The sequence below is a fragment of the Pseudomonas sp. Tul2A7 genome, assembly GCF_054790505.1.
This window is the reverse complement of record NZ_CP186499.1, coordinates 6,052,790-6,164,185: the sequence shown is the minus strand read 5'-3', so window position 1 is coordinate 6,164,185 and position 111,396 is coordinate 6,052,790. Positions and strand designations below refer to the sequence as shown.

108 protein-coding genes and 3 pseudogenes (2 of these 111 only partly in view) are annotated in these 111,396 nt (G+C 59.4%); 52 read left to right on the top strand and 59 right to left on the bottom strand.

What is annotated here, in order from left to right; all coding sequences use genetic code 11:
* From ACOYXJ_RS27410 to ligD, 4 genes are all read left to right on the top strand, one after another.
* Window positions 1–570 carry the 3' portion of a tellurite resistance TerB family protein gene (locus ACOYXJ_RS27410; protein WP_460373056.1) on the top strand. The gene continues 207 nt to the left of window position 1, outside the view, so the window shows 570 of its 777 coding nt (coding positions 208–777); its start codon lies off the left edge, out of view; it ends in the stop codon at window positions 568–570.
* A 163-nt stretch (window positions 571–733) separates the two neighbouring features.
* On the top strand, window positions 734–2,110 hold the full coding sequence (locus ACOYXJ_RS27405) for an iron-containing redox enzyme family protein (RefSeq protein ID WP_460372665.1): 1,377 nt from the start codon (window positions 734–736) through the stop codon (window positions 2,108–2,110).
* Window positions 2,111–2,121: 11 nt separating this feature from the next.
* Complete coding sequence (locus ACOYXJ_RS27400) at window positions 2,122–3,075, top strand: methyltransferase (RefSeq protein WP_460372663.1); 954 nt, start codon at window positions 2,122–2,124, stop codon at window positions 3,073–3,075.
* Window positions 3,076–3,092: 17 nt separating this feature from the next.
* Window positions 3,093–5,684 carry a DNA ligase D gene (gene ligD / locus ACOYXJ_RS27395; RefSeq protein ID WP_460372661.1) on the top strand — a complete coding sequence of 864 codons (2,592 nt, stop codon included), beginning with the start codon at window positions 3,093–3,095 and terminating at the stop codon, window positions 5,682–5,684.
* Here the strand turns inward: ligD and ACOYXJ_RS27390 are convergent, their stop codons facing one another.
* The 3 genes from ACOYXJ_RS27390 to sodC all read right to left on the bottom strand — a co-directional run bounded on the left by ACOYXJ_RS27390 (window position 5,685) and on the right by sodC (window position 7,163).
* A complete protein-coding gene (locus ACOYXJ_RS27390) occupies window positions 5,685–6,086 on the bottom strand; it encodes a hypothetical protein (protein ID WP_460372659.1) in 402 nt (133 codons plus the stop codon).
* 80 nt (window positions 6,087–6,166) lie between these two features.
* Window positions 6,167–6,481 (bottom strand): DUF2388 domain-containing protein, encoded by a 315-nt coding sequence (locus ACOYXJ_RS27385; protein WP_460372657.1) that lies wholly within the window; start codon window positions 6,479–6,481, stop codon window positions 6,167–6,169.
* 160 nt (window positions 6,482–6,641) lie between these two features.
* The gene (gene sodC, locus ACOYXJ_RS27380) at window positions 6,642–7,163 is read right to left on the bottom strand and encodes a superoxide dismutase [Cu-Zn] SodC (protein WP_457465168.1); all 522 of its coding nucleotides are present in this window, start codon (window positions 7,161–7,163) and stop codon (window positions 6,642–6,644) included.
* A 244-nt stretch (window positions 7,164–7,407) separates the two neighbouring features.
* On the opposite strand from sodC, the pseudogene ACOYXJ_RS27375 reads away from it, so the two are divergent.
* Window positions 7,408–8,115, top strand: a pseudogene (locus ACOYXJ_RS27375) (MCP four helix bundle domain-containing protein); the annotation flags it as partial.
* A gap of 42 nt (window positions 8,116–8,157) precedes the next feature.
* Window positions 8,158–9,021: a methyl-accepting chemotaxis protein gene (locus tag ACOYXJ_RS27370; protein WP_460373054.1), complete on the top strand. Its 864-nt coding sequence runs from the start codon at window positions 8,158–8,160 to the stop codon at window positions 9,019–9,021.
* 153 nt (window positions 9,022–9,174) lie between these two features.
* Here ACOYXJ_RS27370 and ACOYXJ_RS27365 read toward each other — a convergent pair whose 3' ends face one another.
* Complete coding sequence (locus ACOYXJ_RS27365) at window positions 9,175–9,606, bottom strand: nuclear transport factor 2 family protein (RefSeq protein ID WP_460372655.1); 432 nt, start codon at window positions 9,604–9,606, stop codon at window positions 9,175–9,177.
* Between the two features lie 522 nt (window positions 9,607–10,128).
* On the opposite strand from ACOYXJ_RS27365, the gene mqo reads away from it, so the two are divergent.
* Window positions 10,129–11,775 (top strand): malate dehydrogenase (quinone), encoded by a 1,647-nt coding sequence (mqo, locus tag ACOYXJ_RS27360; RefSeq protein ID WP_460372653.1) that lies wholly within the window; start codon window positions 10,129–10,131, stop codon window positions 11,773–11,775.
* A 164-nt stretch (window positions 11,776–11,939) separates the two neighbouring features.
* Here the strand turns inward: mqo and ACOYXJ_RS27355 are convergent, their stop codons facing one another.
* Entirely contained in the window at window positions 11,940–12,371 is a 432-nt protein-coding gene (locus tag ACOYXJ_RS27355; protein WP_150794709.1) for a nuclear transport factor 2 family protein, read from the bottom strand.
* A gap of 377 nt (window positions 12,372–12,748) precedes the next feature.
* Here ACOYXJ_RS27355 and ACOYXJ_RS27350 point away from each other — a divergent pair.
* A pseudogene (locus ACOYXJ_RS27350) lies at window positions 12,749–13,042 on the top strand (NUDIX hydrolase); the annotation flags it as partial.
* Between the two features lie 183 nt (window positions 13,043–13,225).
* Here the strand turns inward: ACOYXJ_RS27350 and ACOYXJ_RS27345 are convergent.
* Window positions 13,226–13,417, bottom strand: a complete 192-nt coding sequence (locus tag ACOYXJ_RS27345) for a hypothetical protein (protein WP_460372651.1) — start codon at window positions 13,415–13,417, stop codon at window positions 13,226–13,228.
* A gap of 290 nt (window positions 13,418–13,707) precedes the next feature.
* Between ACOYXJ_RS27345 and ACOYXJ_RS27340 the strand changes: the two genes are divergently transcribed.
* The 3 genes from ACOYXJ_RS27340 to ACOYXJ_RS27330 all read left to right on the top strand — a co-directional run bounded on the left by ACOYXJ_RS27340 (window position 13,708) and on the right by ACOYXJ_RS27330 (window position 16,504).
* Window positions 13,708–15,204 (top strand): helix-turn-helix transcriptional regulator, encoded by a 1,497-nt coding sequence (locus tag ACOYXJ_RS27340; protein ID WP_150794707.1) that lies wholly within the window; start codon window positions 13,708–13,710, stop codon window positions 15,202–15,204.
* A 136-nt stretch (window positions 15,205–15,340) separates the two neighbouring features.
* A complete protein-coding gene (locus tag ACOYXJ_RS27335; protein ID WP_150794706.1) occupies window positions 15,341–15,598 on the top strand; it encodes a DUF1652 domain-containing protein in 258 nt (85 codons plus the stop codon).
* Window positions 15,599–16,291: 693 nt separating this feature from the next.
* Complete coding sequence (locus ACOYXJ_RS27330; protein ID WP_141234568.1) at window positions 16,292–16,504, top strand: hypothetical protein; 213 nt, start codon at window positions 16,292–16,294, stop codon at window positions 16,502–16,504.
* Window positions 16,505–16,705: 201 nt separating this feature from the next.
* Here the strand turns inward: ACOYXJ_RS27330 and ACOYXJ_RS27325 are convergent, their stop codons facing one another.
* Together ACOYXJ_RS27325 and ACOYXJ_RS27320 are read right to left on the bottom strand one after the other, a co-directional pair.
* Window positions 16,706–17,473, bottom strand: coding sequence for an SDR family oxidoreductase (locus ACOYXJ_RS27325; protein WP_095120260.1), 768 nt, complete (start codon window positions 17,471–17,473; stop codon window positions 16,706–16,708).
* A 22-nt stretch (window positions 17,474–17,495) separates the two neighbouring features.
* Window positions 17,496–18,563: a phosphotransferase family protein gene (locus ACOYXJ_RS27320; protein ID WP_460372648.1), complete on the bottom strand. Its 1,068-nt coding sequence runs from the start codon at window positions 18,561–18,563 to the stop codon at window positions 17,496–17,498.
* A gap of 191 nt (window positions 18,564–18,754) precedes the next feature.
* Between ACOYXJ_RS27320 and ACOYXJ_RS27315 the strand changes: the two genes are divergently transcribed.
* Complete coding sequence (locus ACOYXJ_RS27315; RefSeq protein WP_016985257.1) at window positions 18,755–19,150, top strand: DUF4280 domain-containing protein; 396 nt, start codon at window positions 18,755–18,757, stop codon at window positions 19,148–19,150.
* A gap of 237 nt (window positions 19,151–19,387) precedes the next feature.
* On the opposite strand, the gene ACOYXJ_RS27310 is transcribed toward ACOYXJ_RS27315, so the two are convergent.
* The 10 genes from ACOYXJ_RS27310 to tssB form a co-directional block, all read right to left on the bottom strand.
* Window positions 19,388–19,930 (bottom strand): toxin-antitoxin system YwqK family antitoxin, encoded by a 543-nt coding sequence (locus ACOYXJ_RS27310; protein ID WP_150729981.1) that lies wholly within the window; start codon window positions 19,928–19,930, stop codon window positions 19,388–19,390.
* 12 nt (window positions 19,931–19,942) lie between these two features.
* Window positions 19,943–21,952 carry a type VI secretion system Vgr family protein gene (locus ACOYXJ_RS27305; RefSeq protein ID WP_460372646.1) on the bottom strand — a complete coding sequence of 670 codons (2,010 nt, stop codon included), beginning with the start codon at window positions 21,950–21,952 and terminating at the stop codon, window positions 19,943–19,945.
* Between the two features lie 67 nt (window positions 21,953–22,019).
* Window positions 22,020–23,210, bottom strand: coding sequence for a hypothetical protein (locus ACOYXJ_RS27300; protein ID WP_150794702.1), 1,191 nt, complete (start codon window positions 23,208–23,210; stop codon window positions 22,020–22,022).
* A 78-nt stretch (window positions 23,211–23,288) separates the two neighbouring features.
* Window positions 23,289–25,829 (bottom strand): type VI secretion system ATPase TssH, encoded by a 2,541-nt coding sequence (gene tssH / locus ACOYXJ_RS27295; RefSeq protein ID WP_460372644.1) that lies wholly within the window; start codon window positions 25,827–25,829, stop codon window positions 23,289–23,291.
* Between the two features lies 1 nt (window position 25,830).
* On the bottom strand, window positions 25,831–26,856 hold the full coding sequence (tssG, locus tag ACOYXJ_RS27290; RefSeq protein ID WP_460372642.1) for a type VI secretion system baseplate subunit TssG: 1,026 nt from the start codon (window positions 26,854–26,856) through the stop codon (window positions 25,831–25,833).
* Window positions 26,820–28,613 carry a type VI secretion system baseplate subunit TssF gene (tssF, locus tag ACOYXJ_RS27285; RefSeq protein WP_460372640.1) on the bottom strand — a complete coding sequence of 598 codons (1,794 nt, stop codon included), beginning with the start codon at window positions 28,611–28,613 and terminating at the stop codon, window positions 26,820–26,822. The genes tssG and tssF overlap by 37 nt, the downstream gene beginning before the upstream one ends.
* Window positions 28,597–29,040 carry a type VI secretion system baseplate subunit TssE gene (gene tssE, locus ACOYXJ_RS27280; protein WP_095120269.1) on the bottom strand — a complete coding sequence of 148 codons (444 nt, stop codon included), beginning with the start codon at window positions 29,038–29,040 and terminating at the stop codon, window positions 28,597–28,599. The genes tssF and tssE overlap by 17 nt, the downstream gene beginning before the upstream one ends.
* A gap of 15 nt (window positions 29,041–29,055) precedes the next feature.
* Entirely contained in the window at window positions 29,056–29,553 is a 498-nt protein-coding gene (locus tag ACOYXJ_RS27275) for an Hcp family type VI secretion system effector (protein ID WP_137217270.1), read from the bottom strand.
* A gap of 74 nt (window positions 29,554–29,627) precedes the next feature.
* A complete protein-coding gene (gene tssC, locus ACOYXJ_RS27270) occupies window positions 29,628–31,109 on the bottom strand; it encodes a type VI secretion system contractile sheath large subunit (protein WP_016982931.1) in 1,482 nt (493 codons plus the stop codon).
* A 30-nt stretch (window positions 31,110–31,139) separates the two neighbouring features.
* Window positions 31,140–31,682, bottom strand: a complete 543-nt coding sequence (gene tssB / locus ACOYXJ_RS27265; protein ID WP_102902022.1) for a type VI secretion system contractile sheath small subunit — start codon at window positions 31,680–31,682, stop codon at window positions 31,140–31,142.
* A 227-nt stretch (window positions 31,683–31,909) separates the two neighbouring features.
* Here tssB and ACOYXJ_RS27260 point away from each other — a divergent pair, with 227 nt between their 5' ends.
* The 5 genes from ACOYXJ_RS27260 to tssA are packed head-to-tail and all read left to right on the top strand — an operon-like array spanning window position 31,910 to window position 39,413.
* Window positions 31,910–32,356, top strand: coding sequence for a type VI secretion protein (locus ACOYXJ_RS27260; RefSeq protein WP_150794700.1), 447 nt, complete (start codon window positions 31,910–31,912; stop codon window positions 32,354–32,356).
* A 45-nt stretch (window positions 32,357–32,401) separates the two neighbouring features.
* Entirely contained in the window at window positions 32,402–33,733 is a 1,332-nt protein-coding gene (gene tssK / locus ACOYXJ_RS27255) for a type VI secretion system baseplate subunit TssK (protein ID WP_460372637.1), read from the top strand.
* Window positions 33,734–33,751: 18 nt separating this feature from the next.
* A complete protein-coding gene (locus ACOYXJ_RS27250; protein WP_102902024.1) occupies window positions 33,752–34,516 on the top strand; it encodes a DotU/TssL family secretion system protein in 765 nt (254 codons plus the stop codon).
* Window positions 34,513–38,334 (top strand): type VI secretion system protein, encoded by a 3,822-nt coding sequence (locus ACOYXJ_RS27245; RefSeq protein WP_460372635.1) that lies wholly within the window; start codon window positions 34,513–34,515, stop codon window positions 38,332–38,334. Before ACOYXJ_RS27250 ends, ACOYXJ_RS27245 begins: the two co-directional genes overlap by 4 nt.
* Window positions 38,331–39,413, top strand: a complete 1,083-nt coding sequence (gene tssA, locus ACOYXJ_RS27240; protein ID WP_460372633.1) for a type VI secretion system protein TssA — start codon at window positions 38,331–38,333, stop codon at window positions 39,411–39,413. Before ACOYXJ_RS27245 ends, tssA begins: the two co-directional genes overlap by 4 nt.
* Here tssA and ACOYXJ_RS27235 read toward each other — a convergent pair.
* The 5 genes from ACOYXJ_RS27235 to ACOYXJ_RS27215 form a co-directional block, all read right to left on the bottom strand.
* Entirely contained in the window at window positions 39,410–40,378 is a 969-nt protein-coding gene (locus ACOYXJ_RS27235; RefSeq protein WP_460372631.1) for a 2-hydroxyacid dehydrogenase, read from the bottom strand. The genes tssA and ACOYXJ_RS27235 overlap by 4 nt on opposite strands.
* A gap of 170 nt (window positions 40,379–40,548) precedes the next feature.
* On the bottom strand, window positions 40,549–40,977 hold the full coding sequence (locus ACOYXJ_RS27230; RefSeq protein WP_460372629.1) for a hypothetical protein: 429 nt from the start codon (window positions 40,975–40,977) through the stop codon (window positions 40,549–40,551).
* A gap of 15 nt (window positions 40,978–40,992) precedes the next feature.
* Window positions 40,993–41,475 carry a DUF4822 domain-containing protein gene (locus ACOYXJ_RS27225; RefSeq protein ID WP_460372627.1) on the bottom strand — a complete coding sequence of 161 codons (483 nt, stop codon included), beginning with the start codon at window positions 41,473–41,475 and terminating at the stop codon, window positions 40,993–40,995.
* 347 nt (window positions 41,476–41,822) lie between these two features.
* Window positions 41,823–42,347, bottom strand: coding sequence for a cysteine hydrolase family protein (locus ACOYXJ_RS27220; RefSeq protein WP_460372625.1), 525 nt, complete (start codon window positions 42,345–42,347; stop codon window positions 41,823–41,825).
* Between the two features lie 218 nt (window positions 42,348–42,565).
* Window positions 42,566–42,949: a tautomerase family protein gene (locus ACOYXJ_RS27215; protein ID WP_460372623.1), complete on the bottom strand. Its 384-nt coding sequence runs from the start codon at window positions 42,947–42,949 to the stop codon at window positions 42,566–42,568.
* A 252-nt stretch (window positions 42,950–43,201) separates the two neighbouring features.
* Between ACOYXJ_RS27215 and ACOYXJ_RS27210 the strand changes: the two genes are divergently transcribed.
* The 3 genes from ACOYXJ_RS27210 (at window position 43,202) to ACOYXJ_RS27200 (ending at window position 45,163) form a co-directional block, all read left to right on the top strand.
* Entirely contained in the window at window positions 43,202–43,396 is a 195-nt protein-coding gene (locus ACOYXJ_RS27210; protein WP_034152472.1) for a hypothetical protein, read from the top strand.
* A 69-nt stretch (window positions 43,397–43,465) separates the two neighbouring features.
* Entirely contained in the window at window positions 43,466–43,648 is a 183-nt protein-coding gene (locus ACOYXJ_RS27205; RefSeq protein WP_064390528.1) for a hypothetical protein, read from the top strand.
* A 234-nt stretch (window positions 43,649–43,882) separates the two neighbouring features.
* The gene (locus tag ACOYXJ_RS27200; protein WP_460372621.1) at window positions 43,883–45,163 is read left to right on the top strand and encodes an HAAAP family serine/threonine permease; all 1,281 of its coding nucleotides are present in this window, start codon (window positions 43,883–43,885) and stop codon (window positions 45,161–45,163) included.
* 230 nt (window positions 45,164–45,393) lie between these two features.
* On the opposite strand, the gene acnB is transcribed toward ACOYXJ_RS27200, so the two are convergent.
* On the bottom strand, window positions 45,394–48,003 hold the full coding sequence (acnB, locus tag ACOYXJ_RS27195) for a bifunctional aconitate hydratase 2/2-methylisocitrate dehydratase (protein ID WP_095120281.1): 2,610 nt from the start codon (window positions 48,001–48,003) through the stop codon (window positions 45,394–45,396).
* A 468-nt stretch (window positions 48,004–48,471) separates the two neighbouring features.
* Here acnB and ACOYXJ_RS27190 point away from each other — a divergent pair, with 468 nt between their 5' ends.
* On the top strand, window positions 48,472–48,942 hold the full coding sequence (locus tag ACOYXJ_RS27190) for a DUF1289 domain-containing protein (RefSeq protein WP_064117650.1): 471 nt from the start codon (window positions 48,472–48,474) through the stop codon (window positions 48,940–48,942).
* A gap of 208 nt (window positions 48,943–49,150) precedes the next feature.
* On the opposite strand, the gene ACOYXJ_RS27185 is transcribed toward ACOYXJ_RS27190, so the two are convergent.
* Window positions 49,151–50,014, bottom strand: a complete 864-nt coding sequence (locus tag ACOYXJ_RS27185; protein ID WP_460372619.1) for a universal stress protein — start codon at window positions 50,012–50,014, stop codon at window positions 49,151–49,153.
* A gap of 159 nt (window positions 50,015–50,173) precedes the next feature.
* On the opposite strand from ACOYXJ_RS27185, the gene ACOYXJ_RS27180 reads away from it, so the two are divergent.
* The 3 genes from ACOYXJ_RS27180 (at window position 50,174) to ACOYXJ_RS27170 (ending at window position 53,022) form a co-directional block, all read left to right on the top strand.
* Window positions 50,174–50,782, top strand: a complete 609-nt coding sequence (locus ACOYXJ_RS27180; RefSeq protein WP_150794691.1) for a MiaE family protein — start codon at window positions 50,174–50,176, stop codon at window positions 50,780–50,782.
* A 245-nt stretch (window positions 50,783–51,027) separates the two neighbouring features.
* Window positions 51,028–51,735 carry a winged helix-turn-helix domain-containing protein gene (locus ACOYXJ_RS27175; protein WP_150794690.1) on the top strand — a complete coding sequence of 236 codons (708 nt, stop codon included), beginning with the start codon at window positions 51,028–51,030 and terminating at the stop codon, window positions 51,733–51,735.
* Window positions 51,736–53,022 carry an ATP-binding protein gene (locus ACOYXJ_RS27170; protein ID WP_460372616.1) on the top strand — a complete coding sequence of 429 codons (1,287 nt, stop codon included), beginning with the start codon at window positions 51,736–51,738 and terminating at the stop codon, window positions 53,020–53,022. It abuts the gene before it with no gap.
* A gap of 163 nt (window positions 53,023–53,185) precedes the next feature.
* Here the strand turns inward: ACOYXJ_RS27170 and ACOYXJ_RS27165 are convergent, their stop codons facing one another.
* Entirely contained in the window at window positions 53,186–53,674 is a 489-nt protein-coding gene (locus tag ACOYXJ_RS27165) for a GFA family protein (protein ID WP_460372614.1), read from the bottom strand.
* Between the two features lie 138 nt (window positions 53,675–53,812).
* Between ACOYXJ_RS27165 and glsB the strand changes: the two genes are divergently transcribed.
* Together glsB and ACOYXJ_RS27155 are read left to right on the top strand one after the other, a co-directional pair.
* A complete protein-coding gene (glsB, locus tag ACOYXJ_RS27160) occupies window positions 53,813–54,721 on the top strand; it encodes a glutaminase B (protein WP_460372612.1) in 909 nt (302 codons plus the stop codon).
* 189 nt (window positions 54,722–54,910) lie between these two features.
* Entirely contained in the window at window positions 54,911–56,413 is a 1,503-nt protein-coding gene (locus ACOYXJ_RS27155) for an aldehyde dehydrogenase family protein (protein ID WP_460372610.1), read from the top strand.
* A 108-nt stretch (window positions 56,414–56,521) separates the two neighbouring features.
* On the opposite strand, the gene ACOYXJ_RS27150 is transcribed toward ACOYXJ_RS27155, so the two are convergent.
* From ACOYXJ_RS27150 to cynS, 3 genes are all read right to left on the bottom strand, one after another.
* Complete coding sequence (locus ACOYXJ_RS27150; RefSeq protein WP_460372608.1) at window positions 56,522–57,181, bottom strand: carbonic anhydrase; 660 nt, start codon at window positions 57,179–57,181, stop codon at window positions 56,522–56,524.
* Between the two features lie 12 nt (window positions 57,182–57,193).
* Entirely contained in the window at window positions 57,194–57,430 is a 237-nt protein-coding gene (locus ACOYXJ_RS27145; RefSeq protein ID WP_150794683.1) for a DUF2790 domain-containing protein, read from the bottom strand.
* A gap of 80 nt (window positions 57,431–57,510) precedes the next feature.
* Window positions 57,511–57,978, bottom strand: coding sequence for a cyanase (gene cynS, locus ACOYXJ_RS27140; protein ID WP_093437115.1), 468 nt, complete (start codon window positions 57,976–57,978; stop codon window positions 57,511–57,513).
* Between the two features lie 121 nt (window positions 57,979–58,099).
* On the opposite strand from cynS, the gene cynR reads away from it, so the two are divergent.
* Window positions 58,100–58,987 carry a transcriptional regulator CynR gene (gene cynR / locus ACOYXJ_RS27135; protein ID WP_460372606.1) on the top strand — a complete coding sequence of 296 codons (888 nt, stop codon included), beginning with the start codon at window positions 58,100–58,102 and terminating at the stop codon, window positions 58,985–58,987.
* Window positions 58,988–59,244: 257 nt separating this feature from the next.
* On the opposite strand, the gene ACOYXJ_RS27130 is transcribed toward cynR, so the two are convergent.
* From ACOYXJ_RS27130 to ACOYXJ_RS27120, 3 genes are all read right to left on the bottom strand, one after another.
* Window positions 59,245–59,574, bottom strand: coding sequence for a hypothetical protein (locus ACOYXJ_RS27130; protein ID WP_093437124.1), 330 nt, complete (start codon window positions 59,572–59,574; stop codon window positions 59,245–59,247).
* A 510-nt stretch (window positions 59,575–60,084) separates the two neighbouring features.
* The gene (locus tag ACOYXJ_RS27125) at window positions 60,085–60,588 is read right to left on the bottom strand and encodes a GNAT family N-acetyltransferase (RefSeq protein WP_460372604.1); all 504 of its coding nucleotides are present in this window, start codon (window positions 60,586–60,588) and stop codon (window positions 60,085–60,087) included.
* Between the two features lie 48 nt (window positions 60,589–60,636).
* The gene (locus ACOYXJ_RS27120; RefSeq protein ID WP_460372602.1) at window positions 60,637–62,583 is read right to left on the bottom strand and encodes a DNA topoisomerase III; all 1,947 of its coding nucleotides are present in this window, start codon (window positions 62,581–62,583) and stop codon (window positions 60,637–60,639) included.
* A 277-nt stretch (window positions 62,584–62,860) separates the two neighbouring features.
* On the opposite strand from ACOYXJ_RS27120, the gene ACOYXJ_RS27115 reads away from it, so the two are divergent.
* Both ACOYXJ_RS27115 and ACOYXJ_RS27110 read left to right on the top strand, forming a co-directional pair.
* Window positions 62,861–64,267: a serralysin family metalloprotease gene (locus ACOYXJ_RS27115; protein WP_460372600.1), complete on the top strand. Its 1,407-nt coding sequence runs from the start codon at window positions 62,861–62,863 to the stop codon at window positions 64,265–64,267.
* Between the two features lie 291 nt (window positions 64,268–64,558).
* Window positions 64,559–64,927, top strand: a complete 369-nt coding sequence (locus ACOYXJ_RS27110; RefSeq protein WP_034152454.1) for a DUF427 domain-containing protein — start codon at window positions 64,559–64,561, stop codon at window positions 64,925–64,927.
* 52 nt (window positions 64,928–64,979) lie between these two features.
* Here ACOYXJ_RS27110 and ACOYXJ_RS27105 read toward each other — a convergent pair whose 3' ends face one another.
* Entirely contained in the window at window positions 64,980–66,602 is a 1,623-nt protein-coding gene (locus ACOYXJ_RS27105) for an MFS transporter (RefSeq protein WP_095047447.1), read from the bottom strand.
* Between the two features lie 134 nt (window positions 66,603–66,736).
* Entirely contained in the window at window positions 66,737–68,398 is a 1,662-nt protein-coding gene (locus ACOYXJ_RS27100; protein WP_460372597.1) for a GMC family oxidoreductase, read from the bottom strand.
* Between the two features lie 133 nt (window positions 68,399–68,531).
* On the opposite strand from ACOYXJ_RS27100, the gene ACOYXJ_RS27095 reads away from it, so the two are divergent.
* The 5 genes from ACOYXJ_RS27095 (at window position 68,532) to ACOYXJ_RS27075 (ending at window position 72,394) form a co-directional block, all read left to right on the top strand.
* Complete coding sequence (locus ACOYXJ_RS27095; RefSeq protein WP_460372595.1) at window positions 68,532–69,416, top strand: LysR family transcriptional regulator; 885 nt, start codon at window positions 68,532–68,534, stop codon at window positions 69,414–69,416.
* Window positions 69,417–69,626: 210 nt separating this feature from the next.
* Window positions 69,627–69,974, top strand: coding sequence for a metalloregulator ArsR/SmtB family transcription factor (locus ACOYXJ_RS27090; RefSeq protein ID WP_460372593.1), 348 nt, complete (start codon window positions 69,627–69,629; stop codon window positions 69,972–69,974).
* A gap of 15 nt (window positions 69,975–69,989) precedes the next feature.
* On the top strand, window positions 69,990–70,460 hold the full coding sequence (locus ACOYXJ_RS27085; RefSeq protein ID WP_460372591.1) for an arsenate reductase ArsC: 471 nt from the start codon (window positions 69,990–69,992) through the stop codon (window positions 70,458–70,460).
* A gap of 12 nt (window positions 70,461–70,472) precedes the next feature.
* Window positions 70,473–71,165 carry an arsenical resistance protein ArsH gene (gene arsH / locus ACOYXJ_RS27080; RefSeq protein ID WP_460372589.1) on the top strand — a complete coding sequence of 231 codons (693 nt, stop codon included), beginning with the start codon at window positions 70,473–70,475 and terminating at the stop codon, window positions 71,163–71,165.
* Window positions 71,166–71,320: 155 nt separating this feature from the next.
* Entirely contained in the window at window positions 71,321–72,394 is a 1,074-nt protein-coding gene (locus tag ACOYXJ_RS27075) for an NAD(P)-dependent alcohol dehydrogenase (protein WP_460372587.1), read from the top strand.
* Window positions 72,395–72,443: 49 nt separating this feature from the next.
* Here ACOYXJ_RS27075 and ACOYXJ_RS27070 read toward each other — a convergent pair whose 3' ends face one another.
* From ACOYXJ_RS27070 to ACOYXJ_RS27035, 8 genes are all read right to left on the bottom strand, one after another.
* A complete protein-coding gene (locus ACOYXJ_RS27070) occupies window positions 72,444–73,007 on the bottom strand; it encodes a GNAT family N-acetyltransferase (protein ID WP_460372585.1) in 564 nt (187 codons plus the stop codon).
* Window positions 73,008–73,162: 155 nt separating this feature from the next.
* Window positions 73,163–74,578, bottom strand: a complete 1,416-nt coding sequence (locus ACOYXJ_RS27065) for an ATP-binding protein (protein WP_460372583.1) — start codon at window positions 74,576–74,578, stop codon at window positions 73,163–73,165.
* Window positions 74,575–75,237 (bottom strand): response regulator, encoded by a 663-nt coding sequence (locus ACOYXJ_RS27060; RefSeq protein WP_007910671.1) that lies wholly within the window; start codon window positions 75,235–75,237, stop codon window positions 74,575–74,577. The genes ACOYXJ_RS27065 and ACOYXJ_RS27060 overlap by 4 nt, the downstream gene beginning before the upstream one ends.
* Before the next feature lie 11 nt (window positions 75,238–75,248).
* Complete coding sequence (locus tag ACOYXJ_RS27055) at window positions 75,249–75,893, bottom strand: tetratricopeptide repeat protein (RefSeq protein ID WP_460372581.1); 645 nt, start codon at window positions 75,891–75,893, stop codon at window positions 75,249–75,251.
* Window positions 75,890–76,699, bottom strand: coding sequence for an SDR family oxidoreductase (locus ACOYXJ_RS27050; protein WP_460372579.1), 810 nt, complete (start codon window positions 76,697–76,699; stop codon window positions 75,890–75,892). Before ACOYXJ_RS27050 ends, ACOYXJ_RS27055 begins: the two co-directional genes overlap by 4 nt.
* Complete coding sequence (locus tag ACOYXJ_RS27045) at window positions 76,686–77,360, bottom strand: TenA family transcriptional regulator (RefSeq protein WP_460372577.1); 675 nt, start codon at window positions 77,358–77,360, stop codon at window positions 76,686–76,688. The genes ACOYXJ_RS27050 and ACOYXJ_RS27045 overlap by 14 nt, the downstream gene beginning before the upstream one ends.
* On the bottom strand, window positions 77,357–78,838 hold the full coding sequence (locus ACOYXJ_RS27040) for an AMP-binding protein (RefSeq protein ID WP_460372575.1): 1,482 nt from the start codon (window positions 78,836–78,838) through the stop codon (window positions 77,357–77,359). Before ACOYXJ_RS27040 ends, ACOYXJ_RS27045 begins: the two co-directional genes overlap by 4 nt.
* A complete protein-coding gene (locus tag ACOYXJ_RS27035; protein WP_007910695.1) occupies window positions 78,828–79,505 on the bottom strand; it encodes a thermostable hemolysin in 678 nt (225 codons plus the stop codon). Before ACOYXJ_RS27035 ends, ACOYXJ_RS27040 begins: the two co-directional genes overlap by 11 nt.
* Window positions 79,506–79,714: 209 nt before the next feature.
* Between ACOYXJ_RS27035 and ACOYXJ_RS27030 the strand changes: the two genes are divergently transcribed.
* The 9 genes from ACOYXJ_RS27030 (at window position 79,715) to ACOYXJ_RS26990 (ending at window position 86,368) form a co-directional block, all read left to right on the top strand.
* The gene (locus tag ACOYXJ_RS27030) at window positions 79,715–80,266 is read left to right on the top strand and encodes a cytochrome b (protein ID WP_460372573.1); all 552 of its coding nucleotides are present in this window, start codon (window positions 79,715–79,717) and stop codon (window positions 80,264–80,266) included.
* Between the two features lie 223 nt (window positions 80,267–80,489).
* On the top strand, window positions 80,490–80,702 hold the full coding sequence (locus ACOYXJ_RS27025) for a DUF4287 domain-containing protein (protein ID WP_016982975.1): 213 nt from the start codon (window positions 80,490–80,492) through the stop codon (window positions 80,700–80,702).
* A 13-nt stretch (window positions 80,703–80,715) separates the two neighbouring features.
* Window positions 80,716–81,195 (top strand): GNAT family N-acetyltransferase, encoded by a 480-nt coding sequence (locus ACOYXJ_RS27020; protein ID WP_128615609.1) that lies wholly within the window; start codon window positions 80,716–80,718, stop codon window positions 81,193–81,195.
* Window positions 81,196–81,385: 190 nt separating this feature from the next.
* Window positions 81,386–81,985 carry a GIY-YIG nuclease family protein gene (locus ACOYXJ_RS27015; protein WP_460372571.1) on the top strand — a complete coding sequence of 200 codons (600 nt, stop codon included), beginning with the start codon at window positions 81,386–81,388 and terminating at the stop codon, window positions 81,983–81,985.
* A 70-nt stretch (window positions 81,986–82,055) separates the two neighbouring features.
* Entirely contained in the window at window positions 82,056–82,577 is a 522-nt protein-coding gene (locus ACOYXJ_RS27010; protein ID WP_460372569.1) for a GNAT family N-acetyltransferase, read from the top strand.
* Between the two features lie 430 nt (window positions 82,578–83,007).
* On the top strand, window positions 83,008–83,370 hold the full coding sequence (locus ACOYXJ_RS27005; protein ID WP_150751846.1) for a DUF6124 family protein: 363 nt from the start codon (window positions 83,008–83,010) through the stop codon (window positions 83,368–83,370).
* 136 nt (window positions 83,371–83,506) lie between these two features.
* Entirely contained in the window at window positions 83,507–85,048 is a 1,542-nt protein-coding gene (locus ACOYXJ_RS27000; RefSeq protein WP_460372567.1) for a phospholipase effector Tle1 domain-containing protein, read from the top strand.
* The gene (locus ACOYXJ_RS26995; protein ID WP_460372565.1) at window positions 85,048–85,704 is read left to right on the top strand and encodes a DUF2931 family protein; all 657 of its coding nucleotides are present in this window, start codon (window positions 85,048–85,050) and stop codon (window positions 85,702–85,704) included. The genes ACOYXJ_RS27000 and ACOYXJ_RS26995 overlap by 1 nt, the downstream gene beginning before the upstream one ends.
* 10 nt (window positions 85,705–85,714) lie before the next feature.
* On the top strand, window positions 85,715–86,368 hold the full coding sequence (locus ACOYXJ_RS26990; RefSeq protein ID WP_460372563.1) for a DUF2931 family protein: 654 nt from the start codon (window positions 85,715–85,717) through the stop codon (window positions 86,366–86,368).
* Between the two features lie 378 nt (window positions 86,369–86,746).
* Here ACOYXJ_RS26990 and ACOYXJ_RS26985 read toward each other — a convergent pair whose 3' ends face one another.
* From ACOYXJ_RS26985 to ACOYXJ_RS26965, 5 genes are all read right to left on the bottom strand, one after another.
* On the bottom strand, window positions 86,747–87,412 hold the full coding sequence (locus ACOYXJ_RS26985; protein ID WP_460372561.1) for an HNH endonuclease: 666 nt from the start codon (window positions 87,410–87,412) through the stop codon (window positions 86,747–86,749).
* Window positions 87,405–88,658, bottom strand: a complete 1,254-nt coding sequence (locus ACOYXJ_RS26980; protein WP_460372559.1) for an AAA family ATPase — start codon at window positions 88,656–88,658, stop codon at window positions 87,405–87,407. The genes ACOYXJ_RS26985 and ACOYXJ_RS26980 overlap by 8 nt, the downstream gene beginning before the upstream one ends.
* A gap of 139 nt (window positions 88,659–88,797) precedes the next feature.
* The gene (locus ACOYXJ_RS26975) at window positions 88,798–89,904 is read right to left on the bottom strand and encodes a DNA alkylation repair protein (protein ID WP_460372557.1); all 1,107 of its coding nucleotides are present in this window, start codon (window positions 89,902–89,904) and stop codon (window positions 88,798–88,800) included.
* Between the two features lie 2 nt (window positions 89,905–89,906).
* Window positions 89,907–90,512: a glutathione S-transferase gene (locus ACOYXJ_RS26970; RefSeq protein ID WP_371043035.1), complete on the bottom strand. Its 606-nt coding sequence runs from the start codon at window positions 90,510–90,512 to the stop codon at window positions 89,907–89,909.
* A gap of 61 nt (window positions 90,513–90,573) precedes the next feature.
* The gene (locus tag ACOYXJ_RS26965; protein WP_460372555.1) at window positions 90,574–91,482 is read right to left on the bottom strand and encodes a MurR/RpiR family transcriptional regulator; all 909 of its coding nucleotides are present in this window, start codon (window positions 91,480–91,482) and stop codon (window positions 90,574–90,576) included.
* A 401-nt stretch (window positions 91,483–91,883) separates the two neighbouring features.
* Here ACOYXJ_RS26965 and ACOYXJ_RS26960 point away from each other — a divergent pair, with 401 nt between their 5' ends.
* The 3 genes from ACOYXJ_RS26960 to ACOYXJ_RS26950 all read left to right on the top strand — a co-directional run bounded on the left by ACOYXJ_RS26960 (window position 91,884) and on the right by ACOYXJ_RS26950 (window position 94,488).
* Window positions 91,884–92,288 (top strand): TraR/DksA family transcriptional regulator, encoded by a 405-nt coding sequence (locus ACOYXJ_RS26960; RefSeq protein WP_003225981.1) that lies wholly within the window; start codon window positions 91,884–91,886, stop codon window positions 92,286–92,288.
* Between the two features lie 227 nt (window positions 92,289–92,515).
* Window positions 92,516–94,120: a methyl-accepting chemotaxis protein gene (locus ACOYXJ_RS26955; RefSeq protein ID WP_460372553.1), complete on the top strand. Its 1,605-nt coding sequence runs from the start codon at window positions 92,516–92,518 to the stop codon at window positions 94,118–94,120.
* A 113-nt stretch (window positions 94,121–94,233) separates the two neighbouring features.
* A complete protein-coding gene (locus ACOYXJ_RS26950; protein ID WP_150708438.1) occupies window positions 94,234–94,488 on the top strand; it encodes a hypothetical protein in 255 nt (84 codons plus the stop codon).
* Here ACOYXJ_RS26950 and ACOYXJ_RS26945 read toward each other — a convergent pair.
* Window positions 94,445–94,681 carry a DUF2789 family protein gene (locus ACOYXJ_RS26945; protein WP_007910733.1) on the bottom strand — a complete coding sequence of 79 codons (237 nt, stop codon included), beginning with the start codon at window positions 94,679–94,681 and terminating at the stop codon, window positions 94,445–94,447. The genes ACOYXJ_RS26950 and ACOYXJ_RS26945 overlap by 44 nt on opposite strands.
* Before the next feature lie 48 nt (window positions 94,682–94,729).
* The gene (locus ACOYXJ_RS26940) at window positions 94,730–94,981 is read right to left on the bottom strand and encodes a hypothetical protein (protein WP_460372551.1); all 252 of its coding nucleotides are present in this window, start codon (window positions 94,979–94,981) and stop codon (window positions 94,730–94,732) included.
* A 400-nt stretch (window positions 94,982–95,381) separates the two neighbouring features.
* On the opposite strand from ACOYXJ_RS26940, the gene ACOYXJ_RS26935 reads away from it, so the two are divergent.
* From ACOYXJ_RS26935 to ACOYXJ_RS26925, 3 genes are all read left to right on the top strand, one after another.
* Complete coding sequence (locus ACOYXJ_RS26935; RefSeq protein ID WP_150794654.1) at window positions 95,382–95,852, top strand: hypothetical protein; 471 nt, start codon at window positions 95,382–95,384, stop codon at window positions 95,850–95,852.
* Window positions 95,849–96,046 carry a hypothetical protein gene (locus ACOYXJ_RS26930; protein WP_038366428.1) on the top strand — a complete coding sequence of 66 codons (198 nt, stop codon included), beginning with the start codon at window positions 95,849–95,851 and terminating at the stop codon, window positions 96,044–96,046. Before ACOYXJ_RS26935 ends, ACOYXJ_RS26930 begins: the two co-directional genes overlap by 4 nt.
* Window positions 96,047–96,173: 127 nt before the next feature.
* Window positions 96,174–97,190, top strand: coding sequence for an ABC transporter substrate-binding protein (locus ACOYXJ_RS26925; RefSeq protein ID WP_460372549.1), 1,017 nt, complete (start codon window positions 96,174–96,176; stop codon window positions 97,188–97,190).
* Between the two features lie 89 nt (window positions 97,191–97,279).
* Here the strand turns inward: ACOYXJ_RS26925 and ACOYXJ_RS26920 are convergent.
* Window positions 97,280–99,412 (bottom strand): annotated as a pseudogene (locus ACOYXJ_RS26920) (TonB-dependent receptor).
* A 92-nt stretch (window positions 99,413–99,504) separates the two neighbouring features.
* Entirely contained in the window at window positions 99,505–99,894 is a 390-nt protein-coding gene (locus tag ACOYXJ_RS26915) for a DUF2946 domain-containing protein (RefSeq protein WP_460372547.1), read from the bottom strand.
* A gap of 94 nt (window positions 99,895–99,988) precedes the next feature.
* Here ACOYXJ_RS26915 and ACOYXJ_RS26910 point away from each other — a divergent pair, with 94 nt between their 5' ends.
* The gene (locus ACOYXJ_RS26910; protein WP_007910751.1) at window positions 99,989–100,429 is read left to right on the top strand and encodes a DUF3995 domain-containing protein; all 441 of its coding nucleotides are present in this window, start codon (window positions 99,989–99,991) and stop codon (window positions 100,427–100,429) included.
* A gap of 157 nt (window positions 100,430–100,586) precedes the next feature.
* Here the strand turns inward: ACOYXJ_RS26910 and ACOYXJ_RS26905 are convergent, their stop codons facing one another.
* From ACOYXJ_RS26905 to ACOYXJ_RS26875, 7 genes are all read right to left on the bottom strand, one after another.
* Window positions 100,587–100,949 carry a Na+/H+ antiporter subunit G gene (locus tag ACOYXJ_RS26905; RefSeq protein WP_016982998.1) on the bottom strand — a complete coding sequence of 121 codons (363 nt, stop codon included), beginning with the start codon at window positions 100,947–100,949 and terminating at the stop codon, window positions 100,587–100,589.
* Window positions 100,946–101,224, bottom strand: a complete 279-nt coding sequence (locus tag ACOYXJ_RS26900) for a K+/H+ antiporter subunit F (protein WP_007910754.1) — start codon at window positions 101,222–101,224, stop codon at window positions 100,946–100,948. The genes ACOYXJ_RS26905 and ACOYXJ_RS26900 overlap by 4 nt, the downstream gene beginning before the upstream one ends.
* The gene (locus ACOYXJ_RS26895; RefSeq protein WP_460372545.1) at window positions 101,221–101,709 is read right to left on the bottom strand and encodes a Na+/H+ antiporter subunit E; all 489 of its coding nucleotides are present in this window, start codon (window positions 101,707–101,709) and stop codon (window positions 101,221–101,223) included. The genes ACOYXJ_RS26900 and ACOYXJ_RS26895 overlap by 4 nt, the downstream gene beginning before the upstream one ends.
* On the bottom strand, window positions 101,706–103,385 hold the full coding sequence (locus ACOYXJ_RS26890; RefSeq protein WP_460372543.1) for a monovalent cation/H+ antiporter subunit D: 1,680 nt from the start codon (window positions 103,383–103,385) through the stop codon (window positions 101,706–101,708). Before ACOYXJ_RS26890 ends, ACOYXJ_RS26895 begins: the two co-directional genes overlap by 4 nt.
* A complete protein-coding gene (locus ACOYXJ_RS26885; protein ID WP_007910763.1) occupies window positions 103,382–103,726 on the bottom strand; it encodes a Na+/H+ antiporter subunit C in 345 nt (114 codons plus the stop codon). The genes ACOYXJ_RS26890 and ACOYXJ_RS26885 overlap by 4 nt, the downstream gene beginning before the upstream one ends.
* Complete coding sequence (locus ACOYXJ_RS26880) at window positions 103,726–106,644, bottom strand: monovalent cation/H+ antiporter subunit A (RefSeq protein WP_460372541.1); 2,919 nt, start codon at window positions 106,642–106,644, stop codon at window positions 103,726–103,728. Before ACOYXJ_RS26880 ends, ACOYXJ_RS26885 begins: the two co-directional genes overlap by 1 nt.
* Before the next feature lie 247 nt (window positions 106,645–106,891).
* Entirely contained in the window at window positions 106,892–107,827 is a 936-nt protein-coding gene (locus ACOYXJ_RS26875; RefSeq protein ID WP_150794649.1) for a DMT family transporter, read from the bottom strand.
* An 85-nt stretch (window positions 107,828–107,912) separates the two neighbouring features.
* Here ACOYXJ_RS26875 and ACOYXJ_RS26870 point away from each other — a divergent pair, with 85 nt between their 5' ends.
* The gene (locus ACOYXJ_RS26870) at window positions 107,913–108,476 is read left to right on the top strand and encodes a helix-turn-helix domain-containing protein (RefSeq protein ID WP_150794648.1); all 564 of its coding nucleotides are present in this window, start codon (window positions 107,913–107,915) and stop codon (window positions 108,474–108,476) included.
* A complete protein-coding gene (locus ACOYXJ_RS26865) occupies window positions 108,477–109,871 on the top strand; it encodes an FAD/NAD(P)-binding protein (RefSeq protein ID WP_460372539.1) in 1,395 nt (464 codons plus the stop codon).
* 194 nt (window positions 109,872–110,065) lie between these two features.
* On the opposite strand, the gene ppnN is transcribed toward ACOYXJ_RS26865, so the two are convergent.
* Window positions 110,066–111,396 carry the 3' portion of a nucleotide 5'-monophosphate nucleosidase PpnN gene (ppnN, locus tag ACOYXJ_RS26860; protein ID WP_150794646.1) on the bottom strand. It continues 43 nt past the right edge of the window, so the window shows 1,331 of its 1,374 coding nt (coding positions 44–1,374); the start codon falls outside the window, past its right edge — the gene reads right to left on this strand; it ends in the stop codon at window positions 110,066–110,068.

The following is a 111,396-nucleotide window of genomic DNA, read 5'->3' as shown; positions in this document are numbered from 1 at the left end:
GGCGGCGGTGCCGGTGGTGGTCTTGGCGGCGTATTGGGTGGGGCGCTGGGCGGGGGAGGTGGTGCGCGAAACCGTTCCGGCGGCACAAATTATGCGGCGCTGGCCTCGCTGGGAATGATGGCCTTTCAGGCGTATCAGGCCTGGCAACGCAGCCAGGCCAGTTCGGCACCGCAACAAACGCCGCAAACGGCTAACCTTCTTGCCGGCCCGGAAATAGAAGAGCACAGCCACGCGGTGCTGCGCGCCTTGATCGCTGCGGCCAAGGCTGACGGTCGTATCGATGAATCCGAGAAACACCTGATCAGCAGCGAAATCGGCAAACACACCGATGATCCACAGTTGCAGCAATGGCTCGACGCCGAAGTCGCCAAGCCGCTGGATCCCGCCGAAGTGGCACAGTCGGCTAATGGAGATCCGGCTGTCGCCGCCGAAATGTACCTGGCCAGCGTGATGCTGGTGGATGACCAGCAGGACGCCGAGCGCAGTTATCTGGATGAGCTGGCGGCCGCGTTGAATATCGACCCTGAGTTGCAGGTGCATCTGGAACAGCAGGCTAAAGGTCAGGCCTGAAGTTACGTCAAAAAAATCATAGCTACCCGCAGCTCCGCCAAAGAGCTGCGTCGCCGTCCGTCCGGGCAATTTTCACGTCGATTGAATTTTTCGCAGGCGCCGCCTCTCTGCTGCTGTAGAGGCGTGTGGAACAGCGTCCTGCCAATCGACCGAGAACTTTGCCATGACTGTCCTGACACACCTGCAGGCTGCGCCTGCCCAACCGCATCTTATGAATGCCCCCGGGAACATCCGCCAGGTCTATGAAGCGTTGTTGCGCGACGACAATTCCAAGGACCTTGCGCAGGCGTTTTTGCAGGAACAACTGCAACACGCTGCGCAACTCATCGATGCTCTGCCCGAAGATCCGACAACGTGGCACGCCTGGGTGGCCGAGCATTGCGCCGATGTCGCCCGGCAATATGCCGACTATCTCCAGCAGCGCAAGGCCGGCGGGCCTCGGCAATTTTTCCGTGACAAGGCGCAGGCGCTGTATTTCCTGCAAGCGGTGGCACCGACCAAACTGGTCGACGGCGCGTGGCTCTATGGTCTGTTGCCACGCTGGCAGGACCCGCGTTTCCAGGGCCTGCTGCGAACATTTCTGGAAGAACTGGGCGAAGGCAATCCAGCGCAAAACCACGTGGTCATCTACCGCAAACTCCTCGCCGAGCACGACTTGCAGGACAGCAGCTCGATCGCTGATGAACGCTACCTGCAAGGTGCGATACAACTGGCCCTCGGTGTCTGTGGTGCTGACTATCTGCCCGAGGTGATCGGCTACAACCTCGGCTATGAACAACTGCCCTTGCACCTGTTGATCAGCAGTTATGAACTCAGTGAACTGGGTATCGATCCGTACTATTTCACCCTGCATGTGACCATCGACAATGCCAGCACCGGCCATGCGCAAAAAGCCGTGCAGGCCGCGCTCGATCTGCTGCCGCTTGAGGCTGATCGCAGCGAATTTCTGCGCCGGGTCGCGCTGGGTTATCGGCTCAACGATCTGGGGCAGGGTAGTCGCGCGATCATCGAAGGTTTCGACCTTGAGCACGAGTTGCTGGCGATGCTTGAGCGCAAGTGCCCATTCGCGCAACACATGCACTCCGATTACTGCCGCTTCGAAGGGCAGACCGTCAATCAGTGGCTGGCTGCACCGGAGCAATTGCCCGGTTTTCTTCAAGCCTTGCAGAACAAGGGCTGGATCAAACGCCACGAGGACCCGCAAGCCAGTCGCTTTTGGCAACTGATCGCGGGCGACGGTGCGGCGATGTTCGGCGTGTTCAATGCCTACGAAAAACAACTGGTGCATGACTGGATCGCTGGCGACTGGACGCCGTCGGATAAAGCAAAACCTGTTCGGCGGCACAGTCACCCCGCAGCGCCCATCGAAGGGCTTGAACAGGATCCCGACGTTCAGGCGCTCAACGCCGCGCTGCAAGGTCAGGATGCCTCGGCGCAAATGGCGATTCTGATCCCCTGGCTCGCCCCGGCCCGCCATGCACATCCGGCCGGGCTGCTCGCCACCCGGCGTTTTATCGAACTCAAATCCCGTTTGCCTTAAGGACCTTGCCGATGAATCAGGAAGAACAACTCTGCCCCAACGACCTCGTGCTGCTGCACCTCGGCCGGCGCTTGTTGGCAGACGGATATCGGTTCGTCACCCCGACGCCGTTGACCCATCAACGGGTCAACCAGCGTGACGAGGGCCAGATGGCCGACTCTTTGCGCGACGTGTTCGGCTGGTCGCGGCCATTCGCGCCGGGGTTGTTGTCGGCCGATGAACAGCGGCAACTGCAAGACGCGCAGGTCATTGATACCTACGAAGGTCAGTTGAAAAGTCGCGTGCGCTGGTCAAGCCTGGATGATTTGCTGTTCGTGCATTCGGCATTCCCCACCGAGGCGGCGGATGCGGTGTTTTTCGGCCCCGACACCTACCGTTTTGCGCAACTGATCCACGCCCACCTGCAGCAAAACTTCGCGCCGATCCATCGCGCGGTAGATATCGGCTGTGGGGCTGGCGTCGGTGCAATCGTGATCGGCCGTGCCCGTCGTGAAGCACAAGTGCTGGCGCTGGACATCAACCCTGCAGCGCTGCGTCTGACCGCGATCAATGCGGCACTGGCGGAAGTCGCCAATGTTGAAGTGCGCGCCAGTGATCTGTTGCAAGGCGTCGACGGCGAGTTTGACCTGATCGTCGCTAACCCGCCGTACATGGCCGATCCGGCAGAGCGTGCCTATCGCCATGGTGGTGGCACGCTGGGGGCAGGGCTATCGCTGCGCATCGTTGAACAGGCACTGAATCGGCTGGCACCCGGCGGCTCGTTGTTGCTCTACACCGGCGTGGCGATGGTCGACGGTCGCGATCCGTTTCTCGATACCGTGTTACCGCGACTCGATGAAAAACGCTTCGGCTGGACGTACCGCGAACTCGATCCGGATGTCTTCGGCGAAGAACTGCTCAACCCCGGTTATCAACGGGTCGACCGGATCGCCGTGGTGGCGTTGACCGTGACCCGGATTGGCTGAAGCAAGGCAGGTGCGCAATGAGCAGAAACCTTGACGACTACAACCGCATGCGCGACTTCTCGGCGACGTCCGAGCCGGCCGCCGTCAAGCGCTCCGGGCGTAAAACCGCCACGGATCACGCGTTGCAGTTCTGCATTCAGAAGCACGACGCATCGCACCTGCACTATGACTTTCGTCTGGAACTCGATGGCGCCTTGAAGAGCTGGGCGGTGCCGAAAGGGCCGTCGCTCGACCCCAAGGTCAAACGTCTGGCGGTGCATGTCGAGGATCATCCGCTGGATTACGCGACGTTCGAGGGCAGCATCCCCGAAGGACATTACGGTGCTGGCGATGTGATCGTCTGGGATCGCGGTGTGTGGATTCCGCTGGAAGATCCGCACAAGGCCTACGCCAAGGGCAAGCTCAAGTTCGAGCTTCAAGGCGAAAAGCTCGGCGGCATCTGGAATCTGGTGCGCACGCACATGCCGGGCAAGAAGGAGAACTGGTTTCTGATCAAACATCAGGACAGCGCCGCTCGCCCGCAAGATGATTACGATGTGTTGGTCGCCGAGCCGGATAGCGTGCTGAGCGAGCGAACCCTTGTAACCAAGCCCAAGTTGGCCGCTGAGCAAAGCAAACCGCCGAAAAAGGCCCCGGCCAAGGCGCGCAAGCAAGCGACCGGCAAGCTAACCGGCGCGCACAAGGCCAAACTGCCAACGCAACTCAAGCCGGAGCTGGCCACGCTGGTCGATAGCGCACCCGAAGGGCAGTGGAGCTACGAGATCAAGTTCGACGGTTACCGGATCATGGCGCGGATTGATCACGATCAGGTGCAACTGTTCACCCGCAACGGTCACGACTGGACGCACAAGTTGCCGCAACAGGTCGCAGCCCTGGCGGCGCTGGGATTGGAATCGGCGTGGCTGGACGGGGAAATGGTCGTCGCCAACGAGCACGGCGTGCCGGACTTTCAGGCCCTGCAAAATGCCTTTGAAGCCGGGCGCAGCGGCAACATTCTCTACTACTTGTTTGATCTGCCTTATCTCAACGGCGTCGACTTGCGCGAAGTGCCGGTCGAGGAACGTCGCGCGGCGCTGGCCACGGTGCTCGGCAGCCATGAACAACCGTTGCTGCGCTTCTCCGAAGCCTTCGACGAAACCCCGGATGCACTGCTCAACAGCGCCTGCCAGATGCAGATGGAAGGCCTTATCGGCAAACGCCTTGGCTCGCCGTATGTATCGCGGCGCAGCGGCGACTGGATCAAGCTCAAGTGCAAACACCGTCAGGAGTTTGTGATTGTCGGTTACACCGATCCGAAAGGTTCACGCAGTGCCTTCGGCGCATTGCTGTTGGGGCTGCACGATCGCGACAGCGGCGAATTGCGCTACGCCGGCAAGGTCGGCACCGGTTTCAACGAGTCGACGTTGAAAAGCATCCTGGCCCAACTCAAACCCTTGCAGGTGAAGAAGCCGGCGGTGGTCAATCCACCCAGCGGGTTCGAAGTCAAAGGTGTGCACTGGCTCAAGCCGAAACTGCTGGCAGAAGTCGCATTTGCCGAAATGACCAAGGACGGTTCGGTGCGCCACGCCGTGTTCCATGGCTTGCGCGACGACAAACCGGCCAAGGGCATCACAGAGGAGCGAGCGAAACCGGTGAAGACTGCAGAGAAGAAAACGCCTGCGAAGAAACCGCCTAAAAAGGCCCAGTCAAGCAACGCCGAAACCGCGCCGTCTCAACTCGGACTGGCCAACGGCAAGGTGCGCATCACGCACCCGGATCGGGTCATCGATGCGGTCAGCGGTACCACCAAGATGCAACTGGCCGAGTACTACGCCAGCGTCGCCGAGTGGATTCTGCCGCAACTCAAGGAGCGGCCGGTGGCGCTGGTACGCGCCCCGGACGGCATCGCCGGCGAGTTGTTCTTCCAAAAGAACGCCGAACGTCTGGCGATCCCCGGCATCACCACACTGGACAAAGACGTCACCGGGCAACCGGTGATGCTGATCAACAACGCCGAAGCGTTGATTGGCGCGGTGCAGATGAGCACCGTCGAACTGCACACCTGGAACGCCACCACGGTCGATCTGGACAAGCCCGATCGCTTTGTCCTCGACCTTGACCCGGATCCGGCATTGCCGTGGAAAAGCATGGTCGAAGCGACGGCGCTGACCCTGACCGTGCTCGATGAGCTGGGCCTCAAAGCGTTTCTCAAAACCAGTGGCGGCAAGGGCATCCACCTGGTGGTGCCGTTGACCCGCAAACTCGGTTGGGACGAGGTCAAGGACTTCAGCCACGCCATCGTCAGTCATGTCGCCAAGCTGTTGCCGGACCGCTTTTCGGCGGTGTCCGGGCCGAAGAATCGCGTCGGACGGATCTTCATCGACTATCTGCGCAATGGCCTGGGCGCCACCACCATTTGCGCCTATGCGGCGCGCACCCGCGAAGGGCTGCCGGTGTCGGTGCCGCTGTTCCGTGAAGAGGTCGCCGAAATCAAGGGCGGCAATCAGTGGAATGTGCACAACGTGCATGAGCGGTTGGCGGAGGTTGGCGACGAGCCATGGGCCGATATGAAGAAAACCCGCCAGAGCATCACGGCCGAGATGCGCAAGCGGGTTGGTTTGAAAAAATGATCAGGTATCGCGCAGCAAGTCGTGGGTGTTGAGCAATTCGAAGGCGATTTCCGGATGGTTTTCCAGTCCGCGGCGAATGGCGGCCGGGATTGCTGCGCGGGTCTTGCGGCACAGGCCCGGCAACTCGTCGATCTGAATGGCAATGCCGCGCATGGTGCGCACTTCGTTGAAACCGGGGGCGACTTCCACACGAATGCCCAACTGTTCGTACATGCGCTTCTGCAAGTGTTCGAGGTCGGCGAGGTCTTTGAGTTTTTCCAGCCGCGCGAGCAGGATTTTTTCTTCTTCGCGAGTCAGACGGAGGATGCGCAAATCCGCGCCGGGCGTCTCCAGCAACGGATCGCGCCCGCAAATGCAGGCGCCGGGCGGGCAGGGGGAGCGCAAGGGCGCAGAAGTCGTCATGGCCTCCATCATAGAGGCCGTCGGACAGTTTTGCCTATGCGCCTTCAGCGGCCATCCATCGGCTGCCTTGTCAGTGATGGCTACTGATTCAGGCCTTCGTAATGCACCAGAATCGCATTGGCGAGGTCTTCATCACTGGCGTTGAGGCCAGGGTTGTTCTGGCGCACCTGTTGCAGTACCGATTCAAGATAAACCCCACGAATGGCCCCGCCACTGGCGACAAATGCAGACAAGTCGTCACGGGCCGGAATCACCATTTTGTGATCCTTGAAGGTCGAGTACAGCGACGCGGAGACACCGGCCGAGGTGGCGACGTCACCCGCATCAACACGGGCCAACGCCGAGCCGACCGGCAGGCATAAGAGTAAATAAGAAACGAGCACTAACTTGCGCATGACGGTGTTCCTCCACAAGCGCGAAGCAAAAAGGGAAGGATTACATAATGTGAGAGGGGCGCACGCGGCGGGAGTTCCGTGGCGCAGCAAAGTCTGCGTTATTGCAAAACAGACGCGGGCAACGCCATGGCGGGTTGCCCGTCTTTCACGCTGGAATGAGTCAGATCACCCCGCAGGCCATACGATCACCGCCACCGCCCAGTGGTTTGGGCATGTCGGCGTGGTTGTCGCCGCCGGCGTGAATCATCAGCGCGTGGCCCTTCACCTCGGAGATCTTTTTCAGGCGCGGCGCCAGTACCGGGTAGTTGGCGACGCCGTCAGCCGTCACGTAGACCGCCGGCAGGTCACCCAAATGACCGTCAGCGTAAGGGCCGAGGTGTTTGCCGGTTTTCTGCGGATCGAAATGCCCGCCCGCGGCCAGTGCGGCGCCTTTCACGCCATCCTTCATGCCGGCCTCGCAGCTGCCGTTTTCATGCACGTGGAAGCCATGCACGCCGGCCGGCAAGGATTTCAGTTCGGGCGTGAACAACAGACCATAAGCGGTTTCACTGATAGTGACCGAGCCGATCGCCTGCGGCGCGCCGTCAGCGCTGACCAGATTGATGGCGACTTTTTCCGTCGCCGCGTGTGCGGTACCGATGGCGAAGGTGCCAAGCAAACCCAACCACAATGCGCGTTTCATAGCGTTTCCTTTTGCTGCATGAGAATTCAGAACGACGGACTCAATAGCCTGCCGGCGTTAACCGGCGATGAAAGCGTTGGCCGTGCGCGTTGAAAAGTGAGACTTGCCGCGCAATCCGAAAGTTTTGCTGCCTTTGGCCCGCACGCCGACACCTGCTGACACGCTCTGGCGCGGCAGACCCGTGTAAATAGGCTTAACTGAAGGCTGACAAGCGCTTACGGGCGTAACGAGAGGGGAAAATCCGGTGTCGATCAAACTGCGTTTAGTGTTGCTGATTGTGACAAGTCTGCTGACGGCGTTGATTGTGAGTCTGGTCAGTTACGTCGGCAACCAGCGGATGGCCTCGGCGGTCAGCGATAACGCGGTCAGCATGAGCGCGCTGCGCAACCATATGGAAGCCGACATGATGCACGACGCCCTGCGTGCCGATGTCTACTCGGCGATGCTGGTCGGGCTAGGCAAAAGCACCAGTACGGCGGGCGAGGTGCGTGATTCGATCAACGAACATGCCGGGCATTTTCGCGAGGTGCTTGAAGACAACCTCAAGTTGCCGATCAACCCGGCATTGCGCACCGCGCTGGAGCAGATCAAGCCGAGCCTCGATACCTACATCAACACCGGCGAGCGGATCGTCGAGTTGGCGCTGGATAATCCTGATGCTGCTCAGCAGGAACTGGGCACCTTCAACACGGCGTTTGGTCAGCTTGAAGAGCAGATGGCCGCTTTGAGCGAACTGATCGAGTCCAATACCCGGCAGACCAGCGCAGGCACTGAAGCGGCGATCAGCAATGCCAACGTCGCGCTCGGCGTGGTGTTGCTCGCCAGTCTGGTGCTGCTTTTGGCACAGGGTCGCTGGGTCATTCTGAGCATCATGGGACCATTGAAAACCGCCAGTCGCATCGCCGAAAGCATCGCCCATGGCAATCTCAGCGAGCCAATCGCCGAGCCGTCCGGCAAGGATGAAGCCAGTGTCCTGATCCGCACACTGGCGACCATGCAGCGCGACTTGCGCAATATGATCGATGTGGTGCGGCGCAACGCGCACGGCGTCAGTGGCATGAGCGAGCAACTCAGCCACGGCTGCCATCAGGTTGCCGACAGCAGCCAGCAACAAAGCGTGGCTGCCGGCACCATGGCCGCTGCCGCCAGCCAGATGACCGCGAGCATCGAGGAAATCACCCGCCACGCCGAACGGGCCCTGAGCATGGCCAGTCAAGCCGAATCCCTGGCCAAGGAGGGCGGCGGGGTCATTCATCAAGTGGTCAGCGATATGGACGATATCGCCCGATCAGCACAACAGTCGGCCCAGGTGATCCGCACGCTGGATCAGGAATCTGAAGCCATTTTCAACATCATTCAGGTGATCAAGAGCATTGCCGACCAGACCAATCTGCTGGCGCTCAATGCTGCCATTGAAGCGGCCCGGGCCGGGGAACAGGGCAGGGGGTTTGCAGTGGTGGCTGACGAAGTGCGCAGTCTGGCGGCGCGCACCAGCGCCTCGACCCAGGAAATCGCCGCGATGGTCGCGCGCATTCAGCACAGTACCCGCGAGGCGGTCAGCAGCATGGAGGCTGGGGTGGCGCAGGTCGACAAGGGCATGGCGGTGACGGCGGATGTCGAGCGGGCTATCCGCGAAATCCTCGAGGCGACGTTGAGCACGACACAACTGGTCAACGACATCACCCGCACGATTGGCGAGCAGAGTCAGGCCAGTAACGAAATTGCCCATCAGGTGGAAATGATTGCCGGGATGTCCGAGGGCAACAGCCGGGTGATCGGGCAAACGGCCAATACGACCGATGAGTTGTCGAGCCTGGCGGGGCAGTTGGCGCAGTCGGTGGATCGGTTTCGGTTGTGATCGGTAGGGCAGTCAGGCGCATTTTTGTTAGCCGGACTGCCGCCTTCGCGAGCAGGCTCGCTCCCACCTTTGGAATGCGTTCCCTTGTGGGAGCGAGCCTGCTCGCGAAGACGGCAGCCCAGTCAACATCTATTCAGAGTCAGTTAACCCCGATCAGAACTTGAACGCCTGCCGCCCCACCAACAACCACTTGCCATCCTGCTTCTGCCAGATCTGAAAGTTCTCGATCTCGGTCGGTATCACCTCGGTCCCCTTCAACGCCTGCGCGGAAAAGTGGTGGCGCACCAGCGCGGTATCGCCGGACAGGGTGATGGTCTGGTTGTGCATTTCCAGGGTCTTGAACGCGCTCTTGCCGGTTTCGATATCGGCGATGAATTCCTTCTTGTCCTGAATCTTGCCGCTGGAGTGGCCGTAAGTCAGGTTGGGCGCGGTGAGGGCGTTCAGTTCGGCGATGTCCTTGTGCAGCATCGCCTGGGTCAGATGGTCCACCGCTTGGGCGACATCTTTTTCCGCCGGGGCAGAGGCGGCCATGGCGTAACCGTTGAAGGCACAGAGAAAGCCGATCAGTAGTCGGGTCTTGGTCATTGAGGTTGTTTCCTTGTTGTTATGGGGTTGACGACTTGTTTGTCAGTCGTCGTACAACCTAGCAGAAAATGCGTGAGTAAGGCACTGCCGAAAATCGCTTGATCGCTGGCCAACTACACTTGAATGCAGGATGGTTTGAGTCGGCGCACTCATCAGAGGGTCATGTTCGGCGACTGGCGGCCGATAAGTCCCTGAGCGGAAAAAGACTCTCAAGTCGGGAACAGACGCGCGGGTTTGCCCTGACGTGATATTCTTCGCGCCAACTTGGTTTGACCTTATTCAGTTTGCTTGCCTCTGGGCGGGCCGACGGAATCCCTGTCGCTCAAGTAGCTGAGCCAATAATGATAAGAAGTCAGTTCAGAAGGGACATTAACTGAGGTCGATGCAGCATGTCGGCCTTGTGTGCCCACCCGTCAAAATTGAAGTGTGCCGGAATCTGCGACGCTAGCCTGAGCGTCATCAAAGCGGATCGCATACAGATAACAGCGGCGGGCGGAAGGCGTTTTATCATAGGTGCAACAGATGTTTAAAAAAGTGAACACAGCCCTGCTGGGTCTGGCTTTGGCGATGGGGATGACATCCGCCAATGCTGACGAAGCAAAGAAAGTCGACGTCCTGCTGATCGGCGGCGGCATCATGAGCACCACCTTGGGTGTGTGGATCAATGAGCTGGAGCCAAGCTGGTCGATGGAAATGGTCGAGCGCCTCGACGGCGTCGCCCTGGAAAGCTCCAACGGCTGGAACAACGCCGGTACCGGTCACTCGGCGCTCGCTGAGCTGAACTACACCCCGGAAGACGACAAAGGCAACGTAACGATCCCGAAAGCCGTCGAGATCAACGAAGCGTTCCAGGTCTCCCGTCAGTTCTGGGCCTGGCAGGTTCAGCAAGGCGTTCTGAAGAACCCTCGCTCGTTCATCAACACCACTCCGCACATGAGCTTCGTGTGGGGCGATGACAACATCAAGTTCCTGAAAAAGCGCTACGAAGCCCTGCAAGCGAGCCCGCTGTTCGCCGGCATGCAGTACTCCGAAGACCCGGCTGTGATCAAGAAGTGGGTCCCGCTGATGATGGAAGGGCGTGACCCGAACCAGAAAATCGCGGCCACCTGGAGCCCGCTGGGTACCGACATGAACTTCGGCGAAATCACCCGCCAGTTCGCCACGTACCTGCAGACCAAGCCTAACTTCGATCTGAAACTGTCGAGCGAAGTGCAGGACATCACCAAGAATGCCGATGGCACTTGGCGCGTCAGCTACAAAAACCTGAAAGACGGCACTAAAACCGAAACCGACGCCAAGTTCGTCTTCATCGGCGCGGGCGGCGGTGCACTGCACTTGCTGCAGAAATCGGGCATTCCTGAAGCCAAGGAATACGCTGGCTTCCCGGTAGGCGGCTCGTTCCTGGTGACCGATAACCAGGCCATCGCTGAGCAGCACCTGGCCAAGGCCTACGGTAAAGCGTCGGTTGGCGCACCACCGATGTCCGTTCCGCATTTGGACACCCGTGTTCTGGACGGCAAGCGCGTCATTCTGTTTGGCCCATTCGCGACCTTCAGCACCAAGTTCCTGAAAGAAGGTTCGTACCTCGACCTGCTGACCAGCACCACCACCCACAACATCTGGCCTATGACCAAGGTCGGCATCAAGGAATACCCGCTGGTCGAGTACCTGGCTGGCCAACTGATGCTGTCGGATGAAGACCGTCTGAACGCGCTGAAGGAATACTTCCCGAACGCCAAAGCCGAAGACTGGCGCCTGTGGCAAGCCGGCCAACGCGTGCAAATCATCAAGCGTGATGAAGCCGCTGGCGGCGTGCTGAAACTGGGCACCGAGATCGTTGCTGCACAAGACGGCTCCATCGCCGGCCTGCTGGGCGCCTCGCCAGGCGCGTCGACCGCTGCACCGATCATGCTGAGCGTGCTGCAGAAAGTCTTCAAAGACAAAGTCGCAACGCCTGAGTGGCAATCCAAGCTGCACCAGATCGTGCCAAGCTACGGCACTCAGCTGAACAGCGATCCGGCCAAAGTGGCTGCAGAGTGGGCTTACACCGCCAAAATCCTCGAACTGCCGACGCCTCCAGTGATCGGTCAGGTGGCTGCTCCGGCCGCACCTGCAGCTGAAAAAGCTGAAGCTCCGAAGGAAAACGCTGCACGTGACATGGCGCTGTAACCAGACGCCTGACACACAAAGCCCACTGAACCGGCGACGGTCAGTGGGCTTTTTTGTGGCAAAGAGTTATGTAGGAGCTGTCGAGTGAAACGAGGCTGCGATCTGTTGATCTTGATCTTGCTTTTGAAAGATCGAGATCAAAAGATCGCAGCCTGCGGCAGCTCCTACATGGCTTTGGCGGACGCCAGATAAGCGCCCAGTCGCCGCCCCATCTCTTCGCCCAAGGCTTGCAGACCGCTGAGCGGCCGCACCATCACCTCGAACTCGACGATCTTGCCGCGCTCATCGAAGCGAATCATGTCGATACCTTTCAGCTCCTTCGAACCCACCTTGGCGCTGAACTCCAGAATCACATTCAACCCGTCAGCAGTCGCCAGTTCACGGTGGTAGGTGAAGTCTTCAAACACCTCAAACACGGTATTGAGGATCATCGACACTACCGGCGCACCCGGGTAAGGCGTGTGCGCCATCGGCGAGCGGAACACGGCTTGCGGATCAAGTAATGAGGGCAGCCCGCTCAAGTTGCCCGTGCGGATCATTTCGTGCCATTGCTTCAGGGATTCGGCGACGTTGGCTTGCAGATTCAGATCAGTCATGTTCTCTCCGCGATGTTGTTGGTCTTCTGGCGTCGGCAATGACTCTAGATCAATCTCGGCGGAAGGTAACCATTGTGCGTCGACCTGAATATCGGCCCATGGCCGGTGCAGATCAGATGCGCATCTGATCTGTATTTTTTCGTCTTATCTGACGCTGTTACCGGCGCAGCCAAACGCTCAATATGCCCCGGCAGTGCGGTCACTCTCGACAGTTCTTCATTCCGAAGCGTTCAGTGCACCGCAAACCCGGCATTGAGGAGAGCAACATGAACAAGATGGCGATTTTCCTGGGTGGCTTTCTGACACTGACCATTCTGATTGGCTTGCTCGCGACGATTTCTCCAGTCTGAGATTCGGGCGCAAGGTGATGTCGGGGAGTAGTGCACGAAGTGCAGGAGGAGTTGGACCTGTCCATGAATGACGTGCGCCTGCTCGGCACACTCGAAAGCCTTTTCGTCTACGACGGCAAACCGGGTCATGAAATTGTTCAGGTGTATGACGCCAGGTTTGTCGACGCGGGCGTATACGCCCATGCGCAGATTCACGGACATGAAAGCGGCGGCGCGCCGTTCACCGTGCGTTGGCATGACAATTCAAGCTTCAGCGAGCAGGCGCCGCTGGTGCCGAAAGGTTTGCTCGATCTACTGAAGAATGCCGGATTGCTGGATTGAGAACCGGCGAAGGACCAGTTCATCGGGCCGCCGGAGCGAAGTTGGCAATGGCGGCCCAAGTGATGACGGTGTTTGTACTGGCCTCTTCGCGAGCAGGCTCGCTCCCACAGTGATTGTGGGTGAACACACTTTGTGATCGGCCGCAAACCCTGTGGGAGCGAACCTGCTAGCGATAGCGGAATGTCAGTCGCCGGTGTTTCGACGGCGTTCGACGCCATCCGGAATGCCGATGTCCAGCAACCTTCTTTCCACCAAAACATTTTCCAGCGCCTGGCGCTCGATCGGCTTCATTTGGTGTTCGCGCTTTTTCAGCTCCAGCAGAATCGGGCTGGACCAGGTGCGGTAGGTCTGTTCGATGTTGCGACGCGACGTCATCAGTCTCTCCTTGATCAAGAGCCCGATATTGCGGGCAGGGGCTCAATCCGATGAGGTATTAACGTTAGACGACAAAGCTTGAAATCGCGAATGCACCGCGATCCCTGTAGGCCTTCGCCTGCTCGCGATAGCGGTGTGTCATTCAACGGATCTGCTGACTGACACACCGCTATCGCGAGCAGGCTCACTCCTGCAAAGGGATTTGTGCAGTTGCGAACATTTATGCTCGGCACGATCAGAAGTGGCCGCGGTCGTACTCTTCACATGGGCGTATCACTTGTGGAGATCCAATGAGCCAGGAAGTCCTGACCACCGAAACCAACCGACGCCAGTTGCAGCAGATCATCGCCGGGCTGTCCGACGGGGTGATTCTGCTGGAGCTGGATCAGAGCATTCTCTGGGCCAACGAAGCCGCGCTGGCCATGCACGGTGTCAAACGGATCACCGATCTGGGCCACAATGCCGACGAGTACGCCAAAAAGTTCCACCTGCGCTATCGCAACAATCACTCGATCACTGCCGAAAACTATCCGATCAGCCGGGTGGCGCGCTGTGAGAGTTTCAATGACGTGCTGATTGAAGTGTCACCGGCCGACGACCCGGAGCGCATTTGGGTGCACAGCGTGCGCAGCATGATTCTCACGGATCGCGAGGGGCAGCCCGAGTCGTTGGTGTTGATCATGAGTGACGTCACTGACTGGGCCAACGCCGAGCAGCGCTTCGAAAAGACCTTCAACGCCAATCCTGCGCCGGCGGTGATCTGTCGCCTCAGCGATTTGCGGTATATCAAGGTCAATCCGGGGTTTCTCGAAATGACTGGCTACACCCGTGAGCAGGTGATCGGCACTTCGGCTTATGAAATCGACATCTTCGAGCAGGCCGAGAAAAAGGATCTGGCGATCCAGCGTCTGCGCGACGTCGCGACCATTCCGCAGATGCAGGCCGAATTGCGCCTGCCCGATGGCGGCAGCAAGCAAGTGATCGTCGCCGGCCAGCCGCTGACGCTCAACGATGAGGATTGCATGCTGTTTTCCTTCGTCGACATGGAGCTGCGGCACAAGGCCGAGGTGGCGTTGCGTCAGAGTGAGGAGCGTTTTGCCAAGGCATTTCGCCTGACACCGGTGCCGATCCTGATTTGCAGTGCCGATGAACAGCAGGTGATCGACGTCAATCAGGCGTTCCTCGAAACCCTCGCCTATGACAGCGAGGACGTGCTCGGCCAAACCGTGACGCAACTGGATTTTATCGATGACAGCGGCGCACGTACGCGGTTGCTGGCCGCGCTTGAGAAAAACGGTCGGGTCGATCGGGTGGATGTGCGGGTGCGCAAGAAGGATGCGGATCTGCTCGAATGTGCGCTCTCGGCCGACACCGTGAATATTCAAGACACGGCCTGTTATTTGTTGGTGTTGATGGACATTACCGAGCGTAAACGTACCGAGCTTGAGCTGGTGGCGGCGATTGAGGAGGTGATGAAAGATGCTTCGTGGTTCAGTCGGACGCTTATCGAGAAACTGGCCAATGTGAAGAAGGTCAATTCGCCGCAACTGCCCAGCGTGTCGTTCACCGATCTGACGGCGCGCGAGCGTGATGTGCTCGGGTTGATCTGCGAAGGGCTGGCGGACAAGGAGATCGCGGCGCGCCTGAAGCTGGCGCCGAACACCGTGCGTAATCATGTGGCGACGGTGTATTCCAAGCTGGATGTGCACAGTCGCAGTGAGGCGATTGTCTGGGCGCGTGAGCGTGGGCTGTTTGCCGGGGATTCGAGCGCCAAGGGTCAGCGATAGGGTGCAAATGCACTAGTGGGTCTGGTGCAATTTGAGGTGTTGGCGGGCGGCGGCTGTTCTTAGTCTGGTGGCGTGCGATGCAAGCCTTTTGGGTTTGTGGTCGCGTCCCTTCGAAGTAGCTAAAGGAACAACCGCAATGATGAATCTTGCGCAGTTGCGCGCGCAGCTTGAGCGCAGTTTTTCGCCGCTGGCGTGTGAGTGTCTGGTGGACGGTGATCATTCGCTGACTGTGAAGCTGTATCACCCGGTATCGGGGCAGGTGGATCTGGTGATCAGTGGGTTGAAGCTTGATGCGTTGCGTACGCCTGGGTCGGTTGAGGCTTTGATTGAAGAATTGCGGTATGAGTTGGAGAGCAATTCTTTGCGTTCTTTTCGGGATCCGGATTTGGCTTAGGGCTTTTGGGCTTGGCGGCCTTTGGGCCGACCATGCTCTTGGGGTTTGGGGTGTATATCCGTTTTTTCGGGTGCTGCGGCTGGCGGTTCCGCTCTTACAGCGGGTCACTTTTGCAGACGCCCAAAAGTAACCAAAAGGCTGGGCCCCGGCGTTCGGCCCACTCGCTAAGGCTCGGGGTTCCTTCGTTCCGGGATCGATCCGGGGGCAGCGCCTACGGTTTGCTTCGCTGCACCTCCTCTCGCTGTGTTTGGCTTCGCCAAACGGTCGCTGCGCTCCCACCCCCGGATCAATCCCTCCACTCAGCCTGCCGAAGGGGCCAGCACGGCAAGATCAAGAGCTGCAGCCGAGCTAACGCTCATCCTGTTGAGTGGTGAAAAGCGGATGTGGTTTGCTTTTGCTTTTCTGTAGGAGTGAGCCTGCTCGCGATGGCGGCCTGACAGCCGACCAATATCTTCCAGATGTACATGATCCCTGTGGGAGCGAGCCTGCTCGCGAAGAGGCCCTGTCCGGCAATGCACATTCCAGTCTGCCAACTTTCTCAATCCCCCCAACGCAAAACCGACAGCCACAACAACCCCACATGGCGGTTTTACTGGCGCATGCAGGGCACTCGGCTATAAAGAATGAGTGCTCAGGTCTTCCGTGATCGGTTGGTTCGCGGGAGTTGCTCTTCCATTCATCGCGGGTCGTCCTATGAACAATCTTGGGAAACGCGTGTTGCCGTTGGCTTTTTTTGCTGTGTTGTTGGCTGGTTGCGCCAGTCCTCCACCCCCTCCGCCAGTGACGCCACCGCCACCGCCGGAACGCACGTGTCAGGTACTCGAAAACACTGAAGTCGCCGGTGACATGTACGTCGACGGGCAGGTCACTCGACACATCACCACCACCCGTTGCGTCACGCAGTAGTGCCGGCGGGGGCGGCGTGTCTGGCCTTGCGCTTGCTCTCGGTGCATTTCGGCTGGCAACTACCTAAAGTCGTTGCCTGATTGAAACTGTAGGAGTGAGCCTGCTCGCGATAGTGCTGTGTCAGTCAACATTTAAGTATTTGACACACCGCCATCGCGAGCAGGCTCACTCCTACAGGGGGTTATGTGCTTGCAATGGGAATCAGGACAGGAAGCCACCGTCGACATTCAGCGCAACCCCGGTGGTGTAGCTCGACGCATCACTCGCCAGGTACAACACCGCACCGGCCATTTCACTCGGATCGGCCACACGCTTGAGCGGAATCTGCGTCAGCGCCTGCTTGAGGATCGCATCGTTCTTCACCAGTGCCGAGGCGAATTTGGTGTCGGTCAGGCCCGGTAGCAAGGCGTTGCAGCGGATGCCGAATTGCGCGCATTCCTTGGCGAAGACTTTGGTCATGTTGATCACCGCCGCTTTGGTTACCGAGTAGATGCCCTGGAAGATCCCCGGCGAAATGCCGTTGATCGACGCGACGTTGATGATGCTGCCGCCACCGTTTTCACGCATCAGCTTGCCGGCCTCAACCGACATGAAGAAGTAGCCGCGAATGTTCACGTCGACGGTCTTCTGGAACGCGCCGAGATCGGTGTCCAGCACGTTGCAGAACTGCGGGTTGGTCGCGGCGTTGTTGACCAGAATGTCGAGGCGGCCGAACTGTTCCTTGATCCCGGCGAAGACTTGGCTGATCTGCTCCATTTCACCGATGTGGCAGGCCACGGCTGTAGCTTTGCCGCCAGCAGCAATGATCGCGTCGGCAACGTGCTGGCAGCCGTCGAGTTTGCGGCTCGAAACGATGACGTGGGCGCCTTGCTGGGCGAGCAGTTTGGCGATGGCTTCACCGATGCCACGGCTGGCGCCGGAGACGAAAGCGATCTTGCCGTCGAGGTCGAACAACTGAGTCTTGGACATAAGGGTTCCTGGGTGTGGGCCGTCAGAGGCTCGATTTCGCAATGACCTGCAAGCTCATCTGCTCCAGCAGTTTGTTCATGTGAATGAACTGCGCGAAGCGTTTGTCCTGGGTCTGGCCGTGGTAGAAGCGGTAGTAGATCTGCTGCACGATGCCGGCCAGACGGAACAGGCCGTAGGTGTAGTAGAAGTCGAAATTGTCGATCTGGATGCCCGAACGTTCGGCGTAGTAATCGACGAACTCGCGGCGCGTGAGCATGCCCGGCGCGTGGCTCGGCTGGCGGCGCATCAGTTGCACTGGTGCCGGGTCGTCCGCCTGAATCCAATAGGCGAGGGTGTTGCCCAGGTCCATCAACGGGTCGCCGAGGGTGGTCAGTTCCCAGTCGAGCACGCCGATGATCTGCATCGGGTTGTGCGGGTCGAGGATGACGTTGTCGAAGCGATAGTCGTTGTGGACGATGCTCGAGGTCGGATGGTCGGCCGGCATCTTGTCGTTGAGCCAGGCTTTGACCTGTTCCCAATGTGGCGCGTCGGAGGTCAGGGCTTTTTCGTAGCGTTCGCTCCAGCCTTTGATCTGGCGGGCGACGTAGCCTTGCGGTTTGCCCAGATCGCCGAGACCGCAGGCGGTGTAGTCGACCCGGTGCAGTTCGACGAAACGGTCGATGAAGCTTTTGCACAAGGCTTCGGTTTTTGCCGAATCGAGGCCCAGTTCCGGTGGCAGTTCCGAGCGCAGGATGATCCCTTTGACCCGTTCCATCACGTAGAACTCGGCGCCGATCACCGATTCGTCGGTGCAGTGCACGTAGGCCTTCGGGCAATACGGGAAACCGTCACGCAATTGATTGAGAATGCGGAATTCGCGGCCCATGTCGTGGGCGGATTTGGCCTTGTGGCCGAACGGCGGACGGCGCAGGACGAACTCCTGTTCCGGGTATTCCAGCAGGTAGGTCAGGTTCGACGCGCCGCCGGGAAACTGGCTGATCGCAGGTGTGCCACTCAGGCCCGGAATGTGCGCCTTGAGGTACGGATCGATCAGGCTGGCATCAAGTTCTTCGCCGGAGCGGATACGGGTGGACTGGTCAGTAAGCGCCATGCTTATCCCTTCTGCTTATTTTGGAGGCCAGACATCATTGGCTAATCTAATGGTGCGCTCAGGTCGCCACAAGCGCGGGTCGGTCTTATAGGTTAGCGTGTTGCCGGATAATCACCTTTGGGAATGTGCGCGACGAGCCGCAGCAGACTAAGGTTTAGCGGGTATGCCATGGACAAAAAAGGAGCTTTGAAATGGGCTGTCCGCAAGTCTGTGCCACGGCCACGCTGCAATGCAGCTTCGGCGCTGCGCCGTCGATGCTCAACGTGTTGCCAGTGAACCGCACGCTGACCGGCGGGATGCCGGCGGCGAACATCATGGATCACATCCCGTTGGTGAATATCCTGCCGTTTGGCGTGTGCATGAGCCTGGCCAACCCGATGGTCGCCGCTGCAACCGCCGCCGCGCTGGGGGTGTTGACGCCGATGCCGTGTATACCCGCGACGGCCACACCGTGGATTCCCGGCGGGGCGCCGACTTTGTTGCTGGGCGGGATGCCGGCGATCGATGCCAACTCGACGTTGATGTGCAACTGGGCGGGGGTGATCAAGATTGTGGTGCCGGGGCAGATGCAGATGCTGATTCCGTGAGCCGCTGAACCGCTGAACCCTCACCCCAGCCCTCTCCCTGAGGGATGGGGAGCCGACCGAGGTGTTCCGAAAAAAATGTCGACCTGAACGACCGAGTCGATTATTAGCCCTGCGCATCGAATCCAGTCGATTATGGATTCACGGCATATCCTTCACGTCGGCGTACCTCTTCAATCTCCCCCAATCGGTCCCCTCTCCCTCTGGGAGAGGGCTAGGGTGAGGGGCTCTTCTGGGCTTTCAGGCCTGCTGCGGATCCGTCCACTGCCGATACCACCAGCGCACCCGCGAAATCGGCTTGCCGTCCGCGCCCAGCGGCCGCCCATCCTCGGCAAAGCCTTGCTCCGGCTCCAGCAATTGTCCGTTCACATAGCGCGCCTCCAACGCCGGTTTGCCATTCGGATGAAAGCGCTGATAACGCCCCTCACGCACGCCATCGCGATAAACCTCGGCTTCCGCCACTTGCCCATCCGGGAAGTAATTGAACGCCTCGCCATGCAACAACCCGCGCCGATAGGTTGCCTTGCGCTGTAGAAATCCCTCCGGCGCGTAAAAACTGGCCACGCCCTGCAACTTGTCACGCACAAACGGCATCTGCGCCGAGACCTTGCCGTTGGGGTGATAGAGCAGCGATGTACCTTGCAGTTCACCCTGGCTGTAATTCAGATCCGCCTGTTTGCGCCCGTCATCCTTGATGTTCAACGGCCCCTCTAGCTGACCGTCCTGCAAGCGCCCCTTGAGTTGCTTGTCGTCCTGCTGCAGATCCAGCGGTGTAATCGCCATGGCTGCTCCTTGTCAGTTGACCTGCACCAGACCGCCCTTGATGGTCAGCATGCCGCCACCATCGACGGTCTGCGAGGCGGCTCCCTTGTTGGTCAGGCTGATCCCCGCATCGTTGGTCAATGTGGTACCGGCCTTGTTGTCCAGAGAAGTGCCGGCCTGATTGGTCAGCGCGGTGCCAGCTTTGTGCGTGATCGAGGTGCTGGCCGAGGTCGCCAGATCGGCGCCGCTCTTGATCGTGAAACTGCCGCCACTTTGCAGGGTGAGGGTGCCGCTGACCTTGATTGTCAGGTTGCCGTCCACCGTCAGGCTGTAATCGCCGGTGACCTTGTCGGTGTAGTTGCCGCCGGTGCTGTGGTTCTGGTCGGCGCCCACCGTTACCGTGCGGCTATCTTTCACATCGAGGCTGTCGCTGCCGGTCTGAATGGTCACGCTGCGCTTGCCTTTTTCCAGGGTCACAGTCTCGTCGCCGTCCTTGACCGTGCGGGTGCGGGCGTTCTGCACGGTGAGGGTTTCATCGTGACCGACGGTGGCCGTGGTGTCGTTGAGCACGTTGATATTCAGATCCTTCTGCGCCTGCAAAAACACTTCTTCGGCGTCTTTCTTGTCTTCGAAGCGCAACTCGTTGAAGCCACCGCCACCCTTGGAAGACTGCGTCTTGATTCCGGACTGGGTCTGATTGGCCGGCAGCGCATAGGGCAGGGCGTTGTCACCGTTGTAGACGCAACCGGTCACCAGCGGCCGATCCGGATCACCGTCGATAAACGTGACGATGACTTCCTGACCGATGCGCGGAATGAACTGCATGCCAAAGCCCTTGCCGCTCCAGGGCAACACCACGCGCACCCAGCAGGAGCTGGTTTCGTCATTCTTGCCGTCGCGATCCCAAGGGAACTGCAACTTGATCCGCCCGTACTCGTCGGTCCAGATTTCCTCGCCGGACTTGCCCACCACGATCGCGGTCTGCGGGTGCATGCGCGGTTTTGGCGTGACCCGTTGCGGGCGATACGGTGTGGCCTTCGGGATCGCTTCGAAACGGTTGCGATAGCGCTCGTGGCTGACGTCGTGGGTGACCCGCGTCACTACCCAATCGATATTCAGACTGGCATCGTCGTGGCCTTCGAGGGTGAACCAGTGCCCCGGCACCAGCCACCGACAGTCGCTTTCGCCGAGAAAGCGTTTTTCCTCACTGCGCAAGCCGTCAACGCGTTGCTTGGTCAGTGTATCGCCGCGTGCCTTGGCGGTATAACCGCCCGGATGTTCGTACATCGACAGCGGCCCGGCCACCGCTTCAGCCTGCCCGTACAGTGAGGTGGTCGGTGTGGTGAATTCAAAATCCGTCGCCCGATAGACCCCGGCCACTGCTTGCAGACAGACCTGCCCGGAGCGGATGCCATGCAGTTCACGCTCGCCAAGGCCCTGGCCCAGGTACTTGACCGTCGGCCCGTTGGGAATCGGTACGAAAGCGTCGTTGCTATCGCCCAGCACCAAGGTGTGCTTGCCTGCATCGTGGGTGTAAAACCAGAAAATCCCTTCCTCCTCCAATAAACGCGAGACGAAGGCAAAATCGGTTTCAGCGTATTGCACGCAATATTCGCGTGGCGTGTAGCTACCGGTCAGCAATAACTGAAAGTCGCTGAAACCGTGGGCCTTGAAAATCGTCGTGACAATGTCCGAGGTGGCGAGGTTCTGGAACACGCGGTTGTTGCTGGCCAGGGTCAGCCACCACAGCCACGGGCGCAGCACCAGTTGATAGCGCTCGGCGGTCGCATCGGCGGGGAGTTGACGAATTTCGGCGACGAGGGCATCGAACGGGCGCAGTTGCGCGTCATTGTGCAGGGTGGTGGTGACGTGGGTGGCGACGGCGCTGGTCAGGGTGAGTGAGGTGCCGTCATTGAGGCCGTTGAGGATTTGTGCGCCGAGGATGTTCAGGGCTTCGTCGCCGGAAAATGACTCAGGATAGAGCGCCGACAGCGAAGTGGCGGTGAGGGAAAGGCTGGTGTTGCTGTCGGTGGCGCGGGGCATTAATCACCCTCTGTTCTGCTGACAGATTCACACGCGGGCGGCTGCGCCACCAGACGTGAATCCATGGTTAGTTTTTGGGGAAAAGCTCTTCTTCAAATGTCGCGCAATGAGGCGCATGAAAGGTCGGCACATTGACGGCACCACCGGCGTCGAAAATCATTTTTTTCACTGCTTCACCATGGCTGAGAAGCTTTATCTCGCTGTGAAAACAAACGCTGCTGATCGCCGACAAAGGCAGAGTAAGCAACAGCAGTTCGCGGTTTTTCTGCGTGCTGCCATCGGTGTGTGCCTTGCTTTCCTCGGCGGTGGCCTTTGCTTTCGCACCTTTGCGCACGACACCCCCTCCTTTGGCCCTGAGGTTGTAAGTGATCAGGCCTAACGTCGGGTTTTCTGCCGTGACGCGCTGGGCATCGAAGCAGTACAGATTAAGCAGCAGGAAATCCTCATGCTCCGGTATTCTGGCCAGATCCACTTGCAATAACACGCCGTCGAATCTGCCGAAACGGTACCCCTCGTTGCCATGCAATGCCTTCGGCGTCGACCCGAGCGGAAGGCCTCGCTGTACGGTGCTGCCGTCCTCCTGATTGACGAACGCCAGTTCACGAATGGACATGCGCGCATGGTCATGCACTGACTCGGCGAAATCGTACTTCTGCGCAACGCTTGCACTTTTTCTTCGCGGGTCGCCTTCCAGATCTGGCACATGCTTGCCCTTGAGGACCTGGTTTGTCAGGAGTATGTCGAAAACGTCCCAAGGTTTTTCCACATAGGCATAGCGCCGGGTAAAACGCAGGAAGTGGTCTTTTACATAGTGTTTTTCTTTCTCGGAGAGAATGCCGTGCTTCTTTACATAAACGGGTCGGAGCAGGCCTTCCTCGCCGACGATTTTTTCAAACGCGTCGTCCCCGGTCAGGATATGGAACATCTTTTCCTTGCTGCCGCCGAGACTGACATAGATGCCGTTCTCCTCGACAATCGCGATGTTGTGCATGCGTGCCCGCAACGTGGTGATCGTCACCCCGATCGTTTTGAGCTCCTGGGGATAGATATCGCGCAGATAGGTCTGGCGGGCCTTCTTGTTGTCCTCCATCACCAGGTGCTGGTAGACAAGCAGATTTTTTCTGGCTTCCAGTGCTGCCTTACGTGCTTTTTCAGTCGCCCTGATACTTATGATCAGGCGGCCGATGCTGGCTTGCAGGGGCTCTAATGAAGTTTTGACTTCGCAAGGCTGTATGGACAGCTGTTCGCCGTATGGCATGGCGTACTCCTTTACTTGGCTCAAACGTTTTCGGTTGCCAGTTTCGGTTGATGTCAGTGCGGCGAGGCTGGCGGCTGTTTATTCCAGGACCCACTCCGCCAACTTCCCCGTCACCTGGGTCATCAAGACGTTTTCAACATCCCGCGCACCCGCCGCGCTGCACTTGGCGAGTACTGCTTTGACAATTCCCGCATCAAACTCGAACTGCTTGCCCGTCGCCGCCTTGTAGCGGCCACGCAGTTTTTCCAGTTTGGCCAACACAATCGCTTCCAGCGTCGCCTCATCCAGCGGTCGATAGGCAACCACGGTCATGCGCGCCAGAAACGCCGGGCGAAAGGCCTGCAACAAGACTTTGTGCAGTGCCTCGTTAAAGGCTTCAGAGCCGAGTTGTGCGACGGGTGTGTCGAGTAGCAATTCGGCGCCGACGTTGCTGGTCGCCAGCATCACGGTGTTCTTGAAGTCCACCACCAAGCCGGTGCCGTCCTCCATCAAGCCTTTATCGAACACGTTGTAAAACGCCTCGAGCACATCTGGATGGGCCTTTTCGATCTCATCGAGCAGCACCACCGAATACGGTTTGCGTCGCACCGCTTCAGTCAGCACGCCACCACTGCCATACCCGACATAACCGGGCGGGGCACCTTTGAGTTGGCTGACGGTGTGAGCTTCCTGATACTCGGAAAGATTGATGCTGATCAGATTGCGTTCGCCGCCATACAACGCGTCGGCCAGGGCATAAGCGGTTTCGGTTTTACCGACGCCTGTAGGGCCAACCAGCAGGAACACACCCACCGGTTTCTGCGGATCGGTCAGCCCGGCGCGATAGGCCTGCAAGCGTTGGGCAATCGTGTTCAGCGCCGTACTCTGGCCCATCACCCGCTGGCCCATACGCTGACCAAGGGTGCGCACGGCGTGGGCTTCGTCGGCGAGCATTTTGCCGACCGGGATGCCGGTCCAGCCGGCAATCACGGCGGCGACGGTTTTCGCGTCGACCTGTTCGGGCACCAACGGATCGTCCTGGCGGATCGCATCCAGCCCGGCCTCAAGGCGCAACAACTCGGCGGCCAGATGATCGATGCGGCTGTCGGTGGCTTCATCGGGCTTGTCGCTGTCGGCGCGCTCGCTCAGGTCGAGCAGTTCGCGGCGCGTGTCGAGCAGCTCGCGCACGGCCACACGCTCTTCGCCCCAGCGGGTTTCCAGTTCGCGGATGGCCTGCACGTTACCGGTCGATTCGCTTTCCAGCAGGGTGATGCGCTCGCGATGATCCAGGCCTGTCGCCTGTTCGCGGCGCAAGCGTTCGACTTCATCCTTGAGGCTGTTCTGTCGGTGGCGCAGGCTTTCCAGAGGCGGCGGGGTATCGTGCTGGCCGAGGGCGACCCGGGCGCATGCGGTATCGAGCACGCTGATGGCTTTATCCGGCAACTGGCGACCAGAGATGTAGCGGTGCGAGAGCTTCACCGCTTCATGGATTGCCGCGTCGAGCACCTGCACGCCGTGGTGCTGTTCGAGTTTGGCGGCGACGCCACGGAGCATTTCCACGGCAGTGGTTTCGTCCGGTTCCTCAACCTGCACGAGCTGGAAGCGGCGGGCGAGGGCCGGGTCTTTCTCGAAGTATTTCTTGTATTCCATCCAGGTGGTCGCGGCGAGGGTGCGCAACTCACCACGGGCCAGTGCCGGTTTCAGCAGGTTGGCCGCATCGCTGCCACCCTCGGCACCACCCGCGCCGATCAACGTATGCGCTTCGTCAATAAACAGGATGATCGGTTTGTCGGCGCTGCGTACCGCATCGATCACGCCTTTCAAACGCTGTTCGAATTCACCTTTGACCCCCGCACCGGCCTGCAACAGACCCAGATCCAGCACGCGCAAACTGACTTCCTGCAACGATGGCGGCACGTCGCCGGCGGCGATGCGCAGGGCCAGGCCTTCGACCACGGCGGTTTTGCCAACACCCGGCGCGCCGACCAGAATTGGGTTGTTCTGTCGACGCCGCAGCAGAATGTCGATGCATTGGCGAATCTCGCCGTCGCGGCCAACGATCGGATCAATGCGCCCGGCATGGGCGTCGGCGGTCAGGTCCTGGGTGTATTGATCGAGCACTGAGTCCTGGCGTGGTGCCGGGTTTGCAGAAGACACCGCGCGCGGGCCGACATGCTCGCGAGAGTTTTCCGTCCATTCCAGCAGGTTTGCGCGCAGTGCTTCTTTGGGAATCCGCAGTAACGACGAGGCACTGTTGAGCAACAAACTGCGGCGCTCATCGCGATCAACCAGCGCCAGCAACAGCAACCCGGAACGAATGCTGTCGAGCCCCAAGACACTGGCCTGGACCACCGCGTCTTCGAGCAAACCCAAGGTGTGTGACGACAGTGCTGGCGTGCGCGTGCTGCCGGCCTTGAACAGATCCAGTGCCTTGTTGATTTCGGCTGTCAGGGCGTCACGTTCGAGGCCGAAGCGCGGCAACAGAAAAGCCAGATCGCCGCCCTCGATGTCGAGCAGTTCCAGCAACAGATGTTCGATCTCGACAAAGTGATGGCCACGCTGCAAGCACCGTTGCGCGGCGCGTTCAAGGGCGCGGCGGTTGACCGGGTTGAGGCGTCCGATCAGGCTGGCCAGTTCCATTTCAGGTGATCTCCAGCTGGCGAAGACGGGTTTCGATGCGCTGTACAGCGAGGCTGGCCTGCCGCTGCAGACCGCCGTTCCAGGTGACCTGCGTCGGCGTCTGACGATTGAGTTTCAGCGGTCCGGCTCCGCGTATCAGCAGCACCAGCGTCACGTCCAGATCCGGGCCGAAGTACAGCGCGGCGAGGCTGGCCAGCGCCGGATGCGCTTCGCCGTCCGGCAGGAACCGCCCGGCCTGCGTCGAGGGCAACGGTCCGAGCGTCAGACGAATACCTGCATGTTCATCCCAGACCCGCGTGCCGGCGACGGCGTTGCGCCCCAGTTGCAGATTGCGCCCTCCCGGTTTGATGACGCTGCGACTCGCCGGCGGAATCTCGCGCCACGCACCTTGGTATGCGCTCAACTCGACCGGCACGGCAAACTGCTCGCGCACAATCGCGGCGAACCCGGCCAATGAGCGGCGGCCATCGGCAAACAACGCGGTGCAGGCCAGCACCGCACAATCAGGAACCGCTTGGCGTTCCTGCAAAGACTTTGGCAACAACCCGGTCAGCGCGCGCAGTTGCGCCTGTACCGGTGACGCGCCGGGCGTGACAAAACCGATGGCGATGCGGTGTTTGCGCATGACCTTGTAGAGCAAACTGAGCAGGCGATGCTGGAACAGATCGAGAAATTCGGCAGGCGCATGATCCTTGGCTCGCGCCCGTTGTTGCAGCCATTCCTGCCAAGCATAGGGCAGGGGGCCGTCGGGGCCGCCAAGGCCGAAGATCGGCGTGTCGAGGGTCAGCGATTCACCCGGCACCTCGCGCAGGCTTTCGATCTGGCTGGCGGCGAACATCGGCGTCAGAGGCCCGCGCAGTTTCAATGCTTCCGCTTGCGGCGAGGTGCCGCTGCCGAGTGATTGCGCCTGCGGCTGCTCGCGCTCAAGCAACAACAACGCCTGCAACCACTCGAACGCCTGCGGATCACGGCGCAGGCGCTGGCTCAGGGTCAGAGGGACAGGGGCATGCCGGCTTGGGGTTGCCATGCCTTGACCTCCTTGTCTTCCTGCATCAACACCGTGCGCACAAAGCGATTGGCCGTGGCGTACACCGAAAAGAACTGCGCCAGCACCGCCGAAAACAGCACCGCGCTGCTGCCGACAAAATGCTGTGGATCAAGGTGCAACTGCACTTCAAGACCATTGCGCCAACCGCGCCACGCATCGCCGCCGACATGGCCGATCACCCGTTCGCAACTGAGGCTCAGCAGGCCTTCGATCTGCCGTACCGCACTGGTTTCATCGCGCAGGTTATGCAGCTGCAGGATCTCTTTAAGAGCATCGAGCGCCTGCGGACCTTCGACCAGTGACAGATGGTTGAGAGTCAATTGCGACACCAGCCGCCAGCGTGAATCGCCATCCAGACGCGGCAGACTTTGCGGGCTCGGTGGGTTGCGCAGGCGAGCCCAAGCCACCGGGCCAGGGCGTTCGAAACCCAGCGGTGTCCCGGCGGGCAGGCTTTGGGCCAAGTGCCGGTTGGTGCACAGCAACTCGGCCGTCAGGCTGTAGTCGGGCAGATCGGTTTGCGGTTCGAACCGGGTGTCGACCACGCTCACCAACAGGTCGCTGCCGAGCCGGTTCGCGGTCATGCCGCTGACCCGGCGCGCATGCCAGTAGCGTTGTTGATCGCCGCTGCTGTGCTGACTCCCGTAATAGGCTGGCAGCCGTTGTACGCCGGTGCTGGAGCTGGCGCGCATGCCTCGGATGCTGTGAATCTCGACGCTGTTTTCGCGGTGGCTGTCGGCAATCAAACGGTACTCGCTGCGGGTGCCGTCCGGGCGTAGCGGCTCGGAGGTGCGCGGGAACAGGTTGATCACTGGCGCGCAGCCCAGAGCGATGTCGCTGGCCTGCAAGTGCAGGCGGCAGCCCGGCGCCCGGTCGAACACGATGTACAGATAAAGCGTCTGACAGTCACTGGCGACACCGCTCAGCGGCAGATCGAAAAAGTGAAATTTTTCCGGGAAGGCGAAGTACTCGGCCAGCAAACGCATGCCCGGATGCACACCGTCTTCATCCGGCAACATGACTTCGTCATCACTGAAACCGACGGTTTTCGGCAGGCCTTTGAGTACGATCGGCACGCTGCCCGGCGACCCGGCCAGCACTTGCACCGCATGGGCGCCGAGCAAGTCATAGAGGGCGGCATTCACCACTGGCGACGCGGCCAGATGGATGCGCAATTGCTCGATGCCAAGTTCCGCCCATTGGCTTTCGCCAAGGCAGCGCAAGCTCAGGCGCAGTGCCGAGCGCGATTGCGCGACACCGGTCAGCGCTTGCGCTTCATCACCGCCAAGCAACAGCACCTCGCTGACTTCGAGCGGCCACAGACACACAGCGGCCGAGGTGCGAAAGTGAATGCTTTCACCTTTGCCGGTGGTCACGAAGAGGGGGGTGTCGCGGGGCAGGGGATAGCCCTCGTCGAGGTTGCCTTTGCCTGGATCAGGTTCGAACTGAACGATGGCGCAGGACGGCAACGGGCGCATGGCCAACGGGTAAAGCTGTTCAAGCAACGCATCGCTGAATTCGGCGTAATCGTCATCGAGCCGTCGTTGCAGACGTGCGGCCAGCAGGGCAAAACCTTCGAGCAACCGCTCGACATGTGGATCGGGGCATTCGCCGGGGGACAATTGCAGGCGCCGGGCGACTTTCGGATAGCGTTCGGCAAACTGGCCGCCGGCATGCCGCAGCCAGGTCAGCTCTCGCTGGTAGTAATCGAGCAGTTGCGGGTCAATCGAGTCGCTCATGGCGCACCTCCAGCCCTTGCCCGCCGGGCTCGATGACAAATGCCACCGGCCAGTGTTGCTCGCCGCTGCGCAATTCGCCGATCAGGCGAATGCTCATTCGCTGCGGTTGTTCGGGCACGGGATTGACCTGAACTTCGCCGAGAATCAGGCGCGGTTCGAAATGAGTAATGGCTTCGCGGATGTCCCGTGCCAGCCGCCGACGGTCATCGCTGCGTTGCTGTTGCAGTGCACTCCAGTCGGCGATGCCGTAATCGATCACGCTGGGCGGCTGGGTCAGCGTGCGCGGGCCACGGCGGGTGTTGAACAGGCGCCCGAGCTCGGCGTGCACCGAGTCGAGCAAATCCTGCCGATCGAACTCCCGCGTGCTGTCGGCCTCGCTGGAGGCGAGGCGTTCGAGCAGCGGAGGTAGGATGCCGGTGCCAGCCATGACCGGGGCGTCCGGTTAGCTGACAAGCTTGTTAGCGGCCATGTCCCAGGTCGACGCGGCGGTGCCTTCCTTGGTGCCATCGTCTTTTTGTGCGGTGAGTTCCCATTTGATCTTGGTGAAGTTCAGCGACAGGGTTTCCACCGGTTTGCCACCGGTGCCGCCGCTGACGCTGACGTTGGAAATCACCACGTTGGTCAGGGTGTAGACGATGAAGGGCATCAACTGTCCGCTGCCCTCGGCGGCGTTGCGACCGATAGTGATGATGGCTTCGGGGATCGGTTTGCCGGCGCAGCAGTATTCATTGAGTGACGGGGTCGAGCTGTCGATAAACTTGGTCACGGTGAACTCGCCGACATGGGGTTTGCCGGAGGTGCGTTCCGAGTTGCTGACGTCGTTGGTGACTTGCATCGCTACGTTGTGGCTATAGGACATGACTTCGATCTTGTCCGCAAAACCTTCGAGCAGGCTGTCGCCTTTGATGTCGCCGCCGAGGTCGAGAATGATTGCATCCATCGCTTGAAACTCCTGAAGGGTGTCGCGCTAGATAGAGAAAGCCCCCACCGCAGCTGCGGCGAGGGCAAAGCAGGTCAGGCAGCAACCGGTGGCGGCAAAGTCGCCACCAGGCGGATCGACGCGGTGAGCTCTTCGAGCTGGAAGTGCGGCCGCAGGAACACCGTCGCGCGGTAGGCGCCGGGCTTGCCGGCGACTTCGGTGACGTCCACCCGCGCTTCACGCAACGGGTACTGCGCCTTGATTTCCTGTGACGCGTTGTCGTTGATCAGCACGTAGTCGGCGATCCAGTTGTTGAGGTAGCTCTGCACGTTGTCGCGGGTCATGAAGCTGCCGACCTTGTCGCGCATGATCACCTTCAGGTAATGGGCGAAACGCGAGGCGGCAAGCACGTACGGCAGCATCGCCGAGATCCGCGCATTGGCGTTGGCCTCGTTGGTGTTGTAGACCTTGGACTTGTTGGTGGTCTGGCCGCCGAAGAACACCGCAACGTCGCTGTTTTTCTTGTGGCACAGGGCAATGAAGCCGAGATCGTTGAGCTCTTTTTCGCGGCGATCGGTGATCGCCACTTCGGTCGGGCATTTCAGCGACAAATCGCCGGAGCTGGTGCGGAACGTATGCGCTGGCAGACCTTCCACCGCACCGCCGCCTTCAGCGCCACGAATCGCCGCGCACCAGCCGTACTTGGCAAAGGCTTCGGTGATGCGTTGCGACAGCGCCCACGCGGCATTGCCCCACAGGTATTTGCTGTGGTCGGTGCCGTTGACGTCTTCGACGTAGTTGATGCCTTCCACCGGCGAGGTGTCGGGGCCGTAGGGCAGACGCAGGAGGAAATGCGGCAGCACCAGAGACACGTAGCGCGAATCTTCGCTCTCGCGGAACGAGCGCCACTTGATCAGCTCCTGGCTCTCGAACACCTTGGACAGATCACGCGGCACGGCCAGTTCGGTGAAGCTGTTCATGTCGAACAGGCGCGGGCTGGCGGCGGCAATGAACGGTGCATGGGCAGCGGCGGCGACGTTCGACAGTTTCTCCAGCAGGCCGATGTCCTGCGGGTGACGGCCAAAGGTGTAGTCACCGACCAGCAGGCTGAACGGATGGCCACCGAAGGTGCCGTACTCTTCCTCGTAGATTTTTTTGAACAGCGCGCTCTGGTCGAATTCGACAGCTTTTTCCAGGTCGTTCTGCAGCTCTTTCTGCGTCACGTTGAGCAGGCGCAGTTTCAGCCGGGTGCTGGTTTCGGTGTTCTGCACCAGCATGTGCAGACCGCGCCACGAGGCTTCAAGTTTCTGCAGATCGGGGTGGTGCAACACCTCGTTGAGCTGGGCGCTGATCAACTCGTCGATCTGGCTGATACGGTCGTTGATCATCGCCACGGTGTCCTTGTCGATGGCCATGCCTTCGTCGAGGACCTGGGTGGCGAACTCCGCGAGCATGTCGCGGGCGTAATCCTGCTGACTGTCATCGTGGGCCATGCGGCCGTCGAGAATGATCTGGTCGAGCAGGGAAAGTGTCTCGGTCGTACTGTCGCTGGCTTGTTTCTGAGCTGAAGCGGGCATGGCGAATTCTCCCCTCGATTAAGTGGACGATCAGGCTTGCGGTTCGGCCGGCGCTTCGGCATCTGCTGCCGGGGTAGCGGTGTCCGGGCGGGCCGATTTGATTTCCTGCAGGCCTTCGGTGTTGGCGATCACGTCGCGCAACAGCTTGTCCAGGTCATCATTGCCGTCGAGTTTGGTCAGCAGATCGCGCAGGCGCTGGCGGGCCTCGAACAGGCGGCGCAGCGGGGTGACTTGCTCCACCACTTTGACCGGATCGAAGTCGTCGATGTGTTTGAAATTGAGCTCGATGTTGAGCTTGCTGTCGTCGCCGCTCAGGGTGTTGTTGACCTGCAGCGTGGCGCGCGGGCCGATCGAGGCGAGCACTTCGTTGAAGTTGTCGCGGTCGATTTCGGTAAAACGCCGGTCAGTCAGTTTTGCCAATGGTTCGAGCGGCTTGCCCGAGAGGTCAGCGAGGATCCCGACCACCAGTGGCAGTTCCTTTTTCTCGATGGCATTGCCGATTTCGACGTCGTAAGTGATTTGCACTCGGGGCGGGCGCACCCGGTCGAGCTTGTGCTGAGTACTTTCTGCCATGACGGCGGACTCCGATGCGATGAGCGGGCGCAATGCATCGGGGAGGCCCGTTCATCGCTTTCCCTTGCTGGACCGTAGGTTAGAAAGGGAGGCAGATGACCTGTCGTTCCTTTGACAAACCTTCTTGATTCGGCTGTAGGAACCGAACTACCCAAGACGCTAGAACAGGTCTATAAAAAAGCAAGCAAAAACATTTTTGGACAGGCTTGTGAAAAGGAAAATTCATTTTGCGTAGACGACTTTTTCTAACACTGCTGTTTGCGTCCCTGGCCGGTTGCTCCCTCTTCGGGCCGAGGGTGGACCTCGACAGCCTGACCCTCGACGTCGCGCCCAAAGCCAACGACGACACGCCGATTGCCGTGGATTTCATCGCGGTCGCCGACCCTGATCTGCTCAAGCAATTGTCCGGTATCAGCGCCAGTCAGTGGTTCGCCGGGCGCGAGCAGTACCAGCGCGACTATCGTCAGTTGATGAGCGTGTGGGGACTGGAGCTGGTGCCGGGGCAATTCATCGACCGCCAACCCTTCCCGTTGGGGGGCAAGAAGGCTGCTGGACTTTTGGTCTTCGCCAGCTATAACACACCCGGAGCGCACCGATTACGCCTCGATGATCAGCGCGAGGCATGGCTGAAATTCGACAGTCGCGAGATGAATCTGGTCAGCCGGGAAAATTGAAAACACCGCTCGCCGCCGGCTTGCGGCAGGGTCGAAAGGAGTCGTATGAGTCTGCTACCTGACGCGGTTTGCTGGCATGAAGGCATGCAATTGTTGCCGCAGCATTTTCAGTTGCAGGGGCTGCGGGCCGAAGCGCTCGGTGCGCACCTGGCGCAGGCGTGCAACCCGTGGTTCTGGGGCGTCAGCCACATGGAGTTCGATCCTTCGGCGCTGAGCGCCGGCATGGTGCGTGTGCTGTCGCTGCAAGGAACGATGCCCGATGGTCTGCCGGTGGACTTGCAGGCCGGCACCGGGCCAACCCTGGAACTGGACGTCAGCGCGGCGATCGATGCCGCCGACGATGCCACCGTCACGGTGTTTCTGGCAATCAGCCCGATGTGGCGCGCCGGGCAATTGCTGCCGCTCAAGGGCCGGATGCAGTCGGTAGTGGGGGAGGCGTTGCCGGATCTCACCAGCGGTGAATTTCCCGAATCAATTACCGTGTGGCGACCCAATCCGCGTTTGTGCACGCAATTGAACAAAGCCGATTCAATCTGCCTGCCGCTGCTGAAAATCCGCAAGGAGGGTGGTGGGTTTCTGCCGTTGTCCTACACCCCGCCGACGCCGATCCTGTTACCGGAATCCGCACTTGGCCGACGCATCGCCGGGCTCTGCGCGAGGGCACGGGAGAAATGCCTGTTTCTCGGCGGCCGCTTGCGTCAGGCGCAGCAGGCCGGCAATCAGGACGACGCCCTGGAAATTCGCCGTCAGTTGACCGCGTTATGGGCGCGCCTGCCGGAAGTCGAAGGCACGCTGAACAGCCGCATCGCCCATCCGCAAACCCTTTATGTGCATCTGCTCGGACTGGCGGGCGCGTGGTCGGCGCTCGATCCGCTGGCCGGCGTGCCGGCGTTTGCCCCGCTGGATTTTGTCGAATTGCAGCGCGGTTACGACGCGGTGCTGCAATGGCTGGAAACCACCCTGGAAATGATTCGGGCCGGTTATCGCAGCCTGCCGTTCGAACGCAGTGAGCAGAGCTTCTCGATTCAGTTGCCGGACGAGCAGCCGAGTCAGCGTCTGGTCATCGGTCTGCGCATGCCCAACGGTGCCAGTGAGCAAGCCGCGATCGACTGGTTGCGCGGCGCGATCATCGCCTCGGCGCCGCACATTGCGCTGCTCAGCCGTCAGCGCATGAGCGGGTTATCCCATCAGGCCATGAGCCGCAGTGAGCAGGTTGCCTACAGCGTCGGCGAAGACACGCGCCTGTTTGTGATCACTGCCGCAGGCGCGTGGTTCGATGCGCAACTGCCGCTGATGATTGCTGCACCGGCGGCGAAGCTGACCAGCAGTCCATGGCAAGTGGTGCTGTTTATCGCCCAGAACAATGAAAGTGCCTGATCACACAAGGAACGCCGTATGTCGCAGGGAAGTGCCGCAAGCCTTGGGTTGCAGGACGCACCGTTGAGCAGCGCGTTCCGCCAGACCTGGCAGCAATGGCAACAGGATTGGGTGCAATTGCCCAAGGACAGCGAGGACGAAGCGGCGCTGGTCGAGACCGTCGTCGAACTCTCGACGCAGGCTTCACAGCGATTGTGGCGCACGGCCTATTCGCGGGTCGGCGATTCGGCGACCGAACAGGTCAAGGCATTGGTATATGCATTTGTCGCGCTGGTCGACGAAACCCTGCTGTTCACGCCATGGCCCGGCCAAGCGGCGTGGCAGGAAAAACCCTTGGAGTCGCGGCTGTATTCCAGCCGTCAGGCGGGCGAACAAGTACCTGCAGCGATTCAAACCTTGCTCGAAGAACAGCAGCCGACCACTCGCGATCTGGCCAACGTGTACCTGCAGTGTCTGATCCTCGGTTTCCATGGCCGTCTGCGCGGTGAACACAGTCAGGCGCAATTGGAGAAATGGCGGTTGGCGCTGTACAACCTGGCCTGGCAAGACGAAGCCAGTTACGCCGATGTCAGTCAGCGCCTGGTGCAGCCCTCACAAACACCGGCGCTGCAACTGCCGGTGCGCACGGCGCTGCCGGATGGCTTTCGTCTGGCACTGGGTATTCTGGCGATGGTGCTGTTGTTGACCGCGCTGGGGCATTGGTTGTGGCGGGACATCGGCCAGGAGTTGGCGCCGGCACTGCAAAGCGGCGATAGGGTGAGTGCGCCGGAGCAAGCCTCATGAGCCCGCTGACGATCGTTGCGTGGTGCATCGCGCTGCTGTTGTTGCTGGTGATCATCGTGGTGGCGGTGTGGTGGTTACGCACGCAGAGTGGCGCAGCGATCCGCAGTTTCTATGCCTCCGTGCGCCATATGGAACGCGACCAGGGCAATCTTGACCGCTATCAGATGCCATGGTTGCTGATGCTCGGCGACGAAGTCCAAGGCACGCAACTGGTCACAGAATGGCGCCTGCAACCGACCGATAAACCGGCGTGGTTCGGCCGCTGGTGGTCGGACCCCGAAGGGGCTGTGCTGGTGGTGCCGCAAGCATTGTTTCTGCCGGACGACGGCATGCACTTGCAACGCGGCAGTTGGTGGCGGCTGCTCGGCCTGATCCTGCGGCTGCGCAGTAAACGGCCGCTGGACGCAGTGGTCTGGACGGTGCCAGTCAGTCGGCTAAGTAATCTTGAGCAAGCAACTCAGTTGGGTCTGGCCGCGCGTCGGCGCTTTATCGACCTGCTGCAACGCTTCGGGCTCAGTGTCCCGGTGTATGTGATTGTCACCGGGCTTGAGGAATTGCCGGGGGTTCAGGATCTGATCAGCGCCTTGCCGCAAGAGGCGCGCGAAGCCACGTTGGGCTGGTCGTCACCCTATGCGCGCGATGCCGTCTGGCAAGGCCAGTGGAGCGATCAGGCGCTGGATCGTCTGCACCGCGCGGTGGCCGAAGCGGTGATTGAAATTGGCACCTTGTCCGGGCAGTTGAGTGCGGATCTGTATGCCTTGCCGGATCGTCTGGAAACCTTGCGACGCGGTTTGCAGAACGTGTTGGAGCCGGTGTTTCAGGGCAATGCGCAAGGTGAGGCACCGTGTTTTCGTGGTGTGTATTTCACCGCCAATGTGGCCGGGGAGGATGCGCAGGACGGGTTTTCCGTGGATGACAGCGGCTTGCAGCGCAGCGCGTTTGCCCGACAGTTGTGGCGCCAGCGATTGGTCGGCGAGCGTGGTCTGGCGCACGGCGTACCGCGCCTGTTGCGTCTGCGCCAGCGTTGGCAGCGGCTGACTGCCGGGATCGCGCTGGTCGTCGGGGTGGTCTGGGCGGTGGCGATGTTGTGGGTCTGGCATGCGTCGGTCAAGGATGCTCACGAACTGGCGCGGCAGATGCAGGGCGCGCAAAAGGGCTACGTGGCGATCAGCGATGAAGCGCAGCGGGTCGACTCGACCCGGCGCAATGTGCAGACCTTCTGGCGCGTCCTGGAACGCGCGCCGCACTGGAACTATGTCTCGTTGGTGTTCCCGACGTCGTGGTTTTCTTCGCTCGACAACCAGCTCGAGCAGGAAGTCTTGCAATCCACCCAGCGTCATGTGGTGGTGCCGCTGCATGACCTGTTGAGCGCGCAACTGGCACAGATCAAAGCGATCCGCAGCACCGATCGGCGCAGCAGTGTCGAAAGCGACGACCCGGCGCAGTGGCAGAACTATCTGAAGGCGAACGATCTGGTGGATCGGGCACTGCGATTGGAGCAGCAGAATCAGCTGTTCAATCAGCTGCAAAACAATCAACGCGCACCACTGGACGACTTGGTGCAACTGAGCAACGCCGCGCTGTCGCTGAACCTCAACACCGGCACCTTGCCCTACGCGAATTTCTACAATCGGTTGCTGGTGGCCGGCGAAGACGGCAGCTTGCAGGCACTCGACCTGAGCGTCGACCGGCCGCTGATCGTCAGCAACTTTTCCGGATTGATGCAGCGCTGGCTGGATCAATATTTCCTCGCCGACAACTTTGTCAGCAAGGCCGGTTACCTCAAATTGCACCTCGATCAACTGGAGGCCGGCAGTGGCAACAGCCTGGGCGAGCTCGAAGAGCTGACCGCGCTGGTCGACGATCTGCAAGCGGCGATTGCCCTGACCAATGCAACGTGGAGCCGTGGCAAAGGCCAGGAATTGGTGCCCGGTTATGGTGACTTCCTCGCCAAAGTGGGCAAGAGCACATTGTTGGGCGCGCAAGTCCAACAAGACCTCGACACGCAAGCGTCACGCTTGCAGCAGAGCTTCCGCGATCAATGGATCGCCCAGGTCGGCTCGCGGGACAATTTGCTGGTACAGCAAGTCAGCGGGCAATTGGCCTTGCAAGAGCAAGTGGTGAAACTCGATAACGCGATCCAGGCGCTGTTCAAGCGTGACTTCGTTTCGGTCGCCCTGCGTGCCAGCGAAGACAACGTCAATATGCAAGGTCAGACCGTGGACGGCGATGACCTCAATGAATCGCTGAAATATTTCGCCGACTACAACAGTTACATCGCCGAAGAACTGCCCCGCATTCCACCGGACTATCGCGTTGCGGTGCTCAAAGCCGCCGAGCGTGCCGCCGCCCAGGCGATGTGGTTGAGCCTCAAGGATCACAACGATCAGGCGCATCCTTACGCTGTGTTCAATGTGCAGGCCGAGCAAGCCATGGCCCTGCAAAAGGCTTTCGTCGAGGTGCATCGCGCGGATCTCGCCACGCGTCTGCAAACGGCGCTCAACCGCCGCGCCATGGCGCAGCTTATTGGTGGTCTGGATGAAATCACCGCGCAACCGCTGTTCGGCGGACGGGCCGAAATCAGCCAGTGGGACGGCTCGAAAAATCTCGGTCTGGAACTGTTCGGCGCCAGCGACGTGCAGGATCTGAAACTGAGCCTAAAGCAGCAGTTCAACACCATGCTCGGCATCACTGAGCGGCGGACGTCATCGTTGCAGTGGCTGACAACGCAGCAAGCCAATCTGTCGGCACTGGATTACGAACGCGTGACGCAGTTCAGTGCGCTCAACGACGAACTGCGCAAATACAAAGAGGCCAACCCGGCCAGTTCGCCGGCACAGATCGAGCAACTGGTCAGCCGCGATTTCGTCGAGATGGACGTCAATTCCTGCCTGCAAATGTTGCAGACCGCCAACGTCGCCGGCGGACGCGGCACGTTGGCGATGCGCGCGGTTGAGTTGCAACAGGAGGCCATGCAACGTTGCCAGATGCTGCAAGTGCAACAGGCCGCTGCGGCGTGGAATGAGCTGGCCAACTACTTCAATCAATATCTGGCGGATCGTTTTCCGTTCGCCAACGGCGTGCAGATGCAGGATGCCGATCCGGCGCGGGTTGAATATTTTCTGCAACTGATCGACAAAAAATTGCCGGTTGCGCAGGCCGGCCTTGCCACCAACCAGACCCCGGAGCGCCTGGCCGCGGCGGACTTTCTCAACCGCTTGAAGCAGGCCAGCACTTGGCTGACGCCGCTGTTCGTGCGTGACAAGAGCGGCATCCTTGGCGTCGAGCTGGACGTGCGCTGGCGCACCGATCGCGATGATGAGCTGGGCGCCGATCAGGTGATTGCCTGGGGCTTGCTCGCCGGCAATCAGCAAATCAACTATCCGGCAGCCGAGCAGCCGAACCTGCGCTGGATGGTCGGCCAGCCTGTCCGCCTGACCCTGCGCTGGGCGCGTAACGGCAAGGAACGGCCGGTCAATGATCCACTGCAACCGAATCTGGTGGTGCGTGATCTGGAGGCCGGTTGGGAGTACGGCGGGCCATGGTCATTGCTGCGCCTGATGCGCGCGCATTTCTCGGTGCAGCGTCAGCCAAACGTGGATTACACCGATTTTCCGCTGACGTTGCGTTTACCCGTGACCGGGGCGCCGGACAGCGTCACCAGCGACTTCACGCGAATGTTCGTGCGCCTGTCGCTGATGAGCCAGGGCTCGAAACTGCCGCTGTCGATCGCGCCGTTGCCAACCCGCGCGCCGCGTTCGCCGTTTCAGGTGACCGGCAGCACCGCCGCCCTTGAATCGCAGAAGGAAGACTTGTGAGCCTGCCATCGACGACGTTGCCGGACTTGATTGACCAACTGCTCACACCGCTCAGCGCGGATGCGCCGTGCGGCGTCGATCTGCGCTATGAACGTGAGTTCGACCAGTTGCGCGACCTGCGTCGCGAAGACGACGCCAGTCTGCCGACCGGGGTCTGGCAATCGACGCTCAAGCGCGCGAACTGGCCGGACGTCGAAAAACTCACGACGACGTTATTGCTGGAACGCAGCAAGGACCTGATGCTCAGCGCCTGGCTCGGCGAGGCGTGGCTGCACTTGCAAGCGCTGGACGGCTTGCCTGGGAGTCTGGCGCTGGTCGCCGGGTTGTGTGAGCGCTTTCCCGAGCATCTGCACCCGCAGGCCGAGGACGGCGACCAGTCGTGGCGGGTGATTCCGCTGGAATGGCTGGTGCGCCGGTACAGTGAAATATTGCTCACGCGGGTGCCGTTGTTCGGTAGCCGCAACAGCGATTTCGAGGCTTACACCCTGGAAGTCTGGCGGCGCTTGCAGGTGCAGCAAGTGCAGACCAACGACAGCAAGAACGCCAAGACCTCGGCGGAAACCGCACGCAATGAACAGAAGAAGCTCAACGAACAAATCCGCGCCACGCCGCTGGCATTCTGGCTGCGCACTCAGGGCAATCTGCTCCTGAGCCTGCAACACTTGCAACGGATCAACACCTGGAGTGATGGCTATCTGGGGGATCAGGCGCCGGGATTGCGCCCCTTGCAGGACACTATCCAGGCGCTGCTGAAACTGGTTCAGGAGTTTATCGCCATGCACCCACAACAACCGGCACCGCCACCGCCGCCAGTCGAAGCCCCCGTCGCCGTTGCGCAGCCGGAAGAACCCGCACCGGTAGCCTTGGCCTTTCGTGAGCCGGCCAATCGCGAAGAGGCGTATCGCCAATTGCTGCTGATCGCCGAATACCTCGCCCGTACCGAACCCCACAGCCCGGTGCCATACCTGATCCGGCGCGGGGTCGAGTGGGGCAACAAGCCGCTGAGCGAATTGCTCGGTGAATTGATCAGCGCCGACGCTGAATCGCGGCGTTTGTGGACGTTGCTAGGCGTGCTTTAGTGCACGCGCTGGTTGTTGAGTGTTGGTGGCAGTGCGATGGGCGTCAGCACCGGTTCGCCGGAGAAGAACGCGACGAGGTTTTTGCCCACCAACTCCACCGTGCCTTGCGTCGCTTCCGGTGACAGGCCGGCGACATGTGGTGTCAGCAACACGTTGCTCAGGGTTTTCAACGCATCCGGCACTTGCGGCTCGTGGTCGAACACATCCAGTGCGGCTCCGGCGATCCTGCGTTGTTCAAGCGCGGTGATCAGATCCGACGTGGCGATCACACTGGCGCGGGCAATATTAACGATAAACCCTTTCGGACCGAGCGCATCGAGCACCGCGCGGGTGACCAGATGCTGTGTGCCGATGCCGCCGGGCGTGGCGACAATCAGGAAGTCCGACGCTCGCGCCAGTTCGGTCGGCGTCGAGCAGAACGCATACGGCACCTCGTTGCGCACCTGACGGCTGTGATAGCTGATCTGCATGTCGAAGCCGAGGTTCGCGCGTTTGGCGATCGCCATGCCCACTGCGCCGAGCCCGAGAATCCCCAGGCGTTTGTCGGCCAGTGACGGGCGCATGATTTTCGGCCACTCCCCACGGCGTACGGCAGCGTCGCAACGCGGGATGTCACGGACCAGCGCCAGCAGCATCGCCATCGCATGGTCGGCCACCGATGAGGCATTGACCCCGGCGCCGTTGGTGACGGTGATGCCGCGGTTGCTCGCGGCTTGCAGGTCGACATGCTCGTACCCGGCACCGATCACCGTGATGATTTTCAGCGCGGGCAGGGCGCCGATTTCATCGGCGCTGAGGCCCAATGGGCCGCGGGTCAGCACTGCGTCGATGCGGCTACCGTGGGTGGCGATGGCTTGCGCACGTTCGGCGGGTGTGGGGGCGAGAATCAGGTGGAAGCCCTGATGTTCGAGGATCGGCAAATAGTCATTGATGGTTTCAACCAGTACCAGAACGGTTGCGGGCATTGCGCGGCTCCTGTGAACGTCTGCGGGGTGGTCGCGAAAGTTGTTTCAGAGTGCTGAATCCGCAGCGACTTGGCAATCGTTGTCATTCGCGCAGTGGTGCTTTGATTCTGGACGGCTTCGGACAAGAAGCAAGGCTGGCAGCACACCGGTGATCCGGTGTGCTGTCGGTATCATTGGGCCGCTTGGGCTTTGGCTTGTTCAGCCATCGCGAGTGGCTTGATATCGTAGGTCGGATAGAACTCGGTGCGGTAACTGCCCCATGCGGTGTTTTCCAGCGCAAGGTTCACTTCCGCCAGACGCGAGACAGGAAAGCGCACGGTTACGACCTGGCCGATACCCATCATGATGTTCCAGCTCACCACTTCGACTCCGGCCGGTGGAAACGTTTTATGGAAACCCTGTTGCGCGAGCTGGGCCTTGAGTTCGCTTAAAGGGCGGGTTTGATCATGTTTCAGAAACACGGTCAGCATCATCGCGTTGTCGGCAGTGGCGACGGCATTTTTTGCGGGCTGGGTGGCAGCTTGTGCGCTGACCCCGGCGCAATAGACAGAAGAAATCAGTAACGTCGACATCAGCAGGGTTTTAAGTGACTTTTGCATATCGAACTCCCGGTTTTATTGTTTGATGGCGGACTTGGTTTCTAGTGTTCCGGTATAGGGCGCGTGAACGACATGAATGCGCACGAGAGGATTGTTGTCGACCATGTCGCGGGGGACTTCACGAGAATAAGTGAACTCACGGTCGTTCAATGTTTCAAGGCGCCTGACAACTGTTTTGCTCGGGCCGATATCCGGCACAAGAATGTGCTGTTGCTGATCGCCGGTGACAAAGAAATAACCGCCACCACCGTTGTTGTACTTTGATTCGCCGGTATCGGCGTAAAAGAACTCGTATCGATTACGCTCGGGATCCCACGTCGATATACCAACGACGCCGGGGTACTTCGCTTTGACGTCGGTTTCCGGGGCACCGTCGATGTAGACCTTGGTGGTCAGCCATCGCGGCGAAGAAGCCAGCTCGCGGACGTCGGCATTGGCGCTGGCGAGCGGGGCAAGCAGTGCGGCCAACAGCAGGCCGGTCATCATGTTCTTTTGCATGCTGTGTCCTCTTGATCACACTTCAATTATTAGTCTTCGAATTCAGGGCGATAAAAATATAGACCTGCCGTGGAACATTGTTCAATGGCTGGGTAGTTGTTTGTAACAAATGGCTGATATCGGGTTTTTAGTAATGTTTTGTTGTGAATGTTTTTGGCTGTTTAAGTTGTAGGAATATTCTGAAAGGTTGTTGGTTGATTCACTTGTTTGTTGGTGTTTTCTGTAGTTGCCGTCGCTGTTGTCAGTGACTAATTACACGATGCTGTAGGACAAGGGATGCCGTAACAAATATCTGGGTTGACGCAACCGCAGCAAGTCAGGTTGCGTCAATTGCAGGGGAGGCTTCCTTAGAACGTCACTTCAGCGCTGTCGACTAATCGTGCGAAGGCGGCACCGAGGGTGGCGTTGTGATGTTTGATGATCGCTTCGGCAGATAGCTCGGCGGTGTCCATGCAAGTGTGGGCATCGGCGACCAGCAAGGGGGTGAAGCCCAGATCGGCAGCGCTGCGACAGGTGCTGTCGATGCAGAACTGACTTTTCATGCCGACCACATAGAGCTCTTCTACCTGTGCGGCCTGGAGTTGCCGCGCAAGGTCAGTGCCATGGAAAGCATTGGGTCGGAATTTATCGAAGAGGGTGTCGATTTCAGCGTCCAGTTCAAGCGCTGGCAGCAGTTGCCAGAATGGACTGCCGGCGGCAATCGGTGAGCCCTGCGGGCCAGTGTGGCGCACGGCGAAGATCGGTACTTGATTCGCGCGAGCCTGAGCGACCAGGCGCTGGATGTTGGCCAGTACCCGTGCGCCGTGGTAGGGCTTTTCCGGTCCGTGGAACAGACCGACCTGCATATCGATGATCAACAGTGCTGCGGGCATGGTGTTTCTCCTTGGGTGCTGCAGATGCCGCACGGACGGGAGAAACAACAAGGCCCCGTCCATTGCTGGCGGGGCCTTGGGTTTGCTGCGCTGGGTTTACCTCAGACAGAAACACCACGACCCGCCGGTGGCGGTCGTGGTGGTACGGGTGAGTTGCAGCGCGCGAATGTTCATGGGCCGATCATGCTGGCCCCGGTATCGGGCTGTCAACGAGCGGATCAAGTGACGTACTGCGCGAAGCCATTGCCGAATGACCAGTTCTCTTTCTTGACCTCGACCAGATTGATGAACACGTCTTCCAGGCGCACCGCCAACTGTGTGTGCAGGCTTTCGGCGATGGTTTTGAACAGCAACTGCTTTTTCTCCACCGTGCGTCCTTCGCTGATGGTGATCTGAATGAACACCACGCCATCGCTGCGCTGGATCCCCAGATACTGCGGGTCGTAGACGAAGTGCTGGCTGTCGTGCTCGGTGAGGATCTGGAAGTTGTCGTGCTCGGGCACATCGATACAACTGCGCAGGGCAGCGTAGATGTGCTCGCCGATGCGTTTGGCGAAATCGGGATCGGGGTTTTGTTTGATGTCGATGCGAACGAGGGGCATGGGCAGAGACTCCGGGGGGGAGGGGACTCATTCACGCTAGAACATATCAACCAAATTGAAAGTGTGGGGTGATGACCTCGTTGCTGTTTTTGTATGAGGCTACCTACGAAACTCACGGATTTTACCTACGCATTTGGCAGAGCCATCTGCTATCGGGCAGACGGTTAACGCGAAATCATGGGGCAGCAATGGGAGGTGGTCCAGGATGGAAAAACTTCCCGAGCGTTAACTGTCAGCAGCCAAGGAAGGTTCATGCATCTGGATGACCACAAAAATGTGGAACTCGAAAGGCTACAAACGGAAACCCAAAAGCTCGGCGCGGAGAGGCGCAAGCTTTTGGCGGAGGAAGCAAAACTGAAACTTGAGACTTTCTTGTATCCCCTTGTGGTGGGGGCTGGGGCATTAACTGCAATTGCCACCGCCGTTGGGCTTTATTTGAAGCTGTAAGAGAGCGCAGCAGGTTGCAGTTGCGCATGCGTGTTGATTCAGAGCACCAAAAAAAGGGAAGCGGGCAGTATGAGCACAGAGGAAAGCAGAGCCAGGATAGACCGACTGTATCAAGAGGAGTTTGAGTTCAGAGAAGCCATGAAGCCCTTTCGCAAAGCCGAAAGGCGTGAAACGGTTTTGCTGTTTAGCCTTGGAATGTTGATGGGCGCGGTGGGGATCGCTTTCGTGATGGTGTTGGCTCGAACCATCTGAATACCCTTGCATGTGCCTATTAACGACATCACGAATACCTGTTTACGACAGATAATTTCCCGAAAACGACACCCCGGCTGATCTGCTCCGCACAACCATTCCTCAGCTAAGTCTTTGCTTATGCTCATTTATCACGGAGAATCGCGCCCCTGTTTCGGCCGGAGCATGTCTGTCGGTTTTTTCCGACGCGTCCTGACCGAGTGGCAAGTGACCGGAATGCGGAGATCCGACCGGATGAATGATCAGGCCAAAAGCGTTGATCAACGCTTTGATGCGGTAGCACCCGCTGAACTTTCGAGCTGGAATCGCCAGGACACCACCTGGATGTTGGGACTGTTTGGGACGGCCATCGGCGCCGGTACCCTGTTTTTGCCGATCAACGCAGGTCTGGGTGGCTTCTGGCCGCTGGTGATCCTTGCGCTGCTGGCCTTCCCGATGACGTTCTACGCGCACCGTGGCCTGACCCGCTTCGTGCTGTCCGGTCGCGAGGGTGCCGACATCACGGAAGTGGTCGAGCAACATTTCGGCATCAAGGCCGGCGCGCTGATCACGCTGCTGTACTTCTTCGCGATCTTTCCGATTCTGCTGATCTACAGCGTCGGCCTGACCAACACGGTCGCCAGTTTCCTCGAACATCAACTGCACATCACGCCGCCACCGCGCGCGCTGCTGTCGTTCGTGCTGATTCTCGGTTTGCTGGCGGTGGTGCGTTGTGGCGAGCAGGCGATCGTCAAGGCCATGAGCCTGATGGTCTATCCATTTATTGTCGCGCTGTTGTTCCTCGCCGTTTACCTCATTCCGCACTGGAACGGCGGCATCCTGACCACGGCATCGCAGGTGCCGGCGCCGTCCGCACTGCTGCATACGCTGTGGCTGGCGATTCCGGTGATGGTCTTCTCGTTCAACCACTCGCCGATCATCTCGGCATTTGCGGTTGATCAGAAACGTCGTTATGGCGTCCACGCTGAAGAGCGCAGCTCGCAGATCCTGTCCCGCGCACACGCGTTGATGGTGCTGATGGTGCTGTTCTTCGTGTTCAGTTGCGTATTGACGTTGTCGCCAGGGCAATTGGCGGAAGCCAAAGAGCAGAATCTGTCGATCCTGTCTTATCTGGCCAACCACTTCAGCAATCCGACCATCGCCTTTGCGGCACCGTTGATTGCGTTTGTGGCGATCTCCAAGTCGTTCCTCGGCCACTACATCGGTGCCAGCGAAGGCCTGAAAGGACTGATCGTCAAGAGCGGTAAGCGCCCAAGTGCCAAAGCGCTTGATCGCATCGTGGCGGCGTTCATGCTGGTGATCTGCTGGATCGTGGCGACCCTGAACCCGAGCATTCTGGGCATGATCGAAACCGTCGGCGGCCCAGTCATCGCGGCGATTCTGTTCCTGATGCCGATGTATGCCATTCGCAAGGTTCCGGCGATGGCGCGCTATCGTGGCCAGGCGTCTAACGTGTTTGTTACGGCGGTAGGTCTGGTAGCGATTTCGGCACTGGTTTACAAGCTGACGATGTAACACGGCTTCAATCGATAAAAACCGCTGTGCCTGCCCGGGCACAGCGGTTTTTTTTGGCTCGGGAGTTGAGCTTGCTCGCGAAAGGGGTGAGTCATTGGCAACGATGTCGACTGACACTCCGCCATCGCTGGCTTGCCAGCGATGAGGCCCGAACAGGCAACCACCTCCATCAGGCATAAAAAAACGCCGCTCATCTCACGATGGGCGGCGTTTTTCATTGCGTCGTTACGTTAGGCTTGAACGACCGGGATGTTGGCGTTCGCAGCAGCTTCACGGAACTCGGCGATCTGGTCGAAGGACAGGTAGCGGTAGATATCGGCCGCCATGCTGTCGATCTTGCCAGCGTATTCCATGTACTCCTCGACGGTCGGCAGGCGACCCAGGATCGAAGCCACGGACGCCAGCTCGGCCGAAGCCAGGTAGACGTTCGCGCCGTCGCCCAGACGGTTCGGGAAGTTACGGGTCGAAGTCGACACCACGGTGCTGTTCGGCTCAACGCGTGCCTGGTTACCCATGCACAGCGAGCAGCCTGGCATTTCCATGCGTGCGCCAGCCTTGCCGTAGATGCCGTAGTAGCCTTCTTCGGTCAGTTGGTGAGCGTCCATTTTGGTCGGCGGCGACAGCCACAGACGGGTTGGCAGCTGACCCTTGACCTGATCCAGCAGTTTACCGGCAGCGCGGAAGTGACCGATGTTGGTCATGCACGAACCGATGAACACTTCGTCGATCTTCTCGCCAGCAACGCTGGACAGCAGACGGGCATCGTCCGGATCGTTCGGCGCGCACAGTACAGGCTCGCTGATGTCGGCCAGATCGATTTCGATGACTTCGGCGTATTCGGCGTCGGCATCGGCTTCCATCAGTTCCGGGTTGGCAACCCAGGCTTCCATCGCTTGAGCACGACGTTCCAGGGTACGAGCATCACCGTAGCCTTCGCCGATCATCCAGCGCAGTAGGGTGATGTTGGAGTTCAGGTACTCGGTGATCGATTCTTTCGACAGCTTGATGGTGCAACCGGCAGCTGAACGTTCTGCCGAGGCGTCGGACAGCTCGAACGCCTGCTCCAGGGTCAGACCTTCCAGACCTTCGATTTCCAGGATGCGGCCGGAGAAGGCGTTTTTCTTGCCTTTCTTCTCAACGGTCAGCAGACCGTTCTGGATGGCGAAGTAAGGAATGGCATGAACCAGGTCACGCAGGGTGATGCCAGGTTTCATTTTGCCTTTGAAGCGCACCAGGATCGATTCCGGCATGTCCAGCGGCATAACGCCGGTGGCAGCGGCAAACGCAACCAGACCGGAACCGGCCGGGAACGAAATGCCCATCGGGAAACGGGTGTGCGAGTCACCACCGGTACCCACGGTGTCTGGCAGCAGCATGCGGTTCAGCCACGAGTGGATGATGCCGTCGCCCGGACGCAGGGAAACGCCGCCGCGGGTCATGATGAAGTCAGGCAGGGTGTGGTGAGTGGTCACGTCGATCGGCTTCGGATACGCCGCGGTGTGGCAGAACGACTGCATTACCAGATCAGCGGAGAAGCCCAGGCACGCCAGGTCTTTCAGTTCGTCACGGGTCATTGGACCGGTGGTGTCCTGAGAACCTACAGTGGTCATCTTCGGTTCGCAGTAGGTGCCAGGACGAACGCCTTGGCCTTCTGCCAGACCGCAAGCCTTGCCGACCATTTTCTGCGCCAGGGTGAAACCCTTTGTGCTTTCAGCTGGGGCTTCTGGCTTTTTGAACAGGTCGAACGGTGGCAGACCCAGTTCGGCGCGAGCCTTCTCGGTCAGGCCACGGCCGATGATCAGCGGAATACGGCCGCCGGCGCGAACTTCGTCCAGCAGAACCGGGGTCTTCATTTCGAAGGTGGTCAGGACTTCGTCGGTGCCGTGTTTGCAGACTTTGCCAGCATGCGGGTACAGGTCGATCACGTCGCCCATGTTCATGTTGGAAACGTCGAACTCGATTGGCAGTGCGCCGGCATCTTCCATGGTGTTGTAGAAGATCGGAGCGATTTTGCTGCCGAAGCAGAAACCGCCAGCGCGCTTGTTCGGCACGTAAGGAACGTCGTCGCCGAAGAACCACAGCACCGAGTTGGTCGCCGATTTACGCGACGAACCGGTACCGACCACGTCACCGACGTAGGCGATCGGGAAGCCTTGACCGCGCATTTCTTCGATCTGCTTCATCGGGCCGATGGCGCCCTGCTGATCAGGAACGATGCCGTCACGCGCCATTTTCAGCATGGCCAGGGCGTGCAGCGGGATGTCTGGACGCGACCAGGCATCTGGAGCAGGGGAGAGGTCGTCGGTGTTGGTTTCGCCGGTGACCTTGAACACGCGCAGGCTGATCTTGTCGGCCAGGGTCGGACGGTTTTTGAACCACTCGCCGTCAGCCCAGGATTGCAGTACGCCTTTGGCGTGAACGTTGCCGTTCTTGGCTTTTTCCGCGACGTCGTGGAACGCATCGAACATCAGCAGAGTGTGCTTGAGTTGTGCGGCAGCGACTGGCGCCAGTTCGGCGTCGTCCAGCAGGTCAACCAGAGTGACGATGTTGTAGCCGCCCTGCATGGTGCCAAGCAGTTCTACAGCGCGCTTTTTGTCCAGCAGAGGGGAGGAAACTTCGCCCTTGGCCAGTGCAGAGAGGAAGCCGGCTTTGACATAGGCCGCTTCGTCCACGCCTGGTGGAATGCGATTGGTGATCAGGTCAACGAGAAATTCTTCTTCGCCAGCCGGAGGGTTTTTCAGCAGCTCGACCAGGCCTGCTGTTTGTTCGGCGTTAAGCGGCTGGGGAACGATACCCAGGGCTGCACGCTCTTCGATATGTTTGCGGTAGGCTTCAAGCACAGTTATTACCCTCATCAGTGGTCCCAAATGGGTGTCCGGGACGCTCATCCCGAAATTGCCGTACTCATGCTCCTCACGACGTTGTGGGTCGTTCGGCCAGAATTACCGGCAATTCCTTACAGAAGCTGCTTTCAAAGTTTTACGCCTGCAGAACGGGGAGCTGATGAGGGTTGGCGCTGGATTTTTCCCCGCTGGAAAAATCCCTCGCCAACACCGCTCTGAAGGAACGACTGTGCTCGTGACGCTTTGAAAACAGCTTCTAACGGACATTGGCGCCTTAAAAGGCTGGCTGATTCTACGGCAAAAAAAATTTAAAGGTAAGTCGCGCTCTATTGGACTTTCGTGGCAATGCGCGTGGCCGGGGCAAACGCGCGGTTCGGTTGAGACCCTGATGTTTGAGGGGTGATCAATGCCCGACAAAGGGCTAACATGCCGACCTGTTCCGCGTTTCAGTGTTTTGCCTATCTTATGCCCAATCAGACCATCAAGACCCCCTGCGTCGGCCTCTGCTCCACTGTTTACGGTGATCTGGTGTGCCGTGGCTGCAAGCGTTTCCATCACGAAGTGATCCACTGGAATGGCTACAACGAGGAGGAAAAGCGTGCAGTGTGGTTGCGTCTGGAGCAATTGCTGTCACAAGTGATGGCGGCCAAGGTCGAGATTTTCGATTCGGCGCGCCTGCGCGAGCAGCTGGAACAGCGCAAGATCCGCTTCGTGCCGCATCAGTCGGAGTATTGCTGGGCGTATCAGCTGATCGCCCGTGGCGCGCGGGTGATCATTAATCTGGAAGCGTACGGGATGGTGTTGCTGCCGGAGTTTCGCGACTGGAACCTGCCGGAACTGCGCGATGCCATTGATCGGGAATTCTTCCTGCTGTCGGAAGCGCACTACCAGCGCTACATCGCCCCCGGATTCCTCAAAGACGCCTTCGGCGCCTGAAGATCAAAAGCTTCGCGAGCAGGCTCGCTCCCACATTTGGAATGCGTACCCCTGTAGGAGTGAGCCTGCTCGCGATGAGGCCGGTACATTCAACATAGTCTTCGGCCGATACACCGCCATCGTGAGCAGGCTCACTCCTACATTTGAAATGCGTACCCCTGTGGGAGCGAGCCTGCTCGCGAAGGGGCCGTTTCAGGCACCTTAATTCTCAGTGCTTCACCGCCAACTCCACCAGATGATCCTCAACCTCCTGCGGTTTGAGCACCAGTACATCGCTCTCCAGCGCATCCAGTACCACTTCCGCGGTATTGCCGATCAACGCCCCGGACAACCCGGTACGCGCCACGGTGCCAATGACCGTCACCGCTGCCTGCAGCTTGTGCGCCATGAACGGAATCAACACGTCCGCCGGGCCTTCCTCGATGTGCAGGTGCTCATCATCGACATCGAATTCCGCCTGAAACGCCCGACATTGCTCGCGATAACGCGCCTCGATGGTTTCGCTCAGTTGCAGCGTAGGGTCTGCAGCCGACAACATCGGTGATGGATGCGCAGCGATCACGTGCAGATGCGCCTTGGCCAGACTGGCAATGTCATAGCCATGATCAATGATCGTCGTGTGCAAATGCCGGTGCTCGCCATCGGCATTGCCCACATCAACCGCCGCCAGAATCACTTTGTCCTTCCACGAACCTGCGGTTTTCACCAGCAGCACTGGAGTAGGGCAGTGGCGCAGGAGTTTCCAGTCCGCCGGGGTCAGCAGGGCTTTTTTCAGGGAACTGTCCGGGAAGTGCTGCTTGATCACCAGCCCGCAACCCTCGGCCTGCTGCACATCGATGATGGTTTCATGCAGGCTCTCGTTCCACGCCTGCTCGGTGGTCACACTGTAGCCATCGGCCACCAGCGCAGCCTTGAGTACGCCAAGCATGCCGGCGTGATCGTGTTTCTTGTCGCACACCAGCAGGTGCAGATGGGCCTGGGTCACGCCGGCGATCAACTTGGCGCGCTTGAGCGCCAGGCTTTCCGAATGTTCGGGTTCAACGACCACCAGAATGCTGCGAATGGCTTGCATGAGCGGAGTCTCCAGCAAAGAAAAGGCACGGCGTTGCACAACTATAGTTGCTGCTCGATCGTGCGCGACTTGATGCATATCAACGGTGGTGGCTGGTGGTCTGCGGACAGGCCGGTATAATCGGCGCCCTTCGCTCGAACACCTTTTACCGTGAGCCCCATGATCCTTCCCGAAATCCACGAATTCCTTGGCTGCCGCACCCCCGACGCCTGGGTTCAGGCCGCACTGGCCGATCAGGAAACCTTGCTGATCGACCACAAGAACTGCGAGTTCAAGGCTGCCAGCACCGCCCTGAGCCTGATTGCCAAGTACCATTCCCACGTCGACCTGATCAACATGATGTCGCGTCTGGCCCGGGAAGAACTGGTGCACCACGAGCAGGTCATGCGCATCATGAAACGGCGCAAGATCGAACTGCGCCAGCTGCATGCCGGTCGTTACGCCTCGGGCTTGCGCAAGGTCGTGCGCAGCCATGAGCCGGTGAAACTGGTCGATACGCTGGTGGTCGGCGCGTTTATCGAAGCGCGCAGTTGCGAGCGGTTCGAAGCCCTGGTGCCGCATCTGGACGAAGAACTCGGCAAGTTCTACTTTGGCCTGCTGAAAAGCGAGGCGCGGCATTTTCAGGGTTATCTGAAACTGGCCTATCAGTACGGTGATGCAAAAGACATTGCTCAGGTCATCGACAAGGTCCGTGCCGCCGAGCAGGAACTGATCGAGTCGCCGGACGAAGAGTTCCGCTTCCACAGCGGTGTGCCTGCCAACGCATGACTCCGTGTAGGAGCTGCCGAAGGCTGCGATCTTTTGCTTTTGAAGAAGCCGGATCAAAAGATCGCAGCCTTCGGCAGCTCCTACAGATGTAGCGATCAGTGCATGAATGTTAAAAACTCTTAAGAGTATGAAACATCACCGAAAACCGGCCCCAGCGGCCGGTTTTTGCTGCCTGGAACAAACGCCTGCGCCACGAAAGCCGCCATAATGCCGACCACTTCACACATGGGTGGCAGACGGGCGTTATGGATAACCTGGGTTTTGGCAAAGTCCTGTTGGTGGAAGATGATGAGCGCCTCGCGGCTCTGATCGCCCACTTCCTCGAACAACACGGCTACGAGGTGCGCACCGTGCTGCGCGGTGACCTGGCCGTGGCTGCCTTTCTGGAGTTCAAGCCTAAAGTCGTGGTGCTCGACCTGATGCTGCCGGGGCAGAGCGGTCTGCACGTGTGTCGGGAGATTCGCAGCGTGTCGGACACGCCGATCGTGATTCTGACCGCCAAGGAAGATGACCTCGACCATATCCTCGGTCTGGAGTCCGGCGCCGATGACTACGTGATCAAACCGATCAAGCCGCCGGTGCTGCTGGCCCGGCTGCGGGCCTTGCAACGGCGACAGGTGCCGATCAGCAACGTGGTGAGTTTTTTGGAGTTCGGCCAGCTGAGCGTCGACCGCAGTTGCCGTGAAGTACGGCTGGCGGGCGAGGTCATCGAAATGACCACCATGGAATTCGAGCTGCTGTGGTTGCTGGCCAGCGCGGCCGGCAAAGTGCTGTCGCGCGACGATATCCTCAATCGCATGCGCGGGATCGCCTTCGACGGGCTCAACCGCAGTGTCGACGTGTACATCAGCAAGCTGCGCAACAAGCTCAAGGACAACCCCCGTGAGCCGGTGTGTATCAAGACCGTGTGGGGCAAGGGATATTTGTTCAATCCGTTCGCGTGGGAGCTGTAGATGCTGCGGTTATTTCTCGGGCTGTTTCTGGTCATGACGATGGGTCTGGTGCTGGCGTTGCAGACGGTCGAACGCACTTTTGATGCCTTGCTCGATTATCAGATGCAGGACTACAACCGCGAGGCTGTGCGGGGGCAAGCGTGGACGTTGGCTCAGCAGTTGCGTGACCTCGATGGCCCGGCCCGGGAAAGGCAGCTGGAAACGATTCGCCCGCATTACGGTTTGGGGCTGACGCTGGTCGATACCTCTGAACTGGCCCTCAGCGACGAGGAAAAAGCCGAGCTGGTCAAAGGGCTGCTGGTGATCCGCGACAAGTACAGCCAGTACATTTCCGCCATTGACGATGGCCCGCAACTGCTCAGCATCCGTTTGCCGGCCGAACCGAGCCTGATGCCGTTCTACATCGCCGCTGCCTACCTGATGATTGCTGTGCTGATCGGCTTCGTCCTGTTTTTCTGGGTGCGTCCGCACTGGCGTGATCTGGAGAAACTGCGCCTGGCCGCCGAACGTTTCGGCGATAACGATCTGTCGGTGCGCATTCAATTGTCGAAACGCTCGAACATCCGCGATCTGGCCGAGCACTTCAACCTGATGGCGGCGCGCATCGAAGGCCTGATCGCCAATCAGCGTGAGCTGACCAATGCCGTGTCCCACGAGTTGCGCACGCCGATTGCGCGGCTGTCTTTTGAGCTTGATCAGCTCAAGCAGCAGTCGGATCCCAGCCAGAACCGCGAGCTGATTGCCGATATGTATGCCGACCTCGGCGAGCTGGAGGAAATGGTTTCGGAACTGCTGACCTACGCCAGCCTTGAGCGCGGCGCGACGGTGATCAAGCGTGAAAACATCCAGGCTGCCAATTGGCTCGACAGTGTGGTCGGCAGCGTGGCGCTGGAGGCCGAAGCGGCGGGGGTGCAGTTGTTGATCGGTGATTGCCGGCTCGACACCGTGCGTATCGAACCGCGATTCATGGCGCGAGCGGTGATTAATCTGCTGCGCAATGCGATTCGCTATGCCGACCAGCGCGTTGAAGTGACGCTGGTGCGCACGGGTGATTATTACGAAGTGCGGGTCAACGATGATGGACCGGGGGTGCCGGTGCACGGGCGGGAGAAAATCTTTGAGCCGTTTTCGCGGCTGGATGCCAGTCGCGATCGGCGTACGGGTGGGTTTGGCTTGGGTTTGGCGTTGGTGCGCCGGGTATCGCAGTCCCATGGCGGGCAGGTTGAGGTGGGCGATTCGGCTTGGGGTGGGGCGTCGTTCCGGATGACCTGGTCGCATCTGGATTGAATGCGTTGCCCTGTGCCGGCCCCTTCGCGAGCAGGCTCGCTCCCACAAATGGAATGCGTTCTCCTGTGGGAGCGAGCATGCTCGCGAAAGCGTCGGGTCAGTCAGCATGGGTGTGCCTGATCCACCGCTATCGCGAGCAGACTCACTCCTATAGGGGCACTGTTCAGCGGGTCAAGCCGAGGCGTTCATGCCATTGGGCGATGGATTCTTCGGGGTAGACGTCGAACTGTTGGTCTTTCGATTTGGCCTCGACTTCGACCCAGGTTGCTTTCGAACCGAGCATCAGATGCGTGTGCTCCGGCGGCACCGGCAAAGGCGTGTCGATGGCCGAGGCGAACGGGTGGATCAGCTCCGGCCATTCCGGGCTGAACAACCACAAGCCGCTGCCGCACAGTGAACAGAAATGCCGTTCGGCGGTGCTGCGATGGGCGCGTTTGTCGCCCTCGTCTTTCATCTTCGCGTGGTAAACGCTGATGTGTTTGCGCCCGCGCATCTTGAGACTGGTCGCGTCGCCGCCGAGGTTGATCGCATATCCGCCGCCGCCCTGAGTCTTGCGGCAGATCGAGCAGTAGCAGCGTTGATAAGGGTAGGGATGGGCGCTGGTGAGGCTGAACGTGACCTCGCCGCAATGGCAGGAGCCTTCGAGCTGCATGGGTGCTCTCCCGTTTTTGAATGTGCGCTTGAGCCTAGAACACTCCGCGCGATTGCGGCCGGTGTGATTCGACGGGCGGGCGCAGCGTCTAGCCCCAGTGTCCCCGCAATCCCATGGGGCGAGACTTCGGAACCCGGCATGCAAGCGCTGTTGAACGAGATTCTTGACGCTGTCCGCCCGTTGATCGGGCAGGGCAAAGTGGCTGACTACATTCCCGCCCTCGGCACCGTGCCGGCCAATCAGCTGGGCATCGCCGTGTACGGCAACGACGGCGAGATGTACTGCGCCGGTGACGCCGAGACGCCGTTCTCGGTGCAGAGTATTTCCAAGGTGTTCAGCCTGGTGCAGGCGATCGATCATTCCGGCGAAGCGATCTGGGAGCGCCTCGGTCACGAGCCGTCCGGGCAGCCGTTCAACTCGCTGGTGCAGCTGGAATTCGAGCGCGGTCGGCCACGCAATCCGTTCATCAACGCGGGCGCGCTGGTGATCTGCGACATCAACCAGTCGCGCTTCGCCGCACCGACCCTGTCGATGCGCGATTTCGTCCGGCGCCTGTCCGGCAATCCGCAGATCATGATCGACGGCAAAGTCGCCGACTCCGAATACCAGCACCGCGCGCGCAATGCGGCGATGGCGTATCTGATGCAATCGTTCGGCAACTTTCACAACGATGTCGAAGCGGTGCTGCGCAGCTACTTCAGCCATTGCGCGTTGCGCATGAACTGCATTGATCTGGCGCGGGCGTTCTGCTTTCTGGCCAACGACGGCTTTTGCAAACACAGCGGTGAACAGATCCTGACGCCTCGGCAGACCCAACAGGTCAACTCGATCATGGCCACTAGCGGACTGTATGACGAAGCGGGCAACTTCGCCTATCGCGTCGGCTTGCCGGGCAAGAGCGGCGTCGGCGGCGGGATTGTTGCGGTGGTGCCGGGGCAGTTCACGGTGTGCGTGTGGTCGCCGGAGTTGAATGCGGCGGGGAATTCGCTGGCGGGGATGGCGGCGCTGGAGATGCTCAGTTCGCGGATTGGCTGGTCGGTGTTCTGATCCGATCCGCCAAACACCGCAAAACCCTGTGGGAGCGAGCCTGCTCGCGAAGGCGTCAGGTCAGCCAACATTGATGTATCAGATCCAGCGCTTTCGCGAGCAGGCTCGCTCCCACAGGGTTAGCGGTTGCTTTGGAGGATTGTGTTCCTATACATTTTCCGGCCGCTCCCTGCATGGTGAATCCGCTTCATGTCTCTTGCGCTCGAACGTCTAGTCGCTGGCACGCCGATCCCTTTCGCTGGTAACCGCGTCACCGTGGTCAGCCCCGAACTGGCCGCGCGCTTTCAGCCCGGTGATCACCTGCTGGTGGAGCAGGTCAGTGGCGAGTTGCTGTTGATTCCCGTGGCGGATCAGCAAGCGGCGTCCGTGGCGATCGAACGCGCGGCAGCGGCGTTCATCGCGTTGTCGGCGGTGTCCGATGAGGCGATCAGCCAGTTCTTCGACTTGTTCGCGCAACGTCTGGAGACCCCGCACTGCTGGGCGCACATCGAAACCGCCAACCTTGCCGACATCGAGCGGGCCAAGGCGCGCGGTCGCTCCACCACCCGTTTGCTCGCCGATGAGCGCATGCGCGGCGACATGATCGCTGGCCTGCGCGCCTGGCGTGATGCCGCCGCCACACGCGGTAAAGTCATCAGCAGCGTCGAGCACGACGGCTGGAAGGTCGAGCAAGTGGTTTCGCCGCTGGGCATCGTCGCGTTTGTCTTTGAAGGCCGGCCGAACGTGTTCGCCGACGCGGCCGGTGTCTTGCGCACCGGCAACACCGCCGTGTTGCGCATCGGCAGCGATGCGTTGGGCACCGCGCAAGCCATCGTCACTCACGCGTTGAACCCGGCGCTGGCCGATGCCGGTCTGCCCGCCGGTGCGGTGTCGCTCGTGGAAAGCGTCAATCATGCCGCCGGTTGGGCGATGTTCGCTGACCGACGTTTGTCGCTGGCCGTGGCGCGCGGTTCGGGTCGTGCGGTCAGTCAGTTGGGCAGCATTGCCCAGCAGGCCGGCACCGCCGTCAGCCTGCACGGCACGGGTGGCGCATGGTTGATCGCGGATCGTGCGGCCGATGCCAAACGCTTCGCCGCCGTGGTGCGCAACTCGCTGGACCGCAAAGTCTGCAACACCCTCAACGTGTGCCTGATCCAGCGTGATCGCGCGGCGGAATTGGTGCCGTTGTTTTTCGACGCGCTGCAACAGGCCGGTACTGCGCGTGGCCAGGGCTGCAAATTGCACATCGTCGAAGGCAGCGAAGGCTGCTTGCCGAGTGAGTGGCAGAACGCGACGGTCGAGGTCTACCGCGCCGAGGGCTATCAGACCGAGGCACTGGCAGAACCCTTGGCAGAGTCCGAGTTGGGCCGCGAGTGGGAATGGGAAGAAACCCCGGAAGTCAGCCTGATGATCGTCGATGATCTGGAACAGGCGATTGCGTTGTTCAACCGCTACAGCCCGCAATTTACCGTGTCGTTGATCAGTGAAGATGCGCAGGTTCAGGAACGCTTTTACAACGCGGTGAATGCGCCGTTCGTGGGTAATGGCATTACCCGTTGGGTCGATGGGCAGTATGCGTTGAACAAGCCGGAGCTGGGCCTTTCGAACTGGGAGAGTGGGCGCTTGTTTGCGCGCAGTGCGATTCTTTCGGGGGACGGCGTATTTACTGTTCGTAGCCGCATGACCCAGATCGATCTCACAGTAAAACGCTGATCTCGTGGTCTGTGATCGTTCCCATGCTCCTGCGTGGTAACGCAGCCCGTGACGCTCCGCGAGCGTCCCCGGAGGCATTTCCACGCAGAGCGTGGGAACGATCAATGCTCAGGCAGCGTGGGTGGTTTGTGCATGGATCGCGCAAGTCGCCGGTTGCTCGGCCAGCGGCACAAACGTGCGGCGGTCCGAGGCCAGAGCATCGATCGAACCGGTCTCGATGTCATACACCCAACCATGCATATTCAGCAGGCCTTTCTCCTGAGCCAGACGCACGCTCGGGTGGGTCTGGATATTCGCCAGTTGTGCGATCACGTTCTCGCGCACCATCGAACTCAATTTCGCCGCGTCATTGGCATGCGGCCGCGCTTCATTCACCACTTTTGCCGACTCGGCATGCTGCAGCCAGCCACTGACGGCGGGCAGGTGATCCATGCATTTGCACTGCGCAATCGCGGTCATCGCGCCGCAGTCAGAATGCCCGCAGATGACAATGTCGGTCACCCCGAGCACCGCCACCGCATACTCCACCGTCGCCGAAACCCCGCCCGGATGCGGGCTGTAGGACGGCACGATATTGCCCGCGTTGCGGATCACAAACAGTTCGCCGGGTTCTTGCTGGGTCAGCAGTTCCGGCACGACACGGCTGTCGGAACAGGTGATGAACAAGGTGCCGGGCTGTTGCGTGGTTGCCAGGTGTTTGAACAGTTCGGTGCGTTGCGGAAACGCTTCGTTCTGGAATTTCAGGAAGCCATCAATCAGGTTTTTCATGGTGTTGTCCTCTCAGTTCGAGCAACCGCTGCCGAATTCGCTGTATTGAAGAATGTGTTTGCCGCCGTGGCTGTCCAGATACGTCATCTCCACCGGCACCACGCCACACACATCGGCAACCGGGGTAATGCTCAGCACGTGGGCGATGTCCAGCTGCATGCCGTAGCGGTAGGCGACGGCCTCATCGGCGGCATATGCCTGAACGCAAAAGCCGCCGAGCAGGGCCAGAATCAACAGAATTTTTTGCATGGGGCAGCCTCCAGATGTGTTGGTGACGGGTAGCCATTTGAGGTGTGTTGGCCCGCACGCAGGGTGCGGGCCAGTGCGGATCAGAACGGACGCAGGGGCAGGAACTTGCCGTCGAGGGTGACCACGGCGCGGGAGCCGCCTTCCGGGTCTTCGACTTTCTTGATGTCGAGTTTGAAGTTGATCGCGCTGATGATGCCGTCGCCGAACTGCTCGTGAACCAGGGCTTTGAGGGTAGTGCCGTAGATCTGGATCATCTCGTGGAAGCGGTAGATGGTCGGGTCGGTCGGTACGCCGCTGAGGCTGCCACGCAGCGGGATGATCTGCATCGCCGCGACGTCTTCAGCGCTCAGCTCCAGCTTGTCACCGACCACTTGCGCGGCGTTCTCCGGCAGCGGGTGCTGGCCGAGCAGGGCGGCGGTGACGTAAGCCAGGCTGAGGCCGGTGTCGTCAGCCAGATCCTGCCACGACAGATCTTTGCGTGCCTTGGCATCGAGAATGCGGGTGGTCAGGGCCAGGCTGGTGTCGTTGTAGGCGTGGGACTGTTGCATGGTGTCACTCCTTTCAGGGGTTGGCTTGCTGTGTGGGATTGATCTTCTGCTGATTGATCCATAGCGTCCAAGACCGATATACAATGCTTTGCATAAGCCCTGCCTATAGATGGTGTTTCCCATGCTGCTGCGACATTTGCGTTATCTGCTGGCCGTTGCCGATCAAGGCGGCTTCACCCGTGCCGCCGAGGCATTGCATGTTTCACAGCCGACCCTGTCGCAGCAGATTCGCCAACTGGAGGAAACCCTTGGGGTGAGCTTGTTTGATCGCACTTCGCGTACGGTCAAACCGACGGATGCTGGCGAGGCTTACATCGAGTGCGCGCGGCGGGTGCTGGTGGAGTTGGAGGCGGGTAAACGCGCGTTGCATGACGTGAAGGATTTGTCTCGCGGGACGTTGCGTCTGGCGATGACGCCGACGTTCATGGCGTATCTGGTCGGGCCGTTGGTGCGCGATTTTGCGGCGCGGTATCCGGGGATTCATCTGCAGATTTTTGAGCTGTCGATGGACGACATCGAGGCGGGGCTGGCGGATGACTCGCTGGATATTGCGATTGCGTTTACGCCGGTGCGCAGTCCTGAGATCGAGTGCATTCCGGCGTTTACCGAAACGCTGGGGATCATGGTCGGGCGTGAGCATCCGCTGTATGACAGTGTGGCGGTGCTGACACCGGAGGATATCGCTTCGCTGGATTTCGCTTTGTTGGCGCCGGACTTCATTACGCGGTTATCGGTGGATGAGTATTTTCGCCAACACGGGATTACGCCGCAGGTGCGGATCGAGGTGAATTCGGTGAGCACCTTGCTGGAAGTGGTGCGTTGTTCGCCGATGGCGACGATGTTGCCGCAGGCGATTGCGACTGAGGATCGGGCGTTGCGCCGGTTGCGCGTGGAGAGTGAAGCGCCGCAGCGTGGGGCGGCGGTGTTGCGGCGGCGCAATAATTATCACAGTGCGGCGGCGGTGGCGTTTATGGAATTGGTGTTGGGCATGGGAAGCCCCTCACCCTAACCCTCTCCCAGTGGGAGAGGGGACTGACCGAGGGATGTTGGAGGAATACGCCGACCTGACAGTGCTCTGCTGAATCCAAAATCAACTCGGTGTGTCCGGTTGACGGATGACTTTATACAACTCGGTCGGCTCCCTCTCCCTCGGGAGAGGGCTGGGGTGAGGGGCTACAATTCCAGTCACGCCAAATCAATGCAAGCGAACAAAAAAAGGCCTGCTTCCGTTAAGGAAGCAGGCCTTTCAATTATTTAATGACTAACTCAGCAGAACCGATCAATCACCCGAACTTCATTCTTGTTCTGCATCGAATCCCACGCCTGTTTCAGCGTCTGCAGAACATTCCCGATGAAGTCCTTGTCGGCCGCGGCCTTCTTGCCAACATAACCGTGGCCGCGACGGTACATCTTCAAGCGGGCCAGCAGGTTCTGATGGTTGCGGTCGAACTCGTCTTCGTCAGCATGGGTCGCCAGGCAGTCGATATGTACCTGACCCGACTTGCTGATCCACAGAATATGGCTGTCGTGGCTGTCTTTCTGCGCAGCGAACATACGAGCCAGTTCTTCGATAGTTGGTTGATTGTTCAGATTCATGATTTTGCCCCTTGACCAGTCTGGTGATCTTTCAAAGTTGATTCGCTAATACAGGTAGCCCATCGGTTAGTTGATCCCTGGCACCGAAACCAGGACGTCAGCGCTCGCCCGTGTGAAGTACGGGGTCGTGCATCTGTTGCATGTAGTCGTGTTGAATAACTGCTACGCAATAGCGTCACAACGAGGAGAAGCAGCGAAAACCGGGAGGCTCCTTGACGACATTTACCGTGTCGACCACAAGCGTCTTGAGAATTTTCGCCAGCGCTTCTCGTCCTTGTACTGGACGTTCAGGCCAGGTCAGCTTCTTCAATCTGCCTTGTGGGCAGCGTGTATCCGGAAAAAACAACTCGGCGGTCAGACGAGTTTGCTCAAGCGTGTTACCGATGTTCCCGATCGGGGAACGTCTTCATCATGCAAAAGCAAAACGATGCCGTCAACGGTTTTGTAGTGATTATTTTTGCTCACTACATATTGTCGGACAAAGCTGTTTTGGAATGAGAAAGAATCCGTTCAGGCAACGGAAAAAGGCGTGCGCAGCCCGTAGAAGGTGCACGGATAACCGTCTACTTCGCGCTGCTGCAGGGTGAAGTGGCCGTCGCTCAGTAACGGAATCAGCCTGGCCCAGAAGCGCTGGGCCGGCAGGTTGGCGTCGATGTGGAAAATCTGCCATTGACCGGGGATCTGGCTCAAGAGGGCAGAGACGACAAACTGCGCGACGCCTTGGCCACGGAAGCGGCGCGCAATGAAAAAGTAGCCGATGTTGTGTTCGGCGCCGGGAATGTGGATTTCGTTATCGACGGTCACGAAACCGGCCAGTTCGCCGTCGACCTGAATCAAAAATGGTTGGGTAGCCGGGTGGCGCCAGTAGTCGATTTTCGGCTGGATGGAGAAGAAGCCGTGTTCGGCGAGCTTCAGCGGCAGCCATTCGCTGAAGTCGTGCATGTAGAACTGCATGAGGTTTTCGATGACTTCCAGCTCATCGCGCTGAGCGGGGTGCAGTTCGATATTGGCCATGCGCCGGGTTCCTGAAAGTGCTGAGCCTTGCAGAAACACTAGCGGGTTTTATTTGCCTGCTGCTTTCGGCGCGCGTTTGGTTGTACCTGTGGTTTTGCTGCGGGTCGATGATTTGCGTTTCTTCTTCCACGGGGCCGCGGCTTTGCCGGCCGGCGGCGGGCCGCTGATGGTCAGGCTGAGGCTGGAGCAGCGCGTCACCTGTTTGCTCATCCATGCCGCTTGTTTGGTGACGAATTCTTCCAGGCTCATTTCGCCGCTTTGCACCATGTCCAGCGCCTGCTCCCAGATCGCTGTGGTGCCGGGGTCGGCAATTGCGCGGGGCACCGCGTCGATCAGGCTGAACGCCGCCGGGGTAGCGGCGAGGGCCTTGCCGTTTTTCACCAGATAGCCACGGTCAAGCAAGCCCTGAATGATCGAGGCGCGGGTGGCTTCGGTGCCGATACCGGTGGTGTCCTTGAGTTTCTGTTTTAGCAGCGGATCCTCGACCAGTTTGGCGACGTTTTTCATCGCCTTGATCAGATCACCTTCGGTGTAGGGCTTGGGCGGTTGCGTCCATAGATCCTTGAGCTTCACAGAGGCGATGGCGCATTCGATACCCTGGCTCAGGGCCGGCAAGGTTTGCGGTGCAGGTGCCTCGCGGCCCTTGGCCGGCGCCAGAGCCTCGGGCAGCGCGCGTTTCCAGCCCGGTTCTATGATTTGCTTGCCGACCGCGCGCAACGCTTCACCGGCGCAATCAAAGTCGGCCTGGGTGCGATCGTATTCGTGATTTGGCAGGAACTGCGCCAGATAGCGCGCGCGGATCAGCGTGTACACCGAGCGGTGCTTGCCGCTCAGACGATCAAGGTTCTTCGCGGCGGCGGTAGGAATAATGCCGTGGTGAGCACTGACCTTGGCGTCATTCCAGGCTCGTGAGCGGCGCTGGGGGTCGAGATGGCCTTGCAGTGCGTCAAGGCTCGAGTCGGCCTGACGCAACGCCGCGAGAATCCCCGGCGCCTCACTGTGCTGGCTTAGCGGCAGGTAACCGCAATCACTGCGCGGGTAAGTGATGACCTTGTAGGTTTCGTAGAGCGCCTGGGCAATGTCGAGGGTTTCCTGCGCGCCGAGTCCGAGTTTCTTCGAGCAGACTTCTTGCAGGGTGCCGAGATCGAAGGGCAGCGGCGCCACTTCACGCATGCGCTCGGTTTTCAGCTTGATCACTCGAGCACTGGCAGCGCTGCTGATCGCCGCAGCTGCTTGCTGGGCCAGCGCCTGATTCAGGCAGCGCTCCTGGTCGTCACAGACATCCGACGGCGCCCGCCACTGTGCGGTAAACGGAATGCCGTTGTGCAGCAGATCGACATCGATCGCCCAGAATGGCACCGGCACGAAATCGGCGATGCTGCGGTCGCGATCGACCACCAGGCGCAAGGTCGGTGTCTGTACGCGGCCAACCGGCAACACCCCTTGATAACCCGATTGACGACCCAGCAGTGTGAACAGCCGACTCATGTTCATGCCGATCAGCCAGTCCGCCCGCGAGCGTCCCAGCGCCGAGTGATACAGGCTGAAGGTTTCGGCCCCCGGTTTCAGCGCGGCCAAGGCTTTGCGGATCGAGGCTTCGTCCAGCGCCGACAGCCACAAGCGGCGGATCGGCCCGCGATAACGGCAATGCTCGACCAGTTCCCTGGCGATCATCTCGCCCTCACGGTCGGCGTCGGTGGCGATGATCAGTTCGCTGGCCTCGCCGAGCAGGCGCTTGACCGCTTTGTACTGGCTGGCGGTGCGCGGCTTGACGGTCATTTTCCACTTGTCCGGAATGATCGGCAGATCGGCCAGCACCCAGCGCTTGTAGCGCGCGTCATAGGCATCCGGCGGCGCGGTTTCGAGCAAATGGCCAATGCACCAGGTCACCGTGACGTCCGTTCCCAGCCAGCAGCCGTCGCCCCGACGCTTGGCGCCGAGCACGGCCGCAATGTCTTTGGCCTGGGAGGGTTTTTCACAGAGGTACAGCCGCATAACCACCATCGTCGATCAAGGTCGGAACAGGTGCACAGAATGGCTGGACTTGGCCTCAGGGGCAACTTTTATCTGTATGGATATACAGATAAAAAGCGTTGCAGCAGGTGACGGGTAATACAGGGACGCGGCCCGGGCTATCGAGAAATTGATTAGCGCCCGGTTTGCGCCTGTGTCAGGTTTTTCGCCGATTCACACACGCGAGTGACAGGACGATCTCGCCAGAAGATCGCCGTGGTCTGTCGACACTGACTACTCAGAAACAAGGAAGTCCATCATGGCTCACGCCAAATCCAACACCAGCAGCGCCTTCGACGAAATCGATACCTTCAGCCACCTGTATGACCGTGGCAATGGTCTGGTCAACGGCAAGCCGTCGTTCACCGCTGACCAGGCAGCCGATGAAATCCTGCGCAAAAACCTGTCGTGGGGCGACAAGAACGCGGATGGCAAAATCGACCTCAGCTATACCTTCCTGACCGAGAAACCGGCGAACTACAACGTCAAACTGGGCAACTTCAGCGAATTCAGCGCCCAGCAAAAGGCCCAGGCCGTGCTGGCCATGCAATCCTGGGCCGACGTCGCCAACGTTACCTTCACTGAAGGCAAGGGCGGCGATGGCCACATGACCTTCGGTAACTACGATGTCAGCACCGGTGGCGCAGCGTTCGCTTACCTGCCGAGCGGCGGCAGCTATGACGGTCAGTCGTGGTACTTGATCAACGATCAATATCAAGTCAACAAAACCCCGGACACCAACAACTACGGGCGCCAGACCCTGACCCACGAGATTGGTCATACCTTGGGCCTGTCGCACCCGGGCGCCTACAACGCCGGCAACGGCAACCCGACCTACAACGACGCCAAGTACGCCGAAGACACCCGCGGCTACAGCCTGATGAGCTACTGGAGCGAAGCCAATACCGACCAGAACTTCAGCAAGGACGGCAGCGGTGCCTACGCCTCGGCACCGTTGCTGGACGATATTGTTGCCGTGCAAAAACTCTATGGCGCCAACTACGCGACCCGTGCCGATGACACCACCTACGGTTTCAACTCCAACGCCGAGCGCGATTTCTACAGCGCCACTTCGGCGTCCTCCAAAGTGGTTTTCTCGGTGTGGGATGGCGGCGGTAATGACACGCTGGACTTCTCCGGCTTCAGCCAGAACCAGAAGATCAACCTTAATGAAGGCTCGTTCTCCGATGTTGGCGGTCTGGTGGGCAACGTTTCCATTGCTTACGGTGTAACCGTGGAAAATGCCCTCGGCGGTTCAGGCAATGACCTGCTGATCGGCAACGCCGTTGCCAACGAACTGGTCGGCGGTGCCGGCAATGACATCATTTACGGTGCTGGCGGTGGCGATACTTTGTGGGGCGGTGCAGGTGCAGATACCTTCGTGTTCGGTGCCGCCAGCGATTCGACCATGACCGCGCCGGACTGGATCATGGATTTCACCAGCGGCCTGGACAAGATCGACTTGTCGGGGATCGCCGGTTTTGCCACGGGCGCGGCGTCGCTGAACTTTGTCAGCGGATTTACCGGGCATGCGGGAGACGCGATCCTGACTTACTACGCGCAGACCAATCAGACCAGCCTGATGGTTGACCTGACGGGGCAGGGTTCGGTGGACTTTGCCGTGGGTGTGGTGGGGCAAGCGGTGGCGACTGATATTGTTGCGTGATGCCTGAAAAGCGGCCCTCACCCTAACCCTCTCCCAGAGGTAGAGGGGACCGATTGGGGGATATTGGCGAAATTCACCGACTTGAACGATTGGCTTTGAATCCATAATCGACTCGATTTTTCAGGTCGATGGATTTCGCCAGACAACTCGGTCAGTTCCCTCTCCCTCCGGGAGAGGGCTAGGGTGAGGGGCTTTTGATGTTGAAGGGCCGTTCGGCTGCAAACCCAACCCAACCCGCACCAATGGGCTATACCTGAACCGGTCTCTTCGCCGTATCCAGGAGAACCCCCCATGAAAACCTCCGGCCCCAGTCCCGTCATTGCCCTCGAACAACTTCCCGGCTGCCTGATAGTGAAATTCCACGGCATCCAGGTTGCCGCTTCTTCCCACGTCATGATTCTCAACGAAGCCAACTACCCGCCGGTCTATTACGTCCCCCGCGAAGACATCGACGAAAAGTATTTCGCCCGCACCGACCACACCAGTTATTGCCCGTACAAGGGCGATGCCAATTACTTCAGCCTGCAAGTGCCGGGGCATGAAGGGGCGAACGCGGTGTGGACTTACGAAAATCCGAAAGTGTCAGTAGCGCCGATCCGCGACTACGTGGCGTTTTATCCGGATCAGGTGAAGTTCGAAGTGATCAAGGCTGATGCCTGAGCAAAAAAAACGGCGAGGGTAAAAGCCCTCGCCGATATTGTCTGGTTGAGTTTCAGTTCTTGTCGAGATCGATATTCTTCGTCTCACGCAAACAGATCATCCCCACCACCAGGCTCACCCCGGTAATCAGCACCGGATACCAAAGCCCGTAGAAAATGTCCCCGGTGTACACCACCAGCGCAAACGACACCGTCGGCAGAAACCCGCCAAACCAGCCGTTGCCGATGTGGTATGGCAGCGACATCGAGGTGTAGCGAATGCGTGTCGGGAACAGTTCGACCATCAGCGCCGCGAGCGGGCCGTAGCACATGGCCGAGATGATGATCAGCGCCACGATCAGGGCAACGATCATTGGCTTGTTGATCTGCTGCAAATCGGCCTGTTGCGGGTAGCCGGCCAGGGTGATCGCGCCGCGCAGTGCGGCCTCGTCGAAGCCATCGAGTTTGACGTCGCCGACGCTCACTTGCACGGCGCTGCCAGCCGGGGCGGCGGCGCTGGAGTAGGGCAGGCCTTGCTTGACCAGGAAGGTTTTGACCTTGTCGCACGGGCTGTCGAATTTGGCTTTGCCCACCGGGTCGAACTGGAAGGTGCAGGTCGCCGGATCCGCCAGCACGGTGATCGGCGCCTGACGGCTGGCCTGATCGATCGCCGGGTTGGCGTAATGCGCGAGGGATTTGAAGATCGGGAAGTACAGCGCCGTGGCCAGCAGCAAGCCGAGCATCAACACCGGTTTACGCCCGACCTTGTCCGACAGCCAGCCGAAGAAGATAAAGAATGGCGCGCCGATGACCACGCTGATGATTAGCAAAGTGTTGGCCACCGCCGGGTCCATTTTCAGGAACTGGGTGAGGAAGAACAGCACATAGAACTGCGCCGCGTAAAAAGTCACCGCTTGCCCGGCGTTGATGCTGAACAGGGCGATCAGCACGACTTTGAGGTTTTCCCATTTGCCGAAGGATTCGCGGATCGGCGCTTTCGAGGTTTTACCTTCCTCTTTCATTTTCAGGTACGCCGGCGACTCGTGCAGGCTCAGGCGGATCCAGGTGGAAATGCCCAGCAGCACGATCGACAGCAGAAACGGAATACGCCAGCCCCACACTTCAAACTGATCGCCGGTGAAATAGCGGCAACCGAGCACCACCAGCAGCGACAGCAACAGACCGAGGGTGGCGGTGGACTGAATCCAGCTGGTGTGGAAGCCGCGTTTGCCGATTGGCGCATGCTCGGCCACATAGGTAGCTGCGCCGCCGTATTCACCGCCGAGCGCCAGGCCCTGCAGCATGCGCAGCACCACCAGAATGATCGGCGCGGCGATGCCGATGCTGGCGTAGGTCGGCAGCAGTCCGACGCAGAACGTCGCCACACCCATCAGAATGATCGTCGCGAGAAAGGTGTATTTGCGCCCGATCATGTCGCCCAACCGACCGAACACCAGAGCCCCGAACGGCCGCACGATAAAGCCTGCGGCGAAGGCCATCAGCGCAAAGATGAACGCGGTGGTGTCGTTGACCCCGGCGAAAAACTGCTTGCTGATCACCGCCGCGAGGGCGCCGTAGAGGAAGAAGTCATACCACTCGAACACCGTCCCCAGTGATGAAGCGAAGATGACTTTGCGTGTATCCGGGCTGGTCTCCGCGCTGCGCACGGCGTCCAGCGGCTGAACGTGTTCTGACATATCGGTATCCCTCACAGTGATTGTTTTTGTTGTTCCACTGGTGTTGCGTGTCCGGGTGATGCGCGATGTTTTGAATCTGTTGATGATTCCTGTGGGAGCGAGCCTGCTCGCGAAGGCGTCGTGTCAGTCAACGTTTATGTTGAATGTGCTACCGCATTCGCGAGCAGGCTCGCTCCCACATTTGGACTGTGTACAGGTCCAGCCAGGATCAGCTGTGCCGCCTTCTCGGCAATCATCAGCGTAGGCGAACAGGTGTTGCCCGAGGTAATGCGCGGCATGATCGACGCATCGGCAATGCGCAAACCGGGCACGCCGTGGACGCGCAGGTGCGCATCGACCACCGCATCGCCGTCATTGCCCATGCGGCAAGTCCCGACCGGATGGAAAATCGTCGTGCCGATCTTCGCTGCTGCTTGCTGCAACTCTGCTTCACTTTGCAGGCTGGCGCCGGGCAGATATTCCACCGGTTTGAAGCCTTGCAGGGCAGGCGCGCTGACGATGCGGCGGGTCAGGCGAATCGCATCTGCCGCGACGCGCAAATCCTCTGGATGACTGAGGTAGTTGGGTTGAATCAACGGCGCTTCCTGTGGATCCGCCGACCGAATGTCGATGCGTCCACGACTCTGCGGACGCAGATCGCAAACTGAGGCGGTGAAGGCAGGGAAGCTGTGCAACGGTTCGCCAAAACGCTCCAGGGACAATGGCTGCACGTGGTACTCAAGATTCGCCGAGGTCTGCTCCGGCCCCGAGCGCGCAAATGCGCCCAACTGACTCGGCGCCATCGACAACGGACCGCTGCGGTCATAAAGGTAACGCAGGCCCATGCCCATCTTGCCCCACACGCTTCCAGCGATCTGGTTCAACGTGCGCGCGTTTTCCAGTTTGTAGATCAGGCGCAATTGCAGGTGATCCTGCAGATTGCCGCCAACGCCGGGCAGCTCATGAATCACGCCGATGCCCAAGCGTTCGAGTAGCGGCCGAGGACCAATCCCGGAACGCTGCAAAATGCTTGGTGATCCGACCGCGCCGGCGCACAGGACGATCTCCTTGCGCGCCTTGAACTGTTTGGTCTGACCTTCATGACGCGCGCTGACTTTCGAGGCGCGACCGTTCTCCAGCAACACGCGATCCACCTCAACCCCGGTCAGCACCGTCAGGTTCGTCCGATCACGTACAGGCTTGAGAAAAGCCTTCGCCGCGTTCCAGCGCACCCCGGATTTCTGGTTGACCTGGAAGTAGCCGCAACCCTCGTTGTCGCCCTGATTGAAGTCATCGATGCTGGCGATGCCGCTCTGCTCGGCGGCACTGCGAAACGCATCCAGAATCGGCCACGACAGTCGTTGTTGTTCAACCCGCCACTCACCATTGGCGCCGTGAAATTCAGCCGCGCCGGCAAAATGGTTTTCGCTCTGTTTGAACAGCGGCAGCACATCATTCCAGGCCCAACCCGGATTGCCCTCGGCCGCCCAGCCATCGTAATCATTGGCCTGGCCACGCATGTAGATCATGCCGTTGATGGACGAACAGCCACCGAGCACTTTGCCGCGCGGATAGCTCAGGGCGCGGCCGTTGAGGCCCGTTTGTTCTTCGGTCTTGAAGCACCAGTCGGTGCGCGGGTTACCGATGCAGAACAGGTAACCGACAGGAATGTGAATCCACGCATAGTTGTCGCGCCCGCCGGCTTCGAGCAACAGCACGCGATGCTGCCGGTCCGCCGACAGCCGATTGGCCAGCAAGCACCCGGCAGGGCCGGCGCCGACCACGATGTAGTCGTATTCATCGAGGGAAGTCTGCATTCCCTGACCTCGCTTTTTGTTTTTATTGTCGGACACTCTAGTTGTTAGCTTTCGTTAAAAGAATGTTAGTTTTTGCGCAGCCGCTGTGCGTTTTCAAACAGCCTGCATAGACCATAGCCGACAAGGACACGCCATGTTCGACTGGAACGACCTGCGGTTTTTTCTCGAGCTGCAACGCAGCGGCCGCCTGCTCACCGCCGCCCGCCGCCTCAACACCACCCACGCCACCGTCGCCCGCCACATCGAAGCCATCGAAAAAAGCCTCGGCACCGCGCTCTTCGTCCAGCACGCGCAAGGCTACGAAATGACCCCGGCGGGGGAGGCGCTGCTTAAACATGCTGAGGCGATGGAAAACGTTGCGTTGCTGGCGCAGGAAGAGATCACCCAATCCACCGCGCCACTGGGCAAGATTCGTGTTGGCGTCACCGAAGGGCTGGGCATCAAGTTTCTCGCCAGCCGCATGATCGGCTTGTTCGAACGCTATCCGGGATTGGAAGTGGAACTGGTCGCCGTACCGCGCTTTGTCAGCATTCTCAACCGCGAGGCGGAAATCAGCATTCATCTCGAGCGCCCGGCGGCGGACATGCTGGTGACGCGCAAACTCACGGACTATCGACTCGCGTTGTACGCCAGCCAACGCTATCTCGATAAGGCGCCGCCGCTGCACAGCCGCGAAGACCTTGGGCGGCATGCGTGGATCGGTTACGTCGATGATTTGCTGTTCAGCCAGGAATTGATGTTTCTCAACAGCTTCTGCCGCAGTCCGCGCGTTGTATTTCATAGCACTAGCGTCATCGCCCAACAGGAAGCGGCGCGGTCGGGATTGGGCATTGCAGTGTTGCCTTGCTACATGGCCGAGTCGGATCCCGATCTGGTGCCGTTGCTGCCGGATGAAGGCATCGAGCGCAGTTACTGGATCAGCACGCGGCGCGAGTTGCACAAGTCGGTGCGGCTGCGGGTGGTCTGGGATTATGTGGTGGGGTTGTGTGAGGCGGAGCAGGGGCTTTTACTCGGTTAAACCAGCCGCATCCAAATCCCCCTGTGGGAGCGAGCCTGCTCGCGAAAGCGGTGTATCTGATACGCAAATCTCGCCTGACCCAACGCCTTCGCGAGCAGGCTCGCTCCCACAGGGGGTATGCGCATATCACCCGAGATGTGCGTCATCTCCGGGTTGATTTACATATGGATATCCGTATATTCGAATTTCCGTATGTATTGAGTCCGCTCCATGATCACCCCCACCGAAGTCTTCAAGAGCCTCGCCGACGAAACCCGCGTCCGCGCCATGCTGCTCATCGCCGATCAAGGTGAACTCTGCGTCTGCGAGCTGATGTGCGCACTCGACGACAGCCAACCGAAAATCAGCCGCCACCTCGCGCAACTGCGCAGCAATGGTTTGCTGCTCGATCGCCGTCAGGGCCAGTGGGTCTATTACCGGCTCAATCCAGAGCTGCCGGCGTGGGTGCGCGAAATCCTGCAAGTGACGTCCAAAGCCAATGCCGATTGGCTCAAAGACAATGCCGCCCGCCTGCAGAACATGGACGGTCGTCCGGTTCGCGAAGCCGCCTGCTGCTGAGGGAGCAAGAAAACCATGCGAATTCTGTTTATGTGCACGGCCAACAGCTGCCGCAGCATCCTTTCTGAAGCCATGTTCAATCATCTGGCGCGCCCCGGATTCGAGGCCGTGAGTTCCGGAAGTTTCCCCAAGGGCCAAGTGTTGCCGCGCAGCCTGTCGACGCTGCAGCAGGCTGGCATTGCCATCGATGGCTTATCCAGCAAAGGCAATGACGCGTTCGAAGACAATCCGCCAGATATTGTCATCACCGTCTGCGACAAGGCCGCCGGTGAGAGTTGCCCGGTGTACTTCGGCCCGGCGCTCAAAGCCCATTGGGGCCTGGCAGATCCCTCGGATGTGATCGGCGACGATGCCGCCGTGGACGCGGCATTTGTTGCCACGCTGGCGATCATCGAGCGGCGCTGCGCGACCTTCCTCGGCCTGCCATTTAAAGCGCTCAGCCGCGCTGATCTCCAGCGTGAGCTGGATCGTATCGGCTCTCTCTGAGCTGGAGGACACATGTCAGAACACCTGCCCCATCTTGATCATTCGCTGTTCGAAGGAGCGTCCCCTTTGGGCGAGCACAAACCGCGCATCCTGCTGCTCTACGGCTCGACCCGCGAACGCTCCTTCAGCCGTTTGCTGGTAGAGGAGGCTGCGCGCCTGCTTGAACACTTCGGCGCCGAAACACGGATCTTCAACCCGTCCGGTCTGCCACTGCCCGACGACGTTCCGGTCGACCATCCCAAAGTGCAGGAACTGCGTGATCTGGTGCTGTGGTCGGAAGGCCAGGTCTGGTGCTCACCCGAACGTCACGGCGCGATGTCGGCCGTGTTCAAGGCGCAGATCGACTGGATCCCGCTGGAACTCGGCGCCGTGCGCCCGACTCAGGGCAAAACCCTGGCGGTTATGCAGGTCTGCGGCGGTTCGCAGTCGTTCAACGTGGTCAACCAGTTGCGCGTGTTGGGCCGCTGGATGCGCATGTTCACCATCCCCAACCAATCCTCGGTGCCGAAGGCCTACATGGAGTTCGACGACACTGGGCGTATGAAAGCGTCGCCGTTCTACGATCGTGTGGTTGATGTGATGGAAGAACTGGTGAAGTTCACCGTGCTGCTGCGCGATCAACAGGCGCATCTGGTCGACCGCTACTCCGAGCGCAAGGAAAGCGCCGAGCAACTGATGGCGCGGGTCAACCAGCGTTCGATCTGAGGCCGTCCCTCGGCGAGGGACGGCTGCGTTCACGGGCGGCAACGGCGGGCGCAATCCTGCATTGATTGATCGTTATCAACCTTGTGTCGGTCAGTTCGGCGCAGCCTTGGAAAGGTGCTGAACTCACTGCAAACACCTGCACAGGAGTCTTGACCATGGCCATGATGAAAGCGGCGATATTCGTCGAAAAGAATCGCATCGTGCTGGATGACAAACCGATCCCCGCGGTTGGCCCGCTGGACGCGCTGGTGCGTATCACCACCACGACGATCTGCGGCACCGACGTGCATATCCTGCGTGGCGAGTATCCGGTGGCCAAAGGCTTGACCGTCGGTCACGAACCGGTGGGCGTGATCGAGAAGCTCGGCTCACAAGTCCGCGGATTTTTCGAAGGCCAACGGGTGATCGCCAGCGCGATTACCCCCAGCGGCCAAAGCTACGCCTGTCTGTGCGGCTGCGGCTCCCAGGACGGGCCGGACACCCGCCACGGCTTTCGCGCCACCGGCGGCTGGAAATTCGGCAACATCATCGATGGCTGCCAGGCGGAGTACGTCTTGGTGCCCGATGCCTTGGCCAACCTGTGTCCGATCCCCGACGGGCTGAGTGACGAACAAGTGCTGATGTGCCCGGACATCATGTCCACCGGGTTCTCCGGCGCCGAACGTGGTGAAGTCAGTATCGGCGACAGCGTTGCGGTATTCGCGCTGGGGCCGATCGGACTGTGCGCGGTGGCCGGGGCGCGGCTCAAGGGCGCGAGCGTGATCATTGGCGTCGACGCGGTGGCCGAGCGCATGAGCGTCGCGCGGCAGTTGGGCGCGACCCATGTAGTCAATTTCAAGGACGGCGACGTGGTCGAGCAAATCATGGCGTTGACCGACGGGCGCGGCGTGGATGTGTCCATCGAAGCCTTGGGTACCCAAGGCACGTTCGAGTCTGCGTTGCGGGTGTTACGCCCGGGCGGACGCCTGTCGAGTCTGGGTGTCTACGCGTTGGACCTGCGCATTCCCTACGATGCCTTCGCGGCAGGGCTGGGCGATTACAGCATCGTCAGCACCCTGTGCCCCGGCGGCAAGGAACGCATGCGCCGGTTGATGGCGGTGGTGCAAAGCGGTGGTGTCGATCTGTCGCCGCTGGTGACCCACCACTTCAAACTGGACGATATCGAAGCCGCCTATGAACTGTTCGCGCATCAGCGCGATGGGGTGATGAAGGTAGCAATCACGCCGTGATCGGTAACGCGCCCCGCACCGTTGGCGGGTACGGGGCGCAGGGATGGCGTTACAGACTCAGGCGATGAATGACCTGGTGGGCATCATCAGGATCGCTGTGGGTTGCAAAACCCATGGACTTGGCGAGGTCGCGCATGGCCGTGTTGCTGGCCGAATCCACCGAATACAGATGCTTGAAACCGTTTTGCCGGGCAGCCTTGATCAAATGTTCCATCAGCAACGTGGCCAGGCCCAGGTGCATCCACTCATCGGCGACCGTGACGGCGCATTCACAGTCCTGTTCGCCCGTGGCGGCGTAGCGGCTGATGCCGATCTCGATCAATTCGCCATTTTCGTGAACCAGTGCGATGAAGGCCGCGCGTTGTTTGTAATCGACGTCCATCAACTGATCGAGCAACGCGGTGCCCGGCTCACTGATCTGCGCGAGAAAACGCAGGTGTCGGGACTCGGGCGACAAGCGCTTGATAAACGCGTATTCGCGTTCGCGATCCTCGGCGGCCAGGGCGCGGATCAAAACGTGGCGGCCATCCCTGAGCGACTCGATCCAGTATTCACCTAGGTGCGCGGCATAGGCCGGCGCCGCGCGGTCATTGTGGTCTTTGACAGTGAGCATGAGATGAGCCTCCATCGGGGCTGAACGAGCAACGCGCAGGAGAGTGCGCTGAGTCTGTTCTACACCGATGTAAGTCCCGGAAGCTGATCTGGATCAGATTCCGACGCGCGGCCACTGTTTTAACGGGCAATGGCGCTCCTGGCTCCGCAACAGACTCAACTCTGCGGCGGTTCGCGAGTGCTGCGTTGCGATGCGGGGAGCGGTTGCCCGTCAGGGATCGACAAGGTCGCGCGCAGGCCGCCCTCAGCGCGGTTGACCAAAGTGATCCGTCCGCCCAACTGTGTGGCGATGGTGTTGACGATGGTCAGTCCCAGCCCCGCACCGTGGGCATTGCCGCGACTGTAGAAGCGTTCGAACAAGCGCGCCCGGTCCGTTTCATCAATGCCCGGCCCCTGATCTTCGACGCTCAAGTGATAAAACCCCTCGGACTGGCTGAGCAGCACGGTGATCACGCCGTGTTCGGGGGAGAAGTTCGCAGCATTGGTGATCAGGTTGTTCAGGGCAATGTCGATCGTGCCGGGGCTGGCCATGATGTTGAACGGCTGGGCGCTGTCTTCGAAGGCCAATTCCAGGTGTTTGCTCAGCAACCATGGCGTCAGTTGCACCAGGCTGTTGCGCACGGTTTCGCTGAGGTCGATGGGTTGCAACGGCGGGGGATTGGGTTTCGGCTCCAGGCGTGCCATGGTCAGCAACTGGTTGACCAGGCGACTGGTGCGGTCGACCCCGGCGATCAGAAACGCCAGCGATTCGCGGCGCTCCTGTTCGGTGCCGGCCTCCTGCAGGTTCTGCGCATGCACGCGCAGCACCGCCAGCGGCGTGCGCATTTCGTGAGCGGCATCGGCGATAAAGCGCCGTTCACGGCCAAGCACTTCCTGAATCTGCGCGAGCATGCGGTTCAGCGCCGCCTGCATCGGTTCCAGCTCACTGGGCAGCGGCGCCAGTTGCAACGGCTCCAGCGAACCGCTGTGGCGGGCGCGCAAGGTCTCGGCCATGTTCGCCAAGGGCTTGAGGCCCCAGCCGATGGCCAGCCAGACCATCGCCGCGAGCAGCAGGCTGCCGACCACATTCGGCCACAGGGTGTGGCGGACGATGCGGTCGACCAGATCGGCGCGCACATCGTCGCGCTCACCGACCCAGATGCGCAGGCCGTTCTGTTTGTCTTCAAGGAGAAAGGCGCGCCAGTGCCGATTGTTCAGATCCACCACATCGCTGAAACCGGGCTGAGTCGGCGGCGCCCTGAAGGACGGTGCGCTGGCGGTGTGCACCAGCACATCACCGGCAGGATTCCACACCTGAAAAGCGATTTTGCGTTCGTAAGGATGACCTTCGCCGCGCGGCACCGCTTCGCCCAGCGCCGAGTTGAACGCCTGGTAGAGTTCGGCGTGCTGTTTGCTGGCCAGTGGCATACGCATCACGCCTTGCAGCAGGCGCGCGTTCTGCGCCAATTGCGCGTCGTAGACTTCGGCGATTTCGTGGTTGCTGTCGTGCAGGTTGAAGGTGCTGAGCACCGCGAGACCGGCCAGCAACAGGCCGATGATCAGGGTCAGCGTGCGGCGGCGGATCGAGGTCATCGACGCTCCTCCACCAGATAACCGACACCGCGAATGGTGCGGATCAGGTCGGTGGAAAACTTCTTGCGCAGGTGATGGATGTGCACTTCGAGGGTGTTGCTTTCGGCCTCTTCGTTCCAGCCGTAAAGCAGCTGCATCAGTTGATCGCGGGTCATGACCCGGCCCGGTGGCGACAGCAGTTCGTGCAGCAACTGATATTCCTTGGGCGTCAGGGCCACGGGCTGGCCCTGATAGCTGACTTGCTGGGTGCCCGGGTTGAGGCTGATGCCGGCATGTTCGATCAACGCCTGGGCGCGCCCGGCACTGCGGCGCAACAAGGCGCGCAAGCGTGCCTTGAGTTCGTCCAGGTCGAACGGTTTGATCAGGTAGTCGTCGGCCCCGGCGTCGAGCCCGGCGATGCGATCTTCGGTAGCGTCGCGCGCGGTCAGAATCAGCACCGGCAGATTCGAACCGCTGTCGCGCAGGCGGCGCAGCACCTGCAGGCCGTCCATGCGCGGCAGACCGAGGTCGAGCACGGCGACATCGAAGGTTTCACTGAGCAGCGCATGCAACGCACTGCTGCCGTCCTTGAGCCAGTCGACGGTGTAACCCTCGCGGCCCAGCGCCTGATGAATGCCTTCACCCAGCGCGACGTCATCCTCAACCAGTAATAAACGCACGCGGACTCCTGTCAGTCGAGTTTCTTGTTCACGTCCACCAGCAGGGCGGCGATCTCTTTGCGGCGCCCGGCATCGGCACTTTCGCGGCCCGGGCGCGGCGCGGCTTGCTGAGCTTTGATCAGCGCAACTTTGGCTTCAGCGTAGCGCTTCTGACGGTAGAGGTGATCGCCCCAGAAGTACAGGCTGTCGATGCCGTTGGGGTTGAGTTGCAAGGCTTGCTTGAGCAGTTGCTCGGCCTTGTCGCTGTCGCCAAAACCGATGGGCCAGCCCGGCACGCGGTCATACAGTGCGGCGAGGCTGGTGTAGGCCGAGCCTTGCAGGGCTTTGGGGTCGAGGGTCAGGGATTTTTCCAGATCGGCCTTGGCGTCCTTGGCCTTGCCCAAGGCACCGAGGCCGCCCTCGGCACCGGCCCAACTGCTGGTGACGATGCCTTTCCAGATCCACGCTTCGGCCACCGCCGGGCGCTGGGTGGTGAACGTGTTGGCCTCGCTGGCCAATTGCTCGAACGCGGCGGCGCGCTGTTTTTCCGCCACTTCATATTGGATGTGCGCCCAGCTCTGCTGGATGCCCTCGAGACGTTGCTGGTCGGCCGGTTCCAGCGCCCAGACGCTTTGACTGAGGGCGGCGAGCAACAGGCATGCGGATAGTTTTTTCATGGTTTTGGCGACTCGTGGTCAGGTTTTTCACTGAGGCGGCGGATCAGCGGCAACTGCTTGCGCAGGCCTCGATCGACCAGATGCGGGAGCAGATTGTTCAGGCGAACGAAGAAGCGTTCCGGCCAGCCCAGATAGAGGTCGCGACGATCACCGGCAATCGCATGGATCACCGCCGAGGCCACGGTTTGCGGATCGTCGACGTTGGCCTTGAGTGCGTCGTTCAACGCTTGCGCGGCGGCGCTGTTCATCGAGGTGCGCGTGGCGCGGGGAGCGACGTACAGCACGCTGACGCGGGTGTCGGCGAGCTCCCGGCGCAGCGCCTCGGAAAACCCGCGCAAAGCGAATTTGCTCGCGCAGTAACTGGCGTAACCGGGGTAGCCGATCGAGCCGTAGGTCGAACCGACGTTGACCACCATCGCGCTGTCGGCCTGCTTGAGCAGCGGCAACAGCAGTTTGGTCAGGCACATCGGCGCGCTGATATTCACCGCCAGCATCGCGTTGATATCGCTGTCATCGAGCTGTTCGAGCATGGCGAAGTGATTGACCCCGGCGGCGTTGATCAGCAGGTTGATGCCGCCGATGGCTTCGGCGGCGACCAGCACTTTGCGCCGATCGCTGAGGAAGGTCAGGTCAGCCGCGACCCAGCACAACGACTCGGGGTAGCGCTTGAGCAACGGCAGCAGAGCCTCCTGATGCCGCGCCACGGCCAGCACGCGGGCGCCGGCAGCGCACAAGGTTTCGGCGATGGCCAGACCGATGCCGCCACTGGCACCGGTCAGCACCACCCGCGCGTCACGCAGCTGCATATTGGGCCTCCGTGTCACGCGGCAAGCCACGGAACATGTCGGTGTACAGGCGATAAACGACTTTCGAGGCATGGATCACGGCGGCTTGGTCTGCAGGATCTTCCAGCTGATTCATCAGGCGCCGATAGGTTTGCATGTGCTCGATATCGAGCGAACCGTGGGAACTCAGGTAACTGAACGCCGTTTCCGGCAACGCCAGACGCTCGCGAATGCTGCCCGCCGCGTGGGTAGCCAAAGCGATGCTGGTGCCTTCGAGCACGTTGACCATGCCGAACAGACCTACCGGATTGCCCCGGGCGATCAGGTCGTAAAGGAAGCTGACCATCAGTTCGATCGACAACGACGGCTGACCGTCGCGCACCGCATCACGGTCACCGCCACACGCGGCGATGTCGTTGAGCACCCAGTGCTCGTGGCCGTATTCGTCTTCGATGTACTCGGCCACCGCTTTGCGCAGCCATTCCAGACGCGTCGGCAGGCGCGCGCCGCAAGCCATCATCAGCGGTACGGTGTGGCGCACGTGGTAATACGCCTGCGCGAGAAACGCCCGATAGCTGTCGAGGCTGACCTTGCCTTGCAGAGCATCGACGATGATCGGCAGGTTGAACAGTGCGTGGCGTTCCTGTTGCGTGGCTTCTTGCAGGGTGTCAAAAAAACTCATGATGCGGACTCCTCGGAAACAGCGGATTCGGTCAATTGGGTGTGGTACTGCGCGACGATGGCATCGCGGCGCGGGCGGCCATTGGCGGTGAGCAAGCCATTGGCGGCGGTGAAGGGTTGCGGCAAGCGCGTCCACTGATGCACCTGGGCGTAATCGGGCAAAGCCTCGTTGGCTTCGGCGACGGCAGCGGCCAGTTCGGCATCGCTGCAGTCCGGGCGATGCGGCCAGAGCAGGGCGTGGTTATGCGGCAATGCTTCGCCATAAACGAACGCCTGGGCGATGTGGCGGCGCTGGGTCAGTTCGGACTCGACCCATTCCGGGTTGACGTTGCGCCCGAAACTGGTGACGAACTGGTGCTTCTTGCGGCCCTTGAGATAGAGAAAACCTTCCGGGTCGAACTCGCCCAGATCGCCGCTCGGCCACCATTCCTCGGCGTACGGCGCGTCGCCCAGATAACCGAGCAGCGTCGAACCCTTGATCAGCACTTCGCCGTCCTCGGCCAGCCGCACTTCGACATGCGGCAACGGTCGGCCGACGCTGCCGGGGCGGCGCGCACCGGGGCGATTGAGGCACACCACCGAGGCGCATTCGGACAAGCCGTAACCCTCGTAAACCGGCAGCCCGACTCGTTGCGCACGGTGCAGCAGATCCTCTGAGACCCGCGCACCACCGACAGCGGCAAAGCGCAGGGTTTGCGGGTCGAAGGCTTTCTGCTCGGCGGCGCTGACCAGCAACAGCAGCAACTGCGGCACCAGGATCAGACTCTGCGGCGCACGGCTGGCCAGATAACCGAGCAGACGCGGAATCTCGACGCCGCTAGCGCCCTGAATGCCGAGGGTTTTCTGGCCCGGCAAACTCAACATGGCGCCGGCATACAGCGCGGCGTAACAGCCGAGGTTCTCCAGCAGGATCGCCAGCGGCAACAGCGCCAGATGATGCTGCGGGCCGGTGGCTTCGCTGGCCTGATCCAGCTCCCGTGCGACCCGCAACAGGCTGTCGGCGCTCAGGCACACACCTTTCGGCGTGCCGGTGGTGCCGGAAGTGAAGGTGAGTTTCGCGGTGCCGACCGGCATACGATTCGGGCCACTGAACGAACGGCACCAGAACTCGCCACGTTGTTCATAGCCGACCGCGAGAAGTTCGGTGCCCAGTTCCGGCTCGGCGATCACCCGTTCGGCCTGGCTTTGTTGCAGACAATGAGCACGTTGTGCCGCACTGAAAAACGGCGGCAGCGTCACGCAGGTCAGGCCCTCGAACAGCACGGCCAGATCCCACAGCATCGCGTCGACGCCGTTGTCCAACGCCAGCGCAATCACCTGCGCCTGCTCATCGCGCAAACGCTCCTGGCGATACAACACTTCGGCGTACAGCGTGGCGTAATCGAGCTTCAGCGTGTCGCCCCACAGGGCCGTCGCGTTGTCATTGCGCCGGGCATGGTCGCGCAGGGTTTCCTGGAAGCGTTGCAGTTCAAGCGACATGGCAGGCTCCTTCAATCGAAGTCGGCAAACCCAGGCGAGTAAACAGGCCGATATCGCGCAAATGGACGAACCCGGCGCGGATGTTGCCGACGTGCACCCAAGGTTTGCTTTCGTAATAACTGCCCCAGTGTTGACGCTCGTCACCCAATCGTTCCGGGTCAGCGGCGCACAATGTCACTGGCTTCAAACCCAGGCGATGGAAGCTGTTGACCAGGCCGATGTTGCCGGTGAACGTCACCCACTCCAGGCCGCCCATGGCCAGCAGATAGGTGATGGCGATGATGCTCAGGCGCGCGCTGCCGGTATCGCTGGCGGCGAGATTGCCGACTTCGACGATGGCGCTGCGCTCGACCGCACGATCTGCCGCCGCGCTGATCAAAGGCTCGATCGGCTCATCCAGATAGCGCTCAAGGAACAGTGATTCCAGATGCGCGCGACGCACCCCGGCCACGGCGCACAACTCGCCATCGCCGTTATGCATGCCGAACAGCTCGGGCATGAAATGGCGGATATCGGCGCCATGGGCCTTGCGAAAGCGTTGCTGGATAAAGGCTTCGAAAGTCTCTCGCAGGGCATCGTCGGGCAGCGCGCCGGTCAGTGTCATCTGCGGTGTTTCGGCTTGACCGAAGCGCAGGGGCAGGGCGATGTTCCAGTCAAATTCGGGCATGGGCAGAACGCCTCCCTCAATAGGTTTGAGGCGAGTATCGGAGGCATTTCTTAACGAAGTCTGAAGGTGAAAAAAGGTTAACGTGAGGGTCTGTCTTCAGACTCTCTTAAGACTGGGCGGGCAGGGTAACGCCGTCGGTTCGCCCAACAACCGGAGCGAGGCGGTCGAACGAATCGGCCGTCACTCACGACAATCACGAGGCGCAGCTTATGACCCGCGACACCGCCGTAACCCGTTATGGAAAACTCTCAATCACCCTGCACTGGCTGATGCTGGCGCTGTTTGTCGGCGTCTACGCATGCGTCGAAATCAAGGGCTACATGCCCAAGGGCAGCGAAGCGCGCGGCTTGCTGATGGGCTTCCACGGCCTGTTCGGCGCGAGCATCTTCGCCCTCGTGTGGATCCGCCTGCTCGGCCGCCTCAGCCCACGCCCACCGATCACGCCCAAACCACCCGCGTGGCAGACCGGCATCGCGCATCTGACACACCTGGCGCTGTACGGCCTGATGATCGCCACCCCAATCCTCGCCTGGCTGATGCTCGCCGCCGCTGACAAACCGTTCCCGTACTTCGGCTTCCACGTCCCCGCGCCAGTGGCCATCGACCCGGACTTCGCCAAACAACTGAAGTACTGGCATGAACTGATTGGCAGCACCGGTTACTGGCTGATCGGGCTGCACGCGCTGGCGGGATTGTTTCACCATTATTGGGTGCGGGATAACACGCTGGTGCGGATGCTGCCGGGCCGCCGCACCGAATAACGCAGATATCACTGTAGGAGTGAGCCTGCTCGCGATAGCGGTAGTCCAGTCAATGTAAGTGTTGACTGAACAAACGCCATCGCGAGCAGGCTCACTCCTACAGGGTTTTTGTGGCGTCTGGCAGAGCCGGGCAGTTGCCGGAACCGCACTTCGCGTCCACTCTATGACCTGCCGACAAGGAGCGTCCGCCGACCCTCCGTCGTGACCACAGGGAGCTTGCAGCATGAGCGAAGACAACAAGGTAAAAGGCCCGGCGTCGTACTTCCCCTCCATCGAGAAAAAATACGGCCAGCCCATCGATCACTGGCTGAACCTGCTCGCCGGCATCACCGACAAGAAGCACATGGAACTGGTGGCGTGGCTCAAGGAGGAACACGGCATGGGACACGGTCATGCCAACGCCTTGGTCGCGCATCATCTGGCGGGTAAAAAGTGAGGGCAGGGCAGCGATGAATTTCACCCACCGGCCAGTGACGGCCGACGACGTCAACACCCTCTGCAGCTTTCCGCAGGGCGAACAAGAACTGTTCTTCATGTTCCCGAAAGCCAACTTCCCGCTGACGGAAGAGCAAATGCACAGCGCAATCAGCCAACGCTTCGACTCCACGGCTTTTCTGGCCAACGGTGAGTTCGTTGGCTTCGCCAATTTCTACCGCGCTGAGCACGATGGCATCTGCTGCATCGGCAACGTCATCGTTGCGCCTTACGCCCGAGGCCAGGGTGTTGCGCGGTACATCGTCGAGACCATGACCGCTGTGGGTTTCGAAAAATACCAGGCCAAGGAAGTGCAACTGTCCTGCTTCAACGAAAACACCGCAGGCCTGCTGCTCTACCCGAAACTTGGCTTCGTGCCGTTCTCCATCGAAGAGCGCCCGGCGCCAAATGGTGGACGTTCCGCCCTGATCAACATGACACGCCACCGACCATAGCCATCCCCCAATCCCTGTGAGAGCGAGCTTGCTCGCGAAGACGTCCGCCCGGCCAAAAGCGCACCAAACCTTGGCCCGAATCCTGTGGGAGCTAGCCTGCTAGCGATGGCGTCAATTCAGTCGACGCATCAAGTATTGAGGGGTGTGCAACCCGCGCCCCGTGAATGATTCATCAACATAGCGAATAAGAATGGACACTCTGAAAGACAGACCGCGAGCAAAAGACGTACAAGCCGCATGGCAGTCACTCGCCGACCAGATGCTCAATGCACAAGCGGTACACCGTATCGAACATCTGGTTTCCAAAAAACATGCTGTCACCGTACCGCCGAATGCCGGAGTTTATTCATTCTGGTGGGTGGGATGCCGTAAGCAGCTCATGATCGCTAATCGGCATATTATTTTGAAGGGGCCTGGAGGTTCTGATGTCGATGTGCTCTACCACGATTGGTGGCCGGCAGACGCACCGTACCCGTGTTTGTACGTAGGTAAGGCGACCAATTTAAAACGTCGACTGAGGGAGCACCTTTTACCTCGCACAGCTGGTCGCGCGCACCCACCGTTAACCCGAAACAATAAGGCAAAGCCTCGAACAACCTCCTGCCAATTACGATTTGGCATCGAGCATGTATTTCCTACGGAAGCTGCACCCCTTACATTGATAAATGACAATGTCGGGTTTTCCTGGTGCGATGACTTTCCGGATAACGCAGTGGCTGAACGTTTCTTTGCCGAAGATAGACTTGTAGGGCACCTTCGGCCGTGGTTCAACATCGATTCGGAGCGCTAGTGTGCGACGAGGGGCTGGATTGCTAATTCGTGTTCCAGCCCGGTTTTGCCACATTTCAAGAGTTTCGATCATGTCAGACATACCACCGCGCCTGATCTACAGACGCCCACAACAAGCAGACCTACCAACCGTGTTCGCTATTTTCGGCGACCCGCAAACCAACCAATTCAACCCCGCCGGCCCCATGACCGACATCGCCCAAGCCGAGGCCCTGCTTGATCGCTGGCTGCAACACTGGACAACCCACGGCTACGGATGGTGGGCAATCAGCAAACCTCAGGCCCCCGAAAAAGTCCTCGGATTCGCCGGCATCGCTGCCCATGACTATCTGGGAAAACCGGTCATCAACCTCGGATACCGCTTCGCCGTCGAGGCGTGGGGCCACGGCTACGCAACAGAAGCCGCCAAAACCGCGCTGACCCACGCATTTCACCACCTAGGCTTACCCGAAGTCTTCGGACTGGTCAGACCCGACCACGCCGCCTCAATCCGCGTTCTGGAAAAGATCGGCATGCACCGCTTCGGCGATCTCGACGACGTCCCGGGCAAAGCCCCCAGTGTGGTATTTCGCATTCAACAACCTGACGTCTAGACCGCATTCCCCTGTAGGAGTGAGCCTGCTCGCGAAGACGCCCGCCCATTCACCCCATCAACCACTGACCGAAATAAACAGTAAAAACCACCACTGTTTAAACGAAGCCTCAAGTAACCACCGAAACCCTACAACGCCTTGCGCCGTTACCTACGACTAAGCCAGAATCCGCCGGCTTGTGCGTCTAGGTCGCGGGTTCTATCGTCTGTCGGTCGCTGAAAAACAGTGATCGGGTTTGGTAGCCCGGTGTTAGATGTACAGCTCCACCATCGCCGAAACTTCTTCGTTTCGAATTTATGGTGGTCATGTGCAGGGCGTCCTAGGGCGCGCCGGATCCTAACACCCGGTCTACCAACCTGCGCATGGCCGCCACCCTTCGTTTGGTAGCGAAAGGGTGAAGCCTCCTCTAAATGTGTTAGGAGCTTCATCTATGTTCAAAGTAACGCCGAACCCACCAGAAACCGACCCGACATCCCCCTACGAATCCCCCGATTCCAAGCGATTCCACGAAGCCGCCGAACGCGCCCTCGACCACTACCTCAAACCCGCGAGCCAAATCATGGCCAGCACCCAACAACCCGAACGCATGTACCTCGCCAACCCGAAGTACGACAGCGAATCCCTGCTCGCCAACGCCAGCGAAACCCTCGGCTCCGCCAGCGAAATGCTCCTCAACTTCGCCGCCATGCTCGACACCCCCCACCGCAAAACCGCACTGGGCATCGCCCAAGTCGTAATGCTCGGCGAAATCGCCGTCAACCAAGCGCTGGATAACGTCGAAATCGCCAGCTAACCCCCACCCCGACGAGGGGAAACCCTCGTCGAACCCCGCGGTCACACCCTGGCTGGCACACGGCCACGGCTTGCGCCCCCCAGCCACGGCTGTCAACCTTCGGGCCGTTCTCAAGGATCAGAACCAGGAATCACGGATGAGTGGCTACGTACCCAACCCCCCGAAAAACTACCGCTACGAAGAAGCCAAACCCGTCGATATTCACGCCCAGCGTTGGGCGGAATATGAGAAACACGGGAAAGAACCTGCGCGCGAACCTGAGAAAATCGGGATCGCGTTGAGGATTGGGGTTTTCTTTGATGGCACTGGGAATAATGCGAACAACACGGCGGCTGGATTGCTGTGTGGGGCGCAGCATCCGATTGCGCCGGAAGATATTCCTGCTAGCTGTCAGCCTTATATGGGGGATCCTGACAGCAGTTATGGCGCTGGCGCGACCAATGTAAAGAAGCTTGCCGACCTGTATTACGAAGCTCCGATTGCTGAAGGAGAGGGACCGATAAAGCAGGTATCCCGCCCTTTGTACATTGAAGGCATTGGTACTCGATCCAATGAAGAAGACAGTTTGGTCGGTCAAGGCATGGGGCGTGGAGAGACAGGAGTCGCAGGGCGTGTTCAGACTTCGTTTACCTTCATCAAACAAGTCCTTGAGGATGCCCTTCAAGAGAATCCGAACAGTGAAATTACATCGATCACCTTTGATACTTTCGGATTCAGTCGAGGCGCAGCGGCAGCTCGCCATTTCTCAAATGAAATCGTAAGAGGCAAGCAGGGGCCGCTAAGGGATCTATTGGCCACTTACGCCAATAATTTCGCCCGTACCTTTGTCGACCAGTACGGTGGCAGCATCCGAATGGGCTTTATTGGGCTGTTCGATACAGTGCCGTCAATTGCGGGCTTCACCAATCTTGGCAGGGTGAAAAGCCCCATAGCACCGGGCGTAAAACTGTACCTTGATCCGCGTTTTTTCAAGGACGTCGTCCACTTGGTTGCGCGCGACGAATGTCGGGCCAACTTCGCCCTCAGTAACGTCAAACCCGACTATCCAGAATACGCATTTCCAGGTGTTCACTCGGATATCGGAGGCAGCTACCTTGATGAAGTCGAAGAGTGTGTTTTGGTCAGTCCTATGCAAACGCTCGATGTTTGGAGCAACACTGACGTGAAAACAACCTCGATCTATCAGGATGCCGCTCGGGTAAAAAGTCAGTGGGTAGCCAAAGGCTGGCCTGCTCATCTGTTGGAAATCGTAACGCCCACTGCGCTTGCGTTGCCGGCCGATCCGCAAGATCGTTTCGGGCCTAAGCAAAAACGCGTATACGCTGGGCTACAACTCAAACGCCCGGTTAGTGGCAAACTCTCAACGGTTTACTTGAGAGTGATGTATCAGTTGGCCAAAGAAAAAGGTGTCCCGTTCACCGACATTCCTGGACGAACCGAGTATGCCGTTCCCCAGGAACTGCAATCGCTTTGTGACAGGTTCATCGCTGGCGACTACAGCACCACCGCAGAAGAAGAGCAATTGCTGAAACTGAAATACATCCATACCTCTGCCAACTGGAATCACCCGCAAGGGAGACGTGACGGCAGCGGCTTGAGAGCCGTTTACATCAATGCACCCACTGAGGATGGCATTCGCGTGCAGCATCCTCACGTAGCTGATTGGAAGCTTTGGTAATGAGAATACTCGTAGCTTTATTGGGCATTTTGGTCTTCACCGGTTGCAACGCAACAAGCTCCAACTCAGGTGAAAACGATCCCAAATACCCCTGGTGGGAGCTGGCATTTATCAAACCCAACTTCATGAACGTGTGGGTTGAGGACAGCTCTGTGGAAGACATTGACGGTAAGACCTTTCTGCGAGCCGGGGGAGGGAACGCCAGCGGTGCAGAGCCGAATGACGACAAAGAATCGGCGCGCGGTTGGATAGGTGTTGGTGGTACAGGCAAACCGGTTATTGGGGCAGGGCTACCTAAGCGGATCTTTGTCCGCTGGCAATCGATTCCAGAGCAAAAAACTTACCGGGCGTGGGTAGATATCCCTGAAGAAGCCAGGCAAGTGATGGTGACGTCTACCCATCAGCGCTGCCCGGAAACTCCCGAGAAAACAGCACGCTTCATGGCCTCCGTCTATTTGGGACTCGCCCCGGGTGGTGTAGTGCAAGTGTGGGTAAGAGATTTATGCCGGCGCCCAGTGAAAGTCGCTCGTGCTCAAGCTGAGTTGGAGCCGCTGGGGCCCGAGTTGGGTAAGAATGGTGGTCAATATGCTTATCCCGTGAGTGAGAAGGCGAAGCGGTATATCGACAGGTACGGCATTCCCTATGGGAGTTGGTAATAGTCACCCAATGAAACAACTGATAACGATGCTTGTTGCTTTGCTAATTACCGGTTGCCAGTCAAGTATTCCACTATCAGCCAAAAACGACCCAAAATCTCCGTGGTGGGAGCTTGGTTTTACCGAGCCGCATTACATGAAGGTCTGGGTTGAAGACACTGCCGTGGAAGATATAAATGGAAAAACATTTCTGTGTACCGGCGGTGGATCCGCATCGGGTGGACAGCCAGAAGATGGAACAGAGTCGGCGCGAGGTTGGCACGGTGTGGGCAGTTCCGAGAAAGCAGTAGTGGGTGCTGATCTCCCGAAACGGATTTTCGTTCGCTGGCAGTCCATCGTAGAACCTCAGACCTATCGAGCCAGGGTGGATATACCCGAAGAGGCCAGACAGCTGATGCTGAAATCGGTGAATCAACGCTGCGCGAAAACTCCAGACCAGACAGCTACCTATATATCTTCGGTCTATCTGGGTTTAGCTCCCGGCGGGGCCATCCAGGTTTGGGTAAGAGACTCATGTCACCATCCGGTCGAAGTGGCGAAAGCGCAGGCCGAAATCGAACCATTGGGGCCGAGTCAGGGGAAGACCCAAGGGCGATACGCTTATCCCATCAGTGAAAAGTCCAAGCGGTATATTGAGAAATGGGGAATCCCCTACGGAAGTTGATAAATCGCGTGCTTATATTCTTGAAGCAGTCGGTAGTGTGGCTGCCTTTTTGATAATCCTAGTCTGACCGCGGTTGTTCGATATATACCTCGCTGCACGGGGGGGCAAGTGGTGTCTTACAGGCATGGGTCAGAGATTCATGTCATCGTTTGGTGCAAGTCGCTCATGCCCAACGAACTTAAACGACTAGCTCCGTAGCAGGGGAGGCATGGCGGGTGCCATGCCTATCCAGTGAGTGAAAAGGCTAAACGCTACATCGACATTACGGTATTACGCATGGTGATTGGCAGCCGTCTGTAGTTACCCTTTGACTAAAAATGGAAAGGAAAACGATGGCAGATAAAATTTAGAATAGTCGTGATCTGTCATCGTTTTTCTTTATTGCTGATCAATAAACGCCTCAAGTGCGAGGCTAAGTTCGTCATCCTCAAGAATGCACCAAGCCATAAATGCAGAGTAAGGCTGATCTCGGCGAATCAAGATTTTTAATCTTTCTAAGGCATCATTTTTTTCTACAGCTGTCGCGATGGGGTTGTAGTAGTTATTTATTTGGGTTAGAAGTAGATTGTATTGGTCAAATATTTTTCTTCTGAGGAAGGAGCCGGATACTTTCTTGTTTACAGTATGTTCGCTGTTGTAAATTTTTTCTAAAAGATCTTTTGTGCTGTGAGCGGATTCTGAGTTTAAAGTGGATATTATTTGTACGGTCTTCGCGTATGGCGTGTTCGGCGGCAAATGCTTTATTGCTCTTAATACATTTTGCTGAGGGTCGCAACAGTCAAGCAAGTTATTGTATCTGTCACCTTTGATGTTGTTGCATCTGCTGCAAGCAAAATAAAGATTGTCCCAAGAATATTTTTTATCTTCGTCATTCAAGTGTGCGCGGAAATGCTCTACATTTATATCTTGTGGTTCTTTTGTTTCGCATAAATAACATTTGTCGTGAAAGATTGTGGAGATAGCTTCGTAAACATCCTCGCCGTCGTACTTAGTGCGCCTTGCGAGTGACGGAGGTGCCTCAGTAGGGCGGGAGACATTAAACATCTGTTACGTCTCCCTTGGGTTTCTTGCTTTTATTAACGATTACTTCTGCTTTTTTCAGGAAAAAGGAAGATTCACTATCAAGGCTATGGGTGTGCGGAGATATCTCTGAAATCAGAACTTCCATCTCGCGTATATTTGGCTTGAGCATCTCAGAGAAGCTATTTAGTTTTTTTATTTTATTTTCTAAAATTTTGGATATTGGTCTAACATCGAAAAGTCCATCAAGTATCGCTTCGTATGAGTACATGGACAAATCACTCACTTGTTCGAGGCTCGTTAGGTCGTAGATAACCGCATCGTCGACGGAAGAGACCACGAATGGCGAGTGAGTTGTAATAATGAATTGTACCTTCGGGAAGGATTTAGTCAGAAAGCGGAATATTTTTTTCTGTAAAGATACGTGGAGGTGAGCATCTACTTCGTCAATAAAAACTATTCCAGTGACTTCGGTTGGAGCTATTGATCTAAGTTCGATTTTTGTTAAAAGGTCTGCGTAGACAGATAGAATTGATGAAAATCCAGAGGATAGTTGTTGGAATCGATAGGGCTCTCGATCTTTTTGTTGGATGTAAAATGAATATGATTTTGAATCGAAAATTAGGCGTAGCGATGGGTCTTCGAATAGCTCTTGAAGGTCAGAGTCGAGCTTTATAAACCAATTGCTTATTCGTTTTTCTTCCTCTGGGTTGTTGTCAATTCTTTTGGATTCGGCGTAAGCCAGTGTTGTCATGTTGCTTACTAGGTAGGATTCAAATAAGGCAGACGAAATATTTCCGCGATTTGTGAATTCTCGTTGTTGCAGTGAAGAAATACTTGAGGCGGAGTTTGGTGCTTCGATGTTGGATTTTCTCATTGCTTCGAAGAAAGCAAAGAGGGATTTGTTTTCGTGATAAGAGATTATTAGGGATTCTATTTCATTGCATTTTACTGGTGCGTGCTCCCAGTCTCTGTATTGGTCCTTTAGAGATTTTAGATAGGTTGCATGGGAGCTGTAGTTTTGATCTGCTTTTGAAAAGCTCATCATGCTTCGTTCCGTACTTTCTATCTGCGACTTGAGAGATGATGGGTCAGGGTTTTGTTTTTCAATTATACGTCGTTTTAAGTATTCGTATAAATGCTCGATAAGCCTAGTTTTGCCGCAGCCATTCGCACCGGTGAGTATTAAATTTTTACCGCCTAGATGGATTTCTATCTCCTTGTTGGAGTTTGGGATTTTTGTACTTATGCTGATAATGTGGCCTGCCATTTTGTCTCCTTTTATGTGATTTTGGGTTTTTGAAGTTGGTGGTTTTATTGTATTTTTTAAGGTTTTATTAGTTCGTAAAGCTGTTATTTTGTCAGGGTGGGGTTCTAGCTTAGCAGGTTAAGTTTGGTTGGTTGATGCCTCATGTGGCTATTATCTGAAATTCACGGCTAACCAGTTTTTCTCCATTAAAAATAAAGTGCACTCCATGTGCTCCAATATAATGCTTCCGCGTAGTGAAATCTTTTATCAGCTGACTGCGCCGCAGTTCCTCGCTTCCAAATCCCTCCAAAACAACCGTCTTCAATTTAAAAACCTTAGCCGAAACCCCGCCATTCGCCTTCACATAGTCAATCGCATAATCAATCACCAACCGCTGCTCATGCGCCACGGTCGACTTCACCACAAACGACAACGTAATCGCTTCCCCCAACCGCACCACCGCCGGCTCAACCCGCACATCTAACAACTCAACCTCAGCCTTCGCCCCTGCACCAATCACCGTCAGCGCCCTTAAATCCCCCTGCTTGATCAAACTCCGCAACGCATGCTTCGCAATCCACGCCGTGTGCTTGTTCTCCAACGACCAACCTTCAATCGTGTCCAGCACCCACTCCGGATGCACCTTCGTCACATCATTCAAATGATTCGCCACGGACTTGCGCACGTACAAACTCTCATCCGCCTTCAACCGATCCAGTATCCCGGCCGCCAACTGCGGATCCGCCTGCACCGCTTCCAACCGAAACGACCAAGGCAGGCGAGGGCGGCTGCCTTCGCTGGCGAGGCGTCGAACGTGGTGGTTTTCGTCTCGGGTCCAGTCGTGCATCCGTTCCAGCGAGCGCTCCAGGTCGCTGCGCAGAAAGTGGCGGATGGCGAATTCGGAGGAGCCGAAGGTGGTGAAGTACTTCAGGGCGTCCATGGAGGTGTCGAACGCGTGGCCGCCATAGCTGGCGACGTAATGCGGCAGGCACATGCTGACGAATCCGCTGTTCAGTCTTGGCGCGAGTTCGAAAAGCACTTCGAGGGAGTCTTGGTAATCCAGCGGCAACACGGCATGCAGGCTTTCGCTGATACGCGCCATGCGTTGCATCACTGATAATTCAGCGAGTCCGTCCTGGGCATGTTTGAGAAACGCCTTGGCCTTGAACGCCGGGTACACGGCGCTCATTTCGTTGGCGATGTGTTGCAAGCGTTCGGCGTTAAAGATTTCCTTTAACGCCGGGGCGGCGGTGTCGGTGGTGCTCATGGTCAGGTCATCGGGGTGCTGACGAACGCTTCGAGGGTTTCGGCGTAGGCGGTGTATTGGGCGATGTGGGGGTAGCGGCGGGTGTCGATCTGGTCGGGGACGACGAGGCCGGTGAAGCTCCAGGCGACGGCGAGGCTGATGCCGGCCTGGGTGAGGGTGCCGTCGGTGGGCAGGCCGGTTTTTTCCAGTTCTTGCTCGAGGGCGGTGAACGCGGCGGCGAGTTGGCCTTCGACGCGTTCGACCCACGGCTGGTATTGAATGTCGGCCGGGCGCAGGTTGCGTTCGTAATAAAGCTGCACGGCTTTTTCGCAGGCGGCGAGGCTGAGGCCGATCAGGCGCAGGGCTTGGGCGCGTTGTTTCAGGTCGGTTGGCAGCAGGCTTTTGCCGGAACTGGCTTCGAGGTAGTCGAGGATGAGGGTCGAGTCCATCAAGACCACGCCGTCGTCGAGGATCAGCGTGGGGGCTTTGACCACCGGGTTGATCTGCTGGAATTGCTCGAAGTGGCGGAACACCGAGACCGACTCGTGTTCGAGGTCGATGCCAAGGCGTTTGGCGGAGATCGCCACGCGGCGTACGTAAGGGGAGTCCAGCATGCCGATCAGTTTCATGACGCGTTCCTTCAAGTCAAACCGGTGGGAAGGCATAACCTAGCCGACGTTGAGGCAATTGTCAGTCGTCGAAGCCGGGTTGTTCGTGAATCTCATCAACATTCAGTTCCAGCCGATAGGCCACCGCTACAAACAACGCTTGGCACAAACACAGCGTCGCACTCAGCGAACGAAAGGCGAGGGCGCTGCCTTCGTTGACCAGCAATACGCTGTGGGCGAGTTTCGCCAGTGGCGAGAGGTGGCTGTCGGTGAGGATCAGGGTGTTGGCCTGCTGCTGGCGGGCGAAGCGCAGGCAGTGTTGGGTTTCCTTGGCGTAGGGCACGAAGCTGATGGCGATGACCAGATCGTTCGCACGCACGCTGCGCATTTGTTCTCGATAGCTGCCGCCGAGCCCGGACACCAGATGAATTTTTTTCTGAGTGTGTTGCAAGTTGTAAACGAGGTAGTCGGCGACGGCGAAGGAGCGGCGCACGCCGACGACATAGATGTTGTCGGCGTTGACGATCAGGTCGACGGCTTTTTCGAACGCGGCGTCGTCGAGTTCACGGCCCAGGCGTTCGATGCCGGAGCGCGTGGCGTCGATGCATTCGCGGGCGAGGTCGCCGGCGCTGGCTTGCTGCGACTGGTTGGCGATCATGCTGCGGATGCGTTGCTGGTAGTTTTGCACCGGCGAGGCTTTGTGCGTGTAGGCGCTGCGGAACAGCGCCTGCATTTCGCTGAAGCCGCTGAAACCGAAGCGTTGCGAGAAGCGCACGATGGCGGACGGGTGGACTTCGCACTCACGGGCGATGTCGCTGATGCGGTCGACCATGATCCGGTCGCTCTGTTGGCTGATGTAGCTGGCGATGCGTTTGAGCTGGCGCGGCAGGGCGTCGTATTCGTCGGTGATCAGTTGCAGCAGGCGCTCGGCATTGATCGGGGGGCTGGCGAGTGAAACCTCGTCGGTGGCCGGCAGATCGGGGCGGGGCATAGGTCATCCTTCAGGCTGGTTGATCACACGGTGGGCCTGATAGTAGGGGGGCTTTTGCAGGTCTGCTTTGCTGAAACGATGCAGTGCGTGGTAAAAAATTGCGTCTGGGCGCTGCGTGGTTAGCCGTTTGTCTTCTATATACAGCCGCTCGACTGAATTTCTTGCTATAAACGCACTCCGATGGCCGTGTGAACCCTGTGTCAGAGCAGTTTCCGAACGTTGTCGGACAAATTCCCTGTATTTACAGTTGCTGAGGCCTCATTCGGGCCTTAGACTGCCGCCCCTCGTAAATTGAGTGCCGGGTGGCATTTGCAATAAACGATGCCTTTTCGCCGACCGCACGCGGTTCGCCGAAACGCTCCCTAATTCGCCTTAATGCACGTTTTTTTATAGAGATATCAATGACAAAGGACAAGTTGCTGGCCATGCCGGCAGATGACTACATGAATGCAGAGCAGCACGCTTTCTTCACTGAGCTGCTGCAGAACATGAAAGTCGAAACCCACGAGCGCATTGAGCAAAACCGTATCGCCATCGAAAGCCTGGACACCCCGGCTGACCCGGCGGACGCGGCTTCGGTTGAAGAAGAGCGCACTTGGCTGGTGAACGCGATCGATCGCGACCAGCGCATGCTGCCGCAACTGGAGCAGGCCCTTGAGCGCATCAAGGAAGACAGCTTTGGCTGGTGCGATGACAGCGGCGAGGCCATTGGCCTGAAGCGCCTGCTGATCAGCCCGACCACCAAGTACTGCATCGAAGCTCAAGAGCGTCACGAGCAGATCGACAAGCACCAGCGTCAGGCCTGATTCTGTGGGGTGACCCTTTCAACAGGGCACCTTGAAAAGATCGCAGCCTTCGGCAGCTCCTACACGGGCGTTGCTGAAGGCTGCGATCTTTGTTTTTGCTCGTCTGCAATAAGCCCGCGCCGTTCCATTGACCTGCCACAGACCCCACGACTAACGGACCATGGATAATGGCGTTGTAGTGGCGTTTAATGCAGTCACAACAATGAGAACAAGCGTGGGGTGTTGATATGACGAGAGATGGATCTCTGGTTGGGGCTCTGCCTGCACCAGTGCTTTTGCCGAAAAACCGCTGGATCGCACCGACCCTGCAAAGCATCGCCCTGATGTTGTTGCTGGCCGGCATGACGCTGGGTGAATGGTCGCTGTACATTGGCATGCCGCTGGCGGTGCTGATTGTCTGGCTGCCGCGCCTGCGCTCCCGCGCTATCCCTGATGTCCAGCCTGCCGACTCTGGCAGCGCCATGTCCGAACTGACCCGCGACCTTTCCTACACCACCAGCCATAACGCGTTGTCGGCGGCCGGCGTGGCGTTTTCGGTCAAGGAACTGGCGAGCAAACTCGAATCGCAGCTTGATGCGGCGGCGCGGATCGTCAGCAATGCCGAGGTGATGATCGCGACCGAACATGCGACTTCGCAGCTCAGCCGTGCCGCGCTTGAAGCAGCGAGTCAGGCCCATCACAGTAGCGCGGCGGGGCGCACGGAACTGTTGGATTCGATCGCGCGCATGCATCAGCTCAGTCAGCGCGCGAATGCCAGCCGTGAATTGATCGAAGCCTTGAGCCTGCGCAGCGACGACATTCAGCGCGTGACGTTGGTGATTCAGTCGATTGCCAGCCAGACCAATCTGCTCGCACTGAACGCGGCGATCGAGGCGGCGCGGGCCGGTGAGCATGGTCGCGGTTTTGCCGTGGTGGCGGATGAGGTTCGTGGATTGGCGGCGCGCACGGCCTCGGCGACCGGTGAAGTGGGTGAGATGGTCGCCGACATTCAACAACGCACGGCGCAGGTGGTGGAGCAGATTCGCCAGCTGTCGAGTGATCTGCAGACCGGTGTCGAGCAGGTCGAGCACACCGGCCAGCATCTGGAGAACATCGCGCGACTGGCTGCCGGGGTGGAAACTCAGGTCGGTGAAATCGCCCAAGGTGCAGAAACCAATCGCGAACAACTCGACAGCCTGTTCAAGGCGATCGAGCAGATGCGTAGCGATCTGGCGATCAGCGATCAACAGACTCGCCGCCTCGCTGAAGCCGCAGTGCAAATGGAAGGGCAGGCGGAAACCATCAGCGAGCGCCTGGCTGAAGTCGGACTGGATGACTATCACCAGCGCATCTACGATCTGGCCCGCGAAGGTGCGAGTCAGATTGCTGCGCGGTTCGAGGCGGATATCGAGCAGGGGCGAATCAGTCTTGAAGACCTGTTCGATCGCCAGTATCAGCCGATCCCGAATACGCAGCCGGCGAAATTTCAAACCCGTTTCGACCGTTACACCGATCAGGTGCTGCCGGCGATTCAGGAGCCATTATTGCCGCGTCACGAGGGGTTGGTGTTCGCCATTGCCTGTACGCAGCAGGGTTATGTGCCGACCCATAATCAGGCGTTTAGTCAGCCATTGACCGGCGACGTGCAGGTCGATGCGGTCAACAATCGCACAAAGCGCAAATTTGCTGATCGCACCGGTATTCGCTGCGGCAGCCATCAGCAACCGGTGTTGTTGCAGACCTACACCCGCGACACCGGTGAGCTGATGCATGACCTGTCGGTGCCGATCATGATCAAGGGCCGGCACTGGGGTGGTTTGCGTCTGGGCTATAAGCCGGAAAGTCCGCGCTGAGGGATTGTTACGCCCGATGCAATGAATCTGTGCAGGGAGCTTGCTGTTTCCGTTCTAAGGAAACCATTAATCTGACCACTTAGTTAGGTTGCTAATGATCTCGGGAGGGCTGCATGCAGTGCAGAGTTGATGTTGCCGTGATGATCGGCAGTGGCGTGCCGGCCGGTTTGCGCGCAATGGGTCGCAGCGTTTGCTGGGTGGTGCTGCTCAATGGCGAACGTCGCGGCACCGCTTTTGCCAGTCGCGACGAAGCGGAAGAGTGCAAGGCTGCGTGGCTAGCGCAGATGCACGCCGAGCCGACCGACAGCCTTCACTGCCCCGTGATTACTTGCCGCGATGCAAGCGTACATTCAGCTCATCGACCATGACCGCTTCTTCACCGTCGGCCCTTAGCCATTCCTTGAGTAACTGTGCTTGTTGCGGCGACCAAAAGTCGGCGTCGATAAGTTTGGTATTGGCGTCCAGTGGATGCGCCTCGATGAAATCGTCGATTGCGTTACCTTCTGAAGGCAGTCCCAGTTGATCGAACAGGGTTTTCAGATCGTATGCTGGCAGTTCCATCGTGTACTCCTTTGGTGGGCGCCGGTATGGCGCGTTCGATCGCTCTCTTTATCTGAGGTAGCCGTTCGCCAGGAGTTCGATCTTTGACTCAAGTGAGCGGGCAAGGGCGCAGGCTTCGTTGTGATCTTCGCGGAAACCTCTTACGCGTCCGGTCGATGTTTCCTTTATGTGAAAGAACGCGTTGCCGGCGGGCACGACCTGAAATCGGGGACAATGGTCGTTGATGTCAGTGGCACTCAGTATCAGTGGTGATTTGATCCGGTCGTCAGCAGTCATGGCAAAGTGAGTCAGAGTGCACATATGAAGTCCTTTTCATCAGTCGGCCGGGATTTAAAGGCCGTTGCGGGTAGTCGTAATGAGCATCGCTGCTCTAGAATCGCCAGTACCTGTTGACGACAGGGCTTATCTAAAGCAATTTTTCGCCAGCGATATGTCGGAAAAGTGCTTTTTTTCGTGAGAATTTTCCCTAAAGTTCGTAGTCAGAATGCTCTTGCCGACGCTGAGGATTTTTCCTTCAAGTTTTGGCGACATCGGGATGAGTTTCGCGAGTGACAATCCAGTAGTCTTAGCAACCTCGCGTTGAATGAGCACTCTGCTCGATTCGGGCTTTATTGATTTGTTTGCAGTGACATCGGCCTGGCCGTTTTTTTTGCCGTGCGCGTTTTCCGTGTGCGGTTTTTTCAGATGTGGGGATGTTTCTTTGGCAGTCAGTAATCTCGATATGCATGCTTTGTTCGTGTTGGGTGATTTGCGTGCAAAGCTGGTCAAGCTGTTCCAGTCGCGTTTTGTTTACATCACCGAACAGAACGCCGAAGGCATTTACGTGGCCGAGATCGACACCGAAAGCGCCTTGGTGGTCGATGACAAACCGGGGCTCAAGCTCAAGGTCGGCGATCATTTCAGTGCATCGGTCTTGCCCAGCCGCGAAGGCGGCAAGATGGATATCCGTTTTCGCGAAATCAAACTCACGGTGTATGGACTGGGCGATTACGCCTTTGTCGACACTGTCGAAGGGCACGCGATCCTGTTCAAGGAAGGCCACAGCGTGGTGACCGTGTTTGCGGCCAATCAGCAGTTGCAGGAAGGCCTGACCAAGACCCTGAAAGCTGTTACCGCCAAAGCCGCCAAGTGGCGCAAGGGTGAACTGGTGACGTTCAAGGCCAGCGAGTGAGCCGCGCGGATTTTCATGCGCAGAACCTCGACACTGCACGCGAGGAAGCTCGGCGTTTATTCGCTGCCAAGGCCGAACTGCAAGGCGCCTGGCTGAATTGGCTGGCTGCGCAGATCTACACTTTGCGTCCCGCGGAATACGCCAGCATGGTCAGACGCGAGCTGCAAAGCCTGCAGGAAAAGTCTGATTCATAACCTCGTCCGGAGCGCGGCCCGGAAAAAGCAGGAACCTCGGCTACAGTCAGTTGACTGAGTATTCAGAGGCTTGCGGTCTTCTGTCAGGCCAACCTGCCATTGCTGTGAACAGCACGAGGTGCAATGCATGAACGGATTTCGACGGTTATTGGCCGCCAGTGTGGCCACGTTTGGTTTGCTGGCTTCAGCGCCATCGGTGATGGCCGCCCAGGCGCCGATCCATTTTGCCGACCTGAACTGGGAAAGCGGCAGCCTGATCACGGATGTGCTGCGGATCATCGTTGAGAAGGGTTACGGCTTACCGACCGACACCTTGCCTGGCACCACCATCACGCTGGAAACCGCACTGGCCAACAATGACATTCAGGTCATTGGCGAAGAGTGGGCCGGGCGCAGTCCGGTATGGGTCAAGGCCGAGGCCGAAGGAAAGGTCGTCAGCCTGGGCGATACGGTCAAGGGCGCTACCGAGGGCTGGTGGGTGCCGGAGTATGTGATCAAGGGCGACCCGGCCAAAGGCATCAAGCCGCTGGCGCCGGACCTGCGCAGCGTCAGTGATCTGAAAAAATACAAGGACGTGTTCAAGGATGCAGAAAATCCGAGCAAAGGGCGGTTTCTCAACAGCCCGATTGGCTGGACCTCGGAAGTGGTCAACAAGCAGAAGTTGACGGCTTATGGTCTGCAGGACGATTACACCAATTTCCGCAGTGGCTCGGGGGCGGCACTGGATGCCGAGATCAGCTCATCGATTCGTCGCGGTAAGCCGGTGCTGTTTTACTACTGGTCGCCGACGCCGCTGCTGGGCAAGTTCAAACTGGTGCAGTTGGAAGAGCCACCGTTTGATGCCGAGGCTTGGAAGACCCTGACTGACGCCGATAATCCCAATCCGAAACCGACCCGTTCGCTGGCTTCGAAGCTGTCGATTGGCGTGTCTACGCCGTTTCAAAAGCAGTATCCGCAGATTGCCGAATTCTTCAGCAAGGTGGATTTTCCCATCGAACCGTTGAACAAGGCGTTGGCCGAGATGAGCGAGAAGCACACGGCGCCTCGTGAGGCGGCGGTGGCGTTCATGAAGGCGCACCCGGACGTGTGGCAGGCCTGGTTGCCGAAGGATGTGGCGGAGAAGGTTTCGGCTGATCTGAAATAAGTGTTGATGCGGCTGACCTCATCGCGAGCAGGCTCACTCCTACAGAGGAACGCATTCCAAATGTAGGAGTGAGCCTGCTCGCGATGCTTTTAGAATCGGGTCTGCACCGCCAACTCAAAGGTGCGCGGTGTTCCGAGGTAATACGCCGGCGACACATGCGCAAACTCGGCATACACCTCATTGGTCAGGTTACGCACGCGCCCGGTCACGGTGGTTTGCGAATCAACCTTGTAGCTGAGGAAGCTGCCGAACAAGGTGTACGACGGCACGGTCATGGTGTTGGCCGTGTCCGCATACACCGACGCCACGTACCGCGCATCCACTCCACCTTGCCATTGCGGCGAAAAATCATACGTCAGCCACAGATTGCCGACTCGATCCGGCACGTTAGTCGGCGTATTGCCCTTGCGTGAAACCACCACGCCGGCAGCATTCTTTTCGGTGAAATCATCGTACTGCGCGTCGACCCAGGCGAAGTTGCCTTCGGCCAGCAACTTGTCGGTGATCCGCAGCGAACTGGCGATTTCCACCCCTTTTGACGTCTGCTAACCGACTGGAATACTGCCGGCCGGATCCAGCGGATCAGTCACGGCGAAGTCCTTTCGCTCAATGGTGTAGGCGGCAATCGTCGCCGAGCCGCGCCCGTTCAGATAATCGAATTTGCTGCCAATCTCCCATTGCTTGCCTGTCGAGACGTCAAAGTCCTGCGTGCCATTCGGTTGCTCGGCAGCGGTGCTGTATTGCACGTAGACGTTTGCCGATGGAATGAATTGGTACGTCAGGCCAGCGCGGCCGGTGACTGGCTCCCAACTGCGCTTGAGGTGCTTGGGGTTGGCGGCGGTCACGGTGCGATGGTTGGTCACGTCGAGGTCAATGTCGTCATAGCGCAGGCCGGTGAGCAGCGACAGTTTTTCGGTCAGCGCCAGACGGTTTTCCACGAACAGTGCCTTGGTGGTGACCTCGTTGGTTTTGTCGCTGATCAGTTTTGGGTTGGTGCCGGGGATGTCGTAGAAGTGCCCCGGACGATAGTTGTTCGGATCTACCGTGCTGGCACCTTTGATGTTCAGCGGCGAGTTGGTGGTCTGGTTGACCTTGTATTCGAAGCCTCCCGACCACGTCGTGTCGAGACCGAACAGCGTGTTGTCGTGGCGCAGTTCGAACTGGTTGCCGTTCTGCTCGCCCTGATGGCGTACTTGATAGGCGGTGGAGCGGTTCACGGCGCTGTTGTCGGCGTTGTACTGGTAGGTTTCGAGATTGCGGTAATCGCGCTGGCTGTCGAGGTGATACAGCGTGTTGCGCAGGGTGGTGCTGTCGTTGATGCGGTAATCGATGATCGAGCGTACCCAGATCGTTCGCTGTTCGTAACGACCGTCCTCGACGTTGTAGTTGTTGAAGCGGTTGTGTTTATCGATCTTCAGCTCACCGGCCTTGGGGTTGAGCACGGGCGTGCCCCAGTACGGACTGTCTTCGTGTTCGTCCTGATATTCCAGTGCCAACGTGTGCGACAGATCGGGCGTGAGATCGCTGAGCAGCGAGAACGCCACGCTCCAGGCATCGCGCTCCTGGCGGTCGATGTAGCCGTTGCTGGTGTTGTGGCTGACGTCGAGTCGCGCGTAGTGCTGCACGTCGGCGCTGGGATCGGTCAGGGCATGGTTGAGGCCGAACGCGGTTTCGGTGGTGTCGTAGGTGCCGTAGCTGACCCGGCCTTCAATTGCCTGTTCATCGCGGGTGGCGAGTTTGGTCACGTAGTTCAGCGAACCGCCGACCGAGCCTGCGCCGTTGATCAGCGATGATGGGCCGCCAACCAGTTCCACGCGGTCGTAGATCCACGAATCAACTGGCCGCGCGAGGCCGCCGGAAACGTTGATGCCGTTGAACATCTGGGTAATCTGGCTGCTGGTGAAACCACGATAGGAAACGAAACCACCGAACCCCGGCGGTGCGCTGGCGTTGACCCCGGGCAAGGTGTTGGCGGCGTCCTGGAAGTTCTGTGCGCCGTGACGTTCGATGTCGTTGCGATTGGCGATGGCTACCGACGCCGGCGTGTCACGCACGCTCAAACCGAGGCGCGAGGCCATGCCGCTGGACTGGTCGAGGCTCAAGCCCGGTTCTGCGCCGGATTCGCCGTCGATGGTGATCGGCGCCAGATCCACGGTGGATTGCGCCCAGACGTTGACGGACAGGCAGCCGCACAGGCTCGCCAGCAAAGTGAGTTGTTTCATCATTGAATCCTGAATGCTTGTCTAGGAGTCAGCGCACAGGCGAACGCCGCGCGTTGGCGCAGTGGGCTGACAAATCAAAAAGGCAGAAACACTCAGGCGAGCGGTGGGGCGCGAGGGTTGGCCGAAGGCCAGGTGAAGCGGGCAGGGAGGTCGGCGCTGACGATGGGCGCCAGTGGCGGACTGTGCTGTTCCGGCAGGATCGCCAGCGTCAGGCTGGAGTTAAACGCTGGGCCCATGCCGCCGCCGACCGAGCACAGCGGGCAGCCGAACGACTTGGACAGGGTCGGCAGTTGTTCTTCGGTGGGATTGCTGGCGAGCGGCGCTTGAGTGGCCGAGTCGACTGTACAGAACTGGCCGCCGATGCCGTTGAGCTGCATGCCGACCATTTGTCCGTGACCGATGCTGCAGGCGAACACGTTGAACAGGACGCAGCAATAGAGCATCCAGGCCAGCAGTGAACGATCGGAACGGGAGAATTTCATGGGGCGGCACTTTACCGTACCGCTGATCGGTCGTGCACTTGAAAAAAATCCGACTAGGATGATTTGTTCAAATCCCTTTCCAAGGATTTCAACCATGACCTTTGTGTTGGCTCAATGGCTGGTGACAACGTTTGCGGTGATCGCCTTGATGCACGTGTATTGGGCGTTGGGTGGGCAATGGGCGGCGGCAGTCGTGGTGCCGCAGGTGCCGGTGCGCGGTTTTGTCGCAACGGTGCGGCCGGCATTCAAGCCGTCAGGCTGGCTTACATTGATCGTGGCGGCGGCTTTGCTGGTGATTGCTGCGTTGGTGTGTATGCGGGTTGGCTGGGGCATGCCGGCGGTGACACACAAGGCCTTGCAATGGGTGATCAGCGCGATTGCGCTGTTGATGTTTGCCCGGGCGATTGGTGATTCGAACCTGGTCGGGTTTTTCAAGGAAGTGAAGGATTCGCGGTTTGCGCGGCTGGATACCTGGGTGTATTCGCCGTTGTGTGCGGTGTTGGGGGCGGGGTTGTTGGCGGTGGCTTGGGTTTGAAACAGATCTGAAATCTGCGATGACTTGGCTGGCCCCTTCGCGAGCAGGCTCGCTCCCACAGTGATTTTGGGTGTTCACAGATGTGTGATTTCATCCAAAACCCTGTGGGAGCGAGCCTGCTCGCGAAAGGGCCAGTCCAGACACTGAAAACTCTGGACTAACTGCCGCTTTCAGTCCGCCGGCTACTGACCTCTGCCGGCACATCATCCCCAGCCATACGCTTGCGAAACAGCGCCGCCCGCGCCAGCAGCAAAGTAGTCACTGGTACGGTAATCGCCAGCAGAATCGGGATCAGCCAGGCATGTATGACCGGTCCGGATTTCAGCGCCGAAAAGCAGATGATCGACGCCAGTGCCACGCACCATGCGCCGAGCGTTGAAGCCAATGCCGGTGGGTGCATGCGCTGGAAGTAATCCTTCATGCGCAGTAACCCGATCGCGCCGATCAACGCAAACAGACCGCTGAGCACCAGCAGGATCGCCACCGGAATCTCGACCCACAGCGACAATTCAGCATTCATTCGATCACCTCGCCACGCAGCAGGAATTTCGCCAGGGCAAACGAGCCGACGAAGCCGAACAGCGCGATCAGCAGCGCCGCTTCGAAGTACGTGTCACTGGAATAGCGAATGCCCAGGGTCAGCATCATCAGCATGGCGACGATGTACAGGTAGTCCAGCGCCAAGACCCGATCCTGCGCCGACGGGCCTTTGAACAGGCGCACCAGGGTCAGCACCATGGCCAGCGAGAACAGGAACAGCGTCAGCAGAATCGCGTTCGACAGTAATGGGCTCATTCGAAAATCTCCATCAGCGGCCGCTCGTAGGTGCTCTTGAAGTGCTCGATGAATTGCGCTTCGTCATCCAGATCCCAGACGTGCAACAACAGAATGCTGCGATCCAGCGACAGTTCCGACCATACCGTGCCGGGCACCACCGTGCAGATCATCGCCAGAGTCGCCAGGCCGTGGGCGTCGCGCAAATCCAGCGGGACTTTGACAAAACCCGAGCGCGGAGGGCGCCGACCAGCATTGAGCACGCCCCACGCAACGATCAGGTTGGACGTCACCACATCACGGCCCACGAGCAGAAACAGGCGCAGAATCGTTCCCGGACGGCGAATGCGCACTTGTTTCGGGCGCAGTTTGCGCATCATCAACGGTGCAGCAAAACCCAGTATCGCGCCGAGCAGCAGATTGCCCGGGCTGATCGACAGGTTCAGGGTCAGCCACAGGACGCACAGTGCCAGTGACAACAACGGGGCAGGAAATACACGCTTCATGGCTGCACCTCCAGCATCGCCGATTTGGCTTCCGGGCTCGGTACGGCACGGGTGCCGAGCACCGCCATCACGTACTGCTGCGGGTTGTGCAACGCCTCGGCGGTGGCCTGGGTGTAACGCAACAGGGGTTCAGCCTTGAAGGTCAGGACGATGCTCAGTCCCAGCAACAGGAAGATCGGCGCGCATTCGAGTTTGCGCAGTAGCGGTGAAGGGCGCTCTTCGGGCGTCCAGAAGCGCTGGATGCCGAGACGCGAGAACGCCATCAGCGATGCCAGCCCGGTGAGAATCAGCAATGCCAGCAACGCCCAGGCCGCGTTGGAAATCGGCGCGCCAGTGCCCAGGCCCAGCGGATTGAGCAGCGCGCCGATCAGGCTGAGTTTGCCGATGAAGCCGGACAGCGGCGGCATGCCGATGATCAGCAGCGCGCAAGCAATGAAGCTCAGGCCGAGAAACGCCATGGTCCAAGGGATGACCTGACCGACCACGGCTTTCTGTTCGTCGTCGAGGTTGATGCCTTTGGGTGGCTGCAGGGATTCCTGTGGGCGCGGCAGCAGTTCGCTTTCATCCTCCAGCGGGATCTCGTTGGCCGAGCGCGAACGCTCGATCAACTCGGCCAGCAGGAACAGCGCACTCAACGCCAGCGTCGAGCTGACCAGATAGAACAGCGCCGCGCCGATCAGGTTCGGCTGGGCGAAACCGACGGCGGACAGCAGGATCCCGGCCGACACCAGAATGCTCAGGCTGGCCATGCGCTCCAGGCGTTGCGCGGCGAGAATCGCCAGCGCCGCGCAGGCCATGGTCGCCATGCCGCCGTAGATCAGCCAGTCGCCACCGAAGAATGCCGACGCACCGGCCTGCCCGGAAAACAACAGGGTCCACAGACGCAGCAAGGTGTAGACGCCGACCTTGGTCATGATTGCGAACATCGCCGCCACCGGCGCACTGGCCGAGGAGTAGGCCGGCACCAGCCAGAAGTTCAGCGGCCACATGCCGGCCTTGGCCAGGAACGCGACGGCGAGAATCCCGGCGCCGGCATGCAGCAAGCCACGGTCGGCTTCCGGCACCAGCGGAATCTTCAGCGCCAGATCGGCCATGTTCAGTGTGCCGGTGACCCCGTAGATCAATGCCGCACCAATCAGAAACAGCGACGAAGCGAGCAGGTTGATCGAGATGTAATGCAGCCCCGATGAGACCCGTGCCCGACCCGACCCATGCAACAACAAGCCATAAGAAGCCGCCAGCAGCACTTCGAAGAACACGAACAGGTTGAACAGGTCAGCGGTCAGGAACGCGCCGTACAGGCCCATCAACTGAATCTGGAACAGCGCGTGGAAGCTCGAACCGGCGCCGTCCCAGCGGGCCATGGCAAACAGCAGGGCGCTGACGCCGATGATCCCGGTCAGCACCAGCATCAACGCCGACAGGCGATCGACTACCAGCACAATGCCGAACGGCGCCTGCCAGTTGCCCGGCAGGTACACGCCAATGGAGCCGGGCACGCCGGTGGTCTGCGTCCATTGCAGCAGCATCACCGAAATGAACAGGCCGACGAGGCTGGAGAACAGATTGATTTTCGCCTTCAACGGTCGATGCCGCTCGCCGAGCATCAGCATGATGGCGGCGGTCAGCAGCGGCAGCAGAATCGGTGCGGCGATCAGGTGAGTCATCGCCATCATTCTTTAGGCTCCCGGCCGTCGACGTGGTCAGTACCGGTCAGGCCGCGCGAGGCGAGCAGAACGACGAGGAACAACGCGGTCATGGCGAAACTGATGACGATCGCGGTGAGTACCAGTGCCTGTGGCAGCGGGTCGGTGTAATGCAGCAAATCCTGGGTGACGCCGTCCTTGATCACCGGCTCCTTGCCGATGAACAGGCTGCCCATGCTGAAGATGAACAGGTTGACGCCGTACGACAGCAGGCACAGGCCCATGACCACCTGGAAGGTCCGTGGTCGCAGGATCAGCCAGACGCCGGACGCGGCGAGTACGCCGATGGCGATTGCGATGACTTCTTCCATCAGACGGCTCCTTTGCTGGCGACGGACTTGGGCAGCGATGCGGTCTTGTGACCCCGCACCGATTGGTGGGCGAGGGCGGTGAGGATCAACAGCGTGGAGCCGACCACCACGCCGTATACGCCAATGTCGAAGAACAACGCGCTGGCGACGTGGATGTCACCAAGCAGCGGCAAGCTGAAATGCCAGGTGTGCGTGGTGAGGAACGGATAGCCGACCAGCATTGCTCCCAGGCCGGTGGCGGTGGCGAAGAGTAATCCGGTGCCCATCCAGCGCAGCGGCCGCAGACTCATTTGCGCTTCGACCCACTGCGTACCGGCGACCATGTATTGCAGGATGAACGCCACCGACATCACCAGGCCGGCGACGAAACCGCCGCCCGGTTGATTGTGCCCGCGCATGAACAGGTAGAACGACACCACCAGCGCAATCGGCAACAACAGACGCACCAGCACCGCCGGCACCATCATGAAGCCGAGCGCGGTGTCGCTGGCCGAACGCGGGTTGACCAGATCAGTGACCACGTCTGGCGCCAGCAAGCGTTGCTGGGCTGGCAGTTGCAGGCTTTCTTTCGGCGGGCGGAAGCGCCGCAGCAGGGCGAACACGGTCAGCGCCACGGCAACCAGCACGGTGATTTCACCGAGGGTGTCGAAGCCACGGAAATCCACCAGCATCACGTTGACCACGTTGCTGCCACCGCCCTCGGGCATGGCGCGGCTGAGGTAGAACGAGGAAATGTCGTTCGGCGTCTGCCGCGTCAGCATGGCGTAGGAAAGCAGCGCCATGCCACCACCGACGGCAATCGACAGCAGCAAGTCGCGCAGACGGCGAATGCGCGCCTTGCGCAGGCTGCTTGGCAGTGGCGAGACTTCTTCGATGCGGCGTGGCAACCAGCGCAGGCCGAGCAGGATCAGCACGGTGGTCACCACTTCGACCGCCAGTTGTGTCAGGGCCAGATCGGGCGCGGAGAACCAGACGAAGGTCACGCAGGTCATCAGCCCGCAAACGCTGACCATGGTCAGAGCGGCGAGACGGTGATATTTGGCTTGCCACGCGGCGCCAAGGGCGCAGGTGATAGCCAGCAACCACAGGGTCACAAAGACGATCGAGCCGGGAATCTTCGGCCGGTCGCCCCAGCTCAGGCTGCTATGCAGCATCGGGATCAGGCCGGCGAGCACCGCCGCCAACACCATCAGGAACAATTGCATTTGCAGGCGCTTGGTGCCGAGTCGCCGCTCTGCGCGCCGGGCCATGCGCATCATCACCACCAGACTACGCTCGAACAAGCGCTTGCCATTGAAGCGCCCCACCAGTGGCGGATACTTGAAGCGCCCGCGCTTGAGCTGATTACGCAGCAACAGATAGACGACGATGCCGCCGGACATGGCGATCAGGCTCATGATCATCGGTGCGTTCAGACCGTGCCAGATCGCCAGGCTGTATTCCGGCAGTTCGCCGCCGACGACGGGCAATGCCGCTGCTGCGAGCAATGGACCGACGATTTGCGCCGGGAAAATTCCCACCAGCAAGCAAGTGAACACCAGCAGCTCGACCGGTGCACGCATCCAGCGCGGTGGCTCGTGCGGAGTGTGTGGCAGGTCAGTGGCCGGCGGGCCGAAGAACACATCGACGGTGAAACGCAGGGAATAGGCAACGCTGAATGTACCGGCGATGGTCGCGACAATGGGCAGCGCCGCTTCTACCCACGCCGTGGCATTGATGAACACGGTTTCGGCGAAGAACATTTCTTTCGACAGGAAGCCGTTAAGCAGCGGCACCCCGGCCATCGAGGCGCTGGCAACCATGGCCAGCGTCGCCGTGAACGGAATCAGTTTGATCAGACCGCTGAGTTTGCGGATATCACGGGTGCCGCTTTCGTGGTCGATGATGCCGGCGGCCATGAACAGCGAGGCTTTGAAGGTCGCGTGGTTGAGAATATGGAACACCGCTGCTACCGCCGCCAGCGGACTGTTCAGGCCCAGCAACAGGGTGATCAGACCCAGGTGGCTGATGGTCGAGTAAGCGAGCAGACCTTTGAGATCGTTCTGGAACATCGCGCAGTACGCGCCGAGTAACAGCGTACACGCGCCGGCCCCGCTGACGATGTAGAACCATTCTTCACTGCCGGACAGTGACGGCCAAAGTCGGGCGAGCAGGAACACCCCGGCCTTGACCATGGTCGCCGAGTGCAGATATGCCGAAACCGGTGTTGGCGCCGCCATTGCGTGCGGCAGCCAGAAATGGAAAGGGAACTGCGCGCTTTTGCTGAGTGCGCCGATAAGAATGAGGGGTAAAAGGATAGGGTAGAGGGCGTGTGCACGAATCATGTCGCCGGCGGCCAGGACCTTGTCGAGGTCATAGCTGCCGACGACATGGCCGAGAATCATGACCCCCGCCAGCAGGCATAACCCACCGGCACCGGTGACCATCAACGCCATGTACGCACCGCGACGGGCGTCGGCGCGGTGGTGCCAATAGCCGATCAGCAGGAACGAGAAGAGACTGGTCAGTTCCCAGAAAAACACGATCTGTATCAGATTGCCGGAGATCACCAGGCCCAGCATGGCGCCCATGAACGCCAGGAAAAACGCGAAGAAACGCGGCACCGGATCGTCCGGCGACATGTAATAACGGGCATATAAAGAGACGAGGGTGCCGATGCCCAGCACCAGCATCGAGAACAGCCAGGCGAAGCCATCCATGCGCAGAACGAAGTTCAGACCGAGGCTGGGCAGCCACATGAATTCTTCGCGGATCACGCCGCCGTGGGCAATTTGCGGGTACAACATCGCGACCTGGACGGTGCCGATCAAAGCGACCAGACCTGCCAACAGGGATTCGGTATTACGCGCGTTGTGTGGCAGCACCGCTGCCAGACAGCTGCCAATGAATGGCAGAAGCAGTAGAACTATCAGGGACATAGGCTTCTAATCTGCGGAAGTTTGTGAGGCATCATACGTGCCAGCTCCCTGATCACCAAACGCCAGGATGTCTCAGAATCCTACAAAGTAGTCTGGAATTTTCTGTTTGGCATTGTTTCAGGAAGGTCGATGTTGCTTGGAATGGCCTCATCGCGAGCAGGCTCACTCCTACATTTGGAATGCTTTCCCCTGTAGGAGTGAGCCTGCTCGCGATAGCAATAATTCAGACTGTGAAGATTTCGGAGCTTTATCCCTGTGCTTCCCGCTCCAGCTCCGCTTCGGCTTCTGCAACCTTACCCTTGGTCTTCAATTCGCTAACAATCACCGCCGCCACAATCAACCCTGCGCCCACCAGTGCAATCGCCGGCAACCGTTCCCCGGCAATCCGCCCGACAATTCCGGCCCACACCGGCTCACCGGCATATATCAGCGTCGCCCGGGTTGGCGAAACACTCTTCTGCGCCCAGTTCATCGCCACCTGAATCGCTGCACTTGCTGCGCCCAACCCCAGCGCGGTCACCAGCAGGGTCCAGGAAAAGTCCGGAATCATTTCCCCGGTCGGCACCACCAACAGGAACGACAGCACGGAAGTGGTTGCCAGTTGCACAACGGTCACCCGGCGCACATCCACCTGACCGGCATAGGTGCTGATCAGAATGATTTCGGCGGCAATGGCGATAGCGCTGATCAGCGTGGCGATTTCACCCGGACTGAAATTCAGCGCAGCCCCGGACGGCCCCGACAGCAACATCAGCCCGGTGAACGCCAGCATGATGCCAATGCTCGGCATCAACCCCGGCCGCCGCCCCAGCACCAGCCATTGCAGCAACGGCACGAACGGCACGTACAACGCGGTGATGAACGCCGATTGACTGCTCGGGATCGTTTGCAAACCGACGGTCTGCAGGCCGTAACCGAGCATGATTGCCACGCCGATGAAGGCGCCAGCCTTGAGTTCGAACAGCGTCAGTTCGCGCAGATGGCGCCATGAGAACAGTGCGACGATAGCCGCCGCAGCGGCGAAGCGCAGGCCGACAAAAAACATCGGGCCGCTGACGGTCATCGCATGCTGAACCAGCAGGAAAGTACCGCCCCAGATCATGGTGATCAGCACCAGCACGCACTCGGCTTTGCTGAAACGAGAGAAACGAAGGGGAGTGGGGGAGCTATTCTGCGACGTCATGACCTTGCGCACTATAAAAAGGAGGCCGCACAATGCGCCCAACGTTGCGCAGTATACTGCCCAACCTCACTGAGTGAGCAATATAGTGCACAAAGATTCAACGCAACGGGCGTCCGTCCTGCAACACGTCAGCCTGAATGTGCGGCGTCTACGGCATGCCGCCGACATGAGCCAGACTGCGCTGGCGGAAAAATCCGGGGTCAGCCGGCGCATGTTGGTGGCGATCGAGGCGGGTGAAAAGAACGTCAGTCTGACTACGCTTGATCGCGTCGCCGAAGCGCTTGATGTGGCGTTCAGCGATCTGATCCAGGCGCCGGATGCCCGCGATCCAAGCCGCATCAACGAGGTGGCATGGGCAGGAACCCACCCGGGCAGCAAAGCGGTGTTGCTCTCCAAAGCCACGGCGACCCGCGAAGTCGAGCAATGGGAATGGTGTCTGCAACCCGGCGAGGTCTACCCGTCGCAAGCGGATGCCGAGGGCTGGAGCGAGCAGATTTTCGTCTTTGCAGGTTGCCTGACCCTGATGCTCGGCGATCAGCCGCAACACATCGGCACAGGCGAGTTCTTCATGTTTGCCAGTAACCAACCGCATTCCTATCGCAACGATGGGGATGTGGCGGCGCGGTTTGTGCGTAATGTGGTGATTTGAATGAGTCAGAGCGCAGACATCCTGATTATCGGTGGTGGCCTCAGTGGCTCGATGCTGGCGGTGCAATTATTGCGTCTGCCTGGCCGGCGCAAGGTCCTGATCGTTGAACCGCGTGCGGAACTGGGACGGGGCGAGGCGTACAGCGCTGTCGAGTTGGGTCACACACTCAATGGCAACGCCGCACGCATGAGCGTCGATCCGGATAATCCGGATGACCTGACGCAATGGCTGACCGAGCACATTGCCGGTGGCGGCTGGCCGGAGTCTGCCGAGCAGAATGTGCCGATCAGTGAACTGTTTCCGCCGCGTGGGTTGTTCGGCGTCTATGTGCAGCAGCGCCTGGGTGAAGCGCGCAGAGTAGGGGCGCTGCATGACTCAAGTGTTGAGCACATTCGAGCGGAGGTCGTCGATCTGCAAGTTGACACCGACTCGGTGCAGCTGACGCTGAGCAATGGTCAGGCACTGCGCGGTGGCTACGCTGTCCTGGCGACTGGAATGTTCCCTGCCGCGCGAACCCCGCAGAAAACCTCCAGCGGCCTCAACGCCGCCGCGCTCGATCCTTGGGATGTCGCGGCCATGCGCCAACTCGATCGGCAATCGACGGTGCTCATCATCGGCTCCGGCCTGACCATGGTCGATGCTGTGGTGTCGCTGGAACAGGCCGGGCATCGCGGACCGATCGAGGTGTTTTCACGGCACGGGTTGCTGCCCCATGTGCGCCGACAGCCGCCGGCCTGGGTGGATTTTCTTGGCGCCGATCACAGTATTCGTACGCCACGGCAGTTATTGCGCGAATTGCGTCGGCAATGCCAGGCAGCCATCGCGCAAGGTATCGATTGGCAGGCGCCACTGGACACGGTTCGGGTGCACATCGCCCGGCTGTGGAGTCAGGCGACTGACCGGCAGCGTCGACAATTCGTACGGCATGTACGGCCGTGGTGGGAAAGTCATCATCACCGTTCGCCGCCGATGAGTGCGGCGCTGGTTGAGCGTCTTTATAAAGAAGGGCGATTGCGTATTCAGGCAGCTTCGTTCAAAGGGCTTGAGCCAAGTCCGGACGGTGGCGTCCGTATTCGCATTCGGCGGCGCGGAGAGTCGGAAACCTGCGTGGTGCAAGGTGCCGCATTGATCAATTCCAGTGGAATTGAATACGACTGGCGCCGGGTGGCGCGACCGTTGCCGCAGCAGGTGCTGGCGCGGGGTCTGGTGCAGCCGGGACCGTTGGCGTTGGGGATTGCGGCGGCGGTGGATGGTGCGGTGCTGGATGCCGAGGGGCGCGTGGCAAGCCGATTGTTTGCGATGGGGCCACCGTTGCGCGGGATGTGGTGGGAGAGTACGGCAGTGACGGATGTGGCGTTGCAGGCCAAGGCTTTGGCGGTGCGGTTGGTGGGATAAGGTTGGTGGTGTTCTTTCGGGCCTCTTCGCGAGCAGGGGGACTGTGGTTGTAAATACCCTTTGCGCCACACACCAGAACTTGTGGGAGCGAGCCTGCTCGCGAAAGCGGTGAGTCAGTCGACATCCACAGCGACTGACGTACCGCTATCGCGAGCGGGCTCGCTCCTACATGTGTTGCGTGGTAACCGAAAGAGTTACGCCACCACTCGATAACACGGCACATACGCCGCGCCGCCCGGCAGTTTCATCCGGTGCTGGGCGACGAAAGCTTTGAGCAGTGCGTCGAGCGGTTGCATGATCGCTGCATCACCACGGATCTGGTACGGCCCGTGTTCTTCGATCAGGCGAATGCCCTTGTCCTTGACGTTGCCAGCGACGATGCCCGAGAACGCCCGGCGCAGGTTGGCCGCGAGTTCGTGCGGTGGCTGGTCGCGGTGCAGTTTGAGGTTGGCCATGTTTTCGTGGGTCGGATCGAACGGGCGCTGGAAGCCTTCGTCGATTTTCAGCAGCCAGTTGAAGTGGAACGCGTCGTTGCGCTCGCGGCGGAACTGCTTAACCGCTTTCAGGCCTTGCGTCATCTGCCGCGCCACTTCGGCCGGGTCGTCGATGATGATTTCGTAGTGCTGCTTGGCTGCTTCACCTAGGGTGGCGGTGACGAAGGCGTCGAGCTGTTCCAGATACGGCGCCGCATGTTTCGGTCCGGTGAGGACCACCGGGAACGGCAGGCCTTTATTGTCAGGGTGCATCAGGATGCCCAACAGGTAGAGGAACTCTTCCGCCGTACCGGCACCGCCCGGGAAGATGATGATGCCGTGGCCAACGCGGACGAAGGCTTCCAGACGTTTTTCGATGTCCGGCAGGATCACCAGCTCGTTGACGATCGGGTTCGGCGCTTCGGCGGCGATGATGCCCGGCTCGGTCAAACCGAGGTAGCGACCGCCGTGGATGCGCTGTTTGGCGTGGGCAATGGTTGCGCCTTTCATCGGGCCTTTCATCACGCCGGGGCCACAACCGGTGCAGATGTCGAGACTGCGCAGGCCCAGTTCGTGGCCGACTTTCTTGGTGTATTTGTATTCTTCGGTGTTGATCGAATGACCGCCCCAGCACACGACGATCTTCGGCTCGACGCCCGGGCGCAGGGTGCGCGCGTTGCGCAGCAGGTGGAAAACGTAGTCGCTGATGCCTTGCGAGGTGGTCAGGTCGATACGTTGGCTGTCGAGTTCGTTTTCGGTGTAGACGATGTCGCGCAGGGCGCTGAACAGCATTTCGCGGGTGCTGGCGATCATTTCGCCGTCGACGAAGGCGTCGGCCGGAGCGTTCAGCAGCTCCAGGCGTACGCCGCGATCCTGTTGGTGAATGCGGATTTCGAAGTCCTTGTAGGCTTCAAGGATGGTCTTGGCGTTATCGACATGGGCGCCGGTGTTGAGGATGGCCAGGGCGCACTGGCGGAAGAGGGTGTAGGTGCTGCCGGATCCGGCTTCGCTCAGTTGCTGAACTTCACGTTGAGAAAGGGTTTCCAGGCTGC

Excerpts from the sequence above, each read along its gene's own strand:
- ACOYXJ_RS27405 (WP_460372665.1), top strand. The coding sequence starts at position 734 with ATGACTGTCCTGACACACCTGCAGGCTGCGCCTGCCCAACCGCATCTT.
- ACOYXJ_RS27400 (WP_460372663.1), top strand. The coding sequence starts at position 2,122 with ATGAATCAGGAAGAACAACTCTGCCCCAACGACCTCGTGCTGCTGCAC.
- ligD (WP_460372661.1), top strand. The coding sequence starts at position 3,093 with ATGAGCAGAAACCTTGACGACTACAACCGCATGCGCGACTTCTCGGCG.
- ACOYXJ_RS27390 (WP_460372659.1), bottom strand. The coding sequence starts at position 6,086 with ATGACGACTTCTGCGCCCTTGCGCTCCCCCTGCCCGCCCGGCGCCTGC.
- ACOYXJ_RS27385 (WP_460372657.1), bottom strand. The coding sequence starts at position 6,481 with ATGCGCAAGTTAGTGCTCGTTTCTTATTTACTCTTATGCCTGCCGGTC.
- sodC (WP_457465168.1), bottom strand. The coding sequence starts at position 7,163 with ATGAAACGCGCATTGTGGTTGGGTTTGCTTGGCACCTTCGCCATCGGT.
- ACOYXJ_RS27370 (WP_460373054.1), top strand. The coding sequence starts at position 8,158 with ATGCAGCGCGACTTGCGCAATATGATCGATGTGGTGCGGCGCAACGCG.
- ACOYXJ_RS27365 (WP_460372655.1), bottom strand. The coding sequence starts at position 9,606 with ATGACCAAGACCCGACTACTGATCGGCTTTCTCTGTGCCTTCAACGGT.
- mqo (WP_460372653.1), top strand. The coding sequence starts at position 10,129 with ATGTTTAAAAAAGTGAACACAGCCCTGCTGGGTCTGGCTTTGGCGATG.
- ACOYXJ_RS27355 (WP_150794709.1), bottom strand. The coding sequence starts at position 12,371 with ATGACTGATCTGAATCTGCAAGCCAACGTCGCCGAATCCCTGAAGCAA.
- ACOYXJ_RS27345 (WP_460372651.1), bottom strand. The coding sequence starts at position 13,417 with ATGACGTCGCGTCGCAACATCGAACAGACCTACCGCACCTGGTCCAGC.
- ACOYXJ_RS27340 (WP_150794707.1), top strand. The coding sequence starts at position 13,708 with ATGAGCCAGGAAGTCCTGACCACCGAAACCAACCGACGCCAGTTGCAG.
- ACOYXJ_RS27335 (WP_150794706.1), top strand. The coding sequence starts at position 15,341 with ATGATGAATCTTGCGCAGTTGCGCGCGCAGCTTGAGCGCAGTTTTTCG.
- ACOYXJ_RS27330 (WP_141234568.1), top strand. The coding sequence starts at position 16,292 with ATGAACAATCTTGGGAAACGCGTGTTGCCGTTGGCTTTTTTTGCTGTG.
- ACOYXJ_RS27325 (WP_095120260.1), bottom strand. The coding sequence starts at position 17,473 with ATGTCCAAGACTCAGTTGTTCGACCTCGACGGCAAGATCGCTTTCGTC.
- ACOYXJ_RS27320 (WP_460372648.1), bottom strand. The coding sequence starts at position 18,563 with ATGGCGCTTACTGACCAGTCCACCCGTATCCGCTCCGGCGAAGAACTT.
- ACOYXJ_RS27315 (WP_016985257.1), top strand. The coding sequence starts at position 18,755 with ATGGGCTGTCCGCAAGTCTGTGCCACGGCCACGCTGCAATGCAGCTTC.
- ACOYXJ_RS27310 (WP_150729981.1), bottom strand. The coding sequence starts at position 19,930 with ATGGCGATTACACCGCTGGATCTGCAGCAGGACGACAAGCAACTCAAG.
- ACOYXJ_RS27305 (WP_460372646.1), bottom strand. The coding sequence starts at position 21,952 with ATGCCCCGCGCCACCGACAGCAACACCAGCCTTTCCCTCACCGCCACT.
- ACOYXJ_RS27300 (WP_150794702.1), bottom strand. The coding sequence starts at position 23,210 with ATGCCATACGGCGAACAGCTGTCCATACAGCCTTGCGAAGTCAAAACT.
- tssH (WP_460372644.1), bottom strand. The coding sequence starts at position 25,829 with ATGGAACTGGCCAGCCTGATCGGACGCCTCAACCCGGTCAACCGCCGC.
- tssG (WP_460372642.1), bottom strand. The coding sequence starts at position 26,856 with ATGGCAACCCCAAGCCGGCATGCCCCTGTCCCTCTGACCCTGAGCCAG.
- tssF (WP_460372640.1), bottom strand. The coding sequence starts at position 28,613 with ATGAGCGACTCGATTGACCCGCAACTGCTCGATTACTACCAGCGAGAG.
- tssE (WP_095120269.1), bottom strand. The coding sequence starts at position 29,040 with ATGGCTGGCACCGGCATCCTACCTCCGCTGCTCGAACGCCTCGCCTCC.
- ACOYXJ_RS27275 (WP_137217270.1), bottom strand. The coding sequence starts at position 29,553 with ATGGATGCAATCATTCTCGACCTCGGCGGCGACATCAAAGGCGACAGC.
- tssC (WP_016982931.1), bottom strand. The coding sequence starts at position 31,109 with ATGCCCGCTTCAGCTCAGAAACAAGCCAGCGACAGTACGACCGAGACA.
- tssB (WP_102902022.1), bottom strand. The coding sequence starts at position 31,682 with ATGGCAGAAAGTACTCAGCACAAGCTCGACCGGGTGCGCCCGCCCCGA.
- tssK (WP_460372637.1), top strand. The coding sequence starts at position 32,402 with ATGAGTCTGCTACCTGACGCGGTTTGCTGGCATGAAGGCATGCAATTG.
- ACOYXJ_RS27250 (WP_102902024.1), top strand. The coding sequence starts at position 33,752 with ATGTCGCAGGGAAGTGCCGCAAGCCTTGGGTTGCAGGACGCACCGTTG.
- ACOYXJ_RS27245 (WP_460372635.1), top strand. The coding sequence starts at position 34,513 with ATGAGCCCGCTGACGATCGTTGCGTGGTGCATCGCGCTGCTGTTGTTG.
- ACOYXJ_RS27235 (WP_460372631.1), bottom strand. The coding sequence starts at position 40,378 with ATGCCCGCAACCGTTCTGGTACTGGTTGAAACCATCAATGACTATTTG.
- ACOYXJ_RS27230 (WP_460372629.1), bottom strand. The coding sequence starts at position 40,977 with ATGCAAAAGTCACTTAAAACCCTGCTGATGTCGACGTTACTGATTTCT.
- ACOYXJ_RS27225 (WP_460372627.1), bottom strand. The coding sequence starts at position 41,475 with ATGCAAAAGAACATGATGACCGGCCTGCTGTTGGCCGCACTGCTTGCC.
- ACOYXJ_RS27220 (WP_460372625.1), bottom strand. The coding sequence starts at position 42,347 with ATGCCCGCAGCACTGTTGATCATCGATATGCAGGTCGGTCTGTTCCAC.
- ACOYXJ_RS27215 (WP_460372623.1), bottom strand. The coding sequence starts at position 42,949 with ATGCCCCTCGTTCGCATCGACATCAAACAAAACCCCGATCCCGATTTC.
- ACOYXJ_RS27210 (WP_034152472.1), top strand. The coding sequence starts at position 43,202 with ATGCATCTGGATGACCACAAAAATGTGGAACTCGAAAGGCTACAAACG.
- ACOYXJ_RS27205 (WP_064390528.1), top strand. The coding sequence starts at position 43,466 with ATGAGCACAGAGGAAAGCAGAGCCAGGATAGACCGACTGTATCAAGAG.
- ACOYXJ_RS27200 (WP_460372621.1), top strand. The coding sequence starts at position 43,883 with ATGAATGATCAGGCCAAAAGCGTTGATCAACGCTTTGATGCGGTAGCA.
- ACOYXJ_RS27190 (WP_064117650.1), top strand. The coding sequence starts at position 48,472 with ATGCCCAATCAGACCATCAAGACCCCCTGCGTCGGCCTCTGCTCCACT.
- ACOYXJ_RS27185 (WP_460372619.1), bottom strand. The coding sequence starts at position 50,014 with ATGCAAGCCATTCGCAGCATTCTGGTGGTCGTTGAACCCGAACATTCG.
- ACOYXJ_RS27180 (WP_150794691.1), top strand. The coding sequence starts at position 50,174 with ATGATCCTTCCCGAAATCCACGAATTCCTTGGCTGCCGCACCCCCGAC.
- ACOYXJ_RS27175 (WP_150794690.1), top strand. The coding sequence starts at position 51,028 with ATGGATAACCTGGGTTTTGGCAAAGTCCTGTTGGTGGAAGATGATGAG.
- ACOYXJ_RS27170 (WP_460372616.1), top strand. The coding sequence starts at position 51,736 with ATGCTGCGGTTATTTCTCGGGCTGTTTCTGGTCATGACGATGGGTCTG.
- ACOYXJ_RS27165 (WP_460372614.1), bottom strand. The coding sequence starts at position 53,674 with ATGCAGCTCGAAGGCTCCTGCCATTGCGGCGAGGTCACGTTCAGCCTC.
- glsB (WP_460372612.1), top strand. The coding sequence starts at position 53,813 with ATGCAAGCGCTGTTGAACGAGATTCTTGACGCTGTCCGCCCGTTGATC.
- ACOYXJ_RS27155 (WP_460372610.1), top strand. The coding sequence starts at position 54,911 with ATGTCTCTTGCGCTCGAACGTCTAGTCGCTGGCACGCCGATCCCTTTC.
- ACOYXJ_RS27150 (WP_460372608.1), bottom strand. The coding sequence starts at position 57,181 with ATGAAAAACCTGATTGATGGCTTCCTGAAATTCCAGAACGAAGCGTTT.
- ACOYXJ_RS27145 (WP_150794683.1), bottom strand. The coding sequence starts at position 57,430 with ATGCAAAAAATTCTGTTGATTCTGGCCCTGCTCGGCGGCTTTTGCGTT.
- cynS (WP_093437115.1), bottom strand. The coding sequence starts at position 57,978 with ATGCAACAGTCCCACGCCTACAACGACACCAGCCTGGCCCTGACCACC.
- cynR (WP_460372606.1), top strand. The coding sequence starts at position 58,100 with ATGCTGCTGCGACATTTGCGTTATCTGCTGGCCGTTGCCGATCAAGGC.
- ACOYXJ_RS27130 (WP_093437124.1), bottom strand. The coding sequence starts at position 59,574 with ATGAATCTGAACAATCAACCAACTATCGAAGAACTGGCTCGTATGTTC.
- ACOYXJ_RS27125 (WP_460372604.1), bottom strand. The coding sequence starts at position 60,588 with ATGGCCAATATCGAACTGCACCCCGCTCAGCGCGATGAGCTGGAAGTC.
- ACOYXJ_RS27120 (WP_460372602.1), bottom strand. The coding sequence starts at position 62,583 with ATGCGGCTGTACCTCTGTGAAAAACCCTCCCAGGCCAAAGACATTGCG.
- ACOYXJ_RS27115 (WP_460372600.1), top strand. The coding sequence starts at position 62,861 with ATGGCTCACGCCAAATCCAACACCAGCAGCGCCTTCGACGAAATCGAT.
- ACOYXJ_RS27110 (WP_034152454.1), top strand. The coding sequence starts at position 64,559 with ATGAAAACCTCCGGCCCCAGTCCCGTCATTGCCCTCGAACAACTTCCC.
- ACOYXJ_RS27105 (WP_095047447.1), bottom strand. The coding sequence starts at position 66,602 with ATGTCAGAACACGTTCAGCCGCTGGACGCCGTGCGCAGCGCGGAGACC.
- ACOYXJ_RS27100 (WP_460372597.1), bottom strand. The coding sequence starts at position 68,398 with ATGCAGACTTCCCTCGATGAATACGACTACATCGTGGTCGGCGCCGGC.
- ACOYXJ_RS27095 (WP_460372595.1), top strand. The coding sequence starts at position 68,532 with ATGTTCGACTGGAACGACCTGCGGTTTTTTCTCGAGCTGCAACGCAGC.
- ACOYXJ_RS27090 (WP_460372593.1), top strand. The coding sequence starts at position 69,627 with ATGATCACCCCCACCGAAGTCTTCAAGAGCCTCGCCGACGAAACCCGC.
- ACOYXJ_RS27085 (WP_460372591.1), top strand. The coding sequence starts at position 69,990 with ATGCGAATTCTGTTTATGTGCACGGCCAACAGCTGCCGCAGCATCCTT.
- arsH (WP_460372589.1), top strand. The coding sequence starts at position 70,473 with ATGTCAGAACACCTGCCCCATCTTGATCATTCGCTGTTCGAAGGAGCG.
- ACOYXJ_RS27075 (WP_460372587.1), top strand. The coding sequence starts at position 71,321 with ATGGCCATGATGAAAGCGGCGATATTCGTCGAAAAGAATCGCATCGTG.
- ACOYXJ_RS27070 (WP_460372585.1), bottom strand. The coding sequence starts at position 73,007 with ATGCTCACTGTCAAAGACCACAATGACCGCGCGGCGCCGGCCTATGCC.
- ACOYXJ_RS27065 (WP_460372583.1), bottom strand. The coding sequence starts at position 74,578 with ATGACCTCGATCCGCCGCCGCACGCTGACCCTGATCATCGGCCTGTTG.
- ACOYXJ_RS27055 (WP_460372581.1), bottom strand. The coding sequence starts at position 75,893 with ATGAAAAAACTATCCGCATGCCTGTTGCTCGCCGCCCTCAGTCAAAGC.
- ACOYXJ_RS27050 (WP_460372579.1), bottom strand. The coding sequence starts at position 76,699 with ATGCAGCTGCGTGACGCGCGGGTGGTGCTGACCGGTGCCAGTGGCGGC.
- ACOYXJ_RS27045 (WP_460372577.1), bottom strand. The coding sequence starts at position 77,360 with ATGAGTTTTTTTGACACCCTGCAAGAAGCCACGCAACAGGAACGCCAC.
- ACOYXJ_RS27040 (WP_460372575.1), bottom strand. The coding sequence starts at position 78,838 with ATGTCGCTTGAACTGCAACGCTTCCAGGAAACCCTGCGCGACCATGCC.
- ACOYXJ_RS27035 (WP_007910695.1), bottom strand. The coding sequence starts at position 79,505 with ATGCCCGAATTTGACTGGAACATCGCCCTGCCCCTGCGCTTCGGTCAA.
- ACOYXJ_RS27030 (WP_460372573.1), top strand. The coding sequence starts at position 79,715 with ATGACCCGCGACACCGCCGTAACCCGTTATGGAAAACTCTCAATCACC.
- ACOYXJ_RS27025 (WP_016982975.1), top strand. The coding sequence starts at position 80,490 with ATGAGCGAAGACAACAAGGTAAAAGGCCCGGCGTCGTACTTCCCCTCC.
- ACOYXJ_RS27020 (WP_128615609.1), top strand. The coding sequence starts at position 80,716 with ATGAATTTCACCCACCGGCCAGTGACGGCCGACGACGTCAACACCCTC.
- ACOYXJ_RS27015 (WP_460372571.1), top strand. The coding sequence starts at position 81,386 with ATGGACACTCTGAAAGACAGACCGCGAGCAAAAGACGTACAAGCCGCA.
- ACOYXJ_RS27010 (WP_460372569.1), top strand. The coding sequence starts at position 82,056 with ATGTCAGACATACCACCGCGCCTGATCTACAGACGCCCACAACAAGCA.
- ACOYXJ_RS27005 (WP_150751846.1), top strand. The coding sequence starts at position 83,008 with ATGTTCAAAGTAACGCCGAACCCACCAGAAACCGACCCGACATCCCCC.
- ACOYXJ_RS27000 (WP_460372567.1), top strand. The coding sequence starts at position 83,507 with ATGAGTGGCTACGTACCCAACCCCCCGAAAAACTACCGCTACGAAGAA.
- ACOYXJ_RS26995 (WP_460372565.1), top strand. The coding sequence starts at position 85,048 with ATGAGAATACTCGTAGCTTTATTGGGCATTTTGGTCTTCACCGGTTGC.
- ACOYXJ_RS26990 (WP_460372563.1), top strand. The coding sequence starts at position 85,715 with ATGAAACAACTGATAACGATGCTTGTTGCTTTGCTAATTACCGGTTGC.
- ACOYXJ_RS26985 (WP_460372561.1), bottom strand. The coding sequence starts at position 87,412 with ATGTTTAATGTCTCCCGCCCTACTGAGGCACCTCCGTCACTCGCAAGG.
- ACOYXJ_RS26980 (WP_460372559.1), bottom strand. The coding sequence starts at position 88,658 with ATGGCAGGCCACATTATCAGCATAAGTACAAAAATCCCAAACTCCAAC.
- ACOYXJ_RS26975 (WP_460372557.1), bottom strand. The coding sequence starts at position 89,904 with ATGAGCACCACCGACACCGCCGCCCCGGCGTTAAAGGAAATCTTTAAC.
- ACOYXJ_RS26970 (WP_371043035.1), bottom strand. The coding sequence starts at position 90,512 with ATGAAACTGATCGGCATGCTGGACTCCCCTTACGTACGCCGCGTGGCG.
- ACOYXJ_RS26965 (WP_460372555.1), bottom strand. The coding sequence starts at position 91,482 with ATGCCCCGCCCCGATCTGCCGGCCACCGACGAGGTTTCACTCGCCAGC.
- ACOYXJ_RS26960 (WP_003225981.1), top strand. The coding sequence starts at position 91,884 with ATGACAAAGGACAAGTTGCTGGCCATGCCGGCAGATGACTACATGAAT.
- ACOYXJ_RS26955 (WP_460372553.1), top strand. The coding sequence starts at position 92,516 with ATGACGAGAGATGGATCTCTGGTTGGGGCTCTGCCTGCACCAGTGCTT.
- ACOYXJ_RS26950 (WP_150708438.1), top strand. The coding sequence starts at position 94,234 with ATGCAGTGCAGAGTTGATGTTGCCGTGATGATCGGCAGTGGCGTGCCG.
- ACOYXJ_RS26945 (WP_007910733.1), bottom strand. The coding sequence starts at position 94,681 with ATGGAACTGCCAGCATACGATCTGAAAACCCTGTTCGATCAACTGGGA.
- ACOYXJ_RS26940 (WP_460372551.1), bottom strand. The coding sequence starts at position 94,981 with ATGTGCACTCTGACTCACTTTGCCATGACTGCTGACGACCGGATCAAA.
- ACOYXJ_RS26925 (WP_460372549.1), top strand. The coding sequence starts at position 96,174 with ATGAACGGATTTCGACGGTTATTGGCCGCCAGTGTGGCCACGTTTGGT.
- ACOYXJ_RS26915 (WP_460372547.1), bottom strand. The coding sequence starts at position 99,894 with ATGAAATTCTCCCGTTCCGATCGTTCACTGCTGGCCTGGATGCTCTAT.
- ACOYXJ_RS26910 (WP_007910751.1), top strand. The coding sequence starts at position 99,989 with ATGACCTTTGTGTTGGCTCAATGGCTGGTGACAACGTTTGCGGTGATC.
- ACOYXJ_RS26905 (WP_016982998.1), bottom strand. The coding sequence starts at position 100,949 with ATGAATGCTGAATTGTCGCTGTGGGTCGAGATTCCGGTGGCGATCCTG.
- ACOYXJ_RS26900 (WP_007910754.1), bottom strand. The coding sequence starts at position 101,224 with ATGAGCCCATTACTGTCGAACGCGATTCTGCTGACGCTGTTCCTGTTC.
- ACOYXJ_RS26895 (WP_460372545.1), bottom strand. The coding sequence starts at position 101,709 with ATGAAGCGTGTATTTCCTGCCCCGTTGTTGTCACTGGCACTGTGCGTC.
- ACOYXJ_RS26890 (WP_460372543.1), bottom strand. The coding sequence starts at position 103,385 with ATGATGGCGATGACTCACCTGATCGCCGCACCGATTCTGCTGCCGCTG.
- ACOYXJ_RS26885 (WP_007910763.1), bottom strand. The coding sequence starts at position 103,726 with ATGGAAGAAGTCATCGCAATCGCCATCGGCGTACTCGCCGCGTCCGGC.
- ACOYXJ_RS26880 (WP_460372541.1), bottom strand. The coding sequence starts at position 106,644 with ATGTCCCTGATAGTTCTACTGCTTCTGCCATTCATTGGCAGCTGTCTG.
- ACOYXJ_RS26875 (WP_150794649.1), bottom strand. The coding sequence starts at position 107,827 with ATGACGTCGCAGAATAGCTCCCCCACTCCCCTTCGTTTCTCTCGTTTC.
- ACOYXJ_RS26865 (WP_460372539.1), top strand. The coding sequence starts at position 108,477 with ATGAGTCAGAGCGCAGACATCCTGATTATCGGTGGTGGCCTCAGTGGC.